Raw genomic sequence first — 115343 nt, 5'->3', positions numbered from 1 at the left:
GCACATACCAGAACTTCTTCAACGAGATCAAGGCCGGCAATGCCCCCGACCTCGGCCAGATCGAGTACGACGCACTCCCGAACTTCCGGGTGCAGAACGGTCTCGTCGACATCTCGTCGTGCGCGAACGTCACTGACTCGAAGAGCAAGTTCATCGACTTCACCTGGAAGCAGGTCACCCTCGGAGATGCCAAGGGGGTCTATGCGATTCCGCAGGACTCCGGCCCGATCGCGATGTACTACCGCAAGGATCTCTTCGACGCGGCCGGCATCCCCGTGCCCACCACCTGGGACGAGTACGCCGCAGATGCCGCGAAGATCAAGGCGCTCGGCTCGTACATCACGAACTTCCCGAAGTCCGACGTCAACTGGTTCGCCGGAATGGTCTGGCAGAACGGTGGCGACTGGTTCAAGAACGACGGCAGCAACTGGACCGTCGACCTGACCAGCGCCAAGAGCACGCAGGTCGCCGACTACTGGCAGAAGCTGATCTCTGCCGGCGAGGTCTCGAAGCTCGCCTCCTTCTCGGACGAGTGGAACAACTCGTTCAACACCGGCCAGCAGTGGACCTGGATCTCGGCCGTCTGGGGTGCAACCACCCTCTCGAGCGGAGCACCCGACACCGCGGGCAAGTGGGCCGTTGCACCGATGCCGCAGTGGACGTCGGGCGGAAAGGCTGCGGGCGACTGGGGCGGATCATCCACCGCCGTGCTCACCGGATCGAAGCACCCGTACGAAGCCGCACAGTTCGCTCTGTGGCTGAACACCGACCCTGACGCTCTCGCGCTTGAGAACAAGCTCGGCGGGCTCTACCCGGCAGCGACGGCCGGCGCCGACCTGCCGGCGTTCCAGTCGGGATCGGACTTCTACGGCGGTCAGAAGATCTACGATGTGTTCAAGACGGCGGCAGCGCAGGTCAACCCCGACTTCACCTGGGGCCCGACCATGACGCAGACGTACACCGACGTCTCCGACGGGTTCGGCACGGCGCTGAGCGGCGGCGGAACCCTTGACGACGCACTGAAGGTCGGGCAGGACAAGACCATCGCTGCCCTCAAGGCCCAGTCCATTCCAGTGAACGGATAACACCGATCAACTCGCTCATCCACCTCAGCTCCCCGGGTGTCAGCCTTGTGCTTGACGCCCGGGGAGCCGGCGTGCCACACATCGTTCACTGGGGAGCTGCGCTCGGCGTCGTCGACGATGCCGCGCTCCGGGCCCTGGCCGACTCGCAAGCCGCGGCCATAGCCCCGAGTTCGATCGATGCGCCCCCTCTTCTTTCGTTGCTTCCCCTTCCCAGCGAGGGCTGGGGAGGCCAGCCCGGTCTCACCGGCCACAGAATAAGCGGACCGACGGCACCGAGCTTCACCCTTGTGGGCGTGCGGCGCCCCCATACCGACGCGGTGATCATCGATCTGGATGACCGGCTCACCGGCCTCGCCGCCTCGATCTCCCTGCGACTCAGCGAACACTCCCTCCTGCACGTCTCGGCGACGGTCACGAACACCGCCGAGGAGCCGTTCGAACTCGGCTCCCTCCGTCTCACGCTCCCGCTCCCCGACCGGGCGAGCGAAGTGCTCGATTTCTCGGGCTACTGGTCGCACGAGCGCCAGCCACAACGCCGCGCCCTCGCCCACGGCTCCTGGAGCCGGCAGAACCGCCACGGTCGAACGGGCCATGACAGCCCGCTGCTGAGCACCATCGGCACGCCCGGCTTCGGCTTTCGCCATGGCCAGGTGTGGGGCATCCATCTCGCCTTCAGCGGCGACCAGGAGGTCACCGTCGAGGCCCTGGCGACTGGCCAGAGTGCCGCGTCGGCCGGTGAACTGTTGCGGCCTGGCGAAATCCGCCTCGCCTCGGGTGAGAGCTACTCGACCCCCGGGCTGGTCGCGGGCTTCTCGTCCCAGGGCCTCGATGCGATGTCTGCACAGTTCCACGCCGAATCACGGGCCCAGCACCAGCTCTCGGCCCGGCCTGTCGTGCTCAACACCTGGGAGGCCGTCTACTTCGACCACCGTCTCGACCGCCTCGTCGAACTCGCCGAGCTGGGGGCGCGTGTCGGCGTCGAACGATTCGTGCTCGATGACGGCTGGATGACCGGCAGAACGGATGACCGGCGAGCGCTCGGGGACTGGACCGTCGACCGAGAGAGGTGGCCCAACGGGCTGCACCCCCTGGTATCCCGCGTACACGAACTCGGCATGGACTTCGGGCTCTGGATCGAGCCCGAGATGGTGAGCCTCGACTCCGACCTCGCCCACGAGCATCCGGACTGGGTACTGCGCGACAGCGCCGGTCGTCTGCCGCAACCCTGGCGACACCAGTATGCCCTCGACCTCGGAAACCCTGCGGCCTTCGCGAACATTCTCGCCCAGCTGTGCGCGCTGCTCGACGAATACCCGATTGCGTTCTTCAAGTGGGACCAGAATCGCGACCTGCTCGCCGGTTCGTCGCACCGGCAGACGAGTGCCAGTTACCGGCTGATGGATGAGCTGCGGGCGCGCTACCCGCAGCTGGAGATCGAGTCGTGCTCGTCGGGTGGCGGCCGTGTCGACCTCGGTGTGCTGCAGCGCACCGACCGCGTATGGCCGAGCGACACCAACGACCCCCTGCAGCGGCAGGGCATCCAGCGGTTCACCTCGCTACTGCTGCCGCCTGAGCTGATCGGCTCGCACCTGGGCGCTGCAACCGCCCACACGACCGGGCGCACGACGGAGCTCGGCTTCCGGCTCGCCACCGCGTTCTTCTGCTCGGCAGGCATCGAGTGGGATCTGACGCTCGCGAGCGAGGACGAGCTGCGTTCGATCACAACCTGGATCGCTGCCTTCAAGGCGAACCGTGCGTTGCTTCACTCAGGCGTGGTGGTACGGGCCGACGCCGTGGACCCTGCGGTGCAGGTGCACGGCGTGGTCGCCGAGGATCGCAGAACAGCCGTGTTTGCGCTGGTGGTCGAAACCGCCCCGCGCAGCGCGCTCGTGGGGACGGCACGCTTTCCCGGCCTGGACCCGGATGCTCTGTACACCGTCGAGCCGCTCGATCTCGGCGCTGCCCCGCACTACGTGCAGGATGCCCCACCCGCATGGCTCGCTCGCGGCTCCGTGACGCTCAGCGGCCGGATGCTCAGCGAAGTCGGCCTGCCGATGCCTCTGCTCGTGCCCCAACAGGCCCTGGTGCTGACGGTGCGTGCCGCGAGCCCAGAATGACGAAGCGGAGTCTGCAGATACGATGAGCCGATGAGCCGAGCAGCAAGCGAATCAGCTTCGGCGCGGGTGGCCGGCCTCGTTCTCGCGGCCGGCGCAGGCCGGCGGTTCGGGGGCCCCAAAGCGCTCGCTCGCACCGCCGCCGGCGAGGCCTGGGTAGGGCGCAGCGTTCGCACACTTCAGGCGGCCGGATGCTCACCCATCGTCATCGCAGTCGGTGCCGGTGCCGCCGATGCTGAGGCCGTGATCGGCGAAGCGTTCGGCGCTGACATGGACGTGCGGACCGTGGTGGTCGATGACTGGGCGTCGGGTATGGCCGTGTCGTTGCGTGCAGGTATCGCGGAGCTTGCCTCTTGCGGAGCCGTGGAAACGGGCGTGATCGTGACGCTCGTGGACCTGCCAGGGCTTCCCGCGGAAGCAGTCGAGCGCGTGATCGCCCGGGCACTCGACACCCGCGAACCCCAGCGCGCCCTGGTTCAGGCTACGTATTCCGGTGTGCCCGGGCATCCGGTGTTCATCGGGCTGAAGCACTGGGAAGAGCTGGCCGCCGGATTGACGGGCGACGCCGGTGCGAAGAACTATCTCGCCGGGCACGGTGCCGTGGCGGCCGAGTGCGGCGAGCTGTGGGACGGGAACGACGTCGACTACAGCGAGACTTCCGACTACAGCGGGACTTCCGACGAGGTCGCACCCGGCACAGGCGGATAGCGCCGACGAAGCAGACGGCGCTGCGGCTCGGAGTCGGTGAGCTCGAGAGCCCGCTGTGCGGCGACCGAGGCATCGGCGGCCGCGCCCCGGCGAGCCAGGAGCTCTGCGCGGGTGGCGTGGAACCAGAAGTACGAGTCGAGCCCGACCAGCGCATCGACATCGGCCAGCGCCTCCCCAGGAGAACCGCTCTCCGCCAGGGCTGCTGCCCGGTTCAACTTCACAACCGGATTGGGGTCGATCGTGGCGAGAACGTCATACCAGCGCAGAATCGCGGGCCAGTCGGTCTCCGCGGGGTCTGCAGCCAGAGCGTGGCACCCGGCGATTGCCGCCGTCACGGCGAATCGTTCGGGGTGACGAGGGCTGTGCGTGATGGCGGCGGCGGCCAGCGCCAGCCCCTCGTTGATGAGGGCTGTGTTCCAGAGCGCGCGATCCTGGTCGGCCAGCAGCACGACGTCTCCGTTCGCGTCGAAGCGGGATGCTCGACGCGAGTGCTGGAGGAGCATGGTCGCGAGAAGACCTTCGACCGCTGGGGAGCCAGGCAACAGAACGGTGAGCAGGCGGCCGAGACGGATCGCCTCGTCGGCCAGCGCGCTGCGCAGCGCCGGCCCGTCGGAGAGCGAGGCGTACCCCTCGCTGAAGAGGAGATAGACCGTTGTCGTGACGCCGTCGACTCTCTCGGGAAGCTCGTCGGGGCGGGGCACGACGTAGGGAATGCCTGCCTTGGCGATCTTCGTGCGCGCACGCGTCAGCCGTTTGGCCATCGTCTGCTCAGAGGCGAGAAGGGAGCGGGCGACTTCGGCAACGGTGAGTCCACAGAGCACGCGCAGACTGAGCGCGACCTGGGCCTCGGTCGAGAGGGCGGGGTGGCAGCAGGTGAAGATGAGTCGCAGCTGGTCGTCTTCGAGATCGTGGGGTGCATCATCCGGAGCCGTGAGGGCACTCATGATGGTCGCCTGCCGTTCTTTATCGAAACGGGATCTCTCTCGGCGGAGGATGTCGATGGCGCGTCGCTTCGCTGCAACGAACAGCCAGGCGCCCGGGTTCTCCGGCACGCCGTCGCGGGCCCAGACCTCTAAGGCTCGCAGCGACGCGTCCTGCACGGCGTCTTCGGCCAGCGCGAGGTCGCCGAGTTGACGAGTGAGGGTCGCGACGACGCGACGCCCTTCGCCACGGAGGAACTCGGCGAGCGCCAGGTCGGCGGATCGGAGAGGAGCACTGCTCGTCACCGACCCGCCGCTCGGGGTGGTATCGCCGGTCGTCACGACATGAGGGGAAGTACCGGCCTGACTTCGATTGCCCCGTTCCATGCGCCGGGAATCGCGGCGGCGTGGCGGATCGCCTCATCGAGGTCTGCGCATTCGAGCAGGTAGAAGCCGGTGAGCGCCTCTTTGGTCTCGGCGTAGGGGCCGTCGCTCAGCACGACGTCCCCGCCTTTGCCTCCCTTGACCGTGACGGTGGTCGCCGTCGCCGTGGGGTAGAGCGCAGCGCCGCCCCGGATGACCGCGGCAGCGCCTTCAGCGAAGGCCATGTACTCCTTCGTCTCGTCAGCGTATTCGGGCAGCGACCAGTCGACGTCGGCTGAGTAGATGATGGCAGCGTAGAGAGGCATGAGTACTCCTGGGGTTCGGTCGAGTCAGCCCGGATGGCTGGCTCTACTGTAGGAACGAATGGAGCCCCTCCGAAAGGACACAGAGGGAAGAAAACTCGTGGCGGGCAGAAAATACTCCGATTCGGGCCGTGGGCACAAGGCGAGAGGTTACTCAGACCGTCGGCTCGAGCTCCCCCAGGTCGCCGTAGAGCCGGTTGATCGACGAGATGCGCTTTCGACTGCCTGTTGCAGCGACCCCGAGCGTCTCGCTCGCCAACAGGGCGACCAGACTGTTCGCCGCCGCGTAACTGTCGAGGGCCGACACACTGTCGACAGGGCAGTCGAGCCAGACGCTCGCATCGTCGGCGAACCGGGCCGCGGAGGAATCGGCGATCAACACCACGGGAACGTTGCGGTGCCGCACCGCATCCACCACCCGGGCGAATCCGCTGGGCCTGCGCCGGAAGCCTACGATCACCACGGCGTCGCCTGGCCCGAGACCGGCAAGTTCCTCCCCGATCGACTGCGCGGGCTGGGGCGCGAGCCGAACGTCGTCGAGCCCCTGGATGAGCTGTTGGCGCAGGTGGAGTGCCACCGGATAGGAATTTCGCAGGCCGATCACGACAACACGGCGTGCTGCGGCGAGAATGCGTGCAGCTTCGGTGACCCTGCCATCGGTGACAGCGTGAAGTGCGGTGCGGATGTTCGACAGCTCCTGCTCGATGTGCGCGTGCAGGGCAGCAGTGGCACCGTCAGGCAGACTCCGCGTCTCCGGCTCACCGATCGAGATGCCGCCGATCGGCACACCCTGGTTGCGAAGCGCCCTGGCGTGGTCGCGCACCTCCTGGGCATCGCTGAAACCGAGGCTGCGGAAGAGTCGGGAGACCGTTGCCTTCGACACTCCGCTGAGTCGCGCGAGTTCCGACGCGTTGTAGACGGCAAGGTCGGCGAGGTGATCGAGGATGAAGTCCGCTGCGCGCTGTTCCTGCGGCGAGAGGTCTCCGTACGACTCGTCGATGCGCTGGCCGATCGGTGCGGCGGGGGCCAGGGTCACGGGGTCGCACCTGCCAGCGCGAGCACGGCGGACTCGAACGCGTCGGTGGCGCTGGCGACGTCGACGTCGGTGACGTGCTCGTCGGGGTGATGGCTCACTCCCCCGCGACACCGGATGAACAGCATCGCGATTTCGGTGAGATCGCCGACAGCCATTCCGTCGTGACCCGCACGGCTCAGCAGAAGCTGGGCATCAGCTTGGCCGGTTGCGGCGATTCCGGCGGCGATGGCTTTGCGCAGGCCGGGGCTGCAGGCGACTGCTGGGGCATTGTGCGTCTGGCGGATGTCGAGAGTCAGCCCGCGGGAGTGACAGATCTGCGTCACTTCATGAGACAGCCGATCGAAGACGTCGTCTCGTTCGGTATCTAGTTCTGCGCGCAGGTCGAGACTCAGTTCGACGCGTCCCGGAATGACGTTGACCGCGTTCGGAAAGACCTCGAGGTGCCCGACTGTCGCAATGAGACCGGCATCGCGGGCCGAGCGCTCGATGAGCGTGATGATCTCGCTGGCCCCTGCAAGCGCATCGTGACGACGATCGAACGGTGTGCCAGAGTGGCCGGCCTGGCCCGTCACCGTGATGGCGAAGCGCCGGGCTCCGGCGATGGAGGAGACGATTCCGAGTGCGTGGTCGGCTTCCTCCAGGTACGGGCCCTGTTCGATGTGCGCCTCGAGGTAACCGATGAGATCGTCTGCAACCCTGGCCGCATCGCCGATCTTCGCGGCGTCGAGCCCGAAGGCCCGGTAGGCATCACGGAGGGAGATTCCGTCGGCATCGCTGAGGTCGAGCCAGTCCGGGTCGAAGGTACCGGCGAGCGCACGGGAGCCGAGGAGTGCGCGGCCGAACCGGGTGCCTTCTTCGTCGCCGAACGCCACCACCTCGAGGGCGAAGGGCAGCTCTGTGCCTCTGCTGTGCAGGCGGTCGACCACGGCGATCGCGATGAGCACCCCGAGGATACCGTCGTAGCGACCGGCCGAGGGAACGGTGTCGAGGTGCGAGCCGAGGAGAAGCGCAGGCAGGCCCGGAACGTGCCCCTCGAGTCGCCCGCACTGGTTGCCGGCGGCGTCCTGCCAGGTGTGCATGCCTGCCTCGATCATCCACTGGGCTGCCAGAGCGTTGACCGCCCGGTGTTCGTTCGAGAGGTAGACCCGGTTGATCAGCCCGCCGGGAAGGGTGCTGTGGGCGGCCAGCTCGTCGCAGCGCGCCAGAATCGAGAGCGCGCTGGTGCGGTCGATCGCCGCGCAGGGTGCGGGTGCACTCCGGCCCTGCTGCACTAGAGCGCCAGGCTCTCGGCCAGAGTCGGCGTGGCCTGCGGCTCGGCAACAGCCGCGTCGACCACGGACTCGCTGGCGTAGAAGTCATACGCGGCACCGACGCCAGAACCTCCGACGACGTTTGCCCCGGCACGCCGCAGCACCTGCTCGAGCGCGGCGAGCGTCGTGAGCACGGTGTCTTTGCGGGCGTTGTACCCCATCGTTCCGATGCGCCAGACCTTGCCGTGCAGGGGGCCGAAACTCGTACCGATCTCGATGCCGAAGTCATCCAGCAGTTCGCCCCGCACGGCGTCGCCGGAGACACCTTCGGGGATGAACACCGCGGTCACGTTGTTCATCTTGTGCGACTCGTCGCCGAAGATGGTGAGGCCAAGGCCGCGGAGGCCTTCGAGCATGGCCCCGCCGTGCATCCGGTGCCGCTCGACCGCCTCGTCGATACCCTCTTCGACGAGCAGGCGCGCGCACTCCCGCGAGCCGTAGAGCATGGAGGTGGCCTCGGTGTGGTGATTGAGGCGCTTGACACCCCAGTAGTCGAAGATCATGGCGAGGTCGAAGTAGTTCGAGCGGATCGGGGTCGCGGTGACCTCGTCGCCCTCTGACCGGATGCCCGCCTCGATGCTCTTTCGTGAATTGATGAGGTCGACGGCCTTCGCGGAGAAGGTGGCCGGCGCAGAGCCGGAGGGGCCGGCGAGGCACTTCTGCAGGCCGGCGGTTACGGCATCGAGGCCCCAGGCGTCGGCTTCGAACAGGTTGCCGGCGAGCGAGGCGGTGACATCGGTGTAGAAGATCACGTCGTGTTTGCGGCAGATCGCGCCCAGCTCGTCGAGGGGCTGCGCCATGGTGGTGGAGGTGTCGCCGTGCACGACCGCGAGGATCTTGGGCCGGGTCTGGATGATGGCCTGCTCGATCTGCTCCGGCCTGAAGACCGTGCCCCACTCGGCTTCGATCACGTGGACTTCTGCACCGCAGCGTTCGGCGATCTCGCGCAGGAGGTGGCCGAAACGCCCGAAGACCGGCACGAGCACGCGGTCACCCGGCTCGATCATGCTCACCATCGCGGCTTCGATGCCGGCACGGGAGGTGCCGTCGACGAGCAGCGTCTGCTCGTTCTGTGTCTTGAAGACCTGGCGGTAGAGGCCCATCGTCTCGGTCATGTAGGCCGTCATTGCGGGGTCATACTGACCCAGCAATTGGGCCGACATCGCGCGGAGAACCCGCGGGTCGGCGTTGATCGGGCCCGGGCCCATCAGCAGGCGGGGCGGCGGGTTGATGGGCAGGCTGGCGATGAGATGCTCCTTGGGGCGCTACGGGTGGGTCTGATTCATGTGTTTCAGAATGCCAGTATACGCAACAAGTGTTTCACCTGTGTTTCAGCGGGACTCCATCGAAGTCGGAGACGCGGATGCGCGCGTGCACGCCCTTGACGATGTCGACGACCTGGGAGATGTTGAAGTCGGTGGCCGCGCTGAGGTAGGCGTAGGCGAGGTGTGAGTCCATTCCGTAACGGGCGCCCAGCAGCGAGATCGCCGCTCGCACACAGTGCTGCACGGCCTCGTCGAGGTCGAGACTCATACCTGTGGGTACGAGGAAGTCACGGGTCTCGGCGAGGGGGCCGATGAGGCGGCCGAACTGCTGCAGGGCATCCGCCTGGGGAACGACCTCGAAGCGCACGGTCACGCGGAGCGAGGCCTCCATCGCCGTGAGGGCGACCTCCCCGTCGCCCTGGGCGAAGTGCGGGTCACCGACGTAGGCCAGGGCGCCGGCGACCTGGACCGGAAGGTAGAGCGAGTTGCCGGCGGTGAGGAGGTTGATGTCGATGTTGCCACCATGCGGCCCCGGCGGAACGGAGTGCGGGCGGGTGTCACCCGAAACGGCGACGCCCATGATGCCGAGGAACGGCGCAAGCGGGAACCTGACGAGCTTGGGGCCGCCGTGCACGAGAGGCAGAGTGCCCACGCGAATTCCGTCGGCGTCTTCATCGACCTCGGCGTACGCACTCACTGTCTCGAGCCCCTGGGGATACTCGCCCGGCAGGGCGCCCTTGGTGTGGCGGTTGGAGATCACGCCGTAGGGCACTCTCGGCAGCGCTTCGATCAGGGTCATCTTGAGCAGATCGCCGGGCTTCGCCCCCCGCACGCGGATGGGCCCGGTCACCACGTGGGGCCCGTCGACAGCACGGTCGCGAGGGTAGTCGGAGGCCGCGACGGCGATGGCGTCGTCGAGTACGTAGTGGCCGTCTACCCCGTGAGCGCCGAAGAACCGGCGCGGGTCGCGACCCTGGTCTTCGAGAATGCCCTCGTGACTCAGCGTGTCGATGGTGACCTCGTCACCCGATTCGATGTCGAGCACGGCCTCATCGGCGGCGCAGGGCAGCCGCCCCCAGAGCACATTCCGGCCCGTTGCGGGCAGATAGTGTTGTGAACGGATAGCGCCGTTCCCGGGCTGGAGTGGTTCGAGGATCATCGTGGGATCTGCCTTCCGTCAACGATTCGAGAGTACCGCCCTGCGACACCTCCCCGGGGCAGCTGCCCTGCTGCACCACTGACCTGCCCATCCCGACCGTGGCACTGCCCTGACCGACATGCCATCCCTCAACCCAGACAGCAGAGGACCCTTTGTGATTCGACGACTCAGCGCCAACCCCGAGAACCTGCACCTCGGTCTCATGCTCGCCCTCACGTTCTCCACCGGCGTGGTCGACGCCGTCGGGTACCTCGGGCTCGACCGGGTCTTCACCGGAAACATGACAGGCAACGTCGTGATTCTCGGCATGGCCCTGGCCGGGGCGGATGGCCTGCCGATCGTCGGGCCGGTCATCGCGTTGCTCAGCTTCATGCTGGGCGCTGTCATCGCCGGGCGGATCCTCCGCCCGATCAAGGCCGGGTGGACCCACCGCAGCACCTCCCTGTTGACGGCCGTTGCCGTGATCATGGTCGGCCTCGCGATCACCCTTCTGCTGTACGGCGGCACACCGCCGAAGCCGCAGGAATACATCGTGACGCTCTTTCTGGCGATCGCCATGGGCATCCAGGCCGGCACGGCGCGGCACATCGGCGTGAAAGACGTGACAACCGTCGTGGTGACGTCGACGATCACCGGTTTCGCGGCGGATTCGCGCCTCGCCGGAGGCAAGGGCCAACCCTGGTTCCGGCGTGCGGCGGCGATCTTCCTGATCGCGCTCGGCGCGGCGGTCGGCGCACTCCTGCTGCGACTCGGGCTGGGCTGGGGCGTCTCGCTCTCTGCGCTCATCACCGTGGCGGTCGCTGTTCTCGGGCACGTCGGCGCCCGCCAGCACGCCACAGCAGGGTCAGACGCGAACTGAATCCGCGCCGGGCGGTTGTGGCCGCGGATTCCGCAGCTGGACGGAGACGCACGCGCCGGTGAATCCGAGCCGCACGCAATCGCCTGCCTGCGGCACCGTGCCCGGATGATGCTGGACGGTTACCTGGGTTCCGTCGACGAGAAGCACGCTCGTCAGTCTCGCCGAGCCCAGAAAACTCGATCCGACGACAACGCCGTCCACGACTGCGTCATTTCGGGGTGGCGGCCCCGTGAGCGCCGCTTCATCGTGTGCAGACGGGAGAAGCACGATGTCTTCCGGCCTGACCAGCGCGAAGGCAGGCCCCGGCGGCGTCACCGGATTGAGGAGAGGGATCCACGCTCCATACACTTCGACGAATCCCCCACGAACCTCACCAGGCAGCCAGTTGACCTGGCCGGCGAATTCGGCGACGAAGGCGTTGGCCGGCTCGCGGTAGATCGCTTCGGGTGCGCCGATCTGCTCCACGGAGCCTGACCGCATCACGACGACCCTGTCGGCAATCGCCAGCGCATCATCGTGGTGCTGGGTGGCGAGAATCATCGTGACGCCGAGTTCGACATGGATGCGGCGGACTTCTTCTCTCAGCAGAACGCGAGTCCGGGCATCCAGTGAACCGAACGGTTCGTCGAGCATCATCACGTAAGGCCCTGACGACAGGGCTCGTGTGATGACGTCGCGCAGGTGCCGGCACGCACTCTCGGGAGCGAGGCGGGTGTTACGGAAGACGGCGTCGGTGATCAGTTCGCACTGGTGCCCGCCTCTGCGCCTGGTTCCGCCCATGTCCGCCGGGTCGGCTCCGATCAAGACTTCACCACTGGTCGGACTCTCGCGGCCGGCAATGACGCGGAGCACGGTGGACTTGCCTCCGCCGGCGGGCCCGAGCAGTGCGATGATCTCACCGGGCTCGACGCACAGCGTCAGGCCATTGACGGCGACGTTTCCGGAGCGATACCGCTTGACGAGATCGGTGAGCTGGACTGCCGAGCGCGAACGGGTACCGACCATCACCATCGCCTGCCACCCCATCCCATTCCATGACCACCCCCGCGCACGAGACCTCGCGCGCCTGTCAGATGAACCTACGAGCAGCACCTCGTCGGGGGCCGCGAATCGCATGGACGCCCCGTGAATTGCAGGTGAACGGTAGCTATGCCGATTGCAGTCTCTGGCAGTGGGCACAGAAGTGCGAGGAACGATTCATGAACGACTCACGGATGATCGGCCGCCCACACCGCGGGCACGGCTTGCCCTGCTGGCCGTACGCGTTGAGACTGTGCGAGAAGTACCCCGAAGCACCGTTGACGTTCACGTACTGCGCGTCGAAGCTCGTGCCTCCCTCGGCGAGGGCCTTGGTGAGAACCAGCCGGACCTCGGCCAGCAGCAGTCGCGCCCGGCGCTTCGTGAGCGTCGCCGTGGGCTGGGCGTAGTGAAGCCGTGCCGCCCAGAGGGCTTCGTCGGCGTAGATGTTGCCGATGCCGCTGACCAGCGTCTGGTCGAGGAGTGCACGCTTGATTCCCGTCGACTTTCGCGCGAGTTTCGCGAGAAAGGCAGACTCGTCGAAGGCGGGGTCGAGTGGGTCACGGGCGATGTGGGCGACCTGCGAGGGGATGAGATTCGCCCAGGCAGTGGCTTCGGAGCGGCCCGCTCCAGACACGCCTGGCGTGACTCCCGCGGCCGGGCCCGGCAACCCGGAGAAGCCCGCGGGGTAGCCATCACTGGTGGGAACCATGGTGTCGACCGCCATGGAGCCGAAGATGCGCTGGTCGACGAAGTTCACCCAGAACTCTCCGAGCGACGGATGCTCGATCCCCAGCCTGATGCGCAGCAGTCCGTCTTCGGCGAACCCCGGCTCGCGCAGCAACACTTGCCCGCTCATGCCGAGGTGGGTGACCAGGGCGCGGCCCGAGGACAGGGGGAACCACAGGAACTTTCCGCGGCGCACGGCGGCGAGCATCCGCTGGCCCGTGAGCTGTTCTTCGAAGGCACCAGCCACAGGGCTGTGGCGTTTCAGGCTGCGCGGTTCGAACACCTCGACTCCCGTCACGATCGAGCCGGAGACGGCGCGTTCGAGCCCGGCCCGAACGACTTCGACTTCAGGGAGTTCAGGCACCGGGAGTCAGCAGTTGCTGAGCCAGGCGGGCGGCGGCCGATTCGGCCTGTTTCTTGCTCGAGCCTTCGCCCGTTGCCGTGGCGAGGGCGTCGACAGCGCCAGTACCAGCGGCAACTGTTGAGACGGTCACGGTGGCAACGAAGGTCTTACGGTGGTCGGGGCCGCTCTCGGAGACCTCATACACCGGAGCTTCGGCGCCGAGCGACGCGGCAAGCTCCTGGAGCGTGGTCTTCGGATCCATCGATTCGCCGAAGGTGTTCGGGTTCTCGATGAGGGGTTCGACCAGGCGCAGCACGAGGGCCGTGGCGGTGTCGGCTCCGACACCGAGGTAGGTCGCACCGATGAGAGCCTCGACGGTGTCGGCGAGAATCGACGCCTTGCTGCGGCCGCCGGTCAGGTCTTCGCCGCGACCGAGAAGGATGAACGGGCCGAGGCCGATCGACTTGCCGATGCCAGCGAGCGCCACCGTCGAGACGAGACTGGCGCGCCGCTTGGCGAGGTCGCCCTCGCCGAGCTCGGGGTACCGGTTGTAGAGCATGACCGTGACGGCCTGCCCCAGAATGGAGTCACCGAGGAACTCGAGGCGCTCATTGGTGGGAACCCCGCCGTGCTCGTACGACCACGACCGGTGGGTGAGCGCCAGATCGAGCAGCTCCTCGGGAATCTCGACCTGCAGGGTCGCCAAAAGGTGCGACCGCTCGGGTGACTTCGTGACTTTCGTCATCGATTCACCTCACCCGGCCACACCAATTGGACGTGCAGAGTTCGAAACCCACCGGTGCAGTTTCGCACCGTGCCGCCCCAGGGGCGGACTGTCGGATCAAATGTCGGCGACTTTGCGGCCCTTGTACTCAAGGAACAGCGCGGTGCCGGCGGAGTCTTCGACAACCTTGGCGCGGTGCGGCAGGCTGTACGTGGTCTTGCCGTTCTCGACGGTCTTGACCAGGGTCGGCGCGGTGGCCTTCCACTGTGCGCGGCGCATGCGGGTGGAAGCCCGCGACATCTTCCTCTTTGGTACAGCCATCAGCTAACTCTTTTCTGTCTCAGGTACGTGGCCGCCGGGCGTTGTTTCGCCTTCGGTGGCCGTGTCGGCAGTGGCCGACAAGTCTGTGGAAGCTTCTGACCCCGCGGATTCTGATGAATCGAGCAGCCCGGCAAGGGCAGACCAGCGGGAATCGAGATTCTGCTGCGGCGCCCGGTCAGGCAGATCTTCCAGCCGCTCGCCCGTTACGGGGTCGAGGCCTGGGCAATCCGGCCGACAAACCGGTTGGAACGGGAGTGCGAGAACAACCGCATCCCTGATCAGTGGTTCAAGATCGACATGGTCGTTCTGAACCTCAAAATCAAAAGCTTCGTCACGAGAATACGCGAAAAGCTCCGCAAACTCGACTCGAACGGGTAAATCGATGTCTTTGAGGCATCTGCCGCAGATTCCACTGGCGGTTCCTGCGACCTCAGCGGTCACCAGAATGCCATCGTGCAGGGCTTCGAGGCGCACGTCTGTCTCGAGAACACTGCCTGTCTGCACGGCTACCAGGCCTTCGCCCAGCTTCTCAGGAACGACGAGGTCGAGCTGTCGCTCACGCATCTCGCCGGGTTTGTGCATGAGGTCCCAGACGTTCAGCGTGAACGGAGTTATGTTGAATTTGCTCACGGGGTACGAGTTTACCCGCGGATCGCACCTCAGGGGGCGGTCGTCGGGTTGGCCACAGTGATTGCGTCGGATTCGGCTCGCAGGGCATCCACCACCGTGCGAACGGCGAGACGCTCGGCCCGGTCGGGTCGCATGAGTGCGTAGATGTGGCGCTCGGCACGCACACCGGAGAGAGGCTTGAGGGAGATGCGCTGCGACATGGCGCTGGAGGTCAGGTAGGCGCCGCCTGCGGTGTACCGCGGAAGGATGGCGACGCCGAGGCCTGCGGAGACGAGGGCTTCTGTCACGCGGGTGTCAGCGAAACGCTGCACGATGTTGACGGGGGCGCCGGCAGCGGCAGAGATGTCGTACAGGGTGCGCTCGAACGGGTACCCCCAGGGCACGCCGATCCACTGCTCGCCGATCAGGTCGGCCGGCGTGACGCTGGCTGCAGAGTCGAGCGGATGCCCGAACGGCAGTGCCACGTCGAGGGGCTCTGTCATCAGGTGCACGATGCTCAGGCCCCTGCCCAGCCACATCGACGGCGGCCGGGTCGGCGCGTGGGCGATCACGATGTCGAAATCGTTCGTGAGCTCGGGGAAGGCCTCGGAGATGGGGTCGCGATCACTCGCGTGCAGTGTGAGGCCGCTCTGCCGGGCCAGGCGGTGCAGCACCCCGGGAAGCAGCATCTGGCCACCGGTGGGAAAGGTCGCGAGGGAGACCTCACCGGTGGGATCGTGGCGGAACTCGTCCCACAGTGCATCAGCTCGTTCGATCGCTACGGCCACGTCGGCAGCGCTTCGGGCGAGGGCACGACCGGCATCGGTGAGCACGATACCGCGGCCCGCCTTCTCGGTGAGCGGCAGCCCTGCCTCACGCTCGAGTACGCGGAGTTGCTGCGAGACAGCGGAGGGGGTGCGGTGGGTGGCCTTCGCCACTTCGGTGATGCTGCCACGCTCGGCGAGCTCACGAAGCAGTTCGAGCCGGCGCACGTCCATGAAGCCACGCTACAGCGTCAGCGCAGCACTGTGTTGGTGGGCTCGCGCATCTCTTCTGCATCCCGCGCGGCGCGCAGATTCCCCCATCGACTTTCCCGTTTGTGCAACTCATTTCGAAAAAAGCTGCACATTCGGGAAAGTCGACGGGGTTTCGGCACGCTACGCGAACACGGCGGTGAAGGCCTCGTCGTAGATCGCGAGCGCGCGAGCAACCTCGGCGTCGGTGACGACGCACGGAGGGACCACGTGGAGGCGATTGTCGGCGAAGAACGGCAGGAGCCCGAGCGAGAGCAGTTTCGCCTTCAGAACGCCGATCGTGGCCAGTGAGAGCGGCTCGCGGGTCACCGGGTCGGCCACGAGGTCGAGTGCCCAGAAGACACCGAGGCCGCGAACCTCTCCGATCGCCTCGTGCTTCTCTGCGAGCGCCCTGAGGCCCGGCCCGATCACGTCGGCCCCGACACGCGCCGCGTTGTCGACGATGCCCTCGTTCTGCATCGCGTCGAGTGCACCGACGATCGACGCCATGGCGAGTGGATGCCCGGAGTACGTCAGGCCGCCCGGGAACACCTGCTCGTCGAAGACATCCGCGATGAACGGCGGAATGATGACGCCGCCCACCGGCACGTACCCCGAGTTCACTCCCTTGGCGAAGGTGATGAGGTCAGGGATCACCGGCTCGCCCCCCTCGCTGAGCGACTGGAACGCGAACCAGCCGCCGGTTCGACCGAAGCCGCACATCACTTCATCGAAGATCAGCACGATGCCGTATTTGTCGGCAAGAGCGCGTACGCCGGCGAGGTAGCCGGGCGGCGGAACCAGCACGCCGGCTGTGCCGGGAATCGTCTCGATCAGGATCGCCGCGATCGACGAAGGGCCCTCGGCCTGAATGACTCGCTCGAGGTGATGGAGCGCCCTGGCCGACTCTTCTTCGGGGGTCGTCGACCAGAACTCCGAACGGTACGAGAACGGGCCGAAGAAGTGCACGTGTGCGCGGGCGTACTCGTTCGGCACACGACGCCAGTCCCCCGTGGCGACGACGGCCGAACCGGTGTTGCCGTGGTACGAGCGATAGGTCGAGAGCACTTTGTCGCGGCCCGTGTACAGGCGCGCCATACGCATGGCGTTCTCGTTCGCGTCGGCTCCCCCGTTGGTGAAGAAGACCTTGCTGAACTCGCTACCCGCTCGCTCGAGGATGCGCTGGGCCGCCTGCCCGCGGGCGAGGTTGGCGTGTGCCGGAGCCACCGTGGCCAGAATGTCGGCCTGCGCCTGGATGGCGGCGACCACTGCCGGATGCTGGTGCCCGATGTTCACGTTGACGAGCTGGCTCGAGAAGTCGAGCAGTTCGTTGCCGTCGAAGTCCCAGACGGTGCTGCCGAGCCCGCCGGCGATGACCATGGGCTTGAGTGCGGCCTGCGCAGACCAGGAGTGGAAGACGTGCGCGCGGTCGAGTTCGTAGGCGAGCTGCCCGTCTTCGGGTGAGAGGTTCACGGTGTGGTGCCTTGTCTGTTCGTGGGTGTGGTGCCGCTGGTTGAGTAGCTCCGAGAGGAGCGTATCGAAACCCGCCCGCCGGACGACAGTCTGTGAACGGGTTTCGTACGCCTCGCGCCGCGCTTTAAGCGGAGTGGCCGTTCAGGCCACCCCGCCGCGCTCGACGCGCCGCGCTAAAAGCGGAGCGGCTGTTCAAGCCGCCCCGCCGCGCTCGCTTACTTGCCGCCCTCGGTGAGGGTGACGGTGATCGGTTTGAATGACGTGCCGGTGGTGTCGACACCGTCGGCCTTAAGTGCGTCGAGCGCCTTCTGCACGTAGGTGTTGTCGTACGCATCTGCGTCAGGTGCCTTGGTGATGACCGTGGTTCCTTCGAGGTTCTTCGCTGTCATTGCAACGTCGACGGTCTGCTTCCAGGCCGCTGTGTCGATGATTCCGATGCCGTCGGGTGACGGCCAGATCAGCTTGTTGATCTCGTTGGTCTGCCACAGCTGGTGACTGGCACCGAGTTGCGAGCCCTTGGCCACCACGATGTCTGCAGCCTTCTGGGGGTTGTCGCGTGCGTAGATCCAGCCTTTCAGTGCGGCCGTCAGGAACTTGACCGTCGTGGCCTGGTACGCCTGGTCGTTCTTCAGTTTGTCGGTGTTCGCCCAGATCGCATCCTGGAGCATTGCCGTTCCCTCGTCGTTCCAGTTGATGACGTTGAGGTCACTGGGCTGGTATAGCTTGCCGGTTGCCGGGTTCATCGTCTCGAGGATCTGCGCGTACTCGTTGTACGTCATCGCCTGTGCCGCATCGATGGAACCGTCGAGAAGACCCGCCTCGTCGAAGTTCTGCTGCACGAGAGAGACGTCTTTCGCCGGGTCGAGGCCTGCCTTGGTGATACCGGCGAACATCTCGAACTCGTTGCCATAGCCCCAGTTGCCGACGACCTTGCCCTTGAGATCGGCCGAAGTCGTGATGTTCTTGGCTGCCATGGAGACCTGCAGTGTGCCGGATTTCTGGAGGATCTGAGCAACGTCGGTGATGCCGGCGCCCTGCTCTCGGGAGGCCAGCGCCTTGGGTACCCAGGCCACGGCGTAGTCGACTGCGCCATCGGCGAGCTGGGTCTGCGGCACGATGTCGGTGCCACCCTCGACGATGGTGACGTCGAGGCCCTGGTCCTTGAAGTAGCCCTGGTCGAGCGCGGCGTAGTACCCGGCGAACTGTGCCTGGGTGAACCACTGCAATTGCAGTTTCACTGGCGTCAGCGCCCCCGCGGTCGCCGAGGGTGCCGGGGTGCTCGACGAACTCGAGCAGCCCGAGAGTACGAGTGCTGCCGACGCGGCGATGGCCGCCACGCCGAGGGTGATGCGTTTGCCGTGTTTCATCTGTTCCTCCATCAGATAGGTGGTGCAGTGGTGCTGTGGGTGTTGCGGTTCAGGGGTGCGCTGTGGATGGCGCGACACGCGGATGATGCAGGTCAGGCACGCCGCCGGGTGGCGAGCCGTTCGAGGAGCAGGCTCGCGCCGTAGAAGACGAGCCCGAGCACGATCGCTCCGAACACATAGGCCCAGGCACGGGGGTAGGCGCTGTTGGCCGCGGCAGAGGTGATGCGCGAACCGAGGCCGTTCTGAAGCCCGCCGAAGTATTCGGCCACGATGGCGGAGATGACCCCGAGAGGCGCAGCGATGCGCAGCCCGGTGAAGATGAACGGCACAGCGCCCGGCAGTGTGACTGTTCGGGTCAGCTGCCAGTCGGATGCCGCGTACGCCCGCATGAGATCGCGGTGCACCGGCCTCACCTGGCGAAGCCCCCGCAGGGTGTTGATGAAGATGGGCGCGAAGACGACGATCAGCACGACGATGCGCCTGGGAGTGTCAGAGGTGGAGCCGAACATCGTGTTCAGGATGGGTGCGACGGCGACAATGGGCACGACGGCGATTCCCGCCACGATCGGCACGATCATCCGGTCCAAGATCGTGAGGCGGGAGGCCAGGAGTGCCAGCACGACCGCGAGCAGGCCGCCGACGACGACTCCAATCAGGGCATTGAGGCCTGTCGCGAGCATCGACGACCAGAGCAACGGAAAGACAGTGACGAGTTGGCCGGCGATGTCGGTCGGGCTCGGCAGCAGATAGGGCTTGATGTCGAACGCGAGCACGGCAAGCTGCCAGAGCAGGAGGAACGCGAGGCCCAGAACGAGCGGAGGAACGATCGACCTGGCGATCCACCGGCCTCCTTGTCCGCGCGTGGCACCGCCCTGTGCTGCGACCGGAGATACCGATTCGCCGGGAAGCGCCGCGACCAGAGGCGAAGAAGGCCCGGCCAGGGCCGTGACCCGTTCGCTGGTCATCGGAGATCAGCCCCCAGAGGAGCGGCTGCACGGCCGTGCAGCGCCTCGCGAACGGCGATGACGCCGGCGTAGTAGGCGGGATTATCTCGGAGAACCTCGCTGCGCTCGGTGCCGGGGCCCAGGTCGATGTCGACGATGTCGACGATCCGCCCCGGGCGGGGAGACATGACGACCACCCGGTCGGAGAGGAAGACCGCCTCAGGGATCGAGTGGGTGACAAAGACTACAGCAGCACCCGTTTCGGAGCAGATGCGCACGAGTTCCTGCTGCATGCGCTCCCTGGTCATCTCGTCGAGCGCACCGAACGGCTCATCCATCAGGAGGAGCTTCGGGCGTTCGGCCAGCGACCGGGCGATGGCGACTCGCTGCTGCATGCCGCCGGAGAGCTGGTCGGGGAAGCGCGACCGGAAGTCCGTGAGGCCGACGAGTTCGATGAGCTCTTCGGCGCGAGCGGCCCGCTCGGCCTTGCCGATGCCGTGGAGTTCGAGGGGCAACTCGATGTTGGCCTGAACCGTGCGCCAGGGAAGCAGCCCGGCGCTCTGGAACGCGATTCCGTACTCCTGGTCGATGCGTGCCTGCCGGGCTGTCTTGCCGAACACGCTGATGTCGCCGCTGGTTGCCGTGTCGAGGTCGGCAATCAGGCGGAGCAGTGTGCTCTTGCCACACCCGGACGGCCCGATCAGCGAGACGAATTCGCCGGGAGCGACGGAGAGGTTGATGTCGTCGAGCGCCCGGACTTCGGCGCCCTTGGCGACCTGGAAGATCTTGTTGGCCCCGCTGACGACGATGGCAGGCTCGGCGGTGATCGGTGCGGCCGGGGCCTGGGTACTGTCGGTCACGATGACGCCTCCTGGCGGTTGAAGCGTTTGAGGGCGAGCCCGAGCAGCGCGACAAGCCCTGCAGAGGCCAGCCCCAGGATTACGGCGCCCGCGATCGGGGCGTAGGCCTTGGCGGGGTCGGAGGTGCCAGATTGGGCGAATTCGATGATCATGCGCCCGATTCCGCCCTTGTACCCGGTGGAGACCTCGGCGACGACCGTACCGACGATCGCGCTCGCAGCACCCAGACGGAGGGCCGGCAGGAGAAAGGGCACGCTGGCGGGTAGCCGAAGGTGAAGCAGGGTCTTGAACCACCCGGCATTGTACGTGTGCATCAGCTCGACGTGGATGGTGTCGGGTGACTGCAGGCCGCGGAGCGCCCCCACCGCCACCGGGAAGAACGCGAGGTAGGAGGCGATGACGGCCACCGACATCCACCTGTCCCAGGAGAAGGCACCGATCTGGATCTTTCCGCCCCAGGCCACGATCACGGGTGCGAGGGCGATCAGCGGCACGGTCTGGCTCAGAATCAGCCACGGCAGAACGGCGCGTTCAGCGACCTGCAGGCGTTGCATGAGCAGTGCCAGCAGAAACCCCACCACCGAGCCGATCGCCCAGCCCACAGCTGCCACGCCGAGGCTGGTCAGTGCAGCCGCAACCACCGCGACCCAGACCGCCTGTGACCCGGCAGAGGAGTTCACCGGTTCGAGCGCACGCTGCACCATCGCGAGCAGGTGAGGCATCGAGCGGTCGTCTGTACGAGGCAGGATGCTCGTGTCGAACAGTTGCACGCCGGAGGCCGGCCCGAAGGCCTTGTACCCCTCCCACAGCACGACGAGCACGATCAGGCCGACCAGACCCCAGACGAGGGCGCTGATGCGCGCCGACCCTCTCGACTCTGGCCTGCCTGAGGTGCGATCGCTCATGCGGTGGCCGTGATGTGGTCTCTGAGGGTCGGGATGACCGTCTCTCCGTAGACGCGGAGCGTCTCTTCTTTGTTGTCGTGCTGGAGATACCCGGCGAACTGGTCGACGCCGAGTTCTTTGAGTGCTTTGAGTTTCTCGATGTGCTGTTCTGCGGTGCCGAGCAGGCAGAAGCGGTCGACGATCTCGTCTGGCACGAAGGCGGCGTGAGTGTTGCCGGCCTGGCCGTGTTCATTGTAGTCGTAGCCCTCGCGGGCCTTGATGTAGTCGGTGAGCGCCGTGGGTACAGACGAATCGGTGCCGTACTTCGAGACGATGTCGGCGACGTGGTTGCCCACCATGCCTCCGAACCAGCGGCACTGCTCCCGCATGTGCTCCCAGTCGTCGCCGATGTACATGGGGGCTGCGACGCAGAACTTGATCGACATGGGGTCGCGGCCCGCATTCTCGGCCGCCTTGCGAACGACCCCGATCATCCATTCGGCGATGTCGAGATCGGCCAGCTGGAGGATGAAGCCGTCACCGACTTCGCCGGTGAGCTTCAGCGCGAGGGGCCCGTACGCAGCCACCCAGACTTCGAGTTCGGAGCCGCGGCTCCACGGGAACTGCACGGTGGCTCCGTTGTATTCGACAGGCCTGCTGTTCGCCAGCTCGCGGATGACATGGATCGACTCACGCAGGGTCTTGAGCGTCGTGGGTGCGCCATTGGTGGCACGCACCGCCGAATCGCCGCGGCCGATGCCGCAGATGGTGCGGTTGCCGTACATCTCGTTCAGCGTGGCGAAGATCGAGGCGGTGACCGTCCAGTCGCGGGTCGCAGGGTTCGTGACCATCGGGCCCACCTTGATGCGGTGGGTCTCGTTCAGGATCTGGCTGTAGATGACGTACGGTTCCTGCCAGAGCAGGTGCGAGTCGAAGGTCCAGGCGTAGTCGAATCCGTGCTGCTCGGCGAGCTTGGCCAGCGCAAGCGTGCGCGACGCCGGCGGGTGCGTCTGGAGAACTGCTCCGAATTCCATGGGGTTCTTTCTGTTGGGCGAAGGTTGGTGGAGTTTCCTACGCGACGCCGGGCGGGAACCCGCGTCGCTTATGGCTCAAATCAGGTATTGCGAAAGGCCCCGCTTGAAGTACTTGCCGTCACCCTTCGTGCCGAGGTACTGGTTGTCGTCGACGATGACCTTGCCCCGGGAGATCACGGTGTCGACGCGCCCATCGATCTCGAAACCCTCCCACGCGGCGTAGTCCATGTTCATATGGTTCTTCTTGCCCTCACCCATGCCGATGGAGGTGTGGCCGTTGGGGTCGTAGATGACGACGTCACCGTCGGCGCCCGGCTGGATGACGCCCTTCTTGCCGTACATGCCGAACATGCGTGCCGGGGTGGTCGAGGTGAGCTCGACCCAGCGTGGAAGGCTGATCTCCCCCATCACCACACCCTGGTAGATGAGGTCCATGCGGTGCTCGACCGAACCGATGCCGTTGGGGATCTTCGAAAAGTCTCCGATTCCCATGTCTTTCTGGCCCTTCATGCAGAACGGGCAGTGGTCGGTGGAGATCACCTGCAGGTCGTTCGTGCGGAGTCCCTGCCACATGTGATGCTGGTGCCCCTCGGCCCGGGAACGCAGCGGTGTCGAGCACACCCACTTCGCACCCTCGAAGTCACCCCACTGCTCGCTGCTGGCACCGAGTTGCTCTTCGAGCGAAAGGTACAGGTACTGCGGGCAGGTTTCGGCGAAGACGTTCTGGCCGCGGTCGCGGGCGACCGCGATCTGCTCGACGGCCTGCTTGGCGCTCACATGCACGATGTACAGCGGTGCGCCGGTGAGGTTCGCCAGCATGATCGCGCGGTGAGTGGCCTCTTCTTCGGCCTGCCATGGCCTGGTGGTGCCGTGGAAGTATGGCGCGGTGTCGCCGCGCGCAATGGACTGCTGCACGAGCAGGTCGATCACGCTGCCGTTCTCTGCGTGCATCATCATCAGGCTGCCGTTCTCGCTTGCACGCTGCATCGCCTTGACGATCTGGCCGTCGTCGCTGAGAAAGACGCCCTTGTACGCCATGAAGAGCTTGAAGCTCGAGACGCCCTCGTTCAGCAGTTCATCCATCGCCGTCAGCGAACTGTCTTGCACGTCGCTCAGGATCTGGTGGAAGCCGTAGTCGATCGCGCACTGGCCGGCGGCCTTCTGGTGCCACAGGTTGTACTGGTCGAGGATGTTCTCACCCGCGTACTGCACGACGAAGTCGACGATGCTCGTGGTACCGCCCCACGCCGCCGCACGCGTGCCGGTCTCGAACGTGTCGCTGGCCTCTGTGCCCCCGAACGGCATCTGCATGTGCGTGTGCGCATCGATGCCACCGGGGATCACGTACTTGCCCCGCGCGTCGATCACCCGGTCGACGCTGCCGGCGAGGTCGAAACCCAGGAGCCTGGAGCCGGGCGCGAGCACGGCAGCGATGGTCTCCCCGTCGATCAGCACGTCGGCCGTGGCCGTTCCCGTGGCATTGACAACTGTTCCGTTGGTGATGAGGGTCTTCATCGCACTGCTCCTTCGATGGTCGCTGATGAGCTCGTCGAAATCGTGTTCAGCTGAGCACAGTCTCGATACGGCGCTTCGGGCCTACTCAACCAGCGACTGGGGGTAGGTGTCTACGGCTTGGGGATCGACGTGTACGTCTCCGGCCTGCGGTCGCGATAGAACTGCCAGTTGTCGCGCGCAACCCGCACCAGACCGAGATCGAGGTCGCGGATGACGATCTCCTCGTTCTCGCCACTGCCGTATTCACCGACGATGTTGCCCTGCGGATCGGCGAACTGGCTGTTGCCGTAGAAGTTGACAGCGAGGTCACCGTACTCGTTGTCTTCGAGGCCGACGCGGTTGGGCGCGGCGACGAAGTAACCGTTCGCACCGGCAGCAGCAGGCTGCTCGAGCTCCCACAAGCGGTTGGAGAGACCCGGCTTGGTGGCGTTCGGGTTGAAGACGATCTGAGCCCCGTTCAGACCGAGTTCCCGCCACCCCTCCGGGAAGTGCCTGTCGTAGCAGATGTAGACGCCGATCGGGCCGACCGCGGTCTGGAAGACAGGGTACCCGAGGTTGCCCGGACGAAAGTAGAACTTCTCGTAGAACTTCTCGACGTGCGGAATGTGGTTCTTGCGGTACTTGCCGAGAATCGTGCCGTCTGCGTCGACGACGACAGCGGTGTTGTAGTAGACCCCCGGCATGTCTTCCTCGTAGATGGGCAGCACCATGACCAGGTTCAGTTCTTTCGCGAGCGCCGCGAACTTCTGCACGATCGGGCCGTCGGCCGGTTCGGCATAGGCGTAGTACTTCGCATCTTCGGTGATGCCGAAGTAGGGGCCGTAGAAGAGCTCCTGGAAGCAGATGACCTGGGCTCCGTCGGCCGCCGCGTCGCGGGCGAACTGCTCGTGCTTGGCGATCATCGACTCTTTGTCGCCCGTCCACGTGGTCTGGGTAATTGCTGCTCGAATGACCGTCATCTGTGTATATTCCTTTCAAACCCGGTTTTGTTATTATTTGTGCTGAACATTTCTCTCGTGTTTCAGCGTGTGACGTGAGCGTAAATAAGTCAAGAGGTGTGCATGATCGAGCAGATCGTCGCGGCTGTGGAGAACAAGTCGCCAGAGGGTATCGCTGCCGCTGTCTCGCGCCTGATCCGCACCGGCGGCATCGCCTCAGGCGACAGGCTCCCCACGGTTCGCGAACTCGCATCAGAGCTCGGCGTGAGCCCCGCTACGGTCTCGAACGCCTGGCAGGCGCTGGCCGGCGTCGGCCTGATCACCTCGCGAGGGCGCGCAGGCAGCTTTGTGCTCCAGGCGAGCACCCGCTGGATGCCCACGCACTTCGCCGAGCTGGCCGGCTCGCACGTTCAGAGCCGCCTGGATCTCTCCACAGGCACACCCGATCCGGAGTTGCTTCCCGATCTCGCCGCGGCCTTCCAGCACCTCCCCACCCGCGCAGACACGACCAGCTACCTCACCGTCAGGGTGCTGCCGGAGCTCGAGAGACTCCTCCGGGCGTCGTGGCCCTACAGCCCGGAATCGCTCACCATCACCGACGGTGCGCTCGACGCCATCTCGCGTTCACTGGAGGTGGTGATCCGCTACGGAGACCGGGTCGTGATCGAAGAACCCGGTTTCCCTCCCTTTCTCGATCTGCTCGAGCACCTCGGTGCTGAGCGCGTCGCTGTGCCCATCGACAGGCACGGCATGCTGCCCGGCCCGTTCGCGGCGGCTCTGCGGTCGAACCCTGCCGCGATCATCCTGCAGCCGAGGGCCCAGAACCCGACCGGCGCCACGATGACCGAGGAACGCGCCCGTGAACTCGTGGGCCTGCTGCGGTCGCACTCGCACCTGACCGACCCTGTGATCATCGAAGACGACCATTCGGGCGAAATCAGCGGAGCCCCGGCAACGAGCATCGGCACCTGGCTGCCCCACCGCACCCTGCACGTTCGCAGCTATGCAAAGTCGCACGGCCCCGACCTGCGAATCGGTGCTCTGGCCGGGCCGACAGCCCTGATCGACCGCATTGTGGCGAGACGGATGCTCGGGCCGGGCTGGACGTCGAGAATGCTGCAGGTCATTCTCTACGAGCTCCTCACGGCGCGCGAGTCTGTTGCGCAGGTGTCGGCGGCCCGGCGCACGTACCAGCTGCGTCAGGTCGAACTCGGTGCTGCGTTGGCCCGGCACGGCGTGGAGTTGGACATCGCAGACGGCATCAACCTCTGGCTGCCCGTCTCCGATGAGAAGGCGGCGATCGTCTCACTCGCGGCGAGCGGGATCCGCGTCGCTGCCGGGACCCCGTTCTTGGCGAGCTCCTTCACCGCGCCGGCGGGCCTGGCTGCGGGTGAGCACGTTCGGGTCACGGCGGGCCTGGTGAAGGGTGAGTTCGACGACATCGCGACCCACCTCGCGAGCGCGACCCGCGCCTGATCGCGATTCAGCGAACCCTGTGGGCAGTGGGGCCGGTGGCTGGTGGAGCAGAGACGGATGGATCAGCGGCCCACTCTTGCTCGCAGACCCGAGGCCTCACTCGTCAGGGTGATCGGTGTGAGGCGGTGCTCTGTGATCGCTTGGCGTCGTGATGAGAGACGGGACCATCTTGGATGAAATCTCTTGTGAGATGGCTCCTAGCTCTGGGGCCTGATGCAGGGTGAAAGCGTCTCTGCCCGTGTTGATCAGTCGGTGGCAGCTACGAGTGCGTTCGCGCACTGCGACGGCGAAGGAGCAGTATGGTCGTGCCGATCAGTGCCAGAGCGATTCCGACGCCGATAGGCAGCGCCACATCCATCCCGGTGGCAGCGAGGTGCTCGGCTGAGCCACTGCTGCCGCCACTGTTCGAAGCGATGGTGATGGCAGCAACGGTCGGCGTCGGTGTCGCAGCAGGTGTGGTTGCTGTTGGCGTCGGTGTCGGTGTCGCAGCGGCTTGTGTCTGGATGGTGTAGATCGCGGATGTGTTCGGCGTGATGCCGTTGCTGGCTGTGAGTGTCACTGTTGACGAGCCTGGGGTCGTCGGTGTTCCGGTGATCTGGCCTGTTGTTCCGTTGAGGGTGAGCCCGGCCGGGAGCGACCCGGCCGTGACCGTGAAGACGGGGGCTGGTGTCCCAGTTGCGGTGACAGTGAAGGTGTAGGGGGTGCCTTCTGTTGCAGTCGGTGGCGTTCCGGACGTGATCTCTGGGCTGGGGCTGCTGGTCGGTGTGCCAGCGGCCGGACAGCCGGTTGGCACGGTGATGGTGTTCGTGTCCAAGGTTACGGCTGCGTTGGCGGCGAGGAGCCGGCCGACGATCGTTGCACCAGTGGTCGCGGTGATGGACTGGGCGGCGAGCACGGTGCCTTGGAATTGGGCGCTGGTCCCCAGTGTTGCAGAGCTGCCTACCTCCCAGAACACGTTGCATCCGGACGCACCTCCCGTGATCAGGATGTGGGTACCCGAACCGATGGTCAGCGTGCTGGCTGCCTGGAACACCCACACCGAGCTTGCGCTACCAGCAAGAGTGAGGGTGCCGTTGTTCGCCAGCGAAAGTGCACCCCCGGAGTACACCCCTGGTGTCAACGACAGCCCGTTCATCTCGCTGAGTCCCGACGTTGTCGGGGTGAGCCCGGCGGCAGCGTTGAACGCTGTCGTCAGATCGTTCTGGGCTTGAGCTGCAGCAGGATCGGTTTGATGCAGACTTCCCGTGTATGTCCCGTTGGGTGCGCCGCTGAAGCCAGTTATCGACGTTCCGGGGCTCACCCCGACATCACCAGTGACAACAGTCGGGCCAGTATTCGTCACCGCGCTTGCGCCGAGGACACCATAGGTTCCAGCGGTCCCCAGATCGACCGGCCCCGAGAGGGTCGTCGCGGCTTGCGCCGGGCCCGCCGTCAGAATCATCGCAGTAGCAGCCAGCAATGCGCCAGCTGCCACCAACCCCGCTCGCCGGTTTGATGAAAGTCGAGTCACCGCACACCCCCGTATTCATACGAGAAGACACTGAGGTGTCAGGAGGGCTCCTTCACCTTTCTTCTCCACGTGAACCGTACCTCGATCCAGGCAAGGAATCCACTAAATGGACCCCATAACGGGGGGGGTAAGTTGGCGGGCGAGCTCTCACGGCACGCCTCCACCACAAATCGGCTGTCTCCTGGAAGGTCAGCGCTCTGCCACCACCCCAATCCAGGCGACGCTTCAGACTGCCGAGCCCAGCTCTTGAGACGCGGAATGGTGTTACTTCCTGGGCACTGTGCAGAGGGCTGGGTACGCTGGAGCGATGCGATTAGGAATCGTCATCCTGCCCCAGGACCCCTGGCCGGAGGCCCGCCGCAAGTGGATGCTCGCCGATGAATTCGGCTTCGACCACGCGTGGACGTACGATCACCTCTCGTGGCGCAGCCTCGCCGACGAGCCCTGGGGCGCAACCGTACCGACACTCACCGCCGCAGCGGTCGTCACCGAACGCATCCGGCTCGGCACTTTCGTCTCGTCGCCGAACTTTCGCCACCCGGTGCCGTTCGCAAAAGAGCTCACCACACTCGACGACATCTCAGGCGGCCGGATGCTCGTGGGCATCGGCTCCGGAGGAACGGGTTTCGACGCCTTCGTGCTGGGCCAGCCCGCGCTGACGCCGCGTGAACGGCACGAGAGGTTCGCCGAGTTCGTGGGGGGTCTCGACGCGCTGCTGCGGTTCGAGCATCCGGATTCGAGTGTCGGCGGCGCGGATAGTGGGACGGACACGGGCAACGAAGCGGGCGCAGGCATCAGCTTCACCGGCTCGTGGTTCACCGCCCACGAGGCTCGGATGGTCGGCACTCCGGCGCAGCAGCCACGGGTGCCATTCGTGCTCGCGGCCAATGGCCCGAAGGGCCTGGCACTCGTTGCGGAGCACGGCCAGGGGTGGGTGACAACCGGCGCTGACGGCGCGGTTGGCGAGGAGTGGTGGTCGGCGGTGCGGGAGCTGGGACTGCGCCTCGACGACGCCGCAGGGAGGGCCGGGCGCGACCCAGCCACTATCGACCGGTACCTGTCTCTCGACTCGGGCGGGCGGTTCTCGCTCGAAAGCGTGGCGGTGTTCGAGGATCTGGTGGGCCGGGCATCCGATCTCGGTTTCACCGACGTGATCAGCCACTGGCCGCGGGCAGACGGCATCTACGCGGGCCGCGAAGACGTGCTCATCGAGGTCGCGTCGCGCCTGGTGTGATTCACGCGCCTGATCGCGGGAGACGGCCCGGCAGCGAAACAGTGTCAGGATTGACCAGTGAAGATCACGGTTTTGGCTGGCGGCGTTGGCGGGGCGAGGTTTCTGCGGGGGCTGCGCGAACACCTCAGGGAGACGCTGCCCGACGGGGTGGGCGGAACCACCGCTGAGGTCACCGTGGTCGTCAACACCGGTGACGACCTGTGGCTCACGGGATTGCGGGTCTGCCCCGACCTCGACTCGATCATGTACACCCTCGGCGGCGCGAATGACGAGACACGGGGCTGGGGCCGGCTCGGCGAGTCTGAGCGCGTCAGTGCCGAGCTGACGGCCTACGGCGTCGGCTGGCCGTGGTTCACCCTCGGCGACCTCGACCTCGGCACGCACATCACCCGCTCGCACCTGCTGCGCGAGGGTCTGACTCTCAGTGAGGCGACGGCGCAGATCACGGCCCGCTGGGACCTCGGCGTGCGGCTGCTGCCGATGAGCGACCAGCCCGTCGAGACCCACGTCGTGGTCGCCGACGATTCCGACGCAGGGATTGGCACAGGCACTGGCGGTGGCACTGGCTGTGGCACTGACTCCGCTGCCGGCGCTGGTGCTGATGCGGGAATCCGCACACGTACCATGCACTTCGAGGAGTGGTGGGTGCGCTACCGCGCCACTCTCCCCGCGCTGCGCTTCGAGCAGCACGGCATCGAGAGCGCCCTCGCCGCTCCCGGAGTGGTCGAGGCCATCACCGGTGCCGACGTGGTGCTCTTCGCGCCGTCGAACCCCGTGGTCTCGATCGATACGATCCTGGCCGTGCCGGGCATCCGTGACGCCCTTCAGGCAACGGCGGCACCGGTCGTCGGCGTCTCGCCGATCATCTCCGGGGCGGCTGTTCGGGGTATGGCGCACGCCTGTCTCAGCGCGATCGGGGTCGAAACGGCGGCGGATGCTGTGGCCTTCCACTACGGCGCCCGGCGAGGCGGAGGCGTGCTCGACGCCTGGCTCATCGACGACACCGATGCCGCGCTGGCTGCCGTGGTCGAGGCCGCGGGCGTCTCGGTTACGACGACCCCGCTGTGGATGAACTCGGTCGCGCACACGGCGGCCATCGCGGCGACGGCACTCGCCACGGCCCGCGCCACCGCCCGCACGCTCCCGCCCCGCGGCTGACGCGTCGCGCCTGGCTGCCTCTCCCGCGCGCAAAATCGTTGGAGCTTCGCGAGCAGCGGCGCTGCATAGCGGCTACGTGGCGGGTTTCTCCGACGATTCTGCCGCAACCCGCGCGCGGCAGCGCAACACGAGAACGGGCGGAGATTCGGCACGGCGCCGCCTCAGAGGGCTCGCCTGCTCGAATCTCCGCCCGTTCTCGCGCTGGGCCAGCGCTGGGTCAGCCTCGGGTCAGCGCCGGGTCGCGTACTAGGCCGAGTGCTTCGCCCCTGCAGGCGCCGCTCCTGCGGCTGCCGGCGGCCGGCCGGGCTGCTGCACGCGCTTCGGTAGCGCGAAGACGAGAAGCACCGCGACCACGGCGAAGATCGCGCTGACGAGCATGGCCGACGCTGCCGCCGAGCCGAACCCGGTGGCGACATCGGCGGGAGTGTGGCCGGTGATGGTGATCGAACCGAACAGCACACTGCCGATGACGGCGATGCCGACCGCGCTGCCGATGCGCTGGATCGCGCTGATCACGCCGCTGGCCGCACCAGCCTCAGCGCGGTCGACCGTCGCGACGATGAACTGCGCGTTCGGGGCGATGAAGAGACCGTTACCGACGCCCGCAATGAGCAACGGCAGCACGAGCTGCCACACCGAGAGGTCGGGCCCCTTCGTCAGCAGCAGAACCAGCCAGAGCCAGATGAGCCCGACGGCAACCAGCACGGTGCCGATCAGCAGCACGGTTCGACCGAGGCGCTGGGTCAGGCGGTTGCTCTGGGAAGAACCCACGATGCTGCCGATCGCAAACGGCAACGAGACGACCCCGGACTCAAGAGCACTGTGGCCGAGCCCGGCCTGCCACAGGATCGAGATCGTGAAGAAGATGCTGGTGAATGCCGCGAAGTAGACGAGTGCCAGAATCACGCCACCGGTGAAAGCGGGGTGGGCGAACAGTCGGGGCGGGACAAGCGGGCTGTTGCCGCGCTTCGTGTAGGCGACCTCCCAGAACCCGAATGCAGCGATGAGCACGATGCCGAGCGCGATGGTGAGGTAGGTCCAGAGCGGCCACCCCGCGTCCTGCCCTTGGATGAGCGGAACGAGAAGCGCAACGAGCCCACCGGAGATCAGCACAAGCCCGATCCAGTCGATTCCCGAGTTGGCGGGTCGCGCAGCACCGGAAGTGGTCGACGGTGCGGCGGAACCGGTCTTCAGCGAAGCCGGGTGCGAGGCACCCGCGGCCTGCCGCGAGACGGCGTCGGCAGTTTCTCGGCTGGGCAGCAGGATGGCGGCCGCGATGAGCGTCGCCACACCGATCGGCAGGTTCACCCAGAACACGAGGCGCCAGCCGTTCTCATTGCCGAAGGCCTGGATGATCAGCCCGCCCACAATCGGCCCCAGGGCTGACGACACACCGATCACGGCGCCCATGATCGCGAAGGCTTTTCCGCGCGCCTGGCCCGGGAAGAGGGTCTGGATGAAAGCCGTCACGGCCGGCACGAAGATACCGCCGGCCAAGCCCTGCACGACCCGCGCGACGACGAGCTGCGTGTCGTTCTGGGCGATTCCGCACGCAACGCTTGCTGCGGTGAACAGGGCCAGCCCGGTGAAGAACACCCACTTGTGACCGATGCGGTCGCCCACGCGGCCCGCCGGAATGAGCGCCAGACCGAACGCGAGAGCGTAGCCCGAGATGATCCACGACAGGGTCGACTCCGAGGCATTGAGGCTCGTGCGGATCGTGGGGAGGGCGACGTTGACGATCGTGGTGTCGAGCAATGCCATGAACATGCCCGCAAGCAGCACGATGAGCGCCTGCCAGGCCTGACGTGGCACAGCCGGCGGGGCGTACGCCGCGGAGGTGCCGGCGCGGGACGTTGGTGAAGTCATGATGGATCGGCCTTTCGTACCCGACTGTGGTTCAGCCGGATGGGTGGTGATGAGCGTTGTTCTGGTGGGAGAGATTCTGGGAGGTGGGGTTCTGGCGAGAGGGGTTCTGGCGGGAGGGGTTCTGGCGGGCGGGGTTCTGGTCGGCCGAACTCTTGGCCGACCGCTGGTGTGACTAGCCGGTGCTCGGCGAGCGGGGAGAGGATTCGGGGAGGGGGTCGGGGTTGCCGTGCCGTGCGCGCTCGTCGGCGATGAGCTCAGGCAGCCCGCCGAGCAGCGTTTCAAGCCAGCTGATCTCGGCGCGAATGCGGTGCGTGCGGTGCTCCAGCGCCCACGATTCGCTCACCGTGATGTGGGGCGCAGCACGCTGGTGCGCGACGAGAGCGTCGGCCAGCACGTCAGTGAGAGCGACCAGGCGGCCCTCGAGAACGGGCTGCAGGTCATCCAACCGGGTTCGGTCCAGACGGGTGAGTGCCAGGTCGAAGGGGTCGGGCTTGATGTGCACCTGCTCCAGGCCCTCGCGGCGCTCTTCGTCGAGCGCCACCCTGCCCGTCGCGCTGATCGCGTAGACCTGGCGTTCGGGGTAACCGCCCTCGCGTTCGGTGCGCACCACGTCGATCAGGCCGTCGGCCGCCAGCCGCTTGATGGCACCGTAGATCGCGCCGACACTGATGTCGGTCCACATGTGCACGCGCTCCTGTTCGGCGAGCAGGCGGAGCTGGTGACCGTGCAGCTCGCCGTGCTGGGAGAGGGACCCCAGAATGAAGAGCCGGATCGATGACATGCGACTACTCTCGCATGACTAGTTCTGCGCGTCAAGATCAGCGGACGCGCAGGTGACGATGTGTGCCCCGGCTCGTACGATGGGTGGATGACGGCTCCTGTCTCCTTCGCAGAAGAGCTCCATCGGGCATCCATGGCGCTGGTCTCCACCGATTCAGACACCGCCGTGCAGAGAATCCTGCAGGACGACACACCCCTTCTCCTCGCGAAGCTCGCTGCAGACCGGGCGGCTGGCTCGTTCGCTCACTGGGGCCTCTCGACGGTGATCGACGAAAACCTCCACGCGCCCGTCGTGGGGCGCACTCTCTTCGAGACCCTGCACTCGCTGGCCGGGCTGAGCGCCGAATGGCCGGTCGGCAATGCGGGCGTTCTGCATCTCTACGGCTACCTGCTCTCGTCGATCACGACTCCATATGGCCTCAAACGCGAGCGCTGGGTCACCGATGAGTTGAGCAGTGCCGTGGGGCGATCGTCGAGCTTCGTGAGCAGCTCCGGCGGGTCCGGATGGCTGCAGGAGGTGACGGGGGCGCTTGTACCGATTCTGCAGAATCCGGAGACACTCGAAGGCCGAGCCCGCGCACGGTGTGTCGTCGATGAGTTCGCGCCCGACGAGCGCGAAGAGGTGTTCCGTGCGGTCTACGTCGCGGGGATCGCGGGCTCGAGTGCCGTCGTCTACGGCGTTCTGCTCGGCGGGCGGCTGCGGCTCATCACCGCGTTTCCGGTCGCCGCGACAACCGAGGGCTGGCTCGCCTCCGTCACCGCCGAACCTCCCCGGCTTCGCTACAACGCAGTCGCCCACGAACTGCCCCCACGCTCACCGCTGGCTCCGAACCGCGAGATCCGACGCCTCTGACCTCGGAAAGTAGGCCGCGGGGTTTTCGATACAGCTCGATGGCCCTACCGCTGAAGCACGGCTTCATCGGCGCCGGCGTCGCACTGGGCATCCACCGCACGCTCGCCACCGGCTCCAGCGCGCCCTTCAACCAGAGTGGGGTGCACTCTGAAGCGCAAGAAGCTGGCTCGTATGGGGACCGAAGCTCCCCCGCAGCCGATGCAGGTCCTCAGGAGTGTCGACATCCTGTCTCGCCGTGGAGCCCGAGCGCACAACGAGTCGAACCATGCCGCTGTCGGCATGCGCGTGCGCAGAATGCTGCCCGAAGCGCGGCACCACCGTCACTCCGGGCTTCGCGGTGATGGTCGTCGTGCCTGTTCCCTGTTCGTCGGCCACGAAGGCGAGTGGATGCCCGGCTGCCGCCTCGAGCACATCCTCGACGTCGGCGGTGGTCAGCGCGGGCAAGTCTGCCGTCATGGCGGCGACCATCGCATCGGGGTGACGGAGGCGGGCTTCAGCGATTCCGGCGGTTATCGCCCCGTTGAGCCCGGCGCGCGGATCGTCCACGAGAATCGCGCCCAGGCCAGCCAACGCCACTGCGGCGACGGCATCCCCGGTCACGACGATCACCTCGCGCACTTCTGCCGCGGCAGCGATGGCCGTGACCGCATCGAGGGCGAAAGCAAGCGCGAGCTCGCGGCGCTGCTCGCCGCTGAAGCCTGCCTCCATGGTCCACGCGGCTGCAAGCCTGGTCTTCGATTCCGTCGACCCCTTGACGGGTACGACCACGACCCAGCCCGTCACGAGACCGTGGCTCCGTCGCCTGCGTTCGCGGTCGACCCGGTGGTACGCCCGGAGACATGCTCCTCCCGGAGTCCCGCGGCCCGGCCAGCGGCGAATCCCTCGGCGAACGCCGCGTCGAATCCCTCTGCACGACCCTTCTGGAATCCCTCGTCGATCGCTTCATCGGTGCCGAGCCGGAACATGTCGCCTGGCCCTGTGCGGTTCAGGGCGCGAGCGGGCGTGTCCAGCGACGGTGTCACGTAGTGCGAGAGCCCGCGGACGAGTGCCACGGGTACGCCGCTCGCCTTGCCCTTGATCAGGTCGCCAGCTGCAGCGAGTTCGTCGGCGACCGCGATCTGGGTGACGATCAGGGGCTGCCCGAAGGTGTCGGTGCCCCCACGCAGGTCGTCGAGCACGCGAACACCGGCAGAGCCGATCGCCGCGTCGGTCTGGCCCTCGCGCCAGGCCCGCCCGAGAGTGTCAGAGATGACGACCCCGAGTTCGACTCCGAATCGCGATCGGAGGGCGGTTGCGATGGCTCGTGCTGACGCGTCAGGGTCGACGGGCAGCAGGAGCACCGTACCGGCGGGAGTATTGCTGGAGTCGACCCCGGCTGCGGCCTGCACGATCCCCTGCCGGTTCTCGACGATTCTCGTCACGCCACCGGGGTGCGCGCGGGTGGCGACCACGCGAACGGTTTCGGCCGTGATGGCAGCCTCACGGTCATCCGCCAGCACACTGCGACCTTCGGCCTTGGAGACGATCTTGCTCGTGACGACCAGGATGTCGCCGGCTTCGGGCACCAGTTCGCTGGAATCCATTGCACTGCCGATGAGTTCGGCGAGGTCATCGCCCGCCACTACCTCGGGTATGCCTTCAACGGCATACACCGCGAAGAACGCTGGGGTGCCCACGCTAGCACTTCAGCTTCGGCAGAACGTCGCGGCCGAAGACCTCGATCCACTCGGCCTGGTTGCGGCCGACGTTGTGCAGGTAGATGCGATCGAACCCGAGATCGACGAACCGCTGGATGTGCGCACGGTGCACGTCGGGGTCACTCGAGATGACCATGCGTCCCTCGAAGTCCTCGGGGCGAACGAGCTTTGCCATCTGTTCGAACTCGAACGGAGAACGGATATCGGCCTTCGGGAACCTCATGCCGCCGTTCGGCCACTCGACCATCGCGTTCGTCAGGGCATCCTTCTCGTCTGGTGCCCACGACAGGTGCAGCTGAAGAACCTTGGGCATCGAGTCGGGGTCTCTGCCCGCGTCGCGCGCACCCTCGCCGAACCTGGCGAACAGGCCAGCGATCTTCTCCAGCGGAGCGCCGACGGTGATGAGCCCGTCGGTGTGTCGACCGGCTCGCTTGGCGGTCACGGGACCTGCGGTGGCCACGAGGATCTCGGGGGCGACTTCCGGCATGGTCCAGAGCCGGGTGGACTCGAGCTTGTAGAACTCGCCGCGATGCTTGACGTCTTTGCCAGCGAGGGAGGCAGTGAAGAGTTTGTTGATGATGTCGATGGCTTCGAACATCCGGTTGATTCTCTCGGGCGTCTCCGGCCAGTACTGGCCGACGATGTGCTCGTTCAGGGCTTCCCCCGAACCCAGCCCGAGCCAGTGACGGCCCGGGTACATCGCGGCCATCGTCGCCGAGGCCTGCGCGATCATCGCGGGGTGCCAGCGGAACGTGGGGGCCGTCACTCCCGGGCCGAAGTCACCCTTCGTGCGCTCACCGACGGCGGCCAGAACGTTCCAGACGAACGAACTCTGGCCCTGCTGCGGCACCCATGGCTGAAAGTGGTCTGCTGCCATCACACCGCTGAACCCGTCCTGCTCGGCCAGAACGCTGAGGGCGACCGCCTCCGTCGGGTGGAACTGTTCAAGCATTGCGGCATAGCCGACCTGGAGTTCAGTCATCCGTCAATTCTGCCACTCGCGGTCACGGCCGAAGCCCGTCACGGGAGGCGTGCACAGCGCGGACTGCGGCCTGCGGGAAGCGGGCATCGAGGGCGCAGCGGCACACCCGGGGCCTGCTGCGGGAGCGCACCCTACTCGTGGGCCTCGAGGAAGGCAGCGACGGCCGCAGGCACGTAGGGCGCAACGTCGCCACCCAGCGACGCCACCTGCCGCACGAGCGAACTCGAGACATGCGCGTGCGCCGGGTCTGGGAGCAGGAAGACGGTCTCGACGCCCGCGAGGTTGCGATTCACGATGGCCATCGGCGTCTCGTACGAAACGTCGACCTGCGAGCGGATGCCCTTGACCAGCACTTTCGCGCCGACCTCCACGCAGTAGTCGACCAGGAGCCCGACGCTCCACGACGTCACCAGAATGTTGGCCGGGAGCCCTCCGTCGACGATCGCCTGCTGGATGAGCGACACCCGCTGCGCGATCGGGAGGAGTGCGGTCTTCGACGGGTTGTGCACCACCAGCACGTGGACCTCGTCGAAGATTCCTGCGGCACGCCCGATGACGTCGAGGTGCCCGAGGGTCACGGGGTCGAACGAACCGGGGACGACAGCGATCGTGCTCATTCGTTCAGGGTAGCAAGCTGGGGCAACCAGAAGACGCACTGTTGCACCTTGGTCACGATGCGGCGCAAGCCGGGGTCGGTGACCGGGCTCAGCAGTATGGTCTGAAAGAGAGACGCCAGGGCCATGCCAGTGCGAATCCAGGGGGAAGCAGACATGCCAAGGACCAACCAATCGATTCGGGGGTCTCGACGAGCCCGATGGGCCCCCGCGCACCCAGGGCGGCGATGGATGATCGGGGCTGCCCTCGCGGCCAGCGTGACACTCATTTCGGCCTGTTCCTCAGTCGCTTCGGTACCGACTCCCAGCCAGGCCTCACCGGCCCCGACCCCGACGACCCCCGCGACTCCCCTGGCATCGCTGACTCCGACTGTTCGCGTTCCGCTGGGCTGCGACCAGGTGCTCTCGCAGGCTGACGCAGAAGCAGCAACGGGCATGCCCATGACCGCGAGCCCACCCATCACCTTCACAAATCCCACGATCTACGTCGACCAGCGGGTGGGTTCGCTCGAATGCGGTTGGCAGACACCGACGAACGGGCCAGGAACGCCCGCTTCGTCGGTGACACTCCTCATCATGCCCGGCGTAACGAGAGAGGCCTTCCTCGGCGAAGCCGCAGGCGAGGGCTGGTCACGTGCGACGCCTGCTCCCACACTGGGTGACGACGTACGACGCGGGTGCGATCCTCAATCTGCCGACTCCAGCGGCTGCCACTACATCGCCTTCACCGGCGAATACGGGATCACCCTCGCCGTCTCGGTCGCCGCAGACTCACCGGCAGCTGCGGAGGCGACCGCTTCCGGGGACGCGCTCTTCACTGGGCTCCTCACCACTGTCGCGGCGGCTCCTGCCTCTGCGCCGCTGTGGCAGCCGCAGGGGCCCAGCCTCAGAGGCGCCCGGAGCTGCGACGACATTATCTCCACTGATACGCTCGCCGCGGTGACCGAATCCCCGCCCCTCGAGATATACAAACAGGAAGCCGGGGAGTACGCCAATTCGAACTTCAACGCTGCCGCCCAGACGAGTGCGTACTTCTGCAGCTGGACTTCACAGTCCATCGCCGGAGGCGCGTGGGTCTCGGTGATACCCGGCGGCGCAAGCTACTTCGAAGACTCGAAGCGGGCCTATCCCGGGCTCACCTGGGAACTCACGGGCGGATACCCGGGAGAGGCCTACCTCACCACAACTGACGGCGCGACAACGGTCAACATGCTGGTCGACAACGGCTGGATCAAGATCGTGCTGAGTGACGACAAGGCACCGCTTCTCCCCGCTCTGGCAGCACAGGTCTACGCGAACGTCGGGCCCTGACCCGCCGCTCGCGTCGAAGGTCTTCAGACCCAGGACACAACTCAGCTCTTCGCGAGAAAAGACCGGTCACTCTCGCTGAGCCGACGGTCGAGAGCCTGGGCGAGCTCCGGATGCCCGGCGAGCGCCGGGTCGGATTCAAGCAGCTCGCCCGCGGCCTGCCGGGCCTCGCCGATCAGTTCGCCGTCGGTGATCACTTTGAGCAGCCGGAGCTTCGATCGTCCACCCGACTGCGAGCTGCCGAGCACATCGCCTTCGCGCCGCAGCTGTAGGTCGATCTGGGCGAGCTCGAAGCCGTCGAGGGTCGAGGCGACGGCGTCGACCCTCTCACGGGCGAGCGACTCGGGCTCGGCACTGGTGACGAGAAGGCAGAGCCCGGGCACCGATCCGCGACCCACGCGACCACGCAACTGGTGCAGTTGTGAGACACCGAAGCGGTCAGCATCCATGACCACCATGGTGGAGGCGTTCGGCACGTCGACACCGACCTCGATGACGGTGGTGGCCACCAGCACGTCGATGTCACCGGCGGCGAACGCGAGCATGGTCTGCTCTTTCTCGTCGGTGCTCATGCGCCCGTGGAGCGGTTCGATGCGCCGGCCGGCGAGAAGCGGGTTGGCCCTGATCTCGGCCAGCATCTCGGCGACGTTCGCCACCGGGCGGGCGGGCGGCGCTTCGGGTGGGGCGACACGCTCTTCGCCGCGCTTGCGCGGGCCGACCCGCGGGCCGACCACGACGACGGGCACCGAATTCGTGGATTCGCCCGGTGCCTCGAGCTGCTGGCCGGCCTCGGTGGCGGTCGGGTCGATGGCCGGGCACACCACGAAGGCCTGCCTGCCGAGCTCCAGTTCTTCAGCGGTGCGCTGCCAGATGCGGTCGACCCAGCCGGGCTTCTCAGCCAACGGCACGACAAAGGTGGAGATTCCCTGCCTGCCGGCTGGCAGCTCGGCGATCGTGCTGATGTCGAGGTCACCGAAGACGGTCATGGCGACCGTGCGGGGAATCGGGGTCGCGGTGAGAACGAGCACGTGGGGCGGCTGGGCACCCTTCGACCGGAGCGCCTCGCGCTGTTCGACCCCGAAACGGTGCTGCTCGTCGACCACGACGAGGCCGAGGTCGTAGAACTGCACAGCATCGCTCAGCAGGGCGTGTGTGCCGATGACGATCTGCGCCTGCCCTGACACCATTCGGAGCAGGGCCTTCCGGCGCTGGGCCACGGGCACCTGGCCGGTGTGGAGGGTGGGCACGAGGGCCGCGGAGAGGTCGGGGCCGAGGGTCTTCACGATGGAGCGGAGGTGCTGCGAGGCCAGAACCTCTGTGGGCGCGAGCAACGCAGACTGCCCGCCGGAGTCGGCGACGGCGAGCATCGCACGCAGTGCGACAATCGTCTTGCCCGAGCCGACCTCGCCCTGGATCAGTCGGTTCATCGGCTCACCCCTGGCCAGGTCATCTGTGATCTCGGTGCCGACGAGCTTCTGGTCGCCGGTCAGTGTGAACGCGAGCGCCTTGTCGAAGCGTTCGAGGTACCCGCCCGGTTTGGCGACGCGGGGCAGGGCCTTCTGAGCGTGCGCCGTTCGGCGCTGCAGGAGGAGCGCCGTCTGCAGAACGAACGCCTCCTGGAACTTCAGTGCGTCATGCGCGCGGCGCCAGTCACTGTCGCGCTCGGGCAGGTGGATGCCTCGAAGCGCGGTGAGGTAGTCGACGAACCCACGCTCTGCCCGCACAGCGGCGGGGACAGGGTCGCCGAGAGAATGGAGGGAACCGACGACGAGCTCCATCGACCGCTGGATCTGCCAGCTCGAAATCGTCGACGTGGCCGGGTAGATGGGAATCGGCAGTTCGGCCCAGCGCTTTGCCCCGCCATCGTCTGGCTCGCCGAGTACCAGATCGGTGAACAGCTCGTAGTCGGGGTGCGCGAGCTGCAGGGCACCGCGATACGCCGAGACCTTGCCCGCGAAGATGCCGCGCACGCCGGGGCGGAGTTCTTTGGCCCGCCAGGCCTGGTTGAAGAACGTCAGGGTCAGGATGCCCCGGCCATCGGTGATCGAGACCTCGAGTATGGAGCCGCGGCGCGACTTCATCGTTCGCTCCCGCACGTCGCGTACCTCGGCGACGATGGTCACCGATTCGTCGATCGGCAGCTCGTTGAGTGCGGTCAGCTCACCCCGGCGGGCGTACCGCCTCGGGTAGTACGACACCATGTCGCCGATGGTCTCGATGCCGAAGGCCTTCTCGAGCGGCGCCGCAGTTCGGCCGCCGAGCACGGTGGTGAGCTTGCGATCGAGTGGCGACCCATGGTCGAGGGTAGCTGTGGCCCGCGGACCGGTGCGGCCACGAGGCTCGGGCAGAGTGGTGATGCTCGGCACCCGCGGGTCACTGTCACCGGCGGTGTCTGCCGAGGGCGGTGGGGGCGTAAGCATACGCCCGATTCTAGGCTCAGGGTCTGACACCGCAAGGCGCACCGCAACGCGCACCAGACGCGCGAAGCCAGCCCATTCGACTATGGTGCAGGCTGTGACACGAATAATTGCCGGGTTCGCCGGTTCGCAGAAGCTTTCCGTGCCCTCATCGGGAACACGCCCCACGAGTGACCGCGTTCGCGAAGCCATCTTCTCGGCGCTCGAGGCCCGCGAGGTGATTCAGGGCTCTGCGGTTCTCGACCTCTATGCGGGTTCCGGGGCGCTCGGGCTCGAGGCCGCGAGCCGCGGCGCCGCCGAGGTCACCCTGGTGGAGAAGAACCCCGCGGCAGTGAAGGTGGCGAAGAGCAATGCTGCGATCATCCAGAAGGCCGCGGCCGTTCGGGGAGCTCTCGCCAGCGGCCAGCTGAAACCACGCATCAGCGTGGCCCCCCAATCGGTGCTGGCGTTCCTGCGAGCCACGCCGGCGAGTTTCGACCTCGTCTTCATCGACCCGCCCTACGACCTCCCCGAGGCAGAACTCGCCGAGGCACTGGTGGCGGTCGCCGAGCACGTGACACCGGATGCCCAGATCGTCGTCGAGCGCACCTCGAGGTCGCCCGAGCCGGCCCTCCCAGCGTCTCTCACCCTCGACCGCCGCAAGGATTACGGCGAAACGACCCTCTGGTGGATCAGCACGGCGTAGACACGACCTGCAGCCAGCGCGGGCCAATAGTGCACCATAGGCTCAGGTAGGCAAGTTTGCGCTTGTGTAATCTTGCATGGTGTGCAATTATTTACGCATGAGTACATCAGTTCCCGCACGCGCCACATCGGGCAGCCACAGATTAACCCCGCCCGAATCGACGCCAGCCAGCGCCGCGGCGAAGCGAAACATCCTTCTCGTCTTCGCCGGCCTCATGGTCACCATGCTTCTCGCGTCGCTCGACCAGACCATTTTCAGCACCGCACTTCCCACGATCGTGGGCGAGCTCAATGGCGTCGACCACATGCTCTGGGTGACGACGGCCTACATCCTGGCCTCGACCATCATGCTGCCGGTCTACGGCAAACTCGGCGACCTCATCGGTCGCAAGGGTCTGTTCATCGCTGCGATCAGCCTCTTCATCGCGGGCTCCGTCGTCGGAGGTCTTTCGGGCGACATGACATCGCTCATCGTCGGGCGCGCCATCCAGGGTTTCGGTGGCGGTGGCCTGATGATCCTCTCGCAGGCGATCATCGCCGACGTCGTCCCGGCCCGCGAGCGCGGCAAGTACATGGGGATCATGGGCGGCGTGTTCGCCCTGTCGAGCGTCGCCGGCCCGCTGCTGGGTGGCTGGTTCACCGAGGGCATCGGCTGGCGCTGGGCGTTCTGGATGAACATTCCTCTGGGCATCCTCGCCATCGTCTCTGCCGTCGCCTTCCTGCACCTGCCGAAGGGTTCGCAGAGCAAGCCTCGCCTCGACTACGCCGGAATGGTCACCCTCGCACTGGCATCGACCGGCCTTGTGCTACTGAGCGTCTGGGGCGGCACCACCTACGCCTGGGATTCGATCGAGATCGTCGCCCTGATCGCCGCAACCGTGGTCGCCGCGTTCACCTTCGTGATGATCGAGCGGCGAGCCTCCGAGCCGATCATGCCGCTGCACCTGTTCAAGGACCGCAACTTCAACCTGACCACCGGTGCCGGCCTGATCATCGGTGTCGCCATGTTCGGCGCTCTCGCGTACCTGCCGACGTACCTGCAGATGGTCACCGGGGCCAACGCCACACAGGCCGGCCTCTTGATGATCCCGCTGATGGCCGGCTTGCTCGTCACGTCGATCGGCTCCGGTCAGCTGGTGAGCCGCACGGGGCGCTACAAGTTCCTGCCGATCATCGGTACGTTCATCACCGCGGTGGCACTGCTCCTGTTGTCGACCATGACGCCCTCGATGCCGGTCTGGATCATCTGCGCCTACCTCGCGGTGATGGGCATCGGGCTCGGCATGTGCATGCAGATCCTGATCCTGATCGTGCAGAACTCGTTCCCGCTTCGCGAGGTCGGCACGGCCACCGCGTCGAACAACTACTTCCGCCAGATCGGTGCCTCTCTCGGCACCGCCGTGGTCGGGTCGCTGTTCGCCAACAAGCTCGCGTCGCTCCTGCTCGAACGGATGCCCGCCGGAGCCGGCTCGTCGGGTGGCAGCAACTCCTTCACACCTGACATCGTGCGAAATCTCCCCACGGCCGTTCGTGACGTCATCATCAGCTCCTACAACGACGCACTCACACCGGTGTTCCTCTACCTGGTGCCCCTGGTGCTGCTTGCCACCGTGCTGCTGTTCTTCGTGAAGGAGAAGCCGTTGGCCACCACACTCGACCGCAGCGAGGTTCTCGCTGACTCGCTCGAAGTCGATGGGGCTTCACGTGTGTCGCTGGGCGAGGGTGCTGCTGAATCGGTCACAGCGGGCAGGAGTGCGGCACCTGCCTCAGCGGCCGATGCCGACGCCGAACTGGCCGAGATCGTCGACCACGACAGGGCAGGCGTACCACCGACGAGGTGATGAGTCGAAGCTGCTCGCGGGCGCCGCTGGCCACGATTCGATCTGACGTCATCGGTTCGTGCAGTCAGCGGCGCTCTCTCGCTGCATGATCGGGTGCAGCTTCACGACCGGCAGCGCGAGCCTCAGCCCACGCCGCCGTTCCAGTCGGCGAAGGGGTCCCAACCCCCGGGCCTGACGTAGGCTTCGCCGCCGACGGTGACGAGTGGATGCCCGGGGGCCCGGCCCCGCACCTCGCCGATGACACGGAATTCCGGCGGCAATTCCTGGCCTGCTGGAAACGTGGCCAGCAGCGCGTGGTCCTCTCCCCCACAGAGCACGAAATCCCGCGCGCGTGCACCGACTACGACGTCGACCTCCCGCAGGGCATCGGCCTCGGCTTCGATGGCCTCATGGAAGAGTTCCAGAGAGCATCCACTCGCCGTCGCAATGCGGCCGGCATCGAGCACGAGCCCGTCGGAGACGTCGAGCATGGCCGTCGCGCCCGCGAGAGCAGCCTGTGGTCCCGCCGCAAGCGGAGACGTGGGGGCGAGCTGCGCATCGACGAGGGAGCGATGCGCAGCCCTGACGGTGCGACCCAGAACGTCATCGGGCTCGCGTTCAGAGCGTGGTTCGCATGGACCCGGCCCGGATGGTGGGCTCGGCTCACCCGTTGCGCCCGGCCCGCCGCTGCCGCTCGATGTTCGAGTTGTTGTGCGGGTTGCCTGGTCGAACAGGAGCCAGATGCCAGCGCCCGCGCGCCCCAGGTCGCCCGCGACTGCGACGACGTCGCCCGGCTGAGCGCCCGCGCGAGTGACCGGGCCCCGCCCGTCGAGGTCACCGAAAGCCGTGACAGCCAGCGTCAGCGTCTTCGACACGGAGAGGTCGCCGCCGACGACTCCCGTTCCGGGTGACAGTTCGGCGCACGCATCACGTAGTCCATCTGCGATGCCTTCGAGCAGCGCCACGGGAGTGTGGAGCGGCGCGGCGATGGCGACCACCAGCGCTGAGGGGGTTGCCCCCATCGCCGCGACATCGGCGAGGTTCGACACGGCCGCCTTCCACCCGAGATCGTGTGCGGTCGACCACGCCAGCCTGAAGTCCGGCCCATGGATCATCATGTCTGTCGTGACGACGAACCGGCCATCCGGTGCCGCCACCACTGCGGCGTCGTCGCCGGGCCCGAGCAGCGCGCTCGTGGCCGCCGGAAGCCTCGGGAAGATCCTCTTCAGTGTTTCGACTTCACCGATCGACACGACGGTGTCGACGGGTGCAGACGCGCGGGGCGCAACCGGAAGCTGAGGGTCTGCCCCATGAGTACTCACTCGTAAACGGTAGCCTGTCAGTGATGCTCGCCCGTAAACGTCTTCTGATTCCCGGTGCCCTGGTGACCGGCCTTCTCGCCTTAGCGCTCAGCGGGTGCACGCCCACCATCGCCCTGGATCCTGCCACCGCGGCCACCGACCCGGGTTGCGCCGAGATCATGGTTCGACTCCCCAGCTCGGTGGCGAGTCAGGAGTCCCGCGAGACGAACGCGCAGGCCACCGCGGCCTGGGGTTCTCCCGCATCAGTGCTTCTGCGGTGCGGCGTCACTCCCTACGGACCGACCACTCTGCCCTGCGACGACGTCTCAGGGATCGACTGGATCGAAGACGACTCCAAAGCACCGTCGTACACCTTCACCACCTTCGGTCGGGTTCCGGCAACCGAGGTCATCATCGATTCGAACGCCGTCTCCGCCTCCACCGCGCTGGTCGACCTGCAGAGTGCCATCGCTGCGGTACCCCAGACCAACAAGTGCCTGAACGCCACGGATCTCCAGGGAATCGCTCCAACTGCAGGCTCGAACACGACCGCGCCTGCACCAACAGGCACCCCTGCACCCTTCACGCTCGACACGCCCACCCCGACGCCTGCTGGCTGACCGCGTCGGCGATTGCATCGAGAATTTCGGGGAGGTTTCACGTGGAAGCGTCGCGACTCAACTGGATCGGTGCCCTTGCCCTACTGGCAATCCGATCATTAGCCTTGTGGCTTCTCATACCCCTGGGATTCATCGTCTGGATATTCATCGGATACTCGCTCGATATGCGTGGGGCAACGCTCGGACACTGGCTGGGTTGGCTCGATCAGAATTTCGTGGTCTTCATGGTTCGACGCGTAGTTCGTCCGTTTCTTCAAGGACCGTTACCAAGCTATATGCCGTGGAATCGAATTGAAGATGTTGACCATCGAATACGCCTCTTCGACGCGTATTGATCAGTCTGGATTCTCAAAACGGCGCGTCTGTCCTGGCTTCTGGGCCAGCTGCAGCCGAACTAGGCCGTGTGTCAGCTCCACCACGCTCACCGTGCACTTCGCGCACCACTGAGGTCAACTGAGAGCCACTGGATGCCACGGGTTCGGTGTCTCTGGCGGGTGTGGTGGTGTAGTCGTGGCCGTGGGGTGAGGTCCAGTGCAGGGTTCGGTCTTGGCCGGTTCTGACTTTCCAGCGGGTTTCGTGTTTGAGGTGGTGGTGTTTCGGGCACAGATGTGCCAGGTTCGCCGCCGCGGTCTGGCCCCCGGCCGCCCAGTCGTGGGTGTGGTCGAGTTCGCAACGGTGCGCCGCTGCAGCGCAGCCCGGGAACCGGCAGCTCTCATCCTCGATCTGTAACGCGGTTCGAAGATCAGCCGGCGGCCGGTACCGTTTCCGCCCGACGGAGAGGGTTGCCCCGGTTTCGGGGTGGGTCAGCAGGCGGATGAAGGACGGCGCGTGCCGGGCCAACTCCCGCGCGGTCTCCGCGTCGATCGGGCCGTACCCGGCAAGATCGCCGGGCTCGTCGGTGTGCCCGAGCAGCGTCATCACGGGCACCGTCACGATCACCGTCGGACGCACCCCCCGACCCACCACCCGTACCGACGATCGGGTCGACCCGGTCGCGTCACGGCCACGCGCATCGTTGGCAGGAGCATCGCTCGCCTGAGCATCGTCAGCCTGGACGCACCCAGGCCCTTCATGCGCATCTCCAGCGCGCTGATCGTGGGCGAACTGGTCTGTGCTCGCATCCGGGGTGGTGCGCTGCGCGTTCGGAGCGTGTGAGGTGATGGCACCAGAACCCGCCTGTTCCGGGTCGCTTGTCAGGGTGGCCGAGTCGAGGATGAGGTCGGTGAGCACGTCGGAACGCAACTGTGCGTGGGTGCGCGTCTCTTCGGGCGATTTCAGGCCCCGGGCGAGGGCGTCGACGCTCTCATCGATCTGCACCGCGACCGCCGCGGGGAGGTAGTGCGTCAGCCACGCCATACCGTCACGGGCCGGCTCGAACCGCACACACCTGTCGCCGGCCGCTTTCACCCGCCGGGCGACCATCGACTCCGGGTGGAGGCGCTCCCGAAGCTTTCTGGCCTTCACCCCGAACTGCGCCGCCGTCGAGGACACCGCCGAGGGTAACGCTGCGCCCTCGAACGTCAGCCTTGCCTCCTCGGGCAACGACTGGGCATTGTCGACCATGACCTGAACATGCCGGTAACTGATGAACCCGCCATCCAACGCCTGAAACGTCGATGGCAACCCCGAACACAACGCCTCGCTCTCAGTCAGCAGCCGGTGCACACTCGCCTCCGGGACCCGCAACGCACATCCCAACTCCGCGACCAGAGACCGCAACACCAGGCTGTCCCGCTGCACCCGGGTACCGGTCTCGAGAACCGACGCCGTCAATACCAACTCCTCCGCAGCGAGAGCGAGCCGGCGGGTCTCCTCGACCAGACGCGCCCGACGCGCCATCAGCGCCGAGATATCCGCCTCGACCTCGACCACCGCCTCCACCGCCCGACTCACCCCATCACGAAGGACCGCAAACGACGAACGAGAACCAGAGGATTGAGAAGAAGAAGAAGCACCCACCCCATGGCGTTCCGCACCACCAGAACCCCGAGCATCCACCGATTCAGGCTCAGGCTCAGCGAACATCACTGCCTCGGCAGCCTTCTCCGCGGTCACCGATGCGAACAGTGCCTCATCACGAACCATGCCCGAATACACCTCAGACAGAAGCGCCTCCACAGCCGCGCTGCGAGGGAACACCTCGACCAGATTCGAATCAATGAGCATACATCAATACTACACTGTCGAAGATATGTTCGACAAGCTCGGCAATGATCGACAGACAAAACCCCGGTTTCGATACGGCGCTCTGCGCCTACTTAACCAGCGACACCAGCACGGCACACCCGGTTTCGATACGGCGCTCCGCGCCCACTCGACCAGCGACACCAGCCACTAATACGACCGCAAGGCGCCGTTCAGGCCAGGCCCGGTCAGTCACGAACCTGCCCCGACCTGCCATCCGAATTAGTCAACTCGAAGAACAGGACAACGGCTTCAATCTGCTGGCCATCCGAGACCCGACATCCGAGATCCCAGATCCGAGACCCTACATCCCAGATCCGAGACCCGACATCCGAGACCAGGACACCGGAAACCGGATACCGAGGCCAGCTGGCTGACACTGCCCAGCCGCGGCGTCCGCGACACCGTTGATCATCCGCTAACCAGATCGCTGAAAGGCGAAGCCCGAACTCAAGACCGAGGCCTGACCCGTGACCACTGACCACTCACCAGCCCAGCGCTACGTCTTGTTGCCTGCGACCGCGAGCACTCCGCCGAGGCCGATCATCATGACGCCGCCGCCAGCCCCCGTGCGGGCGACCCGCTTGGGGTCACGAGCAAACCAGGCGCGCAATGAGCCGGCGGTGAACGCCCAGACGCTGTCGCTGACCAGCGAGATCGCAAAGAAGATCAACCCGAGAACAGCCATCTGAACAGAGATGGAGCCGGCTTCACGACTCACGAACTGCGGCAGCACAGCGACGAAGAAGACGATCGTCTTCGGGTTCGTTGCACCCACGACAAAACCCTCACGAACAAGCCGGAAGGCCGACGGCGGTCTCTTACCACTCGGGTCAGCCGTGTCGACATGAGCGTTCCGGTGGCGGATCGCCTGCACGCCGAGATAGACCAGGTACACAGCCCCGGCGAACTTGATGATCGTGAACACGACCACCGATTCGGCCACAATCGCACCGACTCCCAGCGACACGAGAGCGATGGCAGGCAGCATCCCGAGCGCGTTGCCGACGACGCTCAGAAACCCGCCCCTTCGGCCGAGTGAGAGAGATCGGCCGACGACGAAGAGCACGCTGGGGCCGGGAATGACGATCAGGGCAAGCGCGACGAGGGCGAAGGCCCCCGCATTGGCTGCAGGAATCACGCTCGCTCCTCTCGGTCTCGCAGCGATGAGACGAACATAGTGCATCAGTACTCACCGCGATGTTCAGGATGCTCAGGATGCCCGGGGTCGGCCCCGGCGAACGATCAGTCGTTCAACCCGCGCCGGTCCAGCAGCGGGCCGATCTCTGCAGCGCGCCCGCGGAAGTCCGCGAACGCCTCCAGTGGATCCTTCGAGCCGCCGACGCCGAGCAATCGCGCCCGGAAGCGGTCGCCGTTCGCCCGGGTCAGCCCGCCGTTCTCGCGGAACCACGCCACGGTATCGGCGTCGAGCACCTCGCTCCAGATGTACGAGTAGTACCCGGCGTCATAGCCCCCGGAGAAGGTGTGGGCGAAGTACGTGCTCGAGTACCGGGGCGGTACGGCCGGATTGTCGAGCCCCACCGCGGCGAGCGCCGCCGCTTCGAACACCGCGACATCGGTCACCGGTTCGTCGCCAGCACGCAACCCGTGCCACGCCTGGTCGAGCAGCGCCGCCCCGAGATACTCCGAGGTGGCGAAACCCTGGTTGAAACCGGCCGAAGCCTGCAGTTTCGCCACGAGCGACTCGGGCATCGGTTCACCGGTGGTGTGGTGCACGGCGTAGTTCGCCAGCACCTCGGGCCACAGCATCCACATCTCGTTCACCTGGCTGGGGAACTCCACGAAGTCGCGAAAGGTACGCGTGCCGGCGAACTTGGGGTAGGTGACCCGCGCGAACAGGCCGTGCAGAGCGTGCCCGAACTCGTGGAACAGCGTGGTGACCTCGTCGAAGGTCAGCAGGGTGGGCAGGCCCGCGCCGGGCTTCGGCACGTTCAGGTTGTTGGTGACGACGACCGGATGCCCGAGCAGGCCGTTCTGCGCGATCAGCGAGTTCATCCACGCGCCCCCGCGCTTGGAGTCACGCGTGTAGAGGTCGTACACGTAGAGGCCAACCGCCGAGCCGTCTTCGTCGCGCACCTCGAAGACTCGGGCCTCCGGGTGGTACGAAACGAGGTCAGGCCGCTCGGTGAAGGTCACCCCGTACAGTGCCGTCGCAGCGAAGAAGACACCGTCACGCAGCACCCGCTCGGCTTCGAAGTAGGGTCGCATCTGAGCGGTGTCGACGTCGAACTCGGCCTTTCGCACCGCCTCGCTCGTGAACGCCCAGTCCCAGGCCTCGAGTTCGGGAGCGTCTGCGTTCGCCGCACTCAGCGCCAGCTCGGCCTGCAACGCCGACTGTTCACGCAGTGCATTCCGCGCCGCCGGGGCGGCGAGCCTCTGCAGCAGCTCGTCGACGGCCTCGGGTGTCTTCGCCGTCTCGTCGCTCGTCACGAAAGCAGCATGGGTCGAGAATCCGAGCAGCGCGGCCCTCAGGGCCCGTAGACGCGTTATCTCCAGCACCAGCGGCCTGTTGTCGTGCTCTCCCGCCCGATTTCCCCTGGCACGCGAGGCCTCCATGATGCGGCGCCTCGACGCCCGGTTCGTGAGCGACGCAAGGTACGGATGCCCGGTGAACAGCACGAGCGTCACAACATACTTTCCGGGCAGCCCTCGCTCCGCTGCCGCCTGCGCCGCGGCCGAGATCTCGCCCTCACCGAGCCCGTCGAGTTCTGCCGCGTCATCGAAGACCACAGCGAGGTCGTTGGTCTCGGCGAGCAGGTTCTTCTCAAACCGTGTGGTGAGGGTCGAGAGTAGCTGGTTGTACTCGGTGAGCTGTGCCTTCTCCAACTCTCCCAGCCCCGCACCGGCCTGCGTCAGCTCGGCGTAGTACCGCTCGACGAGGTAGCGGTCCTCGGGGTCGAGGGCTCCGCGCCCCTCGTACACCGAGCCGATACGCGCATAGAGCACGGGGTCGAGCCTGATCGTGTCGGAGTGCGCGGCCAGCAACGGTGCCAGCTCCTCTTCGAGGGCGTTCGTCACGGTGTTGCTGTCTGCCGACGCCTTGTTGTAGAAGACCGTTGAGACGCGAGACAGCGTCTGGCCCGCCCGCTCGAGGGCGACGAGCGTGTTCTCGAAGGTCGGGGCATCCGTCGACCCGGTGATCGCCGCGATCTCTGCGAGATGTTCGGCCATGCCCTGCTCGAATGCGGGTCTGTAGTGCTCGTCGCGAATGTCGGCGAAGGGCGGCAGCCCGTACTCGAGGGGGCTCGGCGCGAAGAAGGGGTTGGTCATGGTTCGAGCCTAGATCTCCAGACCGGGCGGCCGCGCAGGAAGACCCCACCAGATTGCAAGCCCCTGGCGCGAAAACGAGACGACGGGCCGGTCAGGCGTACCCTGCTTTCATGACTGTTCCCACTGTTACTTTGAACAACGGCGCCACGATCCCCCAGCTGGGCTTCGGCGTCTACCAGATCGATCCGTCCGAAACCAAAGAAGCGACGCTGACGGCCCTCGAGGTCGGCTACCGGCACATCGACACCGCCGAGATGTACGGCAACGAGAAGGGCGTCGGTGAGGCCGTTGCCGCATCCGGCCTTGACCGCGAAGACCTCTTCGTGACCAGCAAGCTCAACAACGGCTTCCATGCAAGGCAGGATGCCCTGGACGCCTTCGACCGTACCCTCGAGTCGCTCGGCTTCGGCTACCTCGACCTGTTCCTCATCCACTGGCCGTTGCCCGCGGTCGGCGACTACGTCGAAACGTGGAAGGCAATGGAGGAGATGCTCGCTTCAGGCCGCGTGAAGTCGATCGGCGTCTCGAACTTCCAGCCACACCACCTGCAGCGTCTCTTCGACGAGACCGACATCGTGCCTGCTGTGAACCAGATCGAGGTGCACCCGTACCTCACGCAGGACGACGTTCGTGCGTTCAACGCTTCCCATGGAATCGCCACAGAGGCCTGGTCGCCCATCGCGCAGGGCAAGGTGCTCGACGACGCCGTGATCGTGTCGATCGGCGAACGCCTCGGCCGTTCGCCGGCACAGGTCACGCTCCGCTGGGCGATCCAGCGCGGCGACATCGTGTTCCCCAAGTCGGTCACGCGCTCGCGCGTGGAGGAGAACTTCGCCCTCTTCGACTTCGAGCTGACAGACGACGACGTCGCTGCGATCACCGCGCTGAACCGCGACGAGCGCACCGGCCCGAACCCCGACGAATTCAACTACATCCCCTAAGACGCAGGATCGACTTTCCCGAAGGTGCACGAAATCAGCGAATTCGCTGCTCCTTCGGGAAAGTCGAACCGTCAGGGTTCGAGGGCGAGCGCGATGAGCTCGTCGATGATCTGCGGGTACGAGATGCCCGAGGCGATCCAGCAGGCGGGGAACATGCTGATCGGCGTGAACCCGGGCATCGTGTTGATCTCGTTCACGACGAACCCTGTGGGCGTCAGAAAGAAGTCGACCCTGGCCAGCCCCGCGCATCCGATCGCCGTGAAGGCCCGCACGGCGAGCTCCTGCATCTCAGCCAGTTCGTCGGCCCCGAGGTCGGCCGGGCAGACCAGGTCGATTCCCGGTGCGTCGAGGTATTTCGCGTCGAAGTCGTAGAACTCTCTCCCGGTCATCACGACTTCACCGGCGACGGATGCCCGGGGCGCAGCCCCGTCGAGAGACCCCAGCACCCCGCACTCGACTTCGCGACCGACGATGCCCTCCTCGATGAGAACCCTGTCGTCTTCGGCCAGGGCGACCCGCATGGCGTCGGAGAATGCGTCCCAGCTCTTGACCTTGCTGACCCCGACCGACGACCCGGCGCGGGCCGGCTTCACGAAGACGGGCAGTGCGAGGTCGGAGACGGCCTCGAGCACCGCAACGGGTGAGCGAAGCCACTCCCTCGCCGAGATCGTGTGCCACGGTGCCACCGCGATGCCGGCCTGCACGAGCACGGTCTTGGTGAAGTGCTTGTCCATGCCGAGTGACGACGCCAGCACGCCTGAGCCGACATACGGGAGCCCGACGAGCTCGAGCAGGCCCTGCACAGTGCCGTCTTCGCCGAACGGCCCGTGGAGGATCGGGAACACCACGTCGACGGCGCCGAGCGAGCGGGTCTGGCCCCGGGCATCCCTCACCGTGAGCTCGCGCGTCGCGGTGCTCTCTGGCCAGTGCACCCGGGTGCCGTTGTCTTCGACGGTGGGCAGCTTGGCTCGGTCGAGCGTGAACTTCGTGGCGTCGTCGTCTTCGAGAATGAACGCGCCGCTGGCGGTGATCCCCACGGGGATGACCTCGTAGCGCGAACGGTCAATCGCCCGGAGTACCCCGCCCGCTGTTGCGCAGCTGATCGAATGCTCGCTTGAACGGCCGCCAAAGAGCAGCACCACCACGGTCTTTTCTGCCATCGTTCGGCCTTTCGCCCTGGGGTTCGAGTGAATCGGTTGTGAGATGCGGAGCGATGTCCCGGGGATTCAGCGTACCGGCAAGCACCTGGCTCACCTGCTGAACGATGGGCATGTCGACTCCGCGCGCCGCGGCGAGCGTGAGAATCGGGGCGACGGAGGCCAGCCCCTCTGCGGTCTGCTGCATGCGCGAGATGACGTCGGCGAAGCTGTACCCCTGGCCGAGCAGGCGACCCGCCGTGTTGTTCCGTGACAGCGGAGAGCTGCTGGTCGCGATGAGGTCGCCGAGCCCCGCGAGCCCCGACATCGTCTCAGGATGACCGCCGTAGGCAACCGCGAAGTCCGTCATTTCGGCGAGCCCCCGTGTGATGATCGAGGCCTTGGTGTTCTCGCCGTAGCCCACACCGTCGACGATGCCGATCGCGACCGCGATGAGGTTCTTGAGCACCCCGCCGAATTCGGTGCCGATCACGTCGGTGTTGACGAACGAACGGAAGTACCGGTTGGTTGCGACCATAGCGACGGCCTCGGCCGTGGCGAGGCTGGCAGACGACACGACGGCGGCGGTGGGCTGCTCCCTGGCGATCTCGAGGGCGAGGTTCGGCCCCGAGGCGACGGCGAGCCTGTCAAGGTCGATGCCGAGGCCTTCTTCGAGAACCTGGCTCATGCGGAGGCCCGTGCCCTTCTCGACACCCTTCATCAGGCTGACCACCACGGTCTCCGGCCCGAGCAACGGCTTCAGCGCTGCCAGGTTCGACCGCAGCGACTGGCTCGGAATCGACACGAAGATCAGCGATGATGAGCCCACCGCCTGTTCGAGCGAGGCAGAGGCGCGGATGCTCGGGGGCAGGTTGATGCCAGGGAGATAGTCGCTGTTGCGCTTGGCCTGATTGATCTCCCTCGCCAACTCAGGGCGCCTGGCCCAGAGCGTCACGTCGTTGCCGCCGTCGGCGAGGATCTTCGCGAACGTCGTGCCCCAGCTGCCGGCGCCGAGAACGCTGACCTGCCTGAGTGGAACGGGAATCGCCCGTGCTTTCCTTGCCATTACAGTGCCCCGAATTCGGTCTGGTTGTGAGCGGCAGGGTTCCAGCGTTCGGCAGGGGCCTTCTCGCCCCTCAGATCTTCGAGCAGCGCGGTGATCGCCTGCATCACGAGCTCTGTCGCCTCAGAGAGCGCACTCTGCGTGAGAGGCACACTCCGGAATCGGTCGAGGTCGACGGGTTCCCCGTAGGCGATGAGTACGGTCTTGCGCGGAAACACGCTGAGCCGCTTCGAATACCGCGGCAGAATCGCCTGCGTGCCCCAGTGAGCCATAGGGATGATCGGCACACCGTTCTCGAGCGCGATTCGCACGGCTCCCGACTTGCCGCGCATCGGCCAGAGACCCGGCTCGCGCGTGAGCGTGCCCTCTGGATACACGATGATGCCCTCACCTGTCGACGCGAGGTCGTGGGCCGCGCCCAGGGCCGAACCCGCACTCGTTCGACCTGTGCGTTCGACGGGAACCTGCTTGATCAGGCGCAGGGCACCGCCGAGCACCGGAATACGAAAGAGGGAGGCCTTTGCAAGAAACCGCGGCGCCCGGCCGAGCTTCCACACCGACCCGCCAACGATCACCGGGTCGAAGTTGCTGTAGTGGTTGGGGGTGAGCACGAAAGCCCCGGTCTTCGGCAGCTTTTCGCCCCCTCGGACGTCGAGCTTCGCGATCGAGTTCACGAAGACGAGCGCAGGGGCTGCCATCAACGAGAAGGCGAGACCCTTCTCGGATCGTCGGCGGGGCTCGCCGGCCGGCTGTGCCGGATCTTCAGACGCCACGGCCTGCGTCTATGCCTCGAAGGAGAAGTCGGCTCCCAGCTTCTCGAGCTTTCCGGCGAAGTCGCCGTAGCCGCGGCTGATGAGGCCGACGTTGCTGACGCGCGAGCGACCGTCGGCCGTGAGTGCCGCGATCAGGTGGCTGAACCCGCCGCGCAGGTCTGGCACTTCGATGTCACCACCGTGGAGCTTCGTGGGGCCCGTGATCACAGCAGCCTGTTCGAGAGCACGGCGGGGTACCCGGCGGTAACCGCCTTCGAGCCCGTCTTTGTGTACCTCTATGTTCGCGCCCATGTCGACCAGTGCCTCGGTGAAGCCGAAGCGGTTCTCGTAGACGGTCTCGTGCACGACAGAGGTGCCGACCGCCTGCGTGAGTGCGACGATGAGCGGCTGCTGCCAGTCGGTCATGAAGCCGGGGTGCACGTCGGTCTCGATGACGACAGGCTTCAGGTCTCCGCCAGGGTGGTAGAAACGGATGCCGTCTTCTTCGATGTCGAATGCGCCACCGATCTTGCGGAAGACGTTCAGGAACGTCATCATCTCCTGCTGCTTGGCCCCGACACAGAAGATGTCACCCTTGGTCGCCAGAGCAGCGGATGCCCAGCTCGCCGCCTCGTTACGGTCGAACAGCGCTCGGTGGTCGTAGCCCTTGAGCGCGTCCACACCCTCGATGAGGATGACGCGGTTCGGCTCGATCGAGATGATCGCGCCCATCTTCTGAAGCACAGCGATGAGATCCATGATCTCGGGCTCGATTGCCGCATTCTTGAGTTCGGTGATGCCCTGGGCACGAACCCCGGTCAGCAGTACCTGCTCGGTCGCACCAACACTCGGGTAGGGCAACTCGATGTTGGCACCCTTGAGCCCGTTGGGGGCCGTGATGTTGATGCCACTCGGGAGCTTCTCGACGACAGCGCCGAACGCGCGCAGGGCGTCGAGGTGAAAGTCGATCGGCCGGTCGCCGATGCGGCAGCCACCGAGGTCAGGGATGAACGCGTGCCCCAGGCGGTGCAGCAGCGGGCCGCAGAAGAGAATCGGAATACGGCTCGACCCGCTCAATGCGTCGATCTCAGCGCTCTGGGCGATGGCCACGTTGGCGGGGTCGAGAACGAGGATGCCCGACTCCGGGCTGCCCGTGATCTCGACGCCGTGGATCTCCAGCAGGCGCGAGACGACGTGCACGTCGCTGATGTCGGGAACGTCTCTCAAGACACTCTTCGTGTCGCCCAGCAGCGACGCGACCATGGCCTTGGTCACCAGGTTCTTGGCGCCGCGCACATCGATGCGGCCACGCAGGGGCCGGCCACCGTTGACGATGATCGTGTCAGAGGCAAGACCCACGTGTGCCGCCGCCTTCTGCGCATCGAGCTTTTGAGCATCTTGAAGGAGTGTGTTCATAGAGGTTGTTACCTACTTCACTGGGAGGGTCTTCGGTCGCCAGTTGTGCCGGTGACGTTCGAATTCGGTGATCTGCTCTTCACTTCGCAGAGTGAGCCCGATGTCGTCGAGTCCTTCGAGCAGCCTCCATCGAGTGTAGTCATCGATGGAGAAATCGACTGTGAAGTCCCCGACAGTGACCGTCTTCGTGTTCAGGTCGACGCTGATCTCACGGCCCGGAGCCTCGTCGATGGCCGCCCAGATCTTCTCGATGTCTGCTTCGGAGACCTCGGCGGCGAGCAGCCCCTGCTTGCCGGAGTTGCCGCGGAAGATATCGCCGAACCGCGAGCTGAGAACCGCGTCGAAACCGTAGTCGCGAAGCGCCCAGACAGCGTGCTCCCGACTGGAGCCGGTGCCGAAGTCGGGGCCGGCGACCAGAATGCGGCTGCCGGTGAAATCGGGGTCGTTGAGAACGAAATCGGGGTCCTGTCGCCAGCGATAGAAGAGGGCGTCTTCGAAGCCCGTCTTCGTGACACGCTTCAAGAACTCGGCGGGAATGATCTGGTCGGTGTCGACATTCGAACGCGCCAGCGGCATCGCGACGCCGGTGATGACCGAAACTGCTTCCATGGTTCAGACCGCCTTCGCTGTGGTCAGGTTCGAGACGTCGGTGTTCGAGCTCGGGGCTTGATCGTCGTTGTCGAGGTCCCACGGGCTTGAGAGCGTTCCCCTGATCGCGGTCGCGGCAGCGACAAGCGGAGACACCAGGTGCGTACGACCACCCTTGCCCTGGCGGCCCTCGAAATTGCGGTTCGACGTGGAGGCGCAGCGTTCGCCCGGAGCCAGCTGGTCGGGGTTCATGCCCAGGCACATCGAGCAGCCGGCAAATCGCCACTCCGCCCCGAATGCCTCGACGATCTTGTCGATTCCCTCGGCCTCGGCTTCGATCCTCACGCGCGCTGAGCCCGGAACGACCATGACGCGAACGTTCTCGGCCTTCTTCTGGCCCTTGATGACCGAGGCGAAGGCACGCAGGTCTTCGATTCGGCTGTTGGTGCACGAACCCATGAACACCGCGTCGACCGCGATCTGCTTCATCGGGGTACCTGCCGCGATGTCCATGTACTCAAGGGCACGCTCGGCGCTGGCACGCTCGTTCAGGTCGGTGATCTGCGCGGGGTCCGGCACGTTCTCACTCAGCGAGACACCCTGGCCAGGGTTTGTCCCCCAGGTCACGAACGGCTCGAGCGTGTCGGCGTCGAGGAACACCTCGGCGTCGAAGACAGCCGTCTCATCGGTGGTGAGGGTCTTCCAGTAGGCGACGGCCTCGTTCCAATCGTCGCCGGCCGGCGCGTGCGGGCGACCCTCCAGGTAGTCGAAGGTGATCTGGTCAGGCGCGACCATGCCCGCCCGGGCGCCCGCTTCGATCGACATGTTGCAGATCGTCATGCGGCCCTCCATCGAGAGCGAGCGGATGGCCGACCCGCGGTATTCGAGCACATAGCCCTGCCCACCGCCGGTTCCGATCTTCGCTATGACGGCGAGGATGATGTCTTTGGCCGTCACACCGGGGCGCAGCGTTCCCTCGACGGTGATCGCCATCGTCTTGAACGGTTTCAGCGGCAGGGTCTGCGTGGCGAGAACGTGTTCGACCTCACTGGTACCGATACCGAATGCCATGGCACCGAACGCGCCATGCGTCGAGGTGTGCGAGTCGCCACAGACGACGGTGATGCCGGGCATCGTCAGACCGAGCTGTGGGCCGACCACGTGCACGATGCCCTGCTCGACGTCACCCAGCGAGTGCAGGCGAATACCGAACTCGCGGGCGTTGGCCCGCAGCGTGTCGATCTGCGTGCGGCTCGTGAGGTCGACGATCGGCTTGTTGATGGCCAGGGTCGGCGTGTTGTGGTCTTCGGTGGCGATCGTCAGGTCGGGGCGCCGAACCGGGCGACCCGCGACACGCAGGCCGTCGAACGCCTGCGGGCTCGTGACCTCGTGCACGAGGTGGAGGTCGATGTAGAGAAGGTCAGGGTTGCCGTCTTCGCCTTTGACGACGATGTGGTCGTCCCACACCTTCTCAGCAAGGGTGCGTGCCTGCACTTCTGACATACTTCTCTCCACCTTAGAAAATACGCGTGACTATCCGCTCATTCTAACGGCGGGGTGCCTCGATCATTCCCTTTCGGGCATCGTGCCGCATGCGTAGAAGGCTCGCGATCGTCGCTACGGCCATCGAGGCGATGATCACAATGAGCGACGTCAGCGTGCTGATATCGGGCGCCCACTCGATGTGCTGGCCGCCGTTGATGAACGGCAGTTCGTTCTCGTGAAGTGCGTGCAGAACGAGCTTGACGCCGATGAACGCGAGGATGAACGCGATTCCGTAGTGCAGGTATACCAACTTGTCGAGCAGCCCCCCGAGCAGGAAGTAGAGCTGCCGGAGACCCATCAGCGCGAAGATGTTCGCAGCGAAGACGATGAACGGGCTCTGGGTGATTCCGAAGATCGCAGGGATCGAATCCAGCGCGAACAGCAGGTCGGTCGAGCCGATCGCAATGAAGACGATGATCATCGGGGTGAAGAACTTCTTGCCGTCGATCTTCACCGACACCTTCGTGCCGTGGTAGTCGGGCGTCAGTGCGACTCGCTTGCGCAGGATGCGCGTGACGAGGTTGTCCTTCTGCTCGGCGTCATCGTCGTGATTGCCGAAGGCCTGCTTGAAGGCGGTGTAGAGAAGGAACGCACCGAAGATGTAGAAGATCCAGCTGAAGTTCTCGATGAGTCCAGCGCCGAGCACGATGAAGATGGCGCGCAGGATGAGGGCGATGACGATGCCGACCATCAGCACCTCCTGCTGCAGCTTTCGCGGCACGGCGAACCTTGCCATGATGATGACGAAGACGAACAGGTTGTCGATGCTCAGGCTGTACTCGGTGAGCCAGCCTGCGACGAACTCGACGGCGTGCTGGCTGTCTCCGATCGCCCAGATCAGACCGGCGAAGATCAGGGCGAGCACGACGTAGAAGACGACCCAGAGCGTCGACTCTTTTGCGGAGGGGATGTGCGGCCGCTTGATCACCAGCAGGAGATCGGCGATGAGAATCAGCGTCAAAACGACGAGCGACGAGATCTCGAACCAGAGGGGCAGGGCGGTCATTCAGTGGTGCCTTTCGCGTTCGGCCACCACGTGTGCGGGCAGCGCAAATCGGCGAAAGTCTCTCCCGCATGCCTGGTCATACACTGATGACCGTTCATGCCACCGCGACCGGGCCTCCGACGACGGAGACCGTACTGACGACAACGGTGAATCGGGATACTCCCCTTCACTGAGAGATTCTACAGGAACTTCTCCCTGCCCTCCTGGGAGCAACCGAACCCGAAACGGCGGACTCCTCTCCGGAACCCGAACCTGTCAACCGCAGAGCACCGGCGAGAAACAACGCAATCGTCGACCCTGAGCCAGACCGACACAGTATTTGCGTTGGTTTGACTCAGAGCCGACGATTGGTCGCTTAGCCGCTTGGTCGCTTGGTCGCTTCGTCAGCGGGCAGACAGGTTCGCGTGGAGCTCGGCCTGGATGCGGGTCAGTTCATCGGTGAGCTGTCGCACGGCCTGGGGCGGCACAGCACCCTTCGCGGCGTGCTTGCGCAGGTCGGCGCGAACCTTTGCCCGGAACGTCGCGAGCGCGGTCTCAGCTTCACGAAGCGCATCGGTGTTGCCCCGGCGCTGCTCGTCAGACGTCGGGGCGCTCGGGGACGATGCTCCGGCAGTTCCCGTGGGCGAGCCGGTTACACCGGAGCTGAATTCGCCCGCTGCGGCGTCTGGCGCTGACCCTGCCGGCGCTCCCGACGCCGGACCGGCGTAGCTGCGCCCAGCATTCGAGCGGGTGTCGGTGCGTGACGCCTCTCGGGCAGCAGAGGCGAGGTCGGCGCGGAGGCTCCGCATGGCCGTGTTCACGCCTGCGCGAACACTGTCGGCGAGCATCCGTACCGTGTCGGTGACGTTGTCTTCGATCGAATCGAGCTCGTCACTGCGTGCGGCAAGCTCAGCGCGGCCGGCGACGGTGATCTCGTAGATGGTCTTGCGACCGTCTGCGGACTTCGTGACGAGACCCTCCTCCTCGAGTTTGGCCAGCCGGGGGTAGATGGTACCGGCGCTTGGGCTGTAGGTTCCGCCGAAGCGGTCACTGAGTGCCTGGATCAGTTCATAGCCGTGGCGAGGATGCTCGGCGAGCAGACTGAGCAGGTACAACCGAAGGTGGCCGTGGCCGAAGACGGGGTTCACGCGCTGGCCTGCGATTCGTGTTCTGCCGCCGCATCGGGTTCGACCGTCGCCCCAGCATCGGGAGTCGCTTCGCCCGATGCCGGAGCAGCCGGAGCGTCCGACGCACGCCGGATCGACGTGATGTCGCCCGAGACGGAATTTGCGTGGACTTCGACGAAGCGGCCGTCGAGGGTACCCGTGGTGAAGTTGTTGCCCTTGCCGTGGGTTCCCCTGAAGGTCGAGCCGTCGAGAGAGAGCACTCCGGAGACGGTATTCAGGTTGTACCGTGCCCCGAGTCCGGCGTCGAGACGCACAGTGAAGTCGCCGCTCACGGTGTTGTTGTCGAGGGTGTCGACGTCTCCGTTGAGGTCGAGGAAGACGTTGGCCGCGACGCCGTCGCAGGAGAACCGGCGCACCTGCCCGCTCACCGTGATGTCGCCCGAGACAGTGTGAACGGCCACGACGCCGCGATGGTCGCTCACCGAGATCTCGCCGTTGACGGTGTTGAGTTCGAGGTCGCCGGTGACGTTGTCGATCACGACATCGCCTGAGACCGTGCTGATACGCGCGTCATTGGTCATGCCCGAGATCAGGGCGCTTGCCGTCACCACACCGAACTTCATCGCGACGTCACGGGGAACGAGAAGGCTGATGTCGGCCTTTGCCGAGCCCCTGAACGACGCGAACACGTCGATGAAGTTGTCCCAGCGCAGTTGAGGGTGATCGATCTCGAGCAGGTCACCGTCGATCGAAACCTTCAGGTCTTTGCCCTGAACGGAGTGGATCTCGACGCGTGCACCCGGCTCGTCGTGGCCGATCACGTCGATCTTGCCGCCGATCAGGCTGATCTTGACCGAGCGTACGAGCTCGAGGTCGATGATCTTCGGCCCGTTTACGAGCCATTTCTCCAGCGCCATGCCGGTCTCCCATCGTCAAACGCGATATATCGCGTGTTGGTATGGAAAGACGGTACGTCAGGCCCTGCACAAAGTCAAGCTATATCGCGTTTCGAAAGAGAAGCCACGGTAGTTCGTGAACGCGTCGTGCTCGCGGCAGCCGCCTGGCCACAACGCACCACACGCTTGTATCGGTTACTCGGGGGCAACGACCCGCGGATGATCGCGCCAAGCCGGCATCGTTGCCAGGTACTCCAGCGTGGCCTGCTCGGCCTCCTGCTGCGTCTCGCCCGGGTTCGAGCGCAACTGCCACTGGGTCATGCGGCTGAAGCGATCGTCGAAGCTCTGCAGCGCGCCGGTCTCATCGGTGCAGTGGTCGCAGTACTCCCCCGACTCGATCGGCATGCCGCAGCTGAGGCAGGTGAGCATGGTGCTGGTGTCGGTGCTGATCTCCGTGCCGGTGGTGGTGTTGGTGCTCTCAGTGCTGATGATGCTCATAAGAATCCCCTCTCACTTGCGAACAACTATCGACCTGTGAGCATGTCTCGTCAAGCCCTTTCTGCTCCCCCTTCGCTCCCTGTCGCAACGCCGCAGACGAGAGGATGATCGAACCATGATCCCCTCTGCCGCCGCACCCGTCGCACCGATGCTCGCGAAAGCCGTCGACACGGTTCCAGCACCGGATTCTGTCGCAGGCGGGCTCAGCTATGAACCGAAATGGGACGGGTTTCGCGGCATCGTCTACTTCGACGGAACGACCGTCGAGATCGGCAGCCGGGGTTCGAAGATGCTCACGCGATACTTTCCTGAGCTCGTCGCCGCGTTCGCCAAGCAGCTGCCGGGCCCCTGCGTTCTCGACGGTGAGATCGCGGTTCGCACCGGGGCCAGCGGCGCCGAACGGCTCGACTGGGAGGCGCTTTCTGCGCGCATCCACCCGGCCGCCAGCCGCATCGCGAGACTGAGCGTCGAGACTCCGGCCCTCTTCGTGGCCTTCGACCTTCTCTCCATTGGAGAGGTGAGTTGCCTCGACCGCCCGTTCAGCGAACGAAGGGCGGCTCTCAGCGAACTCGGCACCCACCTGGCCGCGCCGCTGCACCTCTCGCAGACGACCTCAGACGTCGGTGTCGCGCGGCGCTGGCTCGTCGAATTCGAGGGCGCGGGGCTCGACGGCGTCGTCTCCAAGCCGCTCGCAGCCGCGTATGCACCGAACAAGCGCGTCATGCTCAAGACCAAACACCACCGAACTGCCGACGTGGTCGTGCTCGGCTACCGGATCCATGCCAGTGGTGCCGGCGTGGGCTCGCTACTGCTCGGGCTCTACGACGACGAAGGGGTTCTGCAGAACGTGGGCGGAGCGTCGGCCTTCACCGACGTGCGCCGTCGCGAACTCATCGACGAACTGGCGCCGTTCGTGCTGCGAGACGTTTCGGGTGAGATCATTCGCGGCGAGACGGAACGCAACAGGTTCTCGGGCAGCAAGGATATGTCGTTCGTGCGACTTACCCCCACCCTCGTCGCCGAGGTGCGTTACGACCAGATGGAGGGCTCGCGCTTTCGGCACACCGCCCAGTTCTTTCGCTGGCGACCCGACCGCGACGCCGCGTCGTGCACGTTCGACCAGCTCGACCGCGCCGTCGCGTACGACCTGAGCGAGGTTCTGGCCTGAGTCGTCAGGCGTGGGGCTACTGCGGGTCGGCAGCGGCCGGCTTGCGCGCCCGCGACGGCTGCACCCGCCGCGGCTCGCCGGGCATCTTCGGAAAGTCGGGCGGGAAGGGCAGCTCGCCGAGCCCCGACTCGAGGTCGCGCGCCCACCACCCGAGCAGCACGTCGAGGGTACCCGGATGCTCGTGGAGCGCCTTCCACGGGTCACCCACCGTGCGCAACCGCTCCGGTACCGTGAGAATCGTGTAGCTCTTCGGGTCGGCCGCGCCGAGCTCATCCCACTCGAGCGGACACGAGACGGCAGCCCCTGGCAACGCACGTGGGCTGTACGCGCCGGCCATCGTGCGGTCGCGGTTGGCCTGGTTGAAGTCCACGAAGATGCGCGTCCCGCGCTCCTCCTTCCACCACGCGGTGGTGACGGCCGCCGGGAGGCGTCGCTCGAGCTCACGGGCCGCTGCGATGACGGCGTGCCGAACATCCAGAAACTCAAGCGTCGGCTCGATCGGCGCGAACACGTGGATGCCGCGGTTGCCCGAGGTCTTGACGAACGCCGTCAGGCCGGCCTCAGCGAGCACAGCCCGGAGCTCGAAGGCCACGGGGACGGCGTCACCGAAGTCGGTGCCGGGCTGCGGGTCGAGGTCGATGCGGAGTTCGTCGGGGAAGTCGCTCGTCTCGGCGCGTGACGCCCACGGGTGAAAAACGACCGTGTTCATCTGCACGGCCCAGACCGCCGCGGCGGGTTCATCGATGACGAGCTGCGGATGCGTACGCCCGCTCGGGTAGACGACCGGCACCGCCCGCACGAAATCCGGCGCGCCCTTCGGCGGGTTCTTCGAGAAGAACTGCTCGCCGTCAATGCCGCCGGGGAATCGCTGAAGAGACACCGGCCGGTCGCCGTTGGCCCGAACGAACGCGTCGCCGACCTCGACGATGTAGTTCGCCAGGTCGAGTTTCGTGATGCCGGGTTCCGGCCAGAGCACGCGGCTGGGGCTCGAAAGACGCACGTCGCGCACACCATTGGGGCCATCCACACTCAGCACCACTGCTTCGCTTGCCATGGGTAACAAGATACTCGCCGAGTTCCCCGCGGTCACGGGGCGTGCGTTTTGGACCGGTAGGGGAAGGGCGCTTGACTGCGCGGGAGATACGAGAACGACGCAAGAGTTGCTGGGGGTGGTGTCGCACCGGCCGCTCAAGGGGAGGCATGATCGAAGGGTGACGACAACTTCGCGAATCCTGGTGCTCGACTTCGATGGCACCGTCTGCCTTGGCGACGAGCCGGTGTTCAGCTATGCCCGCCTGCTCGACGAGGCACTCGGTCACGAGGCGATCATCGAGCAACATGCCTCCGAAGTTCAGGTTCCAGGAGAAAGGGATTCCGGGCCGCTGCCGCAGCGGCAGGGACTCATCCGCGCGGCGGTGGGCGCGTTTCTCGACGGCGAGCACGGTCCTTCGCGTTCCGAATCGCCCATGTCGGGGCCCCGAGGCGGCGATGTGCTGCCCGCACTGCTCGACGCGCTGGCACTGATCGCGGGGAGCGCCGACGGGTATGCGGCCGCCGAGAGGCTGGCCCGGGCATCCGGAATCACCGACGCGCAGCTCTCTGCCGCCTACAAGGGCAGCCGTGACGCGCTGGCCTCTGGCGCAATCGAGACGTTCGCGCCCGACGGCCTCGCCGAGCTGCTGGCCGGCCTGCCCGAGCACGTGCACGTCGTGCTCGTCACGAATGCACCGCGAAACGGCGTCGAGCAGCAGCTCGAAACACTGGGGCTCTACGGGTACTTCGATGAACTGGTGACCTCGGCTGGCAAACCGGGAGGCATGCGCGCCATTCTCGACGGCCTGCTGGCCGCGCACGACCTGGCCGACTCGCCAGGGCGTCTGCTCAGCGTGGGCGACATCTGGCGCAACGACCTCGAGCCGGCGGCGGCGCTCGGCTGCGAAACGGCTCTCATCGAACGTTTCGCGGCCCCGGATGCCCGGCCGACGTACCGCGCGAGCACCATCGAGCAGCTCTACCCCGCGATCACAGCCTGGGCGACCGCCCTCTGACGACGTCGACGGGCACACACCCGTCCACTCGTTCGTCCACACGCGACACCACGTGCAGCGTGCACGCCGCGACCGGTCTGGACGAACGAGTGGACGAACAAACGGCAGCCGCAACGCGACGGAGGGTCAGCCGTGTTTCGCACCCCAGGCGGCGATCTCTTCGCGCAACTCGTCTTTGCGCTCGTCGGAGGCGAACGACGCCGTGACCGAGTTCAGCGCAAAGCCGGCCATTGCGAGGTTGTCGTAGCCGAACGTCTGCTGAATCGCGAGGTAGTTGTCGCCTACGTACCCGCCGAAGTACGAGGGGTCGTCAGAGTTGATGGTCACGAGCAGCCCGGCCTCGATCATCCGGGGCAGTGGATGATCGGCCATCGTCGGCACGCCGGCCAACCGCACCGTCGAGAGCGGGCACACCGTCATCGGCACCTGTGCAGCCCGCAACCGCTCGACGAGCTCGGGGTCTTCGAGGCTGCGGATGCCGTGGTCGACCCGCTCCACCTTCAGGAGGTCGAGCGAACCGGAGACGTATTCCGGGCCGCCCTCCTCACCGGCATGGGCCACCGCATGCAGCCCGAGCGACCGGGCGTGGGCGTACACCTGCTCGAACAGCTCGGGCGGGTACCCGACCTCGGTCGAGTCGAGGCCGACACCGATGAGGTCGCCCACCCGGTGCGCGACTGAGTCGAGCAGGGCGAACGCCGACTCGACGGGGAGGTCGCGCAGGAAGCACATGATGAGCCCGCCCGTGATGCCCCACTTCTCTTGCGCCTCAGCGAGCGCGGTCAGCAGCCCATCGATCACCGCGTCGACAGGCACCCCGCGGGCGGTGTGGCCCTGCGGGTCGAAGAACATCTCGACGTGGCGCAGACCCTGCTCGTGTGCGCGCGTGAGGTAGGCCGCGGCCAGGTCATGGAAGTCCTGCTGCGTGCGCAGCACTGCCCCGCACTCGAAGTAGAGGTCGAGAAACGGCTGCAGGCTGGTGAAGTCGAGCCTGCTGCGAATGTCGTCGACGCTGGCGAAGGGCAGTTCCATTCCGTTGCGCTCGGCCAGGGCGAAGACCATCTCGGGCTCGAGGGTCCCCTCGATGTGCAGGTGCAGCTCGGCCTTGGGCAGCGTGTACATGGCGTTCGTCATGGTGACTATTCTGAAGGCTCGAACAGGCCGGCGGGCTCATCGCCGCTCGCGAGGTACGCCGAACGCCGTTCGAAGAGCCCAGGCACGGTGGCACGGGCTGCGGCGATCAGCTCCTGCACATCGGCCGAGAGCAGTTCGCCGCCCTCGACGAGCACCTTCCCGTCGACCATCGTCAGGTCGACGTCACTGCCGCGCACGGCGTGCACGAGGTTGTGGTGCAGGTTCGCGTACGGCCCGTCGCCGAGCAGCGGTGTCATGCGCGGGGTGTCGGTGCGCACCGCGATGAGGTCGGCCTTCTTGCCCGGTTCGAGCGACCCGATCTCGTGCGAGAGGCCGAGCGCCCGCGACCCACCCATGGTCGCCATACGCAGCACGTCCCAGCTGTCCATGGCCGCAGCATCCATCGTGCGCAGCTTGCCGAGAAGGGAGGCGACCTTCATCTCCTCGAACATGTCGAGGTTGTTGTTCTCCTTCTCGCCGTCGGTGCCGATGCCGACCGCGACCCCGGCTGCCAGGTACTCGGCGACCGGCGCCATGCCGCTCGCGAGCTTCATGTTGCTCACCGGGTTGTGCGAGACGCCGACCCCTCGGCGCGCGATCAGTTCGATCTCGGCCTGGTCGAGCCATACCGCGTGGGCGATCATCGCCTTCGGTACGTCGAAGAAGCCCAGCTTGTCGAGCGCGAACATCGGCCTTGCCCCGTAGCGGCTCTCGAACTCGGCGACCTCGATCTCTGACTCGCTGCAGTGGGTGTAGAGCCCGGTGTTGTACTCCTTTGCCAGGGCGATCGCGCGCGCCTGCCCGGCCTCATCGGCATAGAACGGATGCTCGAGCCCGACCCACGGGTAGATGCGGCCGCCCGCTCCCCCCGTCCACTGCTCGAGCATCGCCTCGTTGTCGTCGAGCGTGTCGAAGTAGTCGTAGTCGGGGTGCGCTCCGACGTAGTTGACGGTGACCAGGCGGTTGCCGAGGGCCTCGGCTGCACGCGCACTTCCCTGCATGTAGCGCCACATGTCGACCACCGTGGTGGTGCCCGCGAGCAGCCCTTCGGCGTAACACAGCCACGAGGCGGCCTCTGCCTCCTCCGGGCGCAGCACCCGGTGCATGGGGTCGATGTGCAGGCGAAGCCACTCCCACACCGGCAGGTGCTCCGCGGTGCCGCGCAGCAGCCCGGAATGGTGGTGGGCGTTGACGAGGCCGGGCATGAGGAGCCGGTCGGGCATCGCCGTGACCGGCACGCCCGGGTTCGCGGCAAGCAGATCGGATGCCCGGCCCACCGCCTCGATCACGGAGCCCCGCACCAGCACCGCGCCGCCCGTGATGATCTCGTTCGAGGCGTTCATCGTCACGACGAAATCGGCCGTCAGCAGCTGAGCGGGTGCAGGCGTCTGCCTGGTCGGCGGGGAGGTGGTCATTCGGCCAGTTTCCAATCGTCGAAGGTGAAGCCGGGCGACACGACACAGGTGACGAGCGCTTCGGTGGCTGAGGGCAGCGTACGCTGCCACACCCCGGCAGGAATGATGAGCTGTGGATGCTCGCCCTGCTCGATCGCGGGCCCGAGGGTCAGCTCGTCAGTAGTCAGTGGCGCTTCACCGGAACCACCGAGTTCGAGCTGCACCGCGCCCGGCCCGTGCCAGAGCCAGATCTCGTCGAACGCGACGACGTGCCAGGCCGATGCCTCGCCCGGAGGGAGCAGAAAGTAGATCATCGTTGCGGCCGGGCGAGGTTCGCCAGCGACGACCACTCCGGAACCCGAGGCCCAGGTACGCCGGTACCAGCCGCCCTCGGGGTGCGGTTCGAGACCCAGGATCGCAGCCCGATCGGGAACGTCGAGCCACTCGATGAGCTCGCCGTCGACGGTGCGGCGGGCGAGCTGACGGGCAGCGGGTTCGGGTTCAGCGTCGATCAAGCACCGACCTCCGCAGCAAGCGCTGAAGAGAACGAGAACCGCTTGCCCGGGTGATCGTCGGAGAGGTGTGCACCCTCGCGCCCCAGCACCTGCTCCCGCAGTGAGCCCGTGCCGGATTCGGCCGGCATGCGACCGCGGCGACGGAGTTCCGGTACCACGAGGCGTGCGAAGTCCTCGAGGTCGGCCGGCGCGAAGATCGGCTCGAGCAGAAAGCCGTCGAGCCCGGTCTCGTCGACGAGGTATTCGAGCTGGTCGCAGACCTCGGCCGTGCTGTCCGTGAGCTGCAGGCCCCTCGTTCCGCGACCACGGAGCTGGTCGAGGATCTCGCGCACAGTCGGCGCCGGGCTGCCGTCTTTCGGCAGGAACCGGTCGATGTTGCTCTGGCCCATCTGGCCCACCACGCCGCCATCGTCACGCAGCTGGGTGAGGTCGCGAGCTGGGTCGAGCGACAACAGGTCGATACCCGTGTTTCCGGCGTAGAGCACCGCAACGACCTCGTCGGTCTGCAGGTCGTCGAACTCCTTGCGCTGGGCGGCAGCCGCTTCGCTGGTCTCGGCTACGGTCACCGTGAGCCCGACCATGATCTTCAGCGAATCGGGGTCGCGGCCCCACTCCGCTGCGCGCGCCCTGATGTCGGCGACATTGGCCTTCGTCGCTTCGACCGTCGTGCCCTGCACGAAGACGCACTCGGCGTTGCGGGCAGCGTAGGCACGGCCCCTGGCCGAGGTGCCGGCCTGGAACAGCACAGGGGTGCGCTGTGGCGACGGGTCGACGGTGAAGTACCCGGTCGAACGGAAGTGCTGCCCCTCGAAGGTGATGCGGTGGATCTTCGAGCGATCGGCCAGCACCTGGTTCTCTTTGTCACCCACGAAGCCATCGTCTTCCCACGATCCCTCCCAGAACTGCATGGCGAGGTCGACATATTCGTCTGCCTGGTCGTAACGGTCGTCGTGCGCCTTCATCGTGTTGTGCCCGAACAGATCGGCGACGGTGTTCGCCGATGCTCCCGTCACGATGTTCCAGCCGATGCGGCCGCCGGTGAGGTGATCGAGGGTGGCGAACCGCCGGGCGGTCTGCAATGGATGATCGAGGCCGGTCGAACTCGTCACCACGAACCCCAGGCGTTCCGTCTCCCTGGCGAGCGTCGGAATCAGCAGCGACGGATCGATCCCCGGAAAGTTGATGCCTCCGCGGGCCGCCAGCTCCGGCAGGTCGCCGTCGATCGCCGGGAACCCGAAGCCGTCGGCGAAGAACAGGAAGTCGAAACCAGCCTGATCGAGGGTCTTGGCCATTCCGATCCAGAAGTCGAGTTCGTGGTAGCGGAGCGAGTCGCTGCGTGGGTGCGGCCAGCTGAGGGTGCCACCGACCTGCGGGCCTGCTACTTCGAATACTCCCAAGTGAATCTGTTTCATGCCTGACGATTTCCATTCTGAAAGAGGGTGGCCGCCCGACGGGTCACGGCCTCATCCTCAGTGAACCAAATGGTTCATGAAAGGTAAAGCCACGAAACAGACTCTTAACATGGGAGGAATCCGGCCGTCACACAGCGGCCAGGCGCACTCTGGCGAGCAGGGCCGCTGTGGCCTCGACGGCAGCACGGTTGACGAGAACTTCATCGCCCATGCTGAGCAGGGTCGCCTGGAGCCCGCGCCAGAGCGCGACGAGTTCGTGCGCAAAGACGAGGGCAACGGCATCCGGCACCCCTTCGTGCTCGAAGGCTGCCGCCACATGCGCGACCCATTCGGTGCTGATAGCCGTGAGCAGGTCGGTGAACTGCTGGTGCTGGAAGCCTGCGATGCCGAAGATCTCGAAGAACAGCCGATGGAACGGGCGGTTGAGAGGGTCGGCGATGGTCTGCCAGGCCTCGAAGAGGCGCTTCTCTAGTGGAGTGCTGTGGTCGCCGAGGTTCGGGATGATCGCTCTCATGCCAGGGAACCGGTCCTCCGCACCCTCGAGCGCGGCAACGATCACGTTCTCGCGGCTACCGAAGTAGTACAGCAGCATGCGGTTGTTCGAACCGGCAGCCTGGGCGAGGGTTCGCAGGGTGAGCTGGCTGACCCCGTTCTCGAGCACGTAGCCGATGATGTTGTCGAGGAGCTGCTGGCTGCGGGGCTGCGATTCGGCTTCAGCACCATCGCTCAGCTTCGGTTCAGTCATAGCTTCGACGTTAGCGATTCACAGCTTGGTGCACCGAAGGCAACGCCGCCGAAATGCTGCGGTAACAATCGCGAGCTAGCGTTTCCGTCACGATGTAGAAAAGTTTCACGGCACAACGAATGCTTTTCTGCTTGAGCACGTCTCACACCCGACCGCACACACTGGGAGATCCTTTGAACGCCTTCACCCCCCCACCTGCCCTCAGCAAGCCGTTCGACCGGCGCTCATTCCTCCGCATCGGCGGCCTCGGCGCCCTCGCCATCGGCGGCACCGCCGTTCTCGCGGCCTGCTCGACTGGTTCGACCACAGCCGCTTCGACCGCAGCGGCGACCGCCGGCGCGAGTGTTGCTCCAGGCGCCTACGGCACGATCGCACTGCAGCTGTCGTGGATCAAGAACATCGAGTTCGCCGGTGAGTACTACGCCACCGAAAAGGGCTACTACACCGACGCAGGTTTCTCCGAGGTCACCCTGCTCGCCGGTGGCGGCCAGACGGGTGCCGAAGAAACCCTGCTCTCCGGCCAGTCGCTGGTCGGCCTCTCCGGCGTTTCGATCACCGCTCCGTCGATCCTCCAGGGCGCGCCACTGAAGGTCATCGCTTCGACCTACCAGAAGAACCCCTTCTGCCTCCTGTCGCTCGAAGAGAAGACCCCCATCAAGACGATCGCCGACATGAAGGGCAAGAAGATCGGCGTGCAGTCCGGCGGCAACCAGACCACGTTCGAGGGCTTCCTCGCTGCCAACGGCCTCACGACCGCAGACGTGACACTCGTCACCACGCAGTACGACATCGCTCCCCTGGAGACCGGCGCGTACGACGCCCACATGTCGTACATCACCAACGAGCCGATCCTGGCCAAGAAAGACGGCTTCACACCCGTCATCCTCGGCTTCGCCGACAACGGCCTGCCGTTCGTGGCAGAGACCTACACGGTCACGCAGGACTCGATCGACAACAAGCGCGACCTGCTCAAGGCGTTCCTCGTTGCTGAGATCAAGGGCTGGACCGACGCGGTCAAGGACCCCGCCGGCTCGGCGAACCTCGCTGTCACCAAGTACGGTGTCGACCAGAAGCTCGACGTCACCGAGCAGACCGAAGAAGCCACCGCGCAGAACGGCCTCATCCTCACGGCAGACGTCAACAAGAACGGTCTCTTCACGATGACCGACGCGTTGATCGCCGAGAACATCAAGTCGCTCGCCGCCATGGGAACCGTCATCACGGCCGACCAGCTCTTCGACATGAGCCTCCTCAAAGAGGTCTATGCCGAGCACCCCGAGCTGATCACCACCTTCACCATTCCCACCGCGTAACCCACTGGGCTGTCGGTACCGCGCACTATCCGGTATCGACAGCCCAGCATTCTTTAACACAGCTGTACTGGTTTTCAAGACCCGAGAAAGAGCAGAATAAGTGATGGTCACTTCACTCCCCGAGCAGGCGCAACTCGCCACTGCAACAAGCGATCCGGCAGCAATGCCAGAGCTCGCGACCGGCATCAACATCCAGGGCCTGACCAAGACCTTCTCTCTCGGCCGCAAGACCGTGCAGGCACTCTCCGAGATCAACCTCGGCACCAAGAAGGACTCGTTCCTCACTCTGCTCGGCCCCTCCGGCTGTGGCAAGTCGACGATCCTGCGCATTCTCGCTGGGCTGGAGAAGCCCAGCGCCGGTACGGTGATCGTCAACGGCAAGAGCGCGGCAGACGTGCAGCGCGGTCACGAGACCGGCATCGCCTTCCAGGATTCAGCGCTGTTGCCCTGGCGCACGGTCGCCAAGAACATCAGGCTCCCCCTCGAAGTCGCGGGCATCACGCCGCGACCCGGGCTCGTCGACGATCTGATCAAGCTCGTCGGTCTGTCTGGCTTCGAGAACGCCAAACCGGCCCAGCTCTCCGGCGGAATGCGCCAGCGAGTCTCGATCGCCCGGTGCCTTGCTGTCGAACCGAGCATCATGCTGCTCGACGAACCCTTCGGAGCTCTCGACGACATGACGCGCCAGCGCATGAACGTCGAACTGCTGCGCATCTGGGGCGAGAAGCCCGCCACGACCCTCATGGTCACCCACGGAATCAGCGAAGCCGTCTTTCTCTCCGACGTCGTCGCTGTGATGAGCGCACGGCCCGGCCGCATCGCCGAGGTCGTCGAGATCAACCTGCCGCGCCCGCGCCTTCCCGAACTCACGCGCACCCCCGAATTCCACGCCTATGTCGACCAGATCTCCGAGATCCTCTTCGGCGCCCATGGCACGGTGTCCGATGACTGATCTGAAGATGGAGACCGAGCACGAACTCGGCGAGAGCATCGCGATCGATGCAGAGACCGCCCGCGGGCCTGCGCGCGCGGGTTTCCGCGGGTCGCTGTCGTCGGTCAAGTCGATGCCGCCCTGGGTCGGCTCGATTCTCGGAATCATTCTGATCGTCGCTGCCTGGCAGTTCATCGCGGTCACATTCTTCTCGGTCACGGGCTCCGTTCCGCCCCCGTTCGAGGTATTCGGCCAGCTCGTGACAGACCTCACCGACCCGATCTTCTGGAACGCCATCGGCGTGACCGCGACCTCCGCCGCCTGGGGCTTTCTCTGGGGAAACCTGATTGCGTTCTTCCTGGCATTCCTCGTTCTGGTCATCCCGTGGTTCGAAGGTCTCTCGGTACAGCTGGCCGTGGTGTGCTCGTGCATCCCGCTCACCGCCATCGCTCCGATCGTGACGCTGCTCTCCCCCGCGAGCAGCCGTACCACCTCGATCTTCCTGGCCGCGCTCAGCGTCATCTTCACCACCGTCATCGGCACCCTGCTGGGCCTGAACGCAGCGAGCGAGACGCAGCTCGATGTGGTTCGCGCCTACGGTGGTGGCCGGTTCACCCAGCTGCGCAAGGTCCGCCTGATCGCAGCCCTGCCGAGCATCCTCGCCGCTCTGAAACTCGCCGCACCGGCTGCCTTTCTCGGCGCTGTGCTCGGTGAGTACTTCCTGGTCGGTGTCGACTCCGGCATCGGCATTCTTCTGCTCGCCGCCCAGGCCACCGCAGCGTCGGTGCACCTCTGGGCAATCGCACTGATCTGCGCCGGTGTCGCGGGCCTTGCCTACTTCGTGATCGGGCGCATCGGCCGCCTCGTTGCGCCGTGGTCGGCCGGCGATGCACGCGCAGGAGAGGGTTTCTGATGGCCACCGCCACCCCCGCACAGGCAACCCGCATCCAGCGGCGCACCATGAACCCGCAGACTGCGGCGACGCTGAAATACGTGCTGCGGCGAACCGCCACCAGCCTCGGAACCATTCTGGTCTCGGCGATCATTCTGGGGCTGCTCTGGAGCCTGGCGATCCAGCTGCTTCATGCCAGCCCGTTCATTGCCAAGACCCCAGCCGACGTCTTCAACTACCTCTTCGTCGACAACCCGAAGAGCAAAACCACGGCGCTGGAGAACCGCGAACTGATCGGCAGCCTGCTCTGGGTGACGCTCGGGCACGCGGCCGTCGGCTTCGTGTTCGGGGTGGGAGCCTCGGTGTTGATCTCGATCGTGTTCACGCTCATCCGGCCGATCGAGTTCATGTTCATGCCGATTGCGATGCTCCTGCGCACGGTGCCGCTGCTCGCGATGGCGCCCGTGATCTTCCTCGTGTTCGGCAACGGGCTCGTCACGGCGGCCTTCATCGGCGGCGTGGTCGTCTTCTTCCCGCTGCTGGTCAACCTCACGCTCGGTTTCCGTTCGGTGAGCGCGCAGTCGGTCGACCTGATCAGGGTCTACGGCGGCAGCCGCCTGACCATCATGCGCAAGGTGGCGATTCCCACGGCTCTGCCGTACTTCTTCGCCTCGATGCGCATCGCGGTGCCCGGTGCGATCACCGGAGCCATGCTCTACGAATGGCTCTTCACCTACGAAGGTCTCGGTGCCGCCATCACCACGGCAAAATCGCAGTCGCAGTACAACGAGATCTGGGCGATCGTGGTGGTCATCACGCTCGTGTCCATTTTGCTGTACACGCTCGCGACCTTCGTCGAGACAGCGGTTCTCGCCAAGTGGGGGCCGAACGCCGGCAAGTCGAGCGGTAAGTAAAGCAGCGCAACTTCTCCTCCGCTCGCCGGCCGCCAGCCGGGCATCCGTCGCCACACATCACGGCGCAGCATCCACCCAGAACGACACGAAAGAACCGTGATGTCAGAGATCATCGACAAAGCCGAAGCCGGCAAGAACGCCCGGCAGTATCACATCGGAATCGCCCCTGGGGAGGTAGGCACGGTCGCCCTGCTACCGGGCGACCCCTTCCGTGTGCCCCTGATCGCCGAGTTCTTGACCGACGTGACAGACGTGGCTCACAACCGCGAGCACCGCACCATGACGGGGTACTACAAGGGCAAGCTCATCACGGCGACCTCCACGGGAATGGGATGCCCGTCGACAGCGATCGCGGTCGAAGAACTTGCCCGGGTCGGCGTCACCTCGTTCATCAGGGTCGGCAGTTCGGCGGCCCTGCAACCCGGCATCAACCCCGGCGACCTGCTGGTGAGCGAGGGATCGCTGCGCAACGACGGAACGACCGCCGCCTACGCCCACCCCGGGTTCCCCGCAGTACCCGACCTCGAAATCACCATCGCCCTCAAACAGGCAGCCGACGCGCTGGCCGAAGGCAAGGACTACGCCGTGCTGTCGGGCATCAACTGCTCCGACGACGCGTTCTACGCCGAGACGCCCGAGTGGATCGCCCAGCTCAACGGCCTCGGCATTCTGAACGTCGAGATGGAGAGCTCGGCCCTCTTCGTGGTGTCGAGGTTGCGCAAGCTGCGAGCCGGCATGATCTGCGCCTGTTCATCGAACCTCGTCGACGGCACCAGCCTCTACGACCACGACCCCGCCAAACTGATGGACGGCTGGCGCAACAGCATCGTCGCTGCCCTCGATGCCGCAGTAGCCCTCGACCTCTAGACAACCGATACAGCCCCGCACGGCAACCCGCTTCACCGCTTCACCGCACGAACGCTCCACCGCACCCGAAAGAACGGTTCCCCATGCCTGAAACACCCGCGACGGTGTCGACCCCCGTTGTGAACCGGCGCATCGTCGTCGACACCGACACCGGCATCGACGACGCGCTCGCGCTGCTCTATCTCGCGGCACAGCCCGACGTGGAGATCGTCGCCGTGACGTCGATCTACGGCAATTGCGTGATCGACGACTCGCTGCGCAACATCGCCTACGTGCTCGGGCTGGTCGGTATCACCGACGTGCCAGTGGCCCGGGGTGCCGCCAAACCGCTGAACGCCGAACCGCACATTGCGCACTACGTGCACGGCTATGACGGGCTGGGCGACGTCGTGAGTGTCGACGACCGACCGATGCCCACCGGGCTCGTCGACCAGACCGCTGCCGAGCTGCTCGTCGAACTGGCCCGTGCACAGCCCGGGGAACTCGAACTCCTCACCCTCGGGCCGCTCACCAACATCGCCCTTGCGCTGCAGGTCGAGCCCGAGCTGCTCACCCTGTTCCGCTCGATCACCATCATGGGCGGCAGCGGGCCGTTCCCCGAGGTCGGGCAGAGCGACATGTTCGACGCGAACATCCAGAACGATGCGGATGCCGCGCAACTGGTCTTCAGCGCCCCGGCCACGCGCCGCGTGATGGTCGGCGTGAACATCACCTCGCGCGTCGTCACCGACGAACAGGATGTGGTGGCCCTGCACAAGTCGGGTACGCCCACCGGTGTCTTCGCGGCGGCGATCCTCGAGACCTACCTCGACTTCTACCGGCTGGCCTGGGGTCGGCGCATCAGCCCCGTGCACGACGGGCTCGCTGCCGCACTGATGGTGCACCCGGAATGGATCACCGCCAGCGTCACGGGGCCTGCCAACATCACCCACGACGGGTTCACCACGCGTGCCCGCATCATGCAGACCGCCGAGGGGCGTGCTGTGCCCTGGGCGATCGAACCCACCCCCGACACCATCGCCGTGACCGGCGTCGACACCGCGGCCTTCGTCACCGCGTTCATCCATTCACTCATTCACGGTTCACCCAGCTCACCCAGCCCAGCCAGCCAAGGAGGCACCACCGCATGACCGACACCGCAACACTCGAATCCCCCGCCGTGCGAGATCTCACCGCATTGCCCAAGGGGCACCTGCACCTGCACATGGAGGCGGCGATACGCCCTGAAACCCTGCAGCAGATGAGCGACGAGCTCGGCGTCGTCGTGCCGATGCCCGACCTCTCGGTGACCTACAGCGACTTCACCGAGTTCAGCAACACCTATCGCGGGCTGCTCGCCGTGCTGTCGAAGGCCGAGAACCTGTTCCGCCTGATCGACGAATCCATCGAAGACGCCGCCCGCGAGGGGGTCGTCTACGTGGAGTTCGGCGTGAGCCCCCACTTCTACATCGAGACCTTCGGCTCAACAGAGGCTGCGCTTCAGATCATGCTCGACAAGGCGGCTGAGGCCGGTGCCAAATGGGGCGTCGAGATCGGCTTCATGATCACTGTCGACCGCACCGAGAGCATCGAGACCGCCGTCGCCTACGCCGAGGTCGCTGCAGCGTTCGCGGGGCGCGGCGTCGTGTCGCTCGGCCTTGCCAACGACGAGCGCGGCTACCCCGCCGGCCAGTTCGCAGACGCCTTCGCCATCGGAAAGGCGGCCGGTCTCCTCTCGACCCCGCACGCCGGTGAACTCGCCGGCCCCGACCAGGTTCTCGAGGCCGTCGAGGTGCTGCACGCCGACCGCATCCTGCATGGCGTGACCTCCGTGCAGGACGCTGCGCTTCTCGAGCGCCTCGCTGCAGACGGCATCTGTCTCGACGTCTGCCCCACCTCGAACCTCCTGCTCGAAGTGGTGCCGAACATCGACGCCCACCCCCTCGTTGTGCTGCTGAACGCAGGAGTGCGCTGCTCGATCAACGCTGACGACCCGATTCTGTTCGGCCCGAACATCCTCTCGGAGTACGAACTGTGCCGCGCGGTACTGGGGCTGACGGATGCCCAGCTCGCCGACTGCGCCTGGAGCTCGATCGAGTGCGGTGGTGGGTCTGCCGAGCTGAAGGCGAAGGCGAAGGCCGACATCGACGCGTGGCTCGCGGCGGGGGTGTGAACCAAGCCGCGAGGCTCGCGGCGGACGTCTAGACCCAGAGCCGCGGTGCGACACGACGGCAGAAGTGTAGAGCTCAAAGCCTGAAGCGCCGAAAGCCGGCGCGAGGCAGTAGCGTGGTGGGCGTGAGCGAGAACCGGTTTCCGAAGCGGGTGTACGGTGTCGGCGACGAGCCCGACCCGCGGTTCAGCCTCGCAAACGAACGCACCTTCCTCGCCTGGATCCGTACCTCGCTCGCGCTCATAGCGGGCGGCGTCGCGCTCGAGGCGCTGAGTGTGCCGATCGCCCCTGGCTTACGGCTCGCCGCTGCCCTCGTGCTCATCGCCGCCGGAATTCTTGCGCCCCTCCAGGCGTGGTTCGGCTGGGCGAGGGTCGAGCGGGCGATGCGCGAGGGCCGGCCGCTGCCGGGCACACTGTTCGCTCCGGCCATTGCCGCGGTCGCCAGCATCGTCGGAATCCTGCTGCTTTTGGGCTACTTTCTGCGATGAGCGGGCCAGGGGGCAGCCGCAGCGTCTTCGACCCGGGCCTGCAGGTCGAGCGAACCGCCCTGTCGTGGCAGCGCACCGGCCTCTCGATCGTTGTCGGCTCGCTCGTGGGAATCCGCGTGCTGGCACCCGTCGCGGGCTGGTGGGGAGTAGCTGCCGGGGTCGCTGGCGCTCTACTCGGGGTGTTCGTTGTGGTGCGGTCGAGCATCCGCCATCGCGTGATTCACGAGCGGCTCACCAGCGACGACCTCGCGCAGCTGCCCGGCGCCGGGGTGATGGCCGTGGTTGCCGCGGCGGTTCTGCTTGCCGCACTCGTGGCACTGGGTTTCGTTCTGCTGCAGCGCTGACATCACCGCTGTGCCCCGCCGCTGTTGCGTGCCGCCATCTGCTCTGCGGGCTGCTTCGACGCCGTGCGAGCAAGCGCATCACGGCAGGCGAGAATCGCGGGCCGGCGAGCACTGGCCCGCCGCACCGAGGTGAAGATGGTGCGCTGTGGCGCGCCATCGAGGGTGATCAGCTGGGCTGTCGTTCCCCGGCCCGTCCACACCAGGTCGGGCATCAGTCCCACGGCATTGCCCGACTCGATGAGCCTGATCTGCGCCTGCAGGTCGGCTGTCTCGAACCGGACGTCGGGCTCGAAACCCGCGCGGCGGCACGTCTGCTCAGCCCAGTGCCTCGATGCTGCGCCCCGCGGCTCCATCACCCACGCCGCCCCGGCCATGCCGGCGAGAGCGACGTCGGCGCCGCTGGCCCCAGATCCTCCGAACTCGGCCGGTGGCACGGCCAGGCGCAACCCGTCGGTGGTGAGTTCGACCTTGTCGAGCTCGGGATGCCTCGGGGCAGCGTGGCCGGGGTACTGCTCGGCGATGACCAGGTCGAAGTCGCGCGCCCACGTCTCGTAGAGCGCCGTCTCCGGCTCGCGCTGGGTCATCTCCACCCGGAGCTGCGGATGCTCGTGGGCGAGCAGCGTGAGCGCCCCGGGCATCAGGGCCAGCGCTGCCGACTGGAACACCGCGATACGCACCACACCCGTCGCCGATTCGAGGGAGGCGGCGAGGTCGGATTCAGCCAGCTCGAGCCGCTCGAGCACGGCCGTCGTATGTTCAACCAGAATCTCAGCCTGCGGGGTGAGCTGAACCCTCCTGCCGCTCTTGCGGAGCAGCGCGACGCCCACCTCCTTCTCGAGCTGGGCGAGTTGCTGCGACACCGACGACGGGCTCTGGTTGAGCGCCGCCGCCACTTCAGCGAGAGTGCCACGAATGGCGAGTTCCCGCAGCAGCCGAAGACGCCTCACATCGAGCACCTCGACCTCCTTCGAAAACGTTCCAGGCCTGCGCTTGCTCGAACAGGACTAATCAGTGCAACTTACTGATACTGGTAAGAAAAGATCGCTTTATCTTATGGGATGACCGACTCATACTGAACCCTATGACCGACATCCTGCAGAGCGAACACGACCCCCGCACGGCTGAGAGCACCGCGACGCCCGATGAACAGCGCACCGACGGACTGCGCGCCGAGGCCCTCGCCCTGACCGACGACGTGGTCGCCCTCGTTCGCCGGTGGCTCGCCGAGTCATCCACCGTTCCCGTCGACGCCTCGGCCGCCCAGCTCGCCGGCGTGCTGAAAGACCCGAATGGCCTCGCCTTCACTGTCGGGTTCGTCGACGGCGTGGTGCGCCCCGAAGACCTGGCTGTCGCTGCCCGCAACCTGCACGCCCTCGCACCGAGGGTGCCCGCATTCCTGCCCTGGTACATGCGTGCGGCCGTTCGCGTCGGTGGCACGCTCGCCCCGGCCCTGCCCCGCCTTGTGGTGCCTGCCTCCCGTGTCGTTCTGCGCCGGATGGTCGGACACCTCATCATCGATGCGACACCGTCGAAGCTCGGCCGGGCCATCGCGAAGATCAAGTCCCGCGGCGTGAAGCTCAACGTCAACCTTCTCGGCGAGGCCGTTCTCGGCGCACACGAAGCCGAACGCCGCCTCACGGGCACCCGAGCCCTGCTCGCTCGCGAAGACGTGGACTACGTCTCGATCAAGGTCTCCTCCACCGTCGCCCCGCACTCCCCCTGGGCGTTCACCGAGTCCGTCGAGCACGTGATCACCAGCCTCACGCCACTCTTCGAGTTGGCTGCCAGGGCCTCACGGCCCAAGTTCATCAACCTCGATATGGAGGAGTACAAAGACCTCGAACTCACCATGGCGGTGTTCCAGGGCATCCTCGACCAGCCGCAGCTGAAGAACCTCGAAGCGGGCATCGTGCTGCAGGCCTATCTGCCCGATGCGCTCTCGGCGATGATGCGCCTGCAGGCCTGGGCGGCCGAACGACGCACACAGGGCGGCGCCGGAATCAAGGTGCGCATCGTCAAGGGCGCGAACCTCCCGATGGAGCAGGTCGAGTCGTCGCTTCACGACTGGCCCCTGGCCACGCTTGAGTCGAAGCAGGCCACAGACACCAATTACAAGCGTGTGATCAGCTATGCGCTGCACCCCGACCGCATCGACAACGTGCGCATCGGTGTGGCCGGGCACAACCTGTTCGACCTCGCTTTCGCGTGGCTGCTCGCCGAGAAACGCGGCGTGAAGCGCGGCATCGAGTTCGAGATGCTGCTCGGCATGGCGTCAGGTCAGGCCGAAGCCGTCAGGCGCGATGTCGGGGGGCTCTTGCTCTACACGCCGGTCGTGCATCCTGCTGAATTCGACGTGGCAATCGCCTACCTGATCCGCAGGCTCGAAGAGGGCGCCAGCACAGACAACTTCATGTCTGCCGTCTTCGAACTCACCAGCAACGACGAGCTCTTCGAGCGCGAGAAGCAGCGTTTTCTCGCTTCGGTCGAAGCTCTCGACAGCACGGTTCCCTCTGGTAATCGCACGCAGAACCGCCAGCACGCCGCCGCACCGGCCGACACCAGCGCGTTTCACAATACGGTCGACACCGACCCGGCGCTCCCGGCGAACCAGGCCTGGGGCCGCAGCATCATCGACCGCGTCACCTCCTCCGAACTCGGGGTGGCCGCAGTCCATGCGGCGACCATCGCTACGGTCGCCGAGCTCGACGCGGTGATCGAGGATGCCCGGCAGAACGCCGCCGCCTGGGGAGCCCTCAGCGGGGCAGACCGCGGTGCCGTGCTGCACCGGGCCGCAGACTCCCTCGAGCGGCACCGCGCCGAACTGCTTGAGGTGATGGCCGCCGAGACGGGAAAGACCCTCGACCAGTCCGACCCGGAGGTGTCGGAGGCCATCGACTTCGCGCACTACTACGCCGAGCGTGCTGCAGAGCTCGACTCTGTCGCCGGTGCGACCTTCGTTCCGGCCCGGCTCACGGTGGTGACGCCGCCGTGGAACTTTCCTGTCGCGATCCCCGCAGGCGGAGTGACTGCGGCATTGGCCGCGGGTTCGGCCGTCGTCATCAAGCCGGCACCGCAGGCCGAGCGCAGCGGAGCGGTCATGGTCGAAGCGCTCTGGGAGGCGGGTGTTCCGCGAGAGGTGCTGAAGATGGTGCAGTTCGAGGAGTCGTCGCTCGGCGCCGAGCTCATCTCCGACCCCCGGGTCGACCGCGTGATCCTCACCGGCGCGTTCGAGACGGCAGAGCTCTTCCGCTCGTTCAGGGCCGATCTGCCGCTCCTGGCGGAGACCAGTGGCAAGAACGCCATCATCGTCACGCCCAGCGCCGACCTCGACCTCGCGGCCCGCGACGTCGTCTCCTCGGCGTTCGGGCATGCCGGCCAGAAGTGCTCTGCGGCGTCGCTGGTCATCCTGGTGGGCTCGGTCGCCGCTTCGTCACGGTTCAACAACCAGCTCGCCGACGCCGTTCGTGCACTGAAGGTCGGCTACCCGAGCGACGCGACTACGCAGATGGGCCCGATCATCGAACCCGCCAGCGGCAAGCTCCTGCGGGCACTCACCACTCTGGCACCCGGCGAGAGCTGGGTGGTCCAGCCGACACAGCTCGATGAATCCGGGAGGCTGTGGAGCCCTGGCGTGCGTTCGGGTGTGAAGCGCGGTTCTGAGTTCCACCTCACCGAGTACTTCGGCCCGGTTCTCGGCATCATGACGGCCCAGACGCTCGAGGAGGCGATCGCCCTGCAGAACCAGGTGCACTACGGCCTCACCGCGGGCCTCCACTCGCTCGAGCCCGCGGAGATCAGCACCTGGATCGACACCGTCGAGGCCGGGAATCTCTACGTGAACCGCGGCACAACAGGGGCCGTCGTTCGCCGCCAGCCCTTCGGCGGCTGGAAGAAGTCGGCCGTCGGCCCCGGTACCAAGGCCGGCGGCCCGAACTACCTGGTGGGGCTCGGCAGCTGGGTGGCCGCGCCCACACGGTCGGCCGACGACTTCCTCACCCGGTCACGTGCCTCTGACGTGAGCGCCTGGGCTACGGAATTCGGCGTCGCCCGCGACATCTCCGGCCTCAGCGCTGAGCAGAACGTCTTCCGCTACCGGCCCGTGCCCGTGACCATCCGGTTGAACGCAGGCGAATCGCCCGAGAAGCTCGCGCGCGTCATCTCGGCGGCAGCGACGGCCGGCTCCGGCGTCACTGTCTCGGCTGCCGAGGCGGGCGCACTGACAGACGCTGTCGGGATGCTCACCTCGCGTGAGGCCGCAGCCGTCACCACAGCCGTGGCCAAGGCCGTAACGGAGTCTGACGCCGAATGGCTGGCCCGGGCATCCATTCTGCCCGCCGGTCGCATCCGGCTCATCACCAGCGACCCGGAGGCGGGTGCCGTGTTCGCGAGGGCGACAGACGGACGTGTCGACCTCGCGGTGTATTCGAACGAGGTCACCGAATCGGGTCGCCTCGAATTGCTGCCCTTCCTTCGCGAACAGGCCATCAGCGTCACCGCACACCGTTTCGGGTCGCCGACCGCTCTCTGGAGCGCCGAGGGAGGGCGGGGCTGAACGACCTCTCAGAATGACGAAACAGCGGCGACATGTCGATGCACCCTACAGTGGGAGATCAGGCAATCGGTGCCGAGGCGCATCCACCTCTCGAGTGACCTGGCGACTGCTGAGAGGAGTGCCGCGGATGGCCAAACGCCGGATCATCGCGACCCGAAAAGACGAGTTCGGGTACATCACCCACGTCAGGTTCGATTCGGCAGAGGCGTCGGCGCTGCTGGCTGTCCCCGAGGTGATCCTCGACCTCGAGCTCGGTGACCACAGCTATTTCGTCGAACTGCCCGACCAGAGGGCCGTGGTGCGCCACGCCCGCGACGCCGGAGGAACCTACCTGCGCGCCGACTGGGAACCCGACGATCGCAACAACCTGCTCGACCTGCCCGACTGCTGAGCGGCCCGCGCGAGCAGAGCCTGGACTCGGTCCCCGTGTTCTGAGCGACCATGTCACCGCGCCAGGGCCCGACGTGCGAAACACGAGCGACCGGGCATCCTGTGGCTCAGCGGCACAACCACGGCGCGGATTGCTCGGAACGGGCGTCAGGCTGCCATGAGCTCGGGGTTTGCAGGGCGCTCGCGATACGCTCAAATAGAATTGTCTGTGGTTCACAGAATTCTTCGAGCAAAGACGGGGTGCCCAGATGGCAATCGACAGGAGTCGTGCCCTCGAACGTCCGTTGATCACGGCGCGGCTGCGCCCCGACAACACCGCGCTGTTGCGGGTCGACAACGTCACTCAGCAGATCACTGAGAATTCCGAGGGAGCGGCCCTGCAGAGTCTCGTCCGACAGATCCAGGCTGAAGCCGTGCGGGTCGAGCGGCCGGTTCGAGTCACCGTCACAGCCCAGACCGGGCTCAGCTTTCTGGTGGTCGACATCGACGGCGCGATCGAAGAAGAGAGCTTCATGCCGTTCGAAGAGCTGCCGAAGCCCTGGCCACCACCGGAAGACAGCGGCGACGACGCTGACGAAGCGGCATCCGAAGACCCGACGGGCGACGCTGCCAGCGAAGAATCGGTAAGTGATACGGCCAGCGTGAGCAGTGTTGATGAAGAAGGAGCTGGCAACGATGCGAGCGACACCGCCGAGACCGACGACCAGGCAGCGGGATTCGCTGACGATGAACCTCCTGCGCCGGGTGACTCGGTGAAGGTGGGCGCCATGAGGCCTACGGCGAACGGAGACACCACCGGTGACCGCATACCGGTGTCATCGGCCCCGTTCACGGCACGCTCCTCGTACATCGCAGCGGGGGCCGTTGCACCCGAACGGCCAGAACCGGCCGAAGCGCCGGATCAACCAGAGACGGCGGCACGAGCCGTACGGTCGAAGGCAGAACGCCCGGCGGCGTCAGAACGTGCCTCAGCACCCGTACGAACCCGCAGCGCAGAAGAACCAGGGAGCAAGCCACTCTCCGACCAGGCCCGCCGCGATCTGCTCGAGGCTCCGTCGTTTCTCGCCGAGCCCACGGTCGTCGAACCCGCGCGCCAGGGCTTCGCCGGTTTTGTGAACCACCTCGGGCTACGGCTTCCACCCGGAGCGACGGAGCGCGCGGAACGCAGCGATGTCGAGGAGATCTCCCGGCACCTGTCGGCCCATCGCACCATCAGCGTGATCAACCGCAAGGGCGGGGCGAACAAGACCCCCACCGTCGTGAACCTCGCGGCTGTGTTCGCCCGATATGGCGGGGGCGGCGTGCTCGCCTGGGACAACAACGAGACCATGGGCACCCTCGGCTGGCGCACCGACCGCGGTGAGCACGATTCCACCGTTCTCGACGTGCTAGCGAGCGCGGATGACCTGCTCGATGCCAAAGCCGAGTTCGGTCAGATGTCGAAGTTCGTGCATCACCAGCAGGCCGACAAATTCGATGTGCTGCGCTCCGACGAGGATGTTGCCGGCACCCACGAGATGACAGCAGCCGAGGTCGACGTGGTGCACAGCATTGCCGCGAAGTACTACCGCCTGATCTTCATGGACTCCGGCAACAGCGACCGCGCCGAGAACTGGCTGCGCATGCTCGACCACACCGACCAGCTCGTGGTTCCCACAACGACCATGGAAGACCGGGCGCAAGCCGCCCTGCTCACGCTTCAGGCGGTGCAGAGTCGCAGCGAGAAGGCCGCCGAACTCGCCTGCAACGCCGTCGTGATCGTCTCGGAATGGCAGCCCAAGGAGTCGAGCATCTCTGAAAGGATGGCCGACGACTTCCGGCCGTTCGTTCGCGACGTGGTCATCGTGCCTTTCGACCCGGCGCTCAAAGCCGGTCGCATCCAGCACAGCGCACTGCAGCCCGCCACCAGACGCGCTTGGCTCGCGGCCGCAGCAGCGATCGCGCGCGGACTCTGAGGCGAGGGCTGCCCCGTACCGCCCGAACGGCTACCTGGCGAGGACCACAGGCTCGTCGATGACGGACATACCGTCGTTGCTGTTGGCCGACCGCATGAGCTCGTCGATCCAGGCACGGTTCAGTGCTGGGCGCGTGTCGTCGTCGAAATCGAATGCAAGCTCGATCGCGGGGTGTAGCCAGATCGTGCTGCGCCCACCTTCACCAGGGTCCTTCGTGTACGAGAGGGTGAATTTCTCTTCGCGACGCAGCTTGGCCACGATCACGGTCTTCATGTGCGCGAGAAGGCGGTCGTCGAACTGTGCTTCCATTCCAGAAGCTCCGTAACGCATTGTGCCCAAGAATCTACCTGCCTTATTTTTCGTGCTGATCGGGTGAAAACGGGCGAGTCGAGACTACCGCCATGACTAGGACGGTCGACCAGGGCGATTCGTCACGGAGGCGGCAAAAGATTTCCTGACCATTCCCTGAGTACCGAAGTGCAGGAATCAGGCTCACAACGGGCGAGAATGGGGTGACGCGGCGAATTCTCCTCGCCGTGTTCCGCGCGCCGCAGCCGCATCTGCTTGCAGACTCTGACGGCAACACCGACCCCCTTGGAGGAGCCCCCACCATGAAGACCTCGTTCGCTCTGGAACTGCCCGCATGGCTCGTCTCCGAGCTCCCAGAGCTCCCGCACGTTGTGCAGACTCCCGAGCAACGCATGGCGCTGGTGAATACTCTCGCCGACCGCAACTTCCGTGAAGGAAACGGTGGCCCGTTCGCCGCGATCGTCGTCGATCATGTCAGCGGTGAGCTGATTTCCGTGGGTGTGAACGTCGTGCTCGCCTCTGCCCTGTCATCGGCACACGCTGAGGTGATGGCACTGAGCCTCGCTCAGGTCGCCCTCGGTTCGTGGGACCTCGGTGCACGCGATGACCGCTCCGGGGTACACCGTAACCTCGAGCTCGTGGTCAATTGGCGCCCCTGCGCCATGTGCTACGGGGCGACCATGTGGTCGGGCGTCAGGCACCTCGTGGTCGCTGGCTCTGGCCCCGAACTCGAGGCTCTCACCGGCTTCGACGAGGGCCCGGTGCGTGACGATTGGGCAGAGCAGTTCGAAAGCCGGGGTATCTCGGTGACCCAGGATGTTGGCAGGGAAGAGGCCCTGGCGGTCTTCCGTTCCTACGGCGAGGCCGATGCTCTCGTGTACAACGCCCGCGGCAGCGCGAGCTGACCTGAAGTCGATGTCGGGGCCGACTGTCACCGACCCCAGCGGGCATGCGCACGCACCCGCGCAAGGATCTCGAGAGCAACGAGGCCCCCAGCCGAAGCGACCACGGTTGCCGTGAGCAGGTCGCCCTGCGGCACCGTCAGCTCGAAGAAGTCCCGGGCGAGCGGAACGGTGAAGAGCAGAACAGTGCCGACGATCATGGCAGCGATGATGGCGACCCGTACCCTGTCGAACGGGCGCGATGCCACACCGAGAATTCCGAGCCCGAGCACGGCCAGCGTGAGAACAGAGGCGCTTCGCGCTTCGATGGGCAGCGCGACGCTGGCGCCGAATCGAGCGGTCAGATTCACGGCGAACACCGCCATCGTGACGATCACCCCGGCCGGCACCGCGAAAGAGAGCGAGCGCCGGAGGAAGCCCGCGGAGTACCTGCGGGAGTTCGGCATCAGCGCGAGAAAGAACGACGGCAGACCGATGGTCAGTCCGTCGAGCGCCGAGAGCTGCCGGGGCAGGAACGGAAAGCCCCAGAGCAGCAGGCCGAAGACCACCGAGATGAGCGCGGCATAGGCCGCTTTCGAGAGATACAGCATCGAGACCCGCTCGACGTTGGCGATGACCCTCCGCCCTTCGGCGACGACGCCAGGCAGCGACGAGAAGCGCCCGTCGAGCAGCACCAGCCGCGCGACGGCCTTCGTCGCCGGGGCAGCAGAACCCATCGCGATTCCCAGGTCGGCCTGCTTCAGAGCGAGCGCGTCGTTCACTCCGTCTCCTGTCATCGCCACCGTATGACCGTGACTCTGCAGGGCCCTCACCATCGTCTCTTTCTGACGCGGTGTCACGCGCCCGAAGACACGCTGCACCTCCAGGAGGTCAGCCAGTTCGGCCAGGTCATCGGGCAGGTCTCGTGCGTCGAATCCCTCGCCGGCATCGAACCCGACCCGCCTCGCGACGGCGGCGACGGTCCGGGGGTCGTCACCCGAGATGATCCGAAGGGAGATCCCCTCGGTCCGGAAATACCGGAGAGTGCTTGCTGCATCTGCACGCACCTTCTCGCGAAAGGTGAGAAGCGCCACCGGAGCGAGTGCTGCTGGAAGCACCGTCACGCCCTCGTTCGCGGCATCCGCAGCCAGCAGCACTGGCGAGTGCGCGAAGACGAGCGTCCGCAGCCCCGAAGAGGCGAGTGTGGATGCCCGGGCCAGCGCGTCACGGACGTCGCCCGAACGCGGCGAATCACCGTGCACTTCATCGAACACGATCTCCGGTGCTCCCAGTACCCATGTGCCCGCGAGACCAGACTGCGCGCCCGCCGCTCCCGATGCGAAAGAGACGGCACTCCACTTCGACACCGAGTCGAACGGCACGGCGGCAACGGGCACCTGGTTCTCACCACCTGCAGCAGCGCCCCCGAACACGCCCTTCATGCTCTGTGCCGTCTCGTTCGCATTGGGCTCTGTCGCCATCCAGCCCAGTGCGCTCTTCCACGCCTCGTCCTGCGCAGGCATCGGGCTGCCAACCCCTGGGCCCTCCTCCACCGCACCATGACCGAGCACGAGCACGTCGTCGAAGTCGATACTCCCCTCCGTCAGGGTGCCCGTCTTGTCGAGGCACAGCACATCGACCCTGGCGAGACCCTCGACCGACGCGAGTTCCTGGATGAGCACATTCTGGCGTGCCAGTCGCACCCCTCCCACAGCGAACGCCACACTCGTCATCAGCACCAGGCCGAGCGGCACGATCGCGATCACACTCGCCACGGCCCCCACCGCGCCAAGCCGCCAGCTCCCGGTGTCGAGAGCAACCCTCCACCCACCCAGGGTCTGCATCTGTCCGTTGATCACCACCAGCATGATCGGCGCGAGCGCGATCGCGATCCAGCGCAGCACCCGGTTCGTCGCGGCACGGATCTCGGAGTGCACAAGCGAGAACCTCTTCGCCTCGGCCGTGAGCCCGCTGGCGAACGATGCGGAGCCGACGGCCGTCGCCCTGGCGAAGGCATTGCCCGCGACGACACTTGACCCAGAGAGCAGCGTATCGCCCGGCCGCCGCTCGACGGCCAGCGATTCGCCGGTGAGCAGGGATTCGTCGACCTGCAGTCCCTCGGCGGCCAGGACGACTGCGTCTGCAGAGACCTGGTCGCCGGTTCGCAGCACAAGCACGTCGTCCAGCACCACCCGGGCCGACGGAATACTCAGGGTCTCTCCCGCGCGCAGGACCCTCACGTCAGGCGCTGTGAGAATGGCCAGGGCATCCAGCAGCCGTTTCGCCTTGTACTCCTGCACCACGCCGATGATCGCGTTGGTGACGGCGGTCACACCGAAGAGCGCGTCCTTCCACTGCCCGAGGGCGAGCAGCAGAATGAAGCTCGTCGCCACGATCGCATTGAACAGCGTGAACACGTTCGCGCGAAAGATCTGCCAGAAACTGCGGCTCGAATTGTGCGCGACGGCGTTCGTGAGGCCGGCATTCTGGCGATCCGCCACCTCAGTGGGGCCGAGCCCGCTGCCGACCACGTCGTCACCCACTCGTGCGCCCACAGTCTTCTCCACCGATCTCAGGGGTCACGCGTGGGCAGCTTCGGCCTCCGTCGCGGTTCCGTCAACCATGACATAGTGTCGGGCGGAACGGGCACGCCGTGCATCGACCCCGATGTACGCACGGCAGATTCTCATCGTCAGGCACGCCCTGCGAGTGGTCAGGGCCTAAAGTCCCATGGTTCAGAGCGTGGCCAGTATCTCGCGGATTCGGTGCATTCCAACGGAGACCTCTTCGAAACTCGTGCTCAGTGGAGACAACCCGATTCGAAGCCCGTCAGGGTTTCTGAAATCGGGGATGATTCCTTCAACCCACGCTGCTCCGATGACGTCGCGGAACCGTTCGTGGCGAATCATGACATGGCTGCCGCGCTCAGCCGCGGAGCGAGGGGTCGCGATCGACGCTCCCTCAGGTACCAGCAACTCCTCTGCGAGAGAGATGACGAACTCCGTCAAAGCGATCGATTTGTTCCGGATGGCCGGCAGGCCCGCCTCCTCGATGAGGTCCAGCATGTCGCACATGGGCATCATCGCCAGCACTGGTGGCGTACCACTGATGAATCTGCGCATGCCGTGCGCAGGTTCGAATTCCTCGCGCATGCCGAAGACATCCTGGGCGCCCATCCACCCCCAGATGGGCTGCTCGAGTTGGTGCTGCAGGCGTTTCGCCACGTAGCCGAACGCAGGGGAGCCCGGGCCGCCGTTCAAGTACTTGTATGTGCATCCCACCGCGAGATCGACGCCCCAGTGATCGAGTTCGGTTGGAACCACACCCGCTGAATGGCAGAGATCCCAGAGAACCAGGGCCCCAGCGCTGTGCACTTCTTCGGTGATCGCCTGCATGTCTGCCAAGAACGCCGAGCGATACGAGACGTGGCTGAGAAGAACGAGGGCTGTTCGCTCAGAAACAACAGCGGCGACGTGATCCCTCGTCACTCCGCTGTCACGGTCAACCGAGATCCAGCGGATGGTGAGGCCGCATTCCCGCGCAATCCCCTCCACGAGGAATCGATCCGTCGGAAAGTTGTCGTCGTCAAGAACGATCTCCGTGCGGGTGGGTCGAGCCCCCACGGCGGCTCTGATCAGTTTGTAGAGCATCACGGTCGTGGAGTCGGCGATGACGGTCTGCCCCTCGCCAGCGCCCAGCACGAGTGCCCCCAGCCGATCACCCAGCGTCAGGGGCCGTTCGAACCATTCCTCATCCCACGATCTGATCAATCTGCTGCCCCAGTCCTGCTCGATGAAGTGAGTCAGACGCGGAGACGTCACGCGGAGTGGCCGGCCGAGCGAATTCCCGTCGAGATACGACGTCACCTCGGGACTCTCCACGAAGCGACTGGTCAACGAAGCCAGCGGGTCTGCACGATCGAGCGCGCCTGCGTTCGACCGAGGCACGGAGGAGGCGTTGGCCGTAGTTTCAGCATTCATTCGGCCAGTTTGCCGCACGAATCAGCGTTGGGCGAGCCGCTGCTAGACTCGCGGCGATATCGCTGTTCATCTTCGCGGTATCGCTCGATCGACACCACCGACAGTTGAGGCAGCTGTGGCCACATTCAGAATCCTGCTGATCCGCATCGCCGTCTCACTGGGCTCTGCCTGCATCGGGCTCATCGTCGCAGCGCTGCTCATCACCGAAGTGACGCTGACCTGGGAAGGGTTCCTTGTCACGGTGATCGTGTTCACGGTGGCTCAGAGCCTGATCGTCCCTCCTGTTCTGAAGGCCACGACCCGCAACGCGCCCGCCTTCATCGGGGGGATCGGCATCGTCGCCACCCTCGTCTCCCTGCTCATTGCGGCCGTCATCGCCAACGGCATCCGCATCTCGGGAATCCGGGCGTGGATTCTCTGCACCCTTGTCATGTGGCTCGTCACCGCCGTCGGCAGCTTCCTGCTTGCCAGATACCTGAAGAACCAGAGGCGCCCCGCAGCCCGTCGGTGACTCCGGATCGCACCCACCCGTGTCCCCCGTTTTGCGGACTGCGAGTCTGCGCCTCCCGGCCTAGCCTGAATGAAGCGGCTGAACGCGAGCACCACGGTCATCCCTGCATCATCGACCCTGCATCGTGAACCCGGAGTCGCAGACCGGGCACCACAGACCCCACATCACAGACCCCGCACCACAGACCCGAGAGCACTCCTCCCATCGACGAGCCAGACAGCGAGCCTCCCCGCTACCTCCCCCAGGTGATCACCATCACTGTTCTGGTGCTCATCGGCATCGCGGTCTTCTGGGTGATCTCGCACCAGTGACGAATGCGAGCGTGAGCGTTGCGTGCGCGGCCGAACGGCCCGTGACGAGTACGCTCTTGACCAGCCCGCACCCGACATGTACGCATGAGCAAGCCTGAGAGGCACGAATGTCTGAACCCCTGATTCCTGAACCTCGCAACACACCCGCTGTCGGCCCGGGCTGGTACCCCTCGCCGACGGGCACTGCCGAGTTGCGCTGGTGGGACGGCTACCAGTGGACGGAACACGCGATGGCCAGCGCACCCGTCAGCCAGATCGGGCCTGCCACGCCGGTGTACAACGCCTTCATCTGGCTCATGGTGCTGGTTCCGCTGATCGACACGGTGGCCCTCGCGCTGCTCAATTTCGGCTCACTGATGACCGACAGCATGCGGGCGTCGCTCTACAACCCGGGCGCGAGCCGTTACTCGTCGACGTCGATGATGTACACCCCCGGTTACATCGCGGTGCAGCTCCTCGGCTTCGCTATCTATGCCATCATTGTGGTGCTTGCCTACCTGGACTGGAAGCGCCTCGGTACGCTCGGGTTCCCCCGCCGTTTCCACTGGGCGTGGGGCTTCCTCTCGGTGGTCTACGTGATCGGGCGTTCTGTCGTGGTCAGGCAGCAGACCGGCCGTGGACTCGCCGTCATCTGGGTCTACATCGGCGTGTTCGTGATCCAGCTGCTCGTGGTCGGTCTCCAGGTCGCGAGTGCGATCGGCTCGATGAACCAGATCATCCAGCAGTACTCTCGCACCTGAGAAGTGCGCCAGGCAGTCTGTGCTGCGCCGTCTTCACTGAACGGCGGCGGTGAGCCTCGACACGTTGTCGAGCAATTGCGACCGCACCGGGCGTTGCAGCCAGTCTTCGAGCAGCAGTTCGCGTGAATGCAGCAGGTAGTCCTCTTCGACTTTGCGCAACGCGTCGACAAAACGGCGCCCACGCACGAGCAGGGAGACCTCGAAATTGAGACTGAATGAGCGCATGTCCATGTTGCTCGATCCGATCACGGCAACCTCGTCATCGATCGTGAAGTGCTTCGCGTGCAGAACAACGGGCTTTTCGTAGAGGAAGATTCGAACCCCTGCGCGCAGAAGAGCTTCATAGTATGAACGCTGTGCGTGATAGACAACTGCCTGGTCGGCGACCTCGCAGGCGAAGAGGTGCACGTCGACACCCCGCTCCGCGGCCGTCGTGATTGCGTAGAGCATCGAATCGTCGGGCACGAAGTAGGGGCTCACGATGACCAGCCGCTGCTGGGCCGCGTACAGCAGTGCATTGAACAACCGGAGGTTGTTCTCGCCTTCGAACCCGGGGCCGCTCGGTACGATCTGGCAGTCGAGCGTGTCTGACGATTCGACGACACGGATCGACTCGGTCTCGCGGGTCAGAAGTTCGTCGGTCTCGCTGTACCAATCGGTGATGAAGATCGCATTCACACCGGCTACCGTCGGGCCCTCTATTTTGACCATGAGGTCTTTCCAACGCAGGCCCTGCCGGATGTTGCTGCGCTTGTTGTACGAGGGGTCGACCATGTTCTGCGAACCCATGAAACCGACGAGACCGTCGATCACGAGAACCTTGCGGTGGTTGCGCAGGTCTGGTCGACGCCACGAACTCCGGAACGGATAGAAGGGCAGCATCTCCCAGAAGTCGATGTCGTTCGCTCGCAGCCATCGACGGGTGGCCCGGCCTTTGGGGCTCCGGATGGTCGAGATGTGGTCGTACAGGACCCTGACCGTGACTCCCCTCTTCTGGGCGGCAAGCAACGCATCGAAGAAGGGCATCGTCGTCGCGTCGCGGCTGAGGATGTAGAACTCGACGTGTACGTATTTCTCGGCAGCTTCGACTGCTGCCGTCATCGCCGCAATCGACTCGGTGTAGTCCGGCAGGAGTTTGACATCGTTGCCACCGACCAGCGGCATGGCGCCGAGGGTCCGGTTCAGTTCGACGACTGAACTGAACCACTCCGGCCAGGTCTCGTTCTTCGAGACGAGGTCGAGCCCCTCTGTCGTCTCCAGAATGAAGTTGTTGATCTCCTGCTGCTTGTCGCGACGGGCTTTGGGCAACTTCGTGGTTCCGAACAGGCTGAAGAAGAGCGTCCCGGGTATCGGCGCCACGAAGATCGCCATCAGCCACGCCATGGCTGCCGTGGGTCGCCGGTTTCGTGGCACCACAATGACGGCACCGATGCGGATGACGATCTCGGCGATGAGAACAACGATCGGCACGACCTTGAACAGCTTGTGCCGGCTCAGACGAGCCAGTCCTTCTTTCACGCTCTTGCGCCCCATCGTCGAATCCTGCTGCCAACGGACATTGCCACCCCGCGGAGATCGTTACCCCATTGAGCCTGCCATACCTTAGCCGTCACCCGGCCCGAAATCGAGGCCCCGCCACGGAATCACACCGTGTACTAGCGTCGTCGCATGCCTGGTTCTGCCCTCCGTTCCTTCCACGAGAGATTCATCGTCGAGACCCGGCCCGTTGCCGCCTCGGTCAAGCGAAACCTCTACATCATCTCTGCTGTGCTCGTCGCGGCCGGTCTGGTGTTCTTCTTCGTGATCCTCTCCAGCGTGCTTCAGAAAGACGATCTCTCGAGCATCGACGCACCGATCGAGAGCTGGATCGACGCCCGCCGCGCAGACTGGCTCACGGCAGTCATGATCGGCATAGCCGTGGTGTTCGGCCCGATTGCACTGCCGATCATCATCCTGGTCGTCACGGTGAGCTGGGGCATCTTTGCCCGGCACATCTGGCGCCCGCTCCTGCTCGCCCTCGGCACCCTGACCGGAGTGATCGTTGTGCAGATCATCACCCGGCTTGTCGGCAGGGAACGCCCACCCACCTCGCTCATGCTCTTCGGCACCGACACGACGTTCTCGTTCCCCTCCGGCCACGTTCTCGGTGCGTGCGACTTTCTGCTCCTGCTGACGTACCTGGTCTTCTCTCGGAAGAAGAACCCGCGGGTGACCGTGACAGCATTCGCTGTCGCGGCCCTGCTCATCTTCGCGGCGGCCGCGTGCCGGGTCTATCTGGGATACCACTGGGCGACGGACGCACTCGCTTCGATGTCACTGTCGCTGGTCATCCTCGGGCTCATCATCGCGCTCGACACGTATCGCACTGTGCGTGTCGTGCCACCGGCAGTGACGGTCGACGCAACCCGTACGGTCGACGCAACCGGTACGGTCGACTCGTCCGGTACGGTGGGGCCGGTGGCCGCGGCGAACCAGGAGACCTCAGGTCACAGGCGGGCGCGCAACGCTCGCACCCCGCAGTAGACGCCGTACGCGATCAGGCCCGCACCCACGATCCAGAGCAGTGCCATGCCCAGCGGCAGGGTGGCCAGGGTTCGCAAGGCACCATCGATGCCCGTCGCCTTGCCCGGGTCGACGGCGAATGCAGCTACGGCGAAGAGCACGCCGACGAGAACCAGCACCACACCCTTGGCCACATAGCCGAGAACGCCGACGAACACGGTTGCGGTGCCGGCCGGGCCAGCGGGAACCGAGATGTCATCGGTGAACTTCTTCGTGACGCCTTTGACCACGAAATAGACGCCGATGGCAGCGATGGCGACGCCGATGACGACAGCCAGTATCTGCCCACCCGGAGTCGACAGGAGCCCTGCACTGGCCTGGCTTGCGCTCGATGCAGAATTCGACGTGCCACCCTGCGCGAAGGTCAGGGCCGTTCCGGCAACGGCAAGGTAGACCAGCCCCTTGGCGACCTCCTTCACGATGTGCGAAACCCGTTTCTTCGGGTCGGGAGCCCGAAAGAGGAACGCACCGAGGATGAGCCACAGACCGAGGGCCGCGAGACCGACGACGACGACCCAGAGCACGAAGGCGCCGCCCGGAGCGCTCGCCAACTGGGTGAGAGCACCCGACTGGTCGGCTTCACCACTTCCCGTGCCCACCGCAATGCCGATGGCGATCAACCCGATCAGAGCGTGCAGCAGGCCGTTCACGGCAAAGCCCAACCGGGCCAGGCCACGGAGAATGGGGCTGTTCGACGCCGTACGTGCGGCGGCTTTCGCGTCAGGCATGCGCGTCCTCCTTCGTGCCGGCATCACTGGCACCGGCATCGCTGGCACCGGCTTCACTCGCACCGGCATCGCTCGCACCGGCATCACCGGCACCGACGTCGTCACCCGTGCTGTCAGCCGCGACCTCGGCCGGAATGCGCACGACCAGCGAACCGGCATCGACCCACGTCTTGAAAGCCACGGCCTCGCCGAAGGCATCACCGTCGAGCTCGATGTGCTCCGCACGACTGAATCGGGCGGTGACCGACTCTCCCTTGTCATACTCCATCGCCCGAACCTCCTTCACCTCACCCATGAGCTTTCTGCCCATCGCCGTACGCCGGATGATCCCGTTCTCCCACGCGACCCTCGCCCAGATCTGCACCCAGCCGAAGAAACCCTTCGGCCGGAGCATCACGATGTCGAACACCCCGTCGTCGACCGCCGCGTCAGGCAGCAGCAGCATGTTCGCCGGCAGCGAGCCGCAGTTGCCGATGATGAGCGTGTGGGCACGAAGAGCGCGGGTCGGATGATCGCCGAGCCGATACCGGAAACGGAGTTCGTCTTTGTCTCTCAGCGCCAGTGTGATCGCCTGCACGTAGGCGAGCCAGCCCACTCGCTTCTTGAGTTCGGAGTTCGTATTGGCGATCATCTTGGCGTCGATACCGAGCCCGGCCATCACCAGGAACGCGTGCCTGTCGCGCGTCGAATCCGCCCGCTCGATGTCGATGACACCCAGGTCGATTGAACGGTTCGCACCCGTGAAGGCTGTCTCCAGCGAATGGGTCATATCGTCGAGGGTGAGTGCGAGATTGCGCGCGAGCAGGTTTCCGGTGCCGGAGGGCAGCAGCGCGAGGGGGATCCCAGTGCCTCGAAGGCTCTCCGCCACCGCTCGGACCGTTCCGTCCCCGCCTGCCGCGATGACGACGTCGACCTTCTTTTCGACGGCCGTCCTCGTGATCTGTTCTCCGGGGTCGTCTTCGCTCGTCTCGAGCCAGAGCGTGGGGCCCCAGTTGTTCGCCGCCTCCTGCGTCTGAAGCGCTGCGCGGAGCTCCTCGAGGTCAACCTTGATGGGGTTGTAGACGATGGCGGCCGTCTTCTGCTGGAGACGGGCCGCATTCATTGCGACCACATCATCCGTGACCGTCTCATTGGTGGCCGTCCCCTCTTCGACAGTTTCATCTGTGGCGGCGTGCCTGGGCTCTTTCGAGGGCGTCATGTCGTGTGCTCCAGATCGTCGGGTGGTTCGTGCGCAGGCCGCTGACGTTCGGGCTGCTGATGTTCGGGCTGCTGTTGTTCAGACGGCTTTCTTCGGGTCGTGAGGTAGAGCCGGTGAGCGGTGATCACGATGGCGAGCCAAGCGGCCCCGAGCATCCAGCCGGCGAGCACATCGGTGAACCAGTGGTGCCCGAGGTAGACGCGGCTGAGACCGATCGTGAGGGCGAAGAGCGCGGCGACAGCGATGGTGATCACCCGCGCGCGCGGTGTCTTCTGGCGCAGGACCAGGAGGTACGCGATGATTCCCGCGATGACGACCGCATTGAGAGTGTGCCCGCTCGGGAACGACGGCGAGTATTCGTACGGTGGCACAGCGTCGGCCAGTGGCGGCCTGTCGCGGCCGATCAGGTCCTTGCCGGCGATGGTCATGAGGAGGGAGCCGGTTCCGGCAGCCGCAATGAGTATCACCGGCGTCCACGACCGCCGCCTCAGTGCCAGGATCACGATGGCCCCCACGGCGATGATCGGCATCCCGATGGGCCCGGCGATGTCGGTGTAGGCGGTGACGATGAAGTCGAACCATGGCGAACGCGCTGACATCATGACATTCAGCAGAGGCTTGTCGAGCCCGGCGACGCCGTCGGAATCGGTGACGGCGTCGTAGACCTGAGCGGCTGCGGCACTCAGCAGAACCACGATGGCCATGCCGAAGACCAGCGTGAGGATGAGCGCACCGTGCGGACCGAGCCTGGCCGACAGCCGGCGGGTCAGCCGGGCGAGAAAGCGCCCGATCGGGCTGTACCAGTGCGTGAGGTCTCGCGAGCCCACGTATCGATCGTGGTTCAGCTCTCCCCTGACACCCGCGTCTTTCGGGCTCGCCGGTGTCACGGGAGGAAGTTCCATATTCCGATAGTAGGCAGCGGGCGCCAGATCGGGCGGGGGCTTGCGCGCCATTGCCTCGCTCGGTAGATGACTCTAGACTGCATACTTGCAGATATGAACGAATCCTCCCGCCCGGCACTGTCGCCGGATGCAGACGACCTGCTGATTCTCCTGGCGGTTTCGCGCACGGGCCGCTTCTTGACGGCGGCAGAGAGCCTCGGCATCAACCACACCACCGTCTCGCGGCGGATCACCTCGCTCGAGCACGCCCTCGGCGGCCGGGTGCTCGCCCGGTCGGCTGGCGGATGGGAACTCACCGCCCTGGGCGAGAAGGCCGTCGGGGCAGCCGAAGCCGTCGAGGCGGCCGTGAGCGAACTCACAGCGCCGCCCGACGAACCCCGGCAGCTCAGCGGTGTGGTGAGACTGTCTGCAACCGACGGGTTCAGCGCGTACATCGCCGCTCCTGCGGTCGCTGCGCTGCGGCGCGAGCATCCGAATCTCAGCGTCGAAATCGTCACCGCGACCAGGCGGGCGCTGCAGCACCGATCTGGTCTCGACATCGAAGTGGTGGTCGGCGAGCCCCAGGTTCACCGCACAGAGGCCTTCGAGCTGGGTCACTACTCCCTCGGCATGTACGCCTCCCGTGCGTACCTCAGCGAACACGCCACTCCAACGTCACTGCCCGAGTTGATGACGCACCCGCTGGTGTACTTCATCGACTCGATCCTGCAGGTCGATGACCTCGATGCGCCGCGCCGGCTCGTGCCGACCATGGTCGACGGGGTCACGTCGACGAACGTCTTCGTGCACGTCGAGGCGACTCGTGCGGGTGCCGGCATGGGCTTCCTGCCGTGCTTCATGGCCGACCAGCACTCAGACCTGGTCCGCGTTCTGCCGGAGCTGGTCGGCGAACGGCTGGCGTACTGGATGGTTCTCCGCACCGAGGCGCTCCGGCAACCGGCCATCGCTGCGGTGGCGTCAGCACTGCGCTCGCGGATGATCGAGTTCAGCGACGCCCTCGAAGGGCGCCCCGGCAGCCGGATGATCGGCAGCCCCTACAGCTGACGCCCTGCTTGCCGCAGCCTGCGACGCCTCGGGCGGAATACGAGCGTCCGCTCAGCGGGCCGACCAGCCACCGTCCATCGTGTAGCTCGCACCGGTCACCATTGCGGACTCCTCAGATGCGAGCCAACCGACGAGCGACGCGACCTCAGAAGGTTCCACGAGCCTCTTGATGGCACTCTCCGTGAGCATGATGCGGCTGAGCACCTCCGACTCGGGGATTCCGTGCACCTCCGCCTGCTCGGCCAGCTGCTTCTCGACGAGGGGAGTCCGCACATAGCCGGGGCTGACACAGTTGCTCGTGACACCCTTGGGGCCACCCTCGAGCGCCGTCACCTTCGACAGCCCCTCGAGCCCGTGTTTCGCCGACACGTAGGCACTCTTGAACGGGGATGCGCGCAATCCGTGAACAGACGACACGTTGATGATGCGACCCCATTCACGCTCGTACATGCACGGCAGAACACGGCGGATGAGAAGGAAGGGCACTTCGAGCATGAGGGTCACGATCATCCTGAAGTCGCCGGGGGCGAAGTCTTCGATCGGCGCCAGGCGCTGTACACCGGCGTTGTTCACCAGGATGTCAATGGGCGGCAGGGCGCGGGCGAGGGCGTCGTCGGAGACCTGTTCGGGGTCGAGGAGGTCGACCTCCCACGCGGTGCCCCCGATGTCTGCCGCCACCCGCCGGGCAGCGTCGCCGTCACGGTCAGCCACGATGACCTGCGCACCCCGCGAGGAGAGGGTATGGGCAACTGCCTCCCCGATTCCACTTGCGCCGCCTGTGACCAGCGCTGTCTTGCGTTCGAGAGAGTTCGTCATGGTTCAGGAGTATCACTGCACTGGAATGCGGATCAATCACCGAACACGCACCCGCGCTGTGCAGATTTGCAGAAACTCGGATCTAGGGATTTCGCACACAAAGACGGCCACGGGCATCCGGAACAGTCGGCCTGTGCCCGAATGCGGTCAGCGTGGGCCTCTCGGCACGCAAAGGCACCCGCCGCTGGCCCGTCAGAACTGGAAGTCGTCGTACTCGAACAGGTCGGAGCCCAACTCGGCTTCCCCTGTATTCGAGAGTGCAAACGGCTGTGCCGAAGAGTGCGCGAGGGGCGGTTGCCACAATTCGTCGATCTGCAGGACCGCGTCGAACTCTTCGAACTTGATGGACGAGCTGGGCGTGATCAGCAGAGCGACGCGCAATTTTGACGTGTTCAGAACGTCGACGAAACCTCCACCCATGCGGGATGCTTCGGCGAATACGGCCTTCAGGCCCACCACGTCTCTGCCCTCGGGAAGGAAATACCGTTCGTTGTTCACCGTCAACCGGTACGTGCTCATCAGTACTCTTTTCACTCGTGGGACCAGAGGAGAGTGCCCACGCACCGCCCATTAGTATGGGTAAGTATCTCAGAGAGTGAGTAGTTTGAACTCTGGCTGTTTTGGGGATTGACACACTTCACCAGCCCGGTAGCCTGATGCAGCCACCAGCCAGACGCGCTCTGGGATCGATATGAGAATCAGCAGGGAGAATCGGATGTTCGGGCAGACGGGGCCGATTCAGGCCGTCGAGGGCTTGCCAGCCGCTACCCTCGTACTCCTCCGCGCGCTCGACAAGACGAGAAACCGCTTCGCGACCGAACGCGAGCTCACCCTGTCGGAACTCCGCGTGCTGTCGCGCATTGCCGAAGCACGCCAGGCCTCGCCGAAGATGCTAGCCGGCTCGATGAATCTGACGACCGGTGCCGTGACAGCGATCTCAGATCGACTTGTCGAGCGCGACCTGATCCTCCGGGTCGCCCACCCGAGCGATCGGCGAGCCATCTTCCTCGAACTCACCCCAGCGGGCGAGGCCGTCATGGCCGGCGTCTACGACGACTACCGGGGCGCGATCACGACTGTCGCCGACACGATGACCGAAGGAGAGACAGAACTCCTCGAGAGCCTCCTGTTGCGGCTCGCGACATCTCTCGGATACCCGCTGGAAGATGGCCTCGCCGGGGCACAGACAGCCGTTCCCACGGCCTGACGACCACTTGGTTGATGGCTGAAGCGACGTGGGATGGCGGATTGCTCATCCGGCAAGGGATGAGGGCTGCGTCAGGCCGGCTCTGGCACGGCCCAGTCGAGGTCGTTCGACGCAGCCTCGTATCCAGGGTCGCTGGCCGACGAGTGGGCCGTTATGGCATGGACGGTGGGACTGAGCAGGCCATCGGTTGCCCCGGTGGATTCCGACATGTGATCAACCAGCTCAGGCACGTGAACTGACAGCACGGTCTCGTACCCGGTTGCCCCAACACCTGGGCGGGAAGGCTTTGGCACACGATTGGGCCGCCTCGGCGGTTGGCTACTCCGCTCTGCCACATTGCTGAGTGACTCGGGCGCAGGATCACTTGGCTCGGGAACGCCCTGAACCGGCCTGACACCGTCTCGGGCACCAACAGCCCGCGACACGGCAATCACGAGACCGGCGACGATACACCCACCGACGAGTGCCGCGAGTGTCGAATTCAGGTTCCTGGTCACTTTGCTCCCTCAGACGTGGCACGTGTGTGCGGCTCCGGTATCGATCTGACGATCAACACCTGTCACCGGGGTCTGGGGAAACAGTACGAAAAACGTACCACCGCGATGTCGGTCACGAAAGACCGCGAGCTGTGACTCTGCGGCGAACGGCGTGACGAACGCGTGTCAGATCAGGCTCTTGGTATGCCAGACGGTCTTGGTTTCGGTGAGCGCGGTAATCCGGCCGAGAGTCGGGTAGCCAGCATCGAGCCCGGTCTCAGGAAGCAGCACACGTTTGAGCGTCTCGGCAGCAGCAATCTGGAGATCCACCCAATCCAATGCTGACGCTCCACAAAGGTCGAGTGCATTGACGTCGGCGTGCGAGGCGAGCCAGGAGGCAATGTCTTTCGGCGACCCGGTGAGGATATTGAGAACTCCTCCTGGCACGTCGCTCGTAGCGAGCACCTCGGCGAAGCTGATCGCCGACAGCGGGAACTGCTCACTCGCGAGAACAACAACCGTGTTCCCGCTCACCAGGGCGGGGGCGACGACACTCACGAGACCGAGCAGAGACGAATCCTGCGGCGCCACGATCGCGACGACGCCGGTGGGCTCTGGCACGGACAGGTTGAAGTAGGGTCCCGAAACGGGATTCGCATTACCGGCAACCTGAACGTACTTGTCACACCAGCCGGCATACCAGACCCATCGGTCGATTGCCTCGTCGACCTGGGCCCCGGCGACGTCCGCTGTCACGGACTCGGCCTGAACGATCTCATCGACGAACTGGGCGCGGCGACCCTCGAGTACTTCGGCAATGCGGTAGAGCACCTGACCACGATTGTAGGCAGTCGTTCCCGACCATCCGGAGACCGCAGCTCGGGCAGCCACGACCGCGTCCCTCGCGTCTTTTCGGGATGCTTTGGCGGCGTTGGCGAGAAAGGCTCCGGATGCGCTCAGAACCTCATACGTGTAGCCGGACTCGCTACGAGGAAATTTACCTCCGATGAACAGTTTGTACGTCTTGGGAACAGCGAGATGCGTCATTTCGAAACCCTCTTTCGTCGGGATGCGGGTACGGCCGATGTAGGTGTGGCCGACGCCAGAACCGGTGCTGCCGGGCTCAGGTACGCGGCCAGGCCCTGTTTTCCACCCTCACGGCCATAACCTGACTCCTTGTAGCCACCGAACGGGCTGGCCGGGTCGAACTTGTTGAACGTGTTCGCCCAGATGACGCCTGCGCGCAGTTTGTCGGCGACGGCCAGAATGCGACTTCCCTTGTCGCTCCAGATTCCCGCTGAGAGCCCATAGGGAGTGTTATTGGCCTTGGCGATCGCCTCGGCGGGTGTGCGGAAGGTGAGCACCGACAGCACAGGGCCGAAGATCTCCTCCCGGGCGATCCGGTGGCTCGTCGAGACGTTCGTGAAGATCGTCGGCGCGAACCAGAACCCGTTCTGCGGTAGTTCACACGGTGGGCTCCAGCGTTCAGCCCCTTCCGCCTCTCCCGCAGCCGAGAGCGCCTCGATACGAGCAAGCTGCGCTGCGCTGTTGATGGCGCCGACATCGGTGTTCTTGTCGAGGGGATCCCCCACCCGAAGTGTCGCCATGCGAGCCTTCAAGCGTTCGACCACCTCGTCGTGCACGTTCTCCTGCACGAGCAACCTCGAGCCGGCGCAGCACACCTGGCCTTGGTTGAAGAAGATTCCATTCACGATGCCCTCGACAGCCTCGTCGATCGGTGCGTCGTCGAACACAATGTTGGCCGCCTTGCCACCCAGTTCAAGGGTGACCTTCTTGTTCGTGCCTGCCAGCGACCGTGCAATCTCGCGCCCGACGGCGGTCGATCCCGTGAACGCGACCTTGTTCACACCGGGGTGGTTCACGAGCGCGCGACCGGTTGCCCCGTCGCCGGTCACGATGTTGACGACGCCTGCGGGGAGGTCGGCCTGCTGGAGAATCTCGGCGAAGAGTAACGCCGTCAGCGACGTCGTCTCGGCCGGCTTGATCACCACGGTGTTTCCGGCGGCAAGAGCCGGCGCGATCTTCCAGGCAAGCATCAACAAGGGGAAGTTCCAGGGGATGACCTGAGCTGCAACTCCGAGCGACGAGGGGTTTGCGCCAAGGCCAGCATGGTCGAGCTTGTCGGCCCACCCTGCGTAGTAGAAGAACCACGCAGCAACGAGAGGCACGTCGACATCACGGCTCTCCTTGATGGGTTTGCCGTTGTCGAGGGTCTCGGCCACGGCGAGTTCGCGGGCCCGCTCCTGCACAAGGCGGGCGATGCGGAACAGGTACTTCCCGCGGTCGCGCCCCGACATCGTCGACCACACGGTGTCATATGCCAATCGCGCAGCGAGCACGGCTGAGTCGACATCGGCGTCATCAGCTGACGAGATCATGGCTATGGTCTGTTCGGTAGCCGGAGAGATCGTCGCAAAAGCAGTGCCTCTGCCGTCGACGAACTCCCCGTTGATGAAGAGGCCGTAGTTGGCCTTCAGATTCAGCAATCCCGTCGACTCCGGGGCCGGAGCGTATTCAAGAAAAGTCACAATAGTCCTTCAGTGTTTGATGCGGTGTTCGACTGGACATGGCGTTCGTCTAATCGACTGTGACGTAGTCGGGGCCCGAGTAGTGCCCCGTGGTCAGCTTCTGGCGCTGAAGCAGAACGTCGTTCAGCAGGCTCGACGCACCGAACCGGAACAGGTGCGGCTGCAGCCACTCCTCCCCCACCGTCTCTGCCACCGTCACGAGGTACTTGATGGCATCTTTCGACGACCGGATGCCACCGGCAGGCTTCACGCCGATCTTCTGGCCGGTCACCCGATGCCAGTCGCGAACAGCCTCGAGCATGAGAAGGGTCACGGGCAGGGTCGCGGCGGGGGCGACCTTTCCTGTCGATGTCTTGATGAAGTCACCACCGGCAAGCATGGCCAGCCAGGATGCCCGGCGAACGTTGTCGTAGGTGTTCAGTTCGCCCGTCTCGAGAATGACCTTCAGGTGCGCAGACGTTCCATCCTGGCGGCGGCAGGCCTCTTTCACAGCGACGATCTCGTCGAAGACCTGGCCGTACCGGCCAGAGAGAAAAGCGCCGCGATCGATGACCATGTCGATCTCGTCGGCACCGGCCCTCACTGCATCTGCGGTGTCGGCGAGTTTGACCGCGCGCGAAGCCCGGCCGCTCGGGAACGCGGTCGCGACGGCCGCCACGCTCACGCCGCCGTGGTCCGGGTCGCCGTGTGCCGAACCGAGGGCGGCAACCGCGTCACCGACCATGTCGCCATAGACGCACACCGCCGCCACACGTGGAGTGCTCACATCGCTTGCATCGGGCACCAGCGCCTTGGCGACGAGAGACCTGACCTTGCCCGGTGTATCGGCACCCTCGAGGGTGGTCAGGTCGATCAACCGGATGATCGTGTCGAGGGCCCACGCTTTTGATGTGGTCTTGATGGAGCGGGTGCCGAGCGACGCTGCTCGTTGTTCCAGACCGACAGCGTCAACGCCCGGAATGCCTTCGAGGTAGCGGCGGAGGTTCGTATCGGTTGCTTCCCCACCGACAAGGTCTCTGATGCCTTGGACGGCACCTGGGGTGTCGATCACGGGCTGTTCGATAGTCATGATGTCTCTTTCTCAGTCAGGAAATCGTGCGCGCACGCGAGTCGATGAACTTGTTCAGAATCAATGCCAACAGAAGAATGATGCCGGTGGCAACCATCTGGAAGAACGAACCTATGCCCATGAGATTGAAGAGGTTCTTCAAAACGCTGAGCAGCAGAACGGCGATGAAGGTGCCACTGATTCCTCCTCGACCACCGAAGAGGCTCGCCCCACCCAGCACGACCGCTGCGATACCGTCGAGCTCTGCGCCAGTGAACGCTGTCGGCTGGGCTATCGTGAGACGGCTGGTGAGGAGGATTCCGGCGATCGCTGCTGTGAGTCCTGAGATTCCGAATACAGCCATCTGAACCCATTTTACCGGCACCCCCGAGAGCCGGGCGGCCTCCTCGTTGCTCCCTACTGCGTAGATGTACTCACCGAACGTGGTGAACCTCAGGACAGCGGCGGCGACCAGGGCGACGGCGATGAAGATCAATCCGGTGATCGGGAAGAACCCGATGTAGCCTCCGCCGATGACGGTGAAGGCCTCCGGGAGGTTCTGACCGACGGGCTTGCCGTCGGTGGTGAGAAAAGCAGCGCCCCGGATTGCCGTGAGGCCAGCAAGTGTGACGATGAAGGCAGGGAGCCTGATCCAGGCGACGACGTACCCCATCCCGAGTCCGACGACAATGCCGGTCCCCATCGCCAGAAGGATCGCGAGCGGTATCGGAACCGCGCCATCGAGAGCGATCGCAACGACCATTCCGCTGAGGGCTGCTGTACTGCCCACCGAAAGGTCAATTCCCGAGGTCAGGATGACCAGGGTCATGCCGATGGCGATGATGCCCGTCAGGCTCGACTGCTGAAGGAGGTTGGATACGTTTCGAATGGTGAGGAAGTCGGGCGAAAGAATCGAGGCGACGACGACCAGCACAACGAAGACGATCAGCAGATTACCCTTGACGAGCCAGCTCGACCCTCGACGCTTCCAAAGGGAATTCTCGGGCCTGGCCGGCTCTCCGGCCTGGCTCACGGTGTCTGGATTCTTGAGGATTGTCATGAGGTCTTCCCGCTGATGATGGCGTGCGTGATGGTTTCTTCGGAATGAGTTCTGGGGTCGAATTCGGCGACTTTGCGGCCTTCGTGCAGAACGATGATGCGGTCGGCATTGGCCATGAGCTCGGAGAGCTCACTGCTGGCAACGATGACCGCAGCACCCTGGTCGGCAAGTGTTCGAACTTGCCTGTAGAGATCGGCTTTGGCTCCGATGTCGAGTCCCCTGGTCGGTTCGTCGAGCAGCAGCACCCGGATGCCCCTGGTCAACCATTTCGCGAGGACGACCTTCTGCTGGTTGCCACCGCTGAGCTGTCCGACTGCCTGGTTGACGCTGGCGTACTTCACCCCGAGGCGTTTCAGCACGGGAGCGGAGAGCGCCTTGCCTCTGCGATGCGGGAACAGCCACGGTGCGTTATCGATCGAGGAGACGGATGCGTTTCGTGCGATCGAGAGCCCCAACATGAGGCCTTCGGTCTTGCGCGATTCGGGCACGAGTCCGAACCCGGCTGCCGTCGCGTCGCGAACTGAGCGGATTCGGAGGGGTCTGCCGTCGAGACTGATGCTGTTGGTCGACTTTGTTGCGCCGAAAACGGCCGACAGATAGGTGGTTCGACCCGCACCGCCGAGTCCTGCGAGACCGACGATCTCGCCGGGCAGAACGGAGACGTTGTCGACATCTATGACGCCCTTTATGCCCACGTGATGGATGTCGAGCAGCGGCACTCCCGTCGGTCGCGGCCTGTCGGTCACATCGGTGAGTTCGTGCTTCTTGTCACCGATCATGTCGGCGATCCACTGGTCCGGAGTGCTCAAGGCGACAACGTGCTCTGCGACGTTCGCCCCGTCGCGCAATACCGTGACCCTGTCACCGATGTCGCGCACCTCATCGAGGCGATGCGAAATGTAGACGACCGAACGGCCTTCTTCGACAAGGCCACGGATGACGCGGTGCACCTTCTCGACATCGGCGTCGCCGAGCGTCGCGGTCGGTTCGTCCATCACGATCAGACGGGCATCGGCAGTGAGTGCCCGGGCGATCGCCGTGAGTTGCTGGTCTGCGATCGGCAGGGTGCCGACCACCGCGTCGGGAGAGAACGTGGCTCCGACGCGCTCGAGAACGCGCCGGGCATCCATCTTTCGCTGCCGCCTGCGCACGAGCCCCGCAACACTCGGAGAATGCCCGAGGTAGAGATTCTGAGCCACGGTCAGATCGGGAAATAGGTCGAGTTCCTGATAGATGACGGCGATCCCAGCCGCTATGCCGTCGAGCGGGGTAGCGAATGAGACCTCGACCCCGTCTATCTCAATCGTTCCGCTGTCTGGTTGGTACGAACCCGACAGGATCTTCATCAGCGTGGACTTGCCTGCGCCGTTCTCGCCGAGTAAGCGGTGAACTTCGCCCGGACTCACCTCGAGTCGAGTATCGCGGCAGGCGTGGGTGCCGGGAAACGACTTGTTGATGCTGCGCATGCGCAGTCGAAGAGCCGGCAGGCTGTTGGCCTGGCTCTCGGTGGTTACCAGAGGGGCGTCGACATTCATCGTTGAGACTCCAAGAGGTAGGTGGCTGTGTTCTGATCAGTGACCAGGACCGTGCAGAGGCCGTTCGAGACGACCGTGCGGCAGATCTCGTGTTTCGACTCGCCTGCAATGACGGCGATGGCACTGTTCGAAGCCCGCAGCGCGTCGATCGAAAGGCCGAGCGTTCGTTCGTTCAGCGAGTGATCGATGATGTTTCCGTCTGCATCGATGAACCTGCCGATCACATCGGCTACGGCGCCTTTTGAGATGAGAGCAGTGACATCGGCCGAGCTGAGGTATCCGCTCTCCACGAGCACGGATTTGGTATCAACCGCGCCTGCGCTGAAGAGGTACGTCGACGCGGAGGCAGCTGCATCCAGCACGGCGCGAACGGTTCGATCGTTTTCGATGGCGCGCTTCGTCGCTGCCTCTTGCAGTATCGCGGGAGACGGCAAGAGGGTCGCAGAACCGCCACCCTTCTGGGCGATGGAGACGGCAGTGTTCGCCGCAGAGCTCGCTCGCTTGTTGAGACTGACACCACCATTGATCTGAATGACGCTCACGCCTCGAGCCCAGCCCTCGGGCAGGCTCATTGCCACGTCGTGCATCGTGCGACCCCAGCTGACACCCAAGGTGCGCGGCGCTGGGCGGAGTGAGGTCAGGTACGCTGCTGCGCCGCTGGCTACCCGCGCACGAAGTTCGGGTTCGTCATCGGAGTCGGAACTCGGCACGACGACAGCGTCGATGAGGCCGAACCGCGCTCGGAGTTCGCGTTCCAGAGGAAGTTTGCGCGCACGAGGGTGCACGATCTCGATGCGAATGAAACCTTCCTGCTTGGCCTGGTTGAGCAGCCGGCCGACCTTCCACCGGGTCAGGTGCAGAAGGGCACCGATTTCGTCTTGCGTCTTGTCGTCTTCGTAATAGAGCTCAGCGGCTTTCACCGCAAGCAACTCGTCGTCGGCGTTCATGACAGCCCGGGCTCCGTGGCGACAGTGGCCGAATGACCGGTTGAGAGTTTGTGGAGGGAGTGATGGATTCCCGTCGTCGCCGTTGTCGCCTCACGGTACAAGGAATAGGCCTGGTCGAGGATCTCGTGCTTGACCACGTCGGGCTCGACGACGACACTGCTGGGACTGAACACGCGCGCGGCCTCCTCGAGCGTTGCGGCATCGCCGTTTGCCGTGGCGGCGATCGCCGCGCACGCAAGGAGGGTGAGATTCTCACCAGCGACGAGGTTGATCGGTCGCCCGAGAACATCGGCTGTGGTCTGCAGCCACAGTGCATTGTGCCGGATTCCTCCAGTGATGAAGACGTCTGAATCGTCCACTCCGGCATCGACGAATGAGTCGAGAACTTGACGAGTGCCATAGGCCACCGATTCAACGGTGGCCAGATATAGCTGCGCCGGGGTCGTTCCGAGGCTCGCACCGAGAATCGCCCCGCGCAACAGCGGGTCACGCAGCGGAGTCCGGTTGCCCATGAAGTTGTCGAGCACGAGCAGACCATGCGTTACGGCGTCGAGACTGCTTGCGTCTGAGATCAGAGCCTGAACACGCTCGCGCCCGAAGCCCAGTACCCGTTCAGCCAGCCACGTCAATGATGACCCGGCCGAGACCTGACCGCCCTCGACGAGCCACTTGCCGGAACTGAGCGCGTTAGGGTACGGGCCCCAGATCGAGGAGGAGAAGACCGGGTCGGTCAACTCCGCGATGAACGCGTTCGAGGTTCCTGCGACGATCGACACCGGGTGGGAGCTGAGACCTTGAAGAGGGATCAGTGACAGGTGGGCGTCAATACCGCCGATGCCGACGACCGGCCGGTTGGACAGGCCGAACTTCGCCGAGGCCTCGTCCGTGAGCCTGCCTGCAACACGTCCGACAGCCCTGATGTCCTTCGGGAGCTTGGTGCCGAGATCGGGTACGCCGAGCGTCTCGTAGAGGTCATGGGGCAGATCCGATTCGCGAGAGTCGTAGTTCCATTTGCAGGTCGCATTCAGGCGGGAGCCCAGCCATTCCCCCGTGAGCTTCCAGGTGAGGTAGTCCACTGATTCTCCGATGTAGCGCGAGTCCGCGTACACATCGGGTTCGTTCTCGGCAACCCACATGGCCTTGGGCACGAGCCACTCCGACGAGTCCGAGCCGCCTGAGAACTTCAGAGCCGGATGATCGACCTCCGCCGTTCTGCGGGACTGTTCGCTCGCACGAGCATCCATCCAGAGAAGCGCGGGGCGAAGCGAATGCCCCTGCGAGTCGAGAAAGACCACAGAAGACGAGGTCGTCGCGATACTGACCGCATCGACAACGGTCACCCCCGCTTGCGACAACGCCTGACGCGCGGCATCGGCAGCGCTGTTCCACCAGTCGAGGGGGTCCTGTTCTGCCCACCCCGATCGTGGAAACGTCGTCATATACGTCGAGCTGCCATCGCCGACCCGTCGCCCTTCGCTTGTGAAGACGGCACAACGGGCGCTTTCGGTGCCGATGTCGATTGCAAGGTAGTGGGGCATGTCATCCAGCGTTCGGGAAGAAGAGAACTTTGGAGCTAAAGATAGACCTGTCGGCCAACTGCTTCATCGTCTCGGGCAGCGCATCGAGCCCCAGTTCGTGCGTGATCATGAACTGCCACTTGAGATCGCCGGTCGAAAGCTTGGCCGCCGACTCCGTCCATTCCTTACCAGGGAACGGCGCAGAGAAGGAATTCCAGCTCCCGTACAGGCTCACTTCGTTGCGAAGAAAACCACTGAATGCCGCTTTGTCGAGCTCCACCGGCCGGTGCGGAATGCCGATGAACGCGGCCTCGCCGTGACGGGCGGCCAGTTTCACTGCAAGCGCAATCGTCTGCGGCACTCCTGCTGACTCGATGATGACGTCGTAGCCCTTGCCAGCGTGCGCGAGAGCCTCCTCATCGTTGGTGGCGGTGTGCGTTGCGCCGGCCTCACGTGCCATGTCCGCCTTCTGCTCGTTCACGTCGACGGCCAGCACGTCAGTGGCGCCGAGCAGTCGTGCCCATTGAACGGCGAACAAGCCGATTGGGCCAGCGCCGATGACGGCGACACGTGATCCGGCTGTCAGACGAGTGCGCCAGATGGCGTGCAGCGCGATCGCCGCAGGATCAATCATTGCTGCTGCCCGAGGGTCGAGCCCCTCGGGCATGATCAGCGCGTTGTCGGCAGGAACGACGACATATTGCGCATACGCACCGTCACGACGGCTGCCGAAGTAGTCGTAGTCCTCACAGAGGCTGAAGTGCCCCTCGAGGCAGCTCTCGCATTTGCGACACGGCAGCAGCGGCGGCACCGAGACGAGGTCACCGACGGTGAAACCTGTGACATCGTCGGCGGCGAACACCACGTGCCCGGAGAACTCATGACCGCAGATGAGCGGGAGCCGGTAGGGTGCCGAGAAGTTCATCCGCGGTATGTCCGACCCGCACACTCCGCAGGCGGCGACCTTCACGAGCAGATCCCCGGGGCCCGGGGTCGGGATCGGTACCTGCTCGATTCGCACGTCTCCCACATCGTGAAGAACTCCCGCTGTCATCTCGCCGGCGAGGGGCGCATTCGAAAGGTGAGTGGAGAGGAGTTCGTCTGTCATGAGATTCTTCCGGTTGATCGCAGCGTCACCGCGAATGAGTGGTGGTGGGAGGGGCCCGGCGATTGGTTCTTCACCGAGCCCCGACCACAGAGGGGTGTGGCTACTTCTTCGCCTGCGCGAACAGGGTCGTGCCGACATAGCTGGCGGCGTTGCCCTTGTTGACCAGCGCAGTGCCTGCGTCGATCTCTGCGTCGACTTTGTCGCCCTTAGCTGCGGAGATTGACGTCTTGGCGGCAATGGCTCCCAGTGAGATCGGGTCGTTCAGCGCAGTGGCGACGTACTGACTGCCGTCGGCGATCGCCGACACGGCTTCACTGAGCCCGTCGACACCGGAGACCAGAACGTCGGTGCGGCCGTTCTCCTTCAGAACCTGAAGTGCACCCAGAGCCATGTCGTCATTGTGCGCGTACACCGCTTTGACATCGGGGTTCGCCTGCAGGAGGTCCTGCATTGCCGTGACCGCGTTCGCACGGATGTACTCGGCGTACGGACCCTGCACGATCGTCACGGCAGAGTTGCCGGCGAAAGCGTCATGGAAGCCCTTCGAGCGATCCATAGCGACCGTACCGCCTGCATCGCCCTGAATTTCGACGATCTTGCCCCCCGAAGCCCCGAGAGCTTTCGAGAGTTCCTCGCCGACGAGCTTGCCCATCGCGACGTTGTCACGACCTACGTGCGCAAGCGAGCCTGCCGCTGACCTGTCGACGGTGATGACAGGAATGTTGGCGGCCTTCGCAGCAGCGATGCTCGGCGCAATCCCCTGAGGGTCGACCGGGTTGATGAGCAGGACGCTGACCCCCTTGGTGATGAGGTCCTGGATGTCGTTGTTCTGTTTTGTGACGTCGCCGTTCGCGTCAACATAGACGAGGTCGGCTCCTTCTGCTTTGGCTTCCGCCTTCACACCGTTACCGAGTTCGACATAGAAAGGCGACTGCTGTGTCGCCTGACTGAAGCCGATTGTCACGGTCCCGGTGGTTCCGGCTGATCCTGTGCTCGCTGCACCACCGGGCGTGGTGGACACGGAACAAGCGGACAGGATGAGTGCGATGGGAATGAGTGCTGCAAAGCGCAATGATTTTTTCATCTGAGCCTCCTTGGTCAGAACGGAATACCTCACGGTACGGGGAGACACGGCCCAGTCTCCACTTCTGTAGGACTTTTCGCTCTTAAGAGCAACCGATGCGTTTGTGCTCGCACTTATGAGCGCTGAGGCTCAGCCGACACCTATCGCAAGTGACAAAATTTCCGATAGCTTTACATCGCCTGAGCATTTGCCCAGAATTCGCAACAAGACTCGCAACCCGTCGAAGGAGATGCTGATGACCGACTTGAATGGCAACCAGCTGCCGCCCACACCCCCAACACCGCCTGCCGCACCGGCGTACTCTGCTCCTGCGCAGCCCGCCGCGCCTGTCTACGCCCAGCCCGCCACACCGGCGTCGGTACCCGGCAAGACACTCGGTATCGTCGCTCTGATCGTGGCGATCTTCTTCAACATCATCGGCCTCATCCTCGGTATCGTCGCCCTGGTGCAGTCGCGTCGCGTCGGTGCCAAGAACGGCCCTGCTGTTGCTGCGATCATCGTCGGCGCCGTGCTGTTCATCCTCGGCATCGTCATCGTCATCATCGCGGTCACTGCCGGTGCCGCAGCGATCAACAGCCTGTGCCAGGGCCTGCCCTCAGGCACGAGCACACTGTCGAACGGTGTCACGGTCACCTGCCCGTAACACCAGCTCCACGCAGAAGAGGGTGCCGTTCTTCGGGACGCCACCCTTTTCTGTTGGCGCTTGTCAGGGGGCATTCTCTTGACCTTGCACGTCTCTTTCTCGCGCCTGGCTTGGTTGTGCGCCTTTCGTGCTTGTACGCGGAACCTTCAGCAGCGGTGGCCAGAAGCGACGTGCGCCGACAGATCGGCGTGTTGCGCCTGGTCGACCCCGTGCGATTCACCCATGAACACATCCAGATCGATGCGGCCGCCCCCGAGCCAGGTGCCGAGCACCATCACGTCTGTCGCGAGCGTTCGCGGGTCGACGTCGTACGGATCTGCCGAGAGCTCCACGAAGTCGGCCAGCTTTCCCACGGCAATCGAACCCACGAGGTGGTCCCGCTTCAAAAGGAACGCAGCGTTGATGGTCTCGGCCGCCAGTCCTTCGTGTACTGAGATGGCCTGGTTCGCCCCTCGAAGTGCGCCGCTGCGTGTGCGGCGCGTCACCGCTGTCTGGACGTTGAGCAGGGGGGTAGGCGGCGTCACCGCGCCATCATTGTGAAACGACACCGTGGCACCCGAGCTGAACGCGTCCCTGAACGCCTGCCACTGCGAGCCGTACTCCGATTCGAACATCTCGCCGTCGAGCATGTCGCCCCAGTAGTAGAACTGGAACGGCCCCATCGAAATGGCCACGCCCAGTCTCGCGGCGCGCTCGAACTGGTCTTTGCGCCCGGCTCCCACATGCTCCACCCGCCAGCGGTGATCGGTGCCGAGAAGCCGGTACTTCACCAGCGCCCGTTCGATCGCGTCGAGCACGATGTCGAGCCCGAGGTCGCCGTTCACGTGTACGGAGATCTGCCAGCCAGACAGCGCGTGTTTGTCGAGAATGGCGTCGAGGTCTGCACGTGAGTAGTTCATGGCGTGCTCGCCGGCCACCGAGCGGTCGATCTTCGCGCGGCGTGTCGTCTCGGTGTCCAGGTACCCGAACGATGTGGCCACGTTGCCGATCCACGGCGAGCCATCGGCCCACAGTTTGATGCCCTGTTTCACCAAGAGTTCTGTCGAGACGTCAGAGACCAGCGGCTCGGCGCAGCTCGCCTCGACCGAGACGTGGTAGGCCGAGAGGCGCAGCGGCACGTTCGACATGACGGCGAGCGCCTCGTATGCGCCCTTGAGCTGGTCGTTGTACGTCATCTCGCTCGCCGAGGTGATGCCCGCCTCGGCCATGAGCCGGTAGAACGCCATCGCCGGGTGCAGCGGGTTGCCGCCGAGCTTCGCCATCACCGGCATGACCACGGCGAGTACGGCCGGCAGTTCATACGCGGTGCCGTCGAGTGAGCCGTCGGTGTTGCGGCCGAACGAGCCGCCCACCGGGTCTGCGGGTGGCTGGGCATCCCACCCCTGGCTGGCGATCAGCGCGGTGGTGAAGTAGACACCGTGGCCCGAGTTGTCGGCGACAGCAACCAGCCGTTCGCCGAAGATGGCGTCGAGCGACAGCGCGGTCGGATGCTCGATGCCATGCAAAAGCGCATCGAAGCCGTTGAACAGCAGGGGCACATCGGCCGGGGTTGCAGTGATCGCTTCGGCGAAGATCGCGAGCACGTCATTCCACGTCGGCGCATCCCACGGGGAGATCGACCTGGCCGGCGCCTGCGTGGCCTGACCAGAGACGATCGGATGCCCGTGGGACTCGATGAAGCCGGGCATGAGTACGGCGGCCCCCGTGTCGATGACCTGCGCACCGGGCAACGCTTCCTGCGCCTCGGCGAGCGATCCGACGGCGACGATGACTCCGCCCGAGACGGCGACGGCTTCGGCGCGCGGCAGAGACTCATCCATCGTGATGATGGTGCCGGCGGTGAGGATCGAATCAGTCATGACTGGCCTTTCTGAGGGGGAGATGTCTGGACGGGCTGTGCAAGAAAATCGTCGACGGGAATGCCGGCCTTCTTCGAGCGGAGCGAGAGGAACATGAGAACCCCCGCAATGGCGACGACGACAGCGACGATCACAGAGGTCGACTGGAAGGCGTGCGTGTAGATGGCCGCCATGTCTGCCGGGCTCACTGACTGCAGCGCGGTGTTCGTCGTGGTGCCCGATTCGAGGTAGGCAGTGATGTCGTTCCAGTTGCCCTCACCGGTCACGGCCCCGTTGGTGGCTGAATCCACGCCGCGGAGGGTGAACATCGACACGAGAACCGTGGTCCCGGTGAGCCCGAGCGCGTAGCCGAACTGGCCGACGGTGACCTTGCTAGAGGTGACCGGCCCGTAGAACTTCGCGGGGGCGAGGGAGATGAACAGGTTTCCCTGGCTGGTTGCGTTCATCATCCACCCCGCACCGGCGAGGAGCATGCCCGGCACGAAGATGATGTACCCGGCGGTGGGTGTGACAAGCAGAAAGGAGAGAAAGCCGACGACCATGAGGCCGTACCCCACGAGCGCCATGGTGCGCGGCAGAACACCCTTGCCAAAGGCTGCGCCGGCGGCGATCGACCCGGCGATACCCGCCAGCGACATCGGCAGGCTGGCTAGGCCCAGCACACCGGTCGGCAGATGCGTGACGTACTGGAAGAGGTTCGGCAGCATCTGGCTCATGCCCGCTGCAGCGAAGTTCCAGAAGACGCCCATGATGACGGCGCCGAGAAATGCAGGGTGTGCGAGCAGACGCACGGGAAAGACCGGCGCTGCGACCCTGTTCTCGACGATGGCGAACCCAGCGAAACCGATGATTCCGATCAGGATCGGCAGCCAGAAGGTCGGGTGGCCAACGCCCGCATTTGCGTTGCTCAGGCCGAAGAGCACTCCAGCGACGCCGGCTGCCAGGAGAGTGAGACCCGCGATATCGACCGAACCTCCGGCCAGGCGCCTGACTTTCGGCAGGATCGCAGGGATGAACGGAAAGCAGATCACCGAGACGACCGGAAGGATGAGATAGGCCAGCCGCCAATTGACCGCGACAAGCACTCCGGTGAGAACCATTGCGACAATCGGCAGGATGCCGTTCACGACGTTGAACAGGGCCATCGCCGGGCCCATCGCGGTGGGGCTCGACACTTCGCGCAGCATTCCGTATGCCGCACCGAAGGTGACTCCCAGCGCAACGCCGGCGATGACCCTGCCGAGCAGATAGGTTGCGGCATCGGGGCTGACTGCGGTGAGCAGCTGGCCCACCGAGGCCACCAGAATCGACACCAGGAGCACGTTGCGACGGCCGAGGCGGTCGGCGAGAAGGCCGCCGGGGATGACCGTCGCTGCGAGCGCGAGCGTGGAGATGCCCGCGGCGAGCGACTGTACCGAGGCGGAGAAGTGCAGTTCGTCAGAGGCCTTCACCAGGGCGA

Annotated in this window: 105 protein-coding genes (2 of these 105 cut by a window edge); 34 read left to right on the top strand and 71 right to left on the bottom strand. The window is 65.4% G+C overall.

Translation table 11 applies throughout. The features are described 5' to 3' along the window. From KPL76_RS08210 to KPL76_RS08200, 3 genes are all read left to right on the top strand, one after another. Positions 1-1085, top strand: partial view of an ABC transporter substrate-binding protein gene (locus KPL76_RS08210; RefSeq protein WP_216332156.1) — the 3' portion only. 250 nt of this gene lie to the left of the window's left edge; 1085 of the gene's 1335 nt are visible here — the last part of the coding sequence; the start codon falls outside the window, past its left edge; the stop codon is at positions 1083-1085. Positions 1086-1156: 71 nt separating this feature from the next. Next, the gene (locus tag KPL76_RS08205) at positions 1157-3202 is read left to right on the top strand and encodes an alpha-galactosidase (RefSeq protein ID WP_253201956.1); all 2046 of its coding nucleotides are present in this window, start codon (positions 1157-1159) and stop codon (positions 3200-3202) included. Positions 3203-3232: 30 nt separating this feature from the next. Further along, complete coding sequence (locus tag KPL76_RS08200) at positions 3233-3907, top strand: NTP transferase domain-containing protein (protein WP_216332154.1); 675 nt, start codon at positions 3233-3235, stop codon at positions 3905-3907. Here the strand turns inward: KPL76_RS08200 and KPL76_RS08195 are convergent. The 6 genes from KPL76_RS08195 to KPL76_RS08170 form a co-directional block, all read right to left on the bottom strand. Further along, positions 3862-5169, bottom strand: coding sequence for an RNA polymerase sigma factor (locus KPL76_RS08195; protein ID WP_253201955.1), 1308 nt, complete (start codon positions 5167-5169; stop codon positions 3862-3864). The two genes, KPL76_RS08200 and KPL76_RS08195, sit on opposite strands and share 46 nt — an antisense overlap. Beyond that, positions 5166-5516 (bottom strand): YciI family protein, encoded by a 351-nt coding sequence (locus tag KPL76_RS08190; RefSeq protein ID WP_216332150.1) that lies wholly within the window; start codon positions 5514-5516, stop codon positions 5166-5168. Before KPL76_RS08190 ends, KPL76_RS08195 begins: the two co-directional genes overlap by 4 nt. Positions 5517-5667: 151 nt before the next feature. Beyond that, on the bottom strand, positions 5668-6549 hold the full coding sequence (locus KPL76_RS08185; RefSeq protein WP_253201954.1) for a MurR/RpiR family transcriptional regulator: 882 nt from the start codon (positions 6547-6549) through the stop codon (positions 5668-5670). Next, positions 6546-7820: an allantoate amidohydrolase gene (locus tag KPL76_RS08180; RefSeq protein WP_253201953.1), complete on the bottom strand. Its 1275-nt coding sequence runs from the start codon at positions 7818-7820 to the stop codon at positions 6546-6548. Before KPL76_RS08180 ends, KPL76_RS08185 begins: the two co-directional genes overlap by 4 nt. Beyond that, on the bottom strand, positions 7820-8986 hold the full coding sequence (locus KPL76_RS08175) for an alanine--glyoxylate aminotransferase family protein (RefSeq protein ID WP_371733883.1): 1167 nt from the start codon (positions 8984-8986) through the stop codon (positions 7820-7822). The genes KPL76_RS08180 and KPL76_RS08175 overlap by 1 nt, the downstream gene beginning before the upstream one ends. A gap of 193 nt (positions 8987-9179) precedes the next feature. Further along, the gene (locus KPL76_RS08170) at positions 9180-10283 is read right to left on the bottom strand and encodes an acetamidase/formamidase family protein (protein WP_216332146.1); all 1104 of its coding nucleotides are present in this window, start codon (positions 10281-10283) and stop codon (positions 9180-9182) included. Between the two features lie 154 nt (positions 10284-10437). Between KPL76_RS08170 and KPL76_RS08165 the strand changes: the two genes are divergently transcribed. Continuing rightward, a complete protein-coding gene (locus KPL76_RS08165) occupies positions 10438-11142 on the top strand; it encodes a YoaK family protein (RefSeq protein WP_253201952.1) in 705 nt (234 codons plus the stop codon). On the opposite strand, the gene KPL76_RS08160 is transcribed toward KPL76_RS08165, so the two are convergent. The 14 genes from KPL76_RS08160 to KPL76_RS08095 all read right to left on the bottom strand — a co-directional run bounded on the left by KPL76_RS08160 (position 11128) and on the right by KPL76_RS08095 (position 24934). After that, entirely contained in the window at positions 11128-12147 is a 1020-nt protein-coding gene (locus KPL76_RS08160) for an ABC transporter ATP-binding protein (protein ID WP_216332142.1), read from the bottom strand. The genes KPL76_RS08165 and KPL76_RS08160 overlap by 15 nt on opposite strands. Before the next feature lie 142 nt (positions 12148-12289). After that, a complete protein-coding gene (locus tag KPL76_RS08155; RefSeq protein ID WP_216332140.1) occupies positions 12290-13252 on the bottom strand; it encodes an Fpg/Nei family DNA glycosylase in 963 nt (320 codons plus the stop codon). After that, the gene (gene rnc / locus KPL76_RS08150) at positions 13245-13976 is read right to left on the bottom strand and encodes a ribonuclease III (RefSeq protein WP_216332138.1); all 732 of its coding nucleotides are present in this window, start codon (positions 13974-13976) and stop codon (positions 13245-13247) included. Before rnc ends, KPL76_RS08155 begins: the two co-directional genes overlap by 8 nt. 96 nt (positions 13977-14072) lie before the next feature. Next, entirely contained in the window at positions 14073-14276 is a 204-nt protein-coding gene (gene rpmF, locus KPL76_RS08145) for a 50S ribosomal protein L32 (RefSeq protein WP_205110043.1), read from the bottom strand. 3 nt (positions 14277-14279) lie between these two features. Continuing rightward, the gene (locus tag KPL76_RS08140; RefSeq protein WP_371733882.1) at positions 14280-14906 is read right to left on the bottom strand and encodes a DUF177 domain-containing protein; all 627 of its coding nucleotides are present in this window, start codon (positions 14904-14906) and stop codon (positions 14280-14282) included. Positions 14907-14935: 29 nt separating this feature from the next. Continuing rightward, positions 14936-15883, bottom strand: a complete 948-nt coding sequence (locus tag KPL76_RS08135; RefSeq protein ID WP_216332129.1) for a LysR family transcriptional regulator — start codon at positions 15881-15883, stop codon at positions 14936-14938. 159 nt (positions 15884-16042) lie between these two features. Next, positions 16043-17371 (bottom strand): aspartate aminotransferase family protein, encoded by a 1329-nt coding sequence (locus KPL76_RS08130; RefSeq protein ID WP_216332127.1) that lies wholly within the window; start codon positions 17369-17371, stop codon positions 16043-16045. Between the two features lie 215 nt (positions 17372-17586). Further along, positions 17587-18738 (bottom strand): ABC transporter substrate-binding protein, encoded by a 1152-nt coding sequence (locus KPL76_RS08125; RefSeq protein WP_216332125.1) that lies wholly within the window; start codon positions 18736-18738, stop codon positions 17587-17589. 92 nt (positions 18739-18830) lie between these two features. Beyond that, on the bottom strand, positions 18831-19703 hold the full coding sequence (locus KPL76_RS08120) for an ABC transporter permease (RefSeq protein WP_216332123.1): 873 nt from the start codon (positions 19701-19703) through the stop codon (positions 18831-18833). After that, positions 19700-20542 (bottom strand): ABC transporter ATP-binding protein, encoded by an 843-nt coding sequence (locus KPL76_RS08115; protein WP_371733881.1) that lies wholly within the window; start codon positions 20540-20542, stop codon positions 19700-19702. The genes KPL76_RS08120 and KPL76_RS08115 overlap by 4 nt, the downstream gene beginning before the upstream one ends. Beyond that, the gene (locus tag KPL76_RS08110; protein ID WP_216332121.1) at positions 20539-21447 is read right to left on the bottom strand and encodes an ABC transporter permease; all 909 of its coding nucleotides are present in this window, start codon (positions 21445-21447) and stop codon (positions 20539-20541) included. The genes KPL76_RS08115 and KPL76_RS08110 overlap by 4 nt, the downstream gene beginning before the upstream one ends. Further along, entirely contained in the window at positions 21444-22460 is a 1017-nt protein-coding gene (locus tag KPL76_RS08105; RefSeq protein WP_216332119.1) for a TIGR03842 family LLM class F420-dependent oxidoreductase, read from the bottom strand. Before KPL76_RS08105 ends, KPL76_RS08110 begins: the two co-directional genes overlap by 4 nt. A 75-nt stretch (positions 22461-22535) precedes the next feature. After that, a complete protein-coding gene (gene hydA / locus KPL76_RS08100; RefSeq protein WP_216332117.1) occupies positions 22536-23975 on the bottom strand; it encodes a dihydropyrimidinase in 1440 nt (479 codons plus the stop codon). A gap of 110 nt (positions 23976-24085) precedes the next feature. Next, complete coding sequence (locus KPL76_RS08095) at positions 24086-24934, bottom strand: nitrilase-related carbon-nitrogen hydrolase (protein WP_216332109.1); 849 nt, start codon at positions 24932-24934, stop codon at positions 24086-24088. A 102-nt stretch (positions 24935-25036) separates the two neighbouring features. Between KPL76_RS08095 and KPL76_RS08090 the strand changes: the two genes are divergently transcribed. Further along, positions 25037-26389: a PLP-dependent aminotransferase family protein gene (locus KPL76_RS08090; RefSeq protein ID WP_216332107.1), complete on the top strand. Its 1353-nt coding sequence runs from the start codon at positions 25037-25039 to the stop codon at positions 26387-26389. A 259-nt stretch (positions 26390-26648) separates the two neighbouring features. Here the strand turns inward: KPL76_RS08090 and KPL76_RS08085 are convergent, their stop codons facing one another. After that, complete coding sequence (locus tag KPL76_RS08085; RefSeq protein WP_216332106.1) at positions 26649-27830, bottom strand: ice-binding family protein; 1182 nt, start codon at positions 27828-27830, stop codon at positions 26649-26651. Between the two features lie 376 nt (positions 27831-28206). On the opposite strand from KPL76_RS08085, the gene KPL76_RS08080 reads away from it, so the two are divergent. Together KPL76_RS08080 and KPL76_RS08075 are read left to right on the top strand one after the other, a co-directional pair. Continuing rightward, entirely contained in the window at positions 28207-29133 is a 927-nt protein-coding gene (locus KPL76_RS08080; RefSeq protein WP_216332104.1) for an LLM class flavin-dependent oxidoreductase, read from the top strand. Positions 29134-29190: 57 nt separating this feature from the next. Further along, positions 29191-30291, top strand: coding sequence for a 2-phospho-L-lactate transferase CofD family protein (locus KPL76_RS08075; protein WP_216332102.1), 1101 nt, complete (start codon positions 29191-29193; stop codon positions 30289-30291). A gap of 246 nt (positions 30292-30537) precedes the next feature. Here the strand turns inward: KPL76_RS08075 and KPL76_RS08070 are convergent, their stop codons facing one another. After that, positions 30538-32160 carry an MFS transporter gene (locus KPL76_RS08070; protein WP_216332100.1) on the bottom strand — a complete coding sequence of 541 codons (1623 nt, stop codon included), beginning with the start codon at positions 32158-32160 and terminating at the stop codon, positions 30538-30540. A 172-nt stretch (positions 32161-32332) separates the two neighbouring features. After that, positions 32333-32941, bottom strand: a complete 609-nt coding sequence (locus KPL76_RS08065) for a PadR family transcriptional regulator (RefSeq protein ID WP_216332098.1) — start codon at positions 32939-32941, stop codon at positions 32333-32335. 87 nt (positions 32942-33028) lie between these two features. On the opposite strand from KPL76_RS08065, the gene KPL76_RS08060 reads away from it, so the two are divergent. After that, positions 33029-33793: an amino acid deaminase gene (locus KPL76_RS08060; RefSeq protein WP_216332096.1), complete on the top strand. Its 765-nt coding sequence runs from the start codon at positions 33029-33031 to the stop codon at positions 33791-33793. 126 nt (positions 33794-33919) lie between these two features. Here KPL76_RS08060 and cofC read toward each other — a convergent pair whose 3' ends face one another. From cofC to KPL76_RS08035, 5 genes are all read right to left on the bottom strand, one after another. Then, positions 33920-34576 (bottom strand): 2-phospho-L-lactate guanylyltransferase, encoded by a 657-nt coding sequence (gene cofC / locus KPL76_RS08055; RefSeq protein WP_216332094.1) that lies wholly within the window; start codon positions 34574-34576, stop codon positions 33920-33922. Next, the gene (locus tag KPL76_RS08050; protein ID WP_216332092.1) at positions 34573-35469 is read right to left on the bottom strand and encodes a coenzyme F420-0:L-glutamate ligase; all 897 of its coding nucleotides are present in this window, start codon (positions 35467-35469) and stop codon (positions 34573-34575) included. Before KPL76_RS08050 ends, cofC begins: the two co-directional genes overlap by 4 nt. Position 35470: 1 nt before the next feature. Further along, positions 35471-36472, bottom strand: coding sequence for a TIGR03557 family F420-dependent LLM class oxidoreductase (locus KPL76_RS08045; protein ID WP_216332090.1), 1002 nt, complete (start codon positions 36470-36472; stop codon positions 35471-35473). Between the two features lie 131 nt (positions 36473-36603). Then, entirely contained in the window at positions 36604-37089 is a 486-nt protein-coding gene (coaD, locus tag KPL76_RS08040) for a pantetheine-phosphate adenylyltransferase (RefSeq protein WP_216332088.1), read from the bottom strand. Next, positions 37086-37244, bottom strand: coding sequence for a hypothetical protein (locus KPL76_RS08035; protein ID WP_216332086.1), 159 nt, complete (start codon positions 37242-37244; stop codon positions 37086-37088). Before KPL76_RS08035 ends, coaD begins: the two co-directional genes overlap by 4 nt. 73 nt (positions 37245-37317) lie before the next feature. Between KPL76_RS08035 and KPL76_RS08030 the strand changes: the two genes are divergently transcribed. After that, positions 37318-38397 (top strand): hypothetical protein, encoded by a 1080-nt coding sequence (locus tag KPL76_RS08030; RefSeq protein ID WP_216332084.1) that lies wholly within the window; start codon positions 37318-37320, stop codon positions 38395-38397. A 41-nt stretch (positions 38398-38438) separates the two neighbouring features. Here the strand turns inward: KPL76_RS08030 and KPL76_RS08025 are convergent, their stop codons facing one another. Next, positions 38439-40814 (bottom strand): ATP-dependent DNA helicase RecG, encoded by a 2376-nt coding sequence (locus KPL76_RS08025; protein WP_216332082.1) that lies wholly within the window; start codon positions 40812-40814, stop codon positions 38439-38441. A gap of 94 nt (positions 40815-40908) precedes the next feature. Between KPL76_RS08025 and rsmD the strand changes: the two genes are divergently transcribed. Together rsmD and KPL76_RS08015 are read left to right on the top strand one after the other, a co-directional pair. Then, positions 40909-41496, top strand: a complete 588-nt coding sequence (rsmD, locus tag KPL76_RS08020) for a 16S rRNA (guanine(966)-N(2))-methyltransferase RsmD (RefSeq protein WP_216332080.1) — start codon at positions 40909-40911, stop codon at positions 41494-41496. A 97-nt stretch (positions 41497-41593) separates the two neighbouring features. Further along, positions 41594-43336, top strand: coding sequence for an MDR family MFS transporter (locus KPL76_RS08015; RefSeq protein ID WP_216332078.1), 1743 nt, complete (start codon positions 41594-41596; stop codon positions 43334-43336). Positions 43337-43458: 122 nt separating this feature from the next. Here the strand turns inward: KPL76_RS08015 and KPL76_RS08010 are convergent, their stop codons facing one another. After that, on the bottom strand, positions 43459-44637 hold the full coding sequence (locus KPL76_RS08010) for a thiamine-monophosphate kinase (protein WP_216332076.1): 1179 nt from the start codon (positions 44635-44637) through the stop codon (positions 43459-43461). A gap of 23 nt (positions 44638-44660) precedes the next feature. On the opposite strand from KPL76_RS08010, the gene KPL76_RS08005 reads away from it, so the two are divergent. Continuing rightward, entirely contained in the window at positions 44661-45236 is a 576-nt protein-coding gene (locus KPL76_RS08005) for a DUF3515 family protein (RefSeq protein WP_216332074.1), read from the top strand. A gap of 348 nt (positions 45237-45584) precedes the next feature. Here the strand turns inward: KPL76_RS08005 and KPL76_RS14745 are convergent, their stop codons facing one another. The 3 genes from KPL76_RS14745 to KPL76_RS07990 form a co-directional block, all read right to left on the bottom strand. Further along, entirely contained in the window at positions 45585-47402 is a 1818-nt protein-coding gene (locus tag KPL76_RS14745; RefSeq protein ID WP_253201951.1) for an HNH endonuclease signature motif containing protein, read from the bottom strand. Between the two features lie 517 nt (positions 47403-47919). Then, on the bottom strand, positions 47920-48561 hold the full coding sequence (locus KPL76_RS07995) for a LysE family translocator (RefSeq protein WP_216332072.1): 642 nt from the start codon (positions 48559-48561) through the stop codon (positions 47920-47922). A gap of 104 nt (positions 48562-48665) precedes the next feature. Continuing rightward, the gene (locus KPL76_RS07990) at positions 48666-50711 is read right to left on the bottom strand and encodes a M3 family metallopeptidase (RefSeq protein WP_216332070.1); all 2046 of its coding nucleotides are present in this window, start codon (positions 50709-50711) and stop codon (positions 48666-48668) included. 110 nt (positions 50712-50821) lie between these two features. Between KPL76_RS07990 and KPL76_RS07985 the strand changes: the two genes are divergently transcribed. Beyond that, positions 50822-51652 carry an aldo/keto reductase gene (locus KPL76_RS07985; protein WP_216332068.1) on the top strand — a complete coding sequence of 277 codons (831 nt, stop codon included), beginning with the start codon at positions 50822-50824 and terminating at the stop codon, positions 51650-51652. Between the two features lie 71 nt (positions 51653-51723). Here KPL76_RS07985 and KPL76_RS07980 read toward each other — a convergent pair whose 3' ends face one another. The 10 genes from KPL76_RS07980 to KPL76_RS07935 all read right to left on the bottom strand — a co-directional run bounded on the left by KPL76_RS07980 (position 51724) and on the right by KPL76_RS07935 (position 61658). Further along, positions 51724-52812, bottom strand: coding sequence for a D-alanine--D-alanine ligase family protein (locus KPL76_RS07980; protein ID WP_216332066.1), 1089 nt, complete (start codon positions 52810-52812; stop codon positions 51724-51726). Next, on the bottom strand, positions 52715-53854 hold the full coding sequence (locus tag KPL76_RS07975) for an NAD(P)H-dependent glycerol-3-phosphate dehydrogenase (protein ID WP_216332064.1): 1140 nt from the start codon (positions 53852-53854) through the stop codon (positions 52715-52717). Before KPL76_RS07975 ends, KPL76_RS07980 begins: the two co-directional genes overlap by 98 nt. Beyond that, positions 53854-54624 (bottom strand): 1-acyl-sn-glycerol-3-phosphate acyltransferase, encoded by a 771-nt coding sequence (locus tag KPL76_RS07970; protein WP_253201950.1) that lies wholly within the window; start codon positions 54622-54624, stop codon positions 53854-53856. The genes KPL76_RS07975 and KPL76_RS07970 overlap by 1 nt, the downstream gene beginning before the upstream one ends. A gap of 9 nt (positions 54625-54633) precedes the next feature. Continuing rightward, a complete protein-coding gene (gene murA, locus KPL76_RS07965; RefSeq protein ID WP_216332062.1) occupies positions 54634-56019 on the bottom strand; it encodes a UDP-N-acetylglucosamine 1-carboxyvinyltransferase in 1386 nt (461 codons plus the stop codon). Between the two features lie 12 nt (positions 56020-56031). Next, complete coding sequence (leuD, locus tag KPL76_RS07960; RefSeq protein ID WP_216332060.1) at positions 56032-56628, bottom strand: 3-isopropylmalate dehydratase small subunit; 597 nt, start codon at positions 56626-56628, stop codon at positions 56032-56034. 3 nt (positions 56629-56631) lie between these two features. Next, entirely contained in the window at positions 56632-58110 is a 1479-nt protein-coding gene (leuC, locus tag KPL76_RS07955) for a 3-isopropylmalate dehydratase large subunit (RefSeq protein WP_216332058.1), read from the bottom strand. 43 nt (positions 58111-58153) lie between these two features. Continuing rightward, entirely contained in the window at positions 58154-59158 is a 1005-nt protein-coding gene (locus KPL76_RS07950) for a TerC family protein (RefSeq protein ID WP_216332056.1), read from the bottom strand. Positions 59159-59541: 383 nt separating this feature from the next. Further along, complete coding sequence (locus tag KPL76_RS07945) at positions 59542-60285, bottom strand: helix-turn-helix transcriptional regulator (RefSeq protein WP_216332054.1); 744 nt, start codon at positions 60283-60285, stop codon at positions 59542-59544. Continuing rightward, positions 60282-61181 carry a DUF4097 family beta strand repeat-containing protein gene (locus tag KPL76_RS07940; RefSeq protein WP_216332052.1) on the bottom strand — a complete coding sequence of 300 codons (900 nt, stop codon included), beginning with the start codon at positions 61179-61181 and terminating at the stop codon, positions 60282-60284. Before KPL76_RS07940 ends, KPL76_RS07945 begins: the two co-directional genes overlap by 4 nt. Before the next feature lie 174 nt (positions 61182-61355). Beyond that, the gene (locus tag KPL76_RS07935; protein ID WP_216332050.1) at positions 61356-61658 is read right to left on the bottom strand and encodes a hypothetical protein; all 303 of its coding nucleotides are present in this window, start codon (positions 61656-61658) and stop codon (positions 61356-61358) included. A 115-nt stretch (positions 61659-61773) separates the two neighbouring features. Between KPL76_RS07935 and KPL76_RS07930 the strand changes: the two genes are divergently transcribed. Beyond that, complete coding sequence (locus tag KPL76_RS07930; RefSeq protein ID WP_216332048.1) at positions 61774-62826, top strand: ATP-dependent DNA ligase; 1053 nt, start codon at positions 61774-61776, stop codon at positions 62824-62826. Between the two features lie 16 nt (positions 62827-62842). Here the strand turns inward: KPL76_RS07930 and ligD are convergent, their stop codons facing one another. Next, positions 62843-63880 (bottom strand): non-homologous end-joining DNA ligase, encoded by a 1038-nt coding sequence (gene ligD, locus KPL76_RS07925; protein ID WP_216332046.1) that lies wholly within the window; start codon positions 63878-63880, stop codon positions 62843-62845. 157 nt (positions 63881-64037) lie between these two features. On the opposite strand from ligD, the gene KPL76_RS07920 reads away from it, so the two are divergent. Next, a complete protein-coding gene (locus KPL76_RS07920) occupies positions 64038-64874 on the top strand; it encodes an HAD family hydrolase (protein ID WP_216332044.1) in 837 nt (278 codons plus the stop codon). Positions 64875-65000: 126 nt separating this feature from the next. Here the strand turns inward: KPL76_RS07920 and KPL76_RS07915 are convergent, their stop codons facing one another. The 5 genes from KPL76_RS07915 to KPL76_RS07895 form a co-directional block, all read right to left on the bottom strand. Then, positions 65001-66008, bottom strand: coding sequence for an adenosine deaminase (locus KPL76_RS07915; RefSeq protein WP_216332042.1), 1008 nt, complete (start codon positions 66006-66008; stop codon positions 65001-65003). Between the two features lie 5 nt (positions 66009-66013). Continuing rightward, positions 66014-67423: an amidohydrolase family protein gene (locus KPL76_RS07910; protein WP_216332034.1), complete on the bottom strand. Its 1410-nt coding sequence runs from the start codon at positions 67421-67423 to the stop codon at positions 66014-66016. Further along, entirely contained in the window at positions 67420-67917 is a 498-nt protein-coding gene (locus KPL76_RS07905) for a cupin domain-containing protein (RefSeq protein ID WP_253201949.1), read from the bottom strand. Before KPL76_RS07905 ends, KPL76_RS07910 begins: the two co-directional genes overlap by 4 nt. Beyond that, the gene (locus KPL76_RS07900; RefSeq protein WP_216332032.1) at positions 67914-69329 is read right to left on the bottom strand and encodes an NtaA/DmoA family FMN-dependent monooxygenase; all 1416 of its coding nucleotides are present in this window, start codon (positions 69327-69329) and stop codon (positions 67914-67916) included. The genes KPL76_RS07905 and KPL76_RS07900 overlap by 4 nt, the downstream gene beginning before the upstream one ends. Positions 69330-69456: 127 nt before the next feature. Next, complete coding sequence (locus KPL76_RS07895) at positions 69457-70074, bottom strand: TetR/AcrR family transcriptional regulator (protein WP_216332024.1); 618 nt, start codon at positions 70072-70074, stop codon at positions 69457-69459. Positions 70075-70247: 173 nt separating this feature from the next. Between KPL76_RS07895 and KPL76_RS07890 the strand changes: the two genes are divergently transcribed. The 9 genes from KPL76_RS07890 (at position 70248) to KPL76_RS07850 (ending at position 77972) form a co-directional block, all read left to right on the top strand. Next, positions 70248-71387, top strand: coding sequence for an ABC transporter substrate-binding protein (locus KPL76_RS07890; protein ID WP_253201948.1), 1140 nt, complete (start codon positions 70248-70250; stop codon positions 71385-71387). 163 nt (positions 71388-71550) lie between these two features. Then, on the top strand, positions 71551-72339 hold the full coding sequence (locus KPL76_RS07885; RefSeq protein ID WP_216336217.1) for an ABC transporter ATP-binding protein: 789 nt from the start codon (positions 71551-71553) through the stop codon (positions 72337-72339). Then, on the top strand, positions 72332-73231 hold the full coding sequence (locus tag KPL76_RS07880; RefSeq protein ID WP_216332020.1) for an ABC transporter permease: 900 nt from the start codon (positions 72332-72334) through the stop codon (positions 73229-73231). Before KPL76_RS07885 ends, KPL76_RS07880 begins: the two co-directional genes overlap by 8 nt. Then, positions 73231-74124: an ABC transporter permease gene (locus tag KPL76_RS07875; RefSeq protein ID WP_216332018.1), complete on the top strand. Its 894-nt coding sequence runs from the start codon at positions 73231-73233 to the stop codon at positions 74122-74124. Before KPL76_RS07880 ends, KPL76_RS07875 begins: the two co-directional genes overlap by 1 nt. 99 nt (positions 74125-74223) lie before the next feature. After that, the gene (locus tag KPL76_RS07870; protein ID WP_216332015.1) at positions 74224-74991 is read left to right on the top strand and encodes a nucleoside phosphorylase; all 768 of its coding nucleotides are present in this window, start codon (positions 74224-74226) and stop codon (positions 74989-74991) included. Between the two features lie 83 nt (positions 74992-75074). Then, positions 75075-76121 carry a nucleoside hydrolase gene (locus tag KPL76_RS07865; RefSeq protein ID WP_216332014.1) on the top strand — a complete coding sequence of 349 codons (1047 nt, stop codon included), beginning with the start codon at positions 75075-75077 and terminating at the stop codon, positions 76119-76121. After that, positions 76118-77143, top strand: a complete 1026-nt coding sequence (add, locus tag KPL76_RS07860; RefSeq protein ID WP_216332012.1) for an adenosine deaminase — start codon at positions 76118-76120, stop codon at positions 77141-77143. Before KPL76_RS07865 ends, add begins: the two co-directional genes overlap by 4 nt. Before the next feature lie 122 nt (positions 77144-77265). Then, complete coding sequence (locus KPL76_RS07855; RefSeq protein WP_216332010.1) at positions 77266-77628, top strand: YidH family protein; 363 nt, start codon at positions 77266-77268, stop codon at positions 77626-77628. Continuing rightward, positions 77625-77972 carry a DUF202 domain-containing protein gene (locus tag KPL76_RS07850; RefSeq protein ID WP_216332009.1) on the top strand — a complete coding sequence of 116 codons (348 nt, stop codon included), beginning with the start codon at positions 77625-77627 and terminating at the stop codon, positions 77970-77972. The genes KPL76_RS07855 and KPL76_RS07850 overlap by 4 nt, the downstream gene beginning before the upstream one ends. Positions 77973-77974: 2 nt before the next feature. Here KPL76_RS07850 and KPL76_RS07845 read toward each other — a convergent pair whose 3' ends face one another. Further along, complete coding sequence (locus KPL76_RS07845) at positions 77975-78928, bottom strand: LysR substrate-binding domain-containing protein (protein ID WP_216332007.1); 954 nt, start codon at positions 78926-78928, stop codon at positions 77975-77977. A gap of 125 nt (positions 78929-79053) precedes the next feature. Here KPL76_RS07845 and KPL76_RS07840 point away from each other — a divergent pair, with 125 nt between their 5' ends. From KPL76_RS07840 to KPL76_RS07830, 3 genes are all read left to right on the top strand, one after another. Continuing rightward, positions 79054-82524 (top strand): proline dehydrogenase family protein, encoded by a 3471-nt coding sequence (locus KPL76_RS07840; RefSeq protein WP_216332004.1) that lies wholly within the window; start codon positions 79054-79056, stop codon positions 82522-82524. Between the two features lie 127 nt (positions 82525-82651). Continuing rightward, positions 82652-82915: a DUF3892 domain-containing protein gene (locus tag KPL76_RS07835; protein WP_205110137.1), complete on the top strand. Its 264-nt coding sequence runs from the start codon at positions 82652-82654 to the stop codon at positions 82913-82915. A 247-nt stretch (positions 82916-83162) separates the two neighbouring features. Next, positions 83163-84869, top strand: coding sequence for an AAA family ATPase (locus KPL76_RS07830; protein WP_216331995.1), 1707 nt, complete (start codon positions 83163-83165; stop codon positions 84867-84869). Between the two features lie 30 nt (positions 84870-84899). Here KPL76_RS07830 and KPL76_RS07825 read toward each other — a convergent pair whose 3' ends face one another. Next, positions 84900-85178 (bottom strand): hypothetical protein, encoded by a 279-nt coding sequence (locus KPL76_RS07825; protein WP_253201947.1) that lies wholly within the window; start codon positions 85176-85178, stop codon positions 84900-84902. Between the two features lie 302 nt (positions 85179-85480). Between KPL76_RS07825 and KPL76_RS07820 the strand changes: the two genes are divergently transcribed. Beyond that, positions 85481-86083 carry a nucleoside deaminase gene (locus KPL76_RS07820; protein WP_216331991.1) on the top strand — a complete coding sequence of 201 codons (603 nt, stop codon included), beginning with the start codon at positions 85481-85483 and terminating at the stop codon, positions 86081-86083. Positions 86084-86109: 26 nt separating this feature from the next. On the opposite strand, the gene KPL76_RS07815 is transcribed toward KPL76_RS07820, so the two are convergent. Together KPL76_RS07815 and KPL76_RS07810 are read right to left on the bottom strand one after the other, a co-directional pair. Continuing rightward, the gene (locus tag KPL76_RS07815) at positions 86110-88614 is read right to left on the bottom strand and encodes an HAD-IC family P-type ATPase (protein ID WP_253201946.1); all 2505 of its coding nucleotides are present in this window, start codon (positions 88612-88614) and stop codon (positions 86110-86112) included. A 180-nt stretch (positions 88615-88794) separates the two neighbouring features. Continuing rightward, entirely contained in the window at positions 88795-90039 is a 1245-nt protein-coding gene (locus KPL76_RS07810; RefSeq protein ID WP_216331986.1) for a kynureninase, read from the bottom strand. A 115-nt stretch (positions 90040-90154) separates the two neighbouring features. Between KPL76_RS07810 and KPL76_RS07805 the strand changes: the two genes are divergently transcribed. Beyond that, on the top strand, positions 90155-90550 hold the full coding sequence (locus tag KPL76_RS07805) for a hypothetical protein (protein ID WP_216331984.1): 396 nt from the start codon (positions 90155-90157) through the stop codon (positions 90548-90550). Between the two features lie 418 nt (positions 90551-90968). Then, positions 90969-91601 (top strand): DUF2510 domain-containing protein, encoded by a 633-nt coding sequence (locus tag KPL76_RS07800; RefSeq protein ID WP_216331982.1) that lies wholly within the window; start codon positions 90969-90971, stop codon positions 91599-91601. Positions 91602-91634: 33 nt separating this feature from the next. On the opposite strand, the gene cls is transcribed toward KPL76_RS07800, so the two are convergent. After that, positions 91635-93134 (bottom strand): cardiolipin synthase, encoded by a 1500-nt coding sequence (cls, locus tag KPL76_RS07795; RefSeq protein ID WP_216331973.1) that lies wholly within the window; start codon positions 93132-93134, stop codon positions 91635-91637. A gap of 135 nt (positions 93135-93269) precedes the next feature. Here cls and KPL76_RS07790 point away from each other — a divergent pair, with 135 nt between their 5' ends. Further along, positions 93270-94124: a phosphatase PAP2 family protein gene (locus KPL76_RS07790; protein WP_216331971.1), complete on the top strand. Its 855-nt coding sequence runs from the start codon at positions 93270-93272 to the stop codon at positions 94122-94124. Here KPL76_RS07790 and KPL76_RS07785 read toward each other — a convergent pair. The 3 genes from KPL76_RS07785 to KPL76_RS07775 form a co-directional block, all read right to left on the bottom strand. Beyond that, on the bottom strand, positions 94088-94891 hold the full coding sequence (locus tag KPL76_RS07785) for a DUF1206 domain-containing protein (protein ID WP_216331956.1): 804 nt from the start codon (positions 94889-94891) through the stop codon (positions 94088-94090). The two genes, KPL76_RS07790 and KPL76_RS07785, sit on opposite strands and share 37 nt — an antisense overlap. Beyond that, the gene (locus KPL76_RS07780; RefSeq protein ID WP_216336214.1) at positions 94884-95993 is read right to left on the bottom strand and encodes a diacylglycerol kinase family protein; all 1110 of its coding nucleotides are present in this window, start codon (positions 95991-95993) and stop codon (positions 94884-94886) included. Before KPL76_RS07780 ends, KPL76_RS07785 begins: the two co-directional genes overlap by 8 nt. Before the next feature lie 92 nt (positions 95994-96085). Next, a complete protein-coding gene (locus KPL76_RS07775) occupies positions 96086-96991 on the bottom strand; it encodes a phosphatase PAP2 family protein (RefSeq protein ID WP_216331954.1) in 906 nt (301 codons plus the stop codon). Positions 96992-97084: 93 nt separating this feature from the next. Between KPL76_RS07775 and KPL76_RS07770 the strand changes: the two genes are divergently transcribed. Continuing rightward, positions 97085-98035: a LysR family transcriptional regulator gene (locus KPL76_RS07770; RefSeq protein WP_253201945.1), complete on the top strand. Its 951-nt coding sequence runs from the start codon at positions 97085-97087 to the stop codon at positions 98033-98035. 51 nt (positions 98036-98086) lie between these two features. Here KPL76_RS07770 and KPL76_RS07765 read toward each other — a convergent pair whose 3' ends face one another. Together KPL76_RS07765 and KPL76_RS07760 are read right to left on the bottom strand one after the other, a co-directional pair. After that, on the bottom strand, positions 98087-98851 hold the full coding sequence (locus tag KPL76_RS07765; RefSeq protein ID WP_216331952.1) for a 3-hydroxybutyrate dehydrogenase: 765 nt from the start codon (positions 98849-98851) through the stop codon (positions 98087-98089). A 192-nt stretch (positions 98852-99043) separates the two neighbouring features. Then, entirely contained in the window at positions 99044-99370 is a 327-nt protein-coding gene (locus KPL76_RS07760; RefSeq protein WP_216331950.1) for a hypothetical protein, read from the bottom strand. A gap of 196 nt (positions 99371-99566) precedes the next feature. Here KPL76_RS07760 and KPL76_RS07755 point away from each other — a divergent pair, with 196 nt between their 5' ends. Continuing rightward, positions 99567-100058 (top strand): MarR family winged helix-turn-helix transcriptional regulator, encoded by a 492-nt coding sequence (locus tag KPL76_RS07755; protein ID WP_216331948.1) that lies wholly within the window; start codon positions 99567-99569, stop codon positions 100056-100058. 71 nt (positions 100059-100129) lie between these two features. Here the strand turns inward: KPL76_RS07755 and KPL76_RS07750 are convergent, their stop codons facing one another. The 10 genes from KPL76_RS07750 to KPL76_RS07705 all read right to left on the bottom strand — a co-directional run bounded on the left by KPL76_RS07750 (position 100130) and on the right by KPL76_RS07705 (position 111382). After that, entirely contained in the window at positions 100130-100267 is a 138-nt protein-coding gene (locus KPL76_RS07750) for a hypothetical protein (protein ID WP_216331946.1), read from the bottom strand. Positions 100268-100720: 453 nt separating this feature from the next. Next, on the bottom strand, positions 100721-101581 hold the full coding sequence (locus KPL76_RS07745) for an aldehyde dehydrogenase family protein (protein ID WP_216331945.1): 861 nt from the start codon (positions 101579-101581) through the stop codon (positions 100721-100723). Beyond that, positions 101578-103083 carry an aldehyde dehydrogenase family protein gene (locus KPL76_RS07740; RefSeq protein WP_216331943.1) on the bottom strand — a complete coding sequence of 502 codons (1506 nt, stop codon included), beginning with the start codon at positions 103081-103083 and terminating at the stop codon, positions 101578-101580. Before KPL76_RS07740 ends, KPL76_RS07745 begins: the two co-directional genes overlap by 4 nt. Positions 103084-103132: 49 nt before the next feature. After that, positions 103133-104152, bottom strand: a complete 1020-nt coding sequence (deoC, locus tag KPL76_RS07735; RefSeq protein WP_216331941.1) for a deoxyribose-phosphate aldolase — start codon at positions 104150-104152, stop codon at positions 103133-103135. Positions 104153-104168: 16 nt separating this feature from the next. Further along, positions 104169-105191: an ABC transporter permease gene (locus KPL76_RS07730; RefSeq protein ID WP_216331939.1), complete on the bottom strand. Its 1023-nt coding sequence runs from the start codon at positions 105189-105191 to the stop codon at positions 104169-104171. After that, complete coding sequence (locus KPL76_RS07725) at positions 105188-106726, bottom strand: sugar ABC transporter ATP-binding protein (RefSeq protein WP_216331937.1); 1539 nt, start codon at positions 106724-106726, stop codon at positions 105188-105190. The genes KPL76_RS07730 and KPL76_RS07725 overlap by 4 nt, the downstream gene beginning before the upstream one ends. Beyond that, positions 106723-107673, bottom strand: coding sequence for a sugar-binding transcriptional regulator (locus KPL76_RS07720; RefSeq protein ID WP_216331935.1), 951 nt, complete (start codon positions 107671-107673; stop codon positions 106723-106725). Before KPL76_RS07720 ends, KPL76_RS07725 begins: the two co-directional genes overlap by 4 nt. Further along, on the bottom strand, positions 107670-109211 hold the full coding sequence (locus tag KPL76_RS07715) for a ribulokinase (RefSeq protein ID WP_216331933.1): 1542 nt from the start codon (positions 109209-109211) through the stop codon (positions 107670-107672). Before KPL76_RS07715 ends, KPL76_RS07720 begins: the two co-directional genes overlap by 4 nt. A gap of 1 nt (position 109212) precedes the next feature. After that, positions 109213-110298, bottom strand: a complete 1086-nt coding sequence (locus tag KPL76_RS07710; RefSeq protein WP_216331925.1) for a galactitol-1-phosphate 5-dehydrogenase — start codon at positions 110296-110298, stop codon at positions 109213-109215. A 100-nt stretch (positions 110299-110398) separates the two neighbouring features. Next, on the bottom strand, positions 110399-111382 hold the full coding sequence (locus tag KPL76_RS07705) for a substrate-binding domain-containing protein (RefSeq protein WP_216331923.1): 984 nt from the start codon (positions 111380-111382) through the stop codon (positions 110399-110401). Positions 111383-111617: 235 nt separating this feature from the next. Here KPL76_RS07705 and KPL76_RS07700 point away from each other — a divergent pair, with 235 nt between their 5' ends. After that, positions 111618-112025: a DUF4190 domain-containing protein gene (locus tag KPL76_RS07700; RefSeq protein ID WP_216331921.1), complete on the top strand. Its 408-nt coding sequence runs from the start codon at positions 111618-111620 to the stop codon at positions 112023-112025. Positions 112026-112171: 146 nt separating this feature from the next. Here the strand turns inward: KPL76_RS07700 and KPL76_RS07695 are convergent, their stop codons facing one another. Both KPL76_RS07695 and KPL76_RS07690 read right to left on the bottom strand, forming a co-directional pair. After that, entirely contained in the window at positions 112172-113884 is a 1713-nt protein-coding gene (locus KPL76_RS07695; RefSeq protein ID WP_216331920.1) for an amidohydrolase, read from the bottom strand. Beyond that, positions 113881-115343, bottom strand: the 3' portion of a protein-coding gene (locus KPL76_RS07690; RefSeq protein ID WP_216331911.1) for an MFS transporter. It continues 148 nt past the right edge of the window; the window shows 1463 of its 1611 coding nt (coding positions 149-1611); the start codon falls outside the window, past its right edge; it ends in the stop codon at positions 113881-113883. Before KPL76_RS07690 ends, KPL76_RS07695 begins: the two co-directional genes overlap by 4 nt.

Origin of the sequence: Subtercola sp. PAMC28395, assembly GCF_018889995.1 — a bacterium.
Lineage (GTDB): Bacteria > Actinomycetota > Actinomycetes > Actinomycetales > Microbacteriaceae > Subtercola.
The sequence above is the reverse complement of the archived record's forward strand: the minus strand, read 5'-3'. Positions and strand labels throughout refer to the sequence as shown.

What these genes read in the sequence shown, in the direction of transcription:
- KPL76_RS07835 (WP_205110137.1), top strand. Translation starts at nt 82,652, where the DNA reads ATGGCCAAACGCCGGATCATCGCGACCCGAAAAGACGAGTTCGGGTAC.
- KPL76_RS07745 (WP_216331945.1), bottom strand. Translation starts at nt 101,581, where the DNA reads ATGACGCATCTCGCTGTTCCCAAGACGTACAAACTGTTCATCGGAGGT.
- KPL76_RS08065 (WP_216332098.1), bottom strand. Translation starts at nt 32,941, where the DNA reads ATGTCATCGATCCGGCTCTTCATTCTGGGGTCCCTCTCCCAGCACGGC.
- KPL76_RS08160 (WP_216332142.1), bottom strand. Translation starts at nt 12,147, where the DNA reads ATGGTCGGTACCCGTTCGCGCTCGGCAGTCCAGCTCACCGATCTCGTC.
- coaD (WP_216332088.1), bottom strand. Translation starts at nt 37,089, where the DNA reads ATGAGCACGATCGCTGTCGTCCCCGGTTCGTTCGACCCCGTGACCCTC.
- KPL76_RS07730 (WP_216331939.1), bottom strand. Translation starts at nt 105,191, where the DNA reads ATGACAATCCTCAAGAATCCAGACACCGTGAGCCAGGCCGGAGAGCCG.
- KPL76_RS08085 (WP_216332106.1), bottom strand. Translation starts at nt 27,830, where the DNA reads ATGATTCTGACGGCGGGCCCGGCGCAAGCCGCGACGACCCTCTCGGGG.
- KPL76_RS08090 (WP_216332107.1), top strand. Translation starts at nt 25,037, where the DNA reads ATGATCGAGCAGATCGTCGCGGCTGTGGAGAACAAGTCGCCAGAGGGT.
- KPL76_RS07770 (WP_253201945.1), top strand. Translation starts at nt 97,085, where the DNA reads ATGAACGAATCCTCCCGCCCGGCACTGTCGCCGGATGCAGACGACCTG.
- KPL76_RS07755 (WP_216331948.1), top strand. Translation starts at nt 99,567, where the DNA reads ATGTTCGGGCAGACGGGGCCGATTCAGGCCGTCGAGGGCTTGCCAGCC.
- KPL76_RS08135 (WP_216332129.1), bottom strand. Translation starts at nt 15,883, where the DNA reads ATGGACGTGCGCCGGCTCGAACTGCTTCGTGAGCTCGCCGAGCGTGGC.
- KPL76_RS07810 (WP_216331986.1), bottom strand. Translation starts at nt 90,039, where the DNA reads ATGAATGCTGAAACTACGGCCAACGCCTCCTCCGTGCCTCGGTCGAAC.
- KPL76_RS07990 (WP_216332070.1), bottom strand. Translation starts at nt 50,711, where the DNA reads ATGACCAACCCCTTCTTCGCGCCGAGCCCCCTCGAGTACGGGCTGCCG.
- KPL76_RS07825 (WP_253201947.1), bottom strand. Translation starts at nt 85,178, where the DNA reads ATGGAAGCACAGTTCGACGACCGCCTTCTCGCGCACATGAAGACCGTG.
- KPL76_RS08170 (WP_216332146.1), bottom strand. Translation starts at nt 10,283, where the DNA reads ATGATCCTCGAACCACTCCAGCCCGGGAACGGCGCTATCCGTTCACAA.
- KPL76_RS07865 (WP_216332014.1), top strand. Translation starts at nt 75,075, where the DNA reads ATGCCTGAAACACCCGCGACGGTGTCGACCCCCGTTGTGAACCGGCGC.
- KPL76_RS07820 (WP_216331991.1), top strand. Translation starts at nt 85,481, where the DNA reads ATGAAGACCTCGTTCGCTCTGGAACTGCCCGCATGGCTCGTCTCCGAG.
- KPL76_RS07910 (WP_216332034.1), bottom strand. Translation starts at nt 67,423, where the DNA reads ATGACCACCTCCCCGCCGACCAGGCAGACGCCTGCACCCGCTCAGCTG.
- KPL76_RS08110 (WP_216332121.1), bottom strand. Translation starts at nt 21,447, where the DNA reads ATGAGCGATCGCACCTCAGGCAGGCCAGAGTCGAGAGGGTCGGCGCGC.
- leuD (WP_216332060.1), bottom strand. Translation starts at nt 56,628, where the DNA reads ATGGAAGCAGTTTCGGTCATCACCGGCGTCGCGATGCCGCTGGCGCGT.
- KPL76_RS07880 (WP_216332020.1), top strand. Translation starts at nt 72,332, where the DNA reads ATGACTGATCTGAAGATGGAGACCGAGCACGAACTCGGCGAGAGCATC.
- KPL76_RS07700 (WP_216331921.1), top strand. Translation starts at nt 111,618, where the DNA reads ATGACCGACTTGAATGGCAACCAGCTGCCGCCCACACCCCCAACACCG.
- KPL76_RS08030 (WP_216332084.1), top strand. Translation starts at nt 37,318, where the DNA reads ATGATCGGGGCTGCCCTCGCGGCCAGCGTGACACTCATTTCGGCCTGT.
- KPL76_RS08005 (WP_216332074.1), top strand. Translation starts at nt 44,661, where the DNA reads ATGCTCGCCCGTAAACGTCTTCTGATTCCCGGTGCCCTGGTGACCGGC.
- hydA (WP_216332117.1), bottom strand. Translation starts at nt 23,975, where the DNA reads ATGAAGACCCTCATCACCAACGGAACAGTTGTCAATGCCACGGGAACG.
- KPL76_RS07980 (WP_216332066.1), bottom strand. Translation starts at nt 52,812, where the DNA reads ATGGCAGAAAAGACCGTGGTGGTGCTGCTCTTTGGCGGCCGTTCAAGC.
- KPL76_RS07840 (WP_216332004.1), top strand. Translation starts at nt 79,054, where the DNA reads ATGACCGACATCCTGCAGAGCGAACACGACCCCCGCACGGCTGAGAGC.
- KPL76_RS07775 (WP_216331954.1), bottom strand. Translation starts at nt 96,991, where the DNA reads ATGGAACTTCCTCCCGTGACACCGGCGAGCCCGAAAGACGCGGGTGTC.
- KPL76_RS07940 (WP_216332052.1), bottom strand. Translation starts at nt 61,181, where the DNA reads ATGGCGCTGGAGAAATGGCTCGTAAACGGGCCGAAGATCATCGACCTC.
- KPL76_RS07975 (WP_216332064.1), bottom strand. Translation starts at nt 53,854, where the DNA reads ATGGCAAGGAAAGCACGGGCGATTCCCGTTCCACTCAGGCAGGTCAGC.
- KPL76_RS08060 (WP_216332096.1), top strand. Translation starts at nt 33,029, where the DNA reads ATGACGGCTCCTGTCTCCTTCGCAGAAGAGCTCCATCGGGCATCCATG.
- KPL76_RS07915 (WP_216332042.1), bottom strand. Translation starts at nt 66,008, where the DNA reads ATGACGAACGCCATGTACACGCTGCCCAAGGCCGAGCTGCACCTGCAC.
- KPL76_RS07935 (WP_216332050.1), bottom strand. Translation starts at nt 61,658, where the DNA reads ATGAGCATCATCAGCACTGAGAGCACCAACACCACCACCGGCACGGAG.
- KPL76_RS07750 (WP_216331946.1), bottom strand. Translation starts at nt 100,267, where the DNA reads ATGTCGGAATCCACCGGGGCAACCGATGGCCTGCTCAGTCCCACCGTC.
- KPL76_RS08095 (WP_216332109.1), bottom strand. Translation starts at nt 24,934, where the DNA reads ATGACGGTCATTCGAGCAGCAATTACCCAGACCACGTGGACGGGCGAC.
- KPL76_RS07895 (WP_216332024.1), bottom strand. Translation starts at nt 70,074, where the DNA reads ATGACTGAACCGAAGCTGAGCGATGGTGCTGAAGCCGAATCGCAGCCC.
- KPL76_RS07950 (WP_216332056.1), bottom strand. Translation starts at nt 59,158, where the DNA reads ATGACCGCCCTGCCCCTCTGGTTCGAGATCTCGTCGCTCGTCGTTTTG.
- KPL76_RS08125 (WP_216332125.1), bottom strand. Translation starts at nt 18,738, where the DNA reads ATGAAACACGGCAAACGCATCACCCTCGGCGTGGCGGCCATCGCCGCG.
- KPL76_RS08175 (WP_371733883.1), bottom strand. Translation starts at nt 8,986, where the DNA reads ATGACGGCCTACATGACCGAGACGATGGGCCTCTACCGCCAGGTCTTC.
- KPL76_RS07715 (WP_216331933.1), bottom strand. Translation starts at nt 109,211, where the DNA reads ATGCCCCACTACCTTGCAATCGACATCGGCACCGAAAGCGCCCGTTGT.
- KPL76_RS07785 (WP_216331956.1), bottom strand. Translation starts at nt 94,891, where the DNA reads ATGCCTGACGCGAAAGCCGCCGCACGTACGGCGTCGAACAGCCCCATT.
- KPL76_RS07780 (WP_216336214.1), bottom strand. Translation starts at nt 95,993, where the DNA reads ATGAATGCGGCCCGTCTCCAGCAGAAGACGGCCGCCATCGTCTACAAC.
- leuC (WP_216332058.1), bottom strand. Translation starts at nt 58,110, where the DNA reads ATGTCAGAAGTGCAGGCACGCACCCTTGCTGAGAAGGTGTGGGACGAC.
- KPL76_RS07705 (WP_216331923.1), bottom strand. Translation starts at nt 111,382, where the DNA reads ATGAAAAAATCATTGCGCTTTGCAGCACTCATTCCCATCGCACTCATC.
- KPL76_RS07765 (WP_216331952.1), bottom strand. Translation starts at nt 98,851, where the DNA reads ATGACGAACTCTCTCGAACGCAAGACAGCGCTGGTCACAGGCGGCGCA.
- KPL76_RS07830 (WP_216331995.1), top strand. Translation starts at nt 83,163, where the DNA reads ATGGCAATCGACAGGAGTCGTGCCCTCGAACGTCCGTTGATCACGGCG.
- ligD (WP_216332046.1), bottom strand. Translation starts at nt 63,880, where the DNA reads ATGGCAAGCGAAGCAGTGGTGCTGAGTGTGGATGGCCCCAATGGTGTG.
- KPL76_RS07930 (WP_216332048.1), top strand. Translation starts at nt 61,774, where the DNA reads ATGATCCCCTCTGCCGCCGCACCCGTCGCACCGATGCTCGCGAAAGCC.
- KPL76_RS07885 (WP_216336217.1), top strand. Translation starts at nt 71,551, where the DNA reads ATGCCAGAGCTCGCGACCGGCATCAACATCCAGGGCCTGACCAAGACC.
- KPL76_RS08015 (WP_216332078.1), top strand. Translation starts at nt 41,594, where the DNA reads ATGAGTACATCAGTTCCCGCACGCGCCACATCGGGCAGCCACAGATTA.
- KPL76_RS07760 (WP_216331950.1), bottom strand. Translation starts at nt 99,370, where the DNA reads ATGAGCACGTACCGGTTGACGGTGAACAACGAACGGTATTTCCTTCCC.
- KPL76_RS07870 (WP_216332015.1), top strand. Translation starts at nt 74,224, where the DNA reads ATGTCAGAGATCATCGACAAAGCCGAAGCCGGCAAGAACGCCCGGCAG.
- add (WP_216332012.1), top strand. Translation starts at nt 76,118, where the DNA reads ATGACCGACACCGCAACACTCGAATCCCCCGCCGTGCGAGATCTCACC.
- KPL76_RS08105 (WP_216332119.1), bottom strand. Translation starts at nt 22,460, where the DNA reads ATGGAATTCGGAGCAGTTCTCCAGACGCACCCGCCGGCGTCGCGCACG.
- KPL76_RS08200 (WP_216332154.1), top strand. Translation starts at nt 3,233, where the DNA reads ATGAGCCGAGCAGCAAGCGAATCAGCTTCGGCGCGGGTGGCCGGCCTC.
- KPL76_RS08080 (WP_216332104.1), top strand. Translation starts at nt 28,207, where the DNA reads ATGCGATTAGGAATCGTCATCCTGCCCCAGGACCCCTGGCCGGAGGCC.
- deoC (WP_216331941.1), bottom strand. Translation starts at nt 104,152, where the DNA reads ATGACTATCGAACAGCCCGTGATCGACACCCCAGGTGCCGTCCAAGGC.
- KPL76_RS08025 (WP_216332082.1), bottom strand. Translation starts at nt 40,814, where the DNA reads ATGCTTACGCCCCCACCGCCCTCGGCAGACACCGCCGGTGACAGTGAC.
- rpmF (WP_205110043.1), bottom strand. Translation starts at nt 14,276, where the DNA reads ATGGCTGTACCAAAGAGGAAGATGTCGCGGGCTTCCACCCGCATGCGC.
- KPL76_RS07725 (WP_216331937.1), bottom strand. Translation starts at nt 106,726, where the DNA reads ATGAATGTCGACGCCCCTCTGGTAACCACCGAGAGCCAGGCCAACAGC.
- KPL76_RS08190 (WP_216332150.1), bottom strand. Translation starts at nt 5,516, where the DNA reads ATGCCTCTCTACGCTGCCATCATCTACTCAGCCGACGTCGACTGGTCG.
- KPL76_RS08035 (WP_216332086.1), bottom strand. Translation starts at nt 37,244, where the DNA reads ATGTCTGCTTCCCCCTGGATTCGCACTGGCATGGCCCTGGCGTCTCTC.
- KPL76_RS14745 (WP_253201951.1), bottom strand. Translation starts at nt 47,402, where the DNA reads ATGCTCATTGATTCGAATCTGGTCGAGGTGTTCCCTCGCAGCGCGGCT.
- KPL76_RS07875 (WP_216332018.1), top strand. Translation starts at nt 73,231, where the DNA reads ATGGCCACCGCCACCCCCGCACAGGCAACCCGCATCCAGCGGCGCACC.
- KPL76_RS07900 (WP_216332032.1), bottom strand. Translation starts at nt 69,329, where the DNA reads ATGAAACAGATTCACTTGGGAGTATTCGAAGTAGCAGGCCCGCAGGTC.
- KPL76_RS07800 (WP_216331982.1), top strand. Translation starts at nt 90,969, where the DNA reads ATGTCTGAACCCCTGATTCCTGAACCTCGCAACACACCCGCTGTCGGC.
- KPL76_RS08070 (WP_216332100.1), bottom strand. Translation starts at nt 32,160, where the DNA reads ATGACTTCACCAACGTCCCGCGCCGGCACCTCCGCGGCGTACGCCCCG.
- KPL76_RS07710 (WP_216331925.1), bottom strand. Translation starts at nt 110,298, where the DNA reads ATGACAGACGAACTCCTCTCCACTCACCTTTCGAATGCGCCCCTCGCC.
- rnc (WP_216332138.1), bottom strand. Translation starts at nt 13,976, where the DNA reads ATGACGAAAGTCACGAAGTCACCCGAGCGGTCGCACCTTTTGGCGACC.
- cls (WP_216331973.1), bottom strand. Translation starts at nt 93,134, where the DNA reads ATGGGGCGCAAGAGCGTGAAAGAAGGACTGGCTCGTCTGAGCCGGCAC.
- KPL76_RS07850 (WP_216332009.1), top strand. Translation starts at nt 77,625, where the DNA reads ATGAGCGGGCCAGGGGGCAGCCGCAGCGTCTTCGACCCGGGCCTGCAG.
- KPL76_RS07790 (WP_216331971.1), top strand. Translation starts at nt 93,270, where the DNA reads ATGCCTGGTTCTGCCCTCCGTTCCTTCCACGAGAGATTCATCGTCGAG.
- murA (WP_216332062.1), bottom strand. Translation starts at nt 56,019, where the DNA reads ATGAACACACTCCTTCAAGATGCTCAAAAGCTCGATGCGCAGAAGGCG.
- KPL76_RS08120 (WP_216332123.1), bottom strand. Translation starts at nt 19,703, where the DNA reads ATGACCAGCGAACGGGTCACGGCCCTGGCCGGGCCTTCTTCGCCTCTG.
- KPL76_RS07695 (WP_216331920.1), bottom strand. Translation starts at nt 113,884, where the DNA reads ATGACTGATTCGATCCTCACCGCCGGCACCATCATCACGATGGATGAG.
- KPL76_RS07985 (WP_216332068.1), top strand. Translation starts at nt 50,822, where the DNA reads ATGACTGTTCCCACTGTTACTTTGAACAACGGCGCCACGATCCCCCAG.
- KPL76_RS08045 (WP_216332090.1), bottom strand. Translation starts at nt 36,472, where the DNA reads ATGACTGAACTCCAGGTCGGCTATGCCGCAATGCTTGAACAGTTCCAC.
- KPL76_RS07720 (WP_216331935.1), bottom strand. Translation starts at nt 107,673, where the DNA reads ATGAACGCCGACGACGAGTTGCTTGCGGTGAAAGCCGCTGAGCTCTAT.